This is a genomic window from Melioribacter sp. Ez-97, from assembly GCF_051488665.1.
Taxonomy (GTDB): domain Bacteria; phylum Bacteroidota; class Ignavibacteria; order Ignavibacteriales; family Melioribacteraceae; genus Melioribacter.
The window spans coordinates 1-115,343 of record NZ_JBPSEG010000003.1 but is presented as its reverse complement, the minus strand read 5'-3'; the positions used below and the strand labels follow the sequence as shown (position 1 = coordinate 115,343).

The 115,343-nt window shown below is 42.3% G+C and carries 98 protein-coding genes, 1 tRNA gene and 1 riboswitch (1 of these 100 running past the window's edge); of the genes, 63 read left to right on the top strand and 36 right to left on the bottom strand.

The genetic code is table 11. The features are described 5' to 3' along the window. Together ACSSWA_RS05145 and ACSSWA_RS05140 are read right to left on the bottom strand one after the other, a co-directional pair. Positions 1 to 568 carry the start of an N-acetylmuramoyl-L-alanine amidase gene (locus ACSSWA_RS05145; RefSeq protein WP_437355489.1) on the bottom strand. 905 nt of this gene lie to the left of the window's left edge, so only the first 568 of its 1,473 coding nucleotides appear in the window; the start codon lies at positions 566 to 568; the stop codon falls past the left edge of the window. 72 nt (positions 569 to 640) lie between these two features. Further along, complete coding sequence (locus ACSSWA_RS05140; protein ID WP_437355488.1) at positions 641 to 1,228, bottom strand: methyltransferase family protein; 588 nt, start codon at positions 1,226 to 1,228, stop codon at positions 641 to 643. Positions 1,229 to 1,433: 205 nt separating this feature from the next. Here ACSSWA_RS05140 and ACSSWA_RS05135 point away from each other — a divergent pair, with 205 nt between their 5' ends. Genes ACSSWA_RS05135 through ACSSWA_RS05125 form a run of 3 tightly spaced genes read left to right on the top strand, consistent with a single transcriptional unit; the run spans position 1,434 to position 3,840 of the window. Then, positions 1,434 to 1,961, top strand: coding sequence for a hypothetical protein (locus ACSSWA_RS05135; protein ID WP_437355487.1), 528 nt, complete (start codon positions 1,434 to 1,436; stop codon positions 1,959 to 1,961). A gap of 3 nt (positions 1,962 to 1,964) precedes the next feature. After that, the gene (locus ACSSWA_RS05130) at positions 1,965 to 2,597 is read left to right on the top strand and encodes a hypothetical protein (protein ID WP_437355486.1); all 633 of its coding nucleotides are present in this window, start codon (positions 1,965 to 1,967) and stop codon (positions 2,595 to 2,597) included. 10 nt (positions 2,598 to 2,607) lie between these two features. Next, positions 2,608 to 3,840, top strand: coding sequence for a DUF4900 domain-containing protein (locus tag ACSSWA_RS05125; RefSeq protein WP_437355485.1), 1,233 nt, complete (start codon positions 2,608 to 2,610; stop codon positions 3,838 to 3,840). Here the strand turns inward: ACSSWA_RS05125 and ACSSWA_RS05120 are convergent, their stop codons facing one another. Continuing rightward, on the bottom strand, positions 3,841 to 4,743 hold the full coding sequence (locus ACSSWA_RS05120; RefSeq protein WP_437355484.1) for a TIGR01777 family oxidoreductase: 903 nt from the start codon (positions 4,741 to 4,743) through the stop codon (positions 3,841 to 3,843). A gap of 67 nt (positions 4,744 to 4,810) precedes the next feature. Between ACSSWA_RS05120 and ACSSWA_RS05115 the strand changes: the two genes are divergently transcribed. After that, on the top strand, positions 4,811 to 7,201 hold the full coding sequence (locus ACSSWA_RS05115) for a DUF5686 family protein (protein WP_437355483.1): 2,391 nt from the start codon (positions 4,811 to 4,813) through the stop codon (positions 7,199 to 7,201). Positions 7,202 to 7,207: 6 nt separating this feature from the next. On the opposite strand, the gene ACSSWA_RS05110 is transcribed toward ACSSWA_RS05115, so the two are convergent. From ACSSWA_RS05110 to ACSSWA_RS05070, 9 genes are all read right to left on the bottom strand, one after another. Beyond that, positions 7,208 to 8,746 carry a PAS domain-containing sensor histidine kinase gene (locus ACSSWA_RS05110; protein ID WP_437355482.1) on the bottom strand — a complete coding sequence of 513 codons (1,539 nt, stop codon included), beginning with the start codon at positions 8,744 to 8,746 and terminating at the stop codon, positions 7,208 to 7,210. A 196-nt stretch (positions 8,747 to 8,942) separates the two neighbouring features. After that, entirely contained in the window at positions 8,943 to 9,707 is a 765-nt protein-coding gene (locus tag ACSSWA_RS05105; protein ID WP_437355481.1) for a LytR/AlgR family response regulator transcription factor, read from the bottom strand. Beyond that, positions 9,707 to 10,384, bottom strand: coding sequence for a sensor histidine kinase (locus ACSSWA_RS05100; RefSeq protein WP_437355480.1), 678 nt, complete (start codon positions 10,382 to 10,384; stop codon positions 9,707 to 9,709). The genes ACSSWA_RS05105 and ACSSWA_RS05100 overlap by 1 nt, the downstream gene beginning before the upstream one ends. After that, positions 10,385 to 11,281: a DUF1684 domain-containing protein gene (locus tag ACSSWA_RS05095; RefSeq protein WP_437355479.1), complete on the bottom strand. Its 897-nt coding sequence runs from the start codon at positions 11,279 to 11,281 to the stop codon at positions 10,385 to 10,387. A gap of 92 nt (positions 11,282 to 11,373) precedes the next feature. Further along, positions 11,374 to 12,810, bottom strand: coding sequence for a glycine--tRNA ligase (locus ACSSWA_RS05090; protein WP_437355717.1), 1,437 nt, complete (start codon positions 12,808 to 12,810; stop codon positions 11,374 to 11,376). A gap of 54 nt (positions 12,811 to 12,864) precedes the next feature. Further along, entirely contained in the window at positions 12,865 to 14,691 is a 1,827-nt protein-coding gene (locus tag ACSSWA_RS05085) for a TonB-dependent receptor plug domain-containing protein (protein ID WP_437355478.1), read from the bottom strand. 147 nt (positions 14,692 to 14,838) lie between these two features. Next, positions 14,839 to 16,191 (bottom strand): RIP metalloprotease RseP, encoded by a 1,353-nt coding sequence (gene rseP, locus ACSSWA_RS05080; RefSeq protein WP_437355477.1) that lies wholly within the window; start codon positions 16,189 to 16,191, stop codon positions 14,839 to 14,841. A 12-nt stretch (positions 16,192 to 16,203) separates the two neighbouring features. Next, on the bottom strand, positions 16,204 to 17,349 hold the full coding sequence (locus ACSSWA_RS05075) for a 1-deoxy-D-xylulose-5-phosphate reductoisomerase (protein ID WP_437355476.1): 1,146 nt from the start codon (positions 17,347 to 17,349) through the stop codon (positions 16,204 to 16,206). A gap of 9 nt (positions 17,350 to 17,358) precedes the next feature. Further along, the gene (locus ACSSWA_RS05070) at positions 17,359 to 17,829 is read right to left on the bottom strand and encodes a hypothetical protein (RefSeq protein WP_437355475.1); all 471 of its coding nucleotides are present in this window, start codon (positions 17,827 to 17,829) and stop codon (positions 17,359 to 17,361) included. A gap of 118 nt (positions 17,830 to 17,947) precedes the next feature. Between ACSSWA_RS05070 and ACSSWA_RS05065 the strand changes: the two genes are divergently transcribed. Together ACSSWA_RS05065 and ACSSWA_RS05060 are read left to right on the top strand one after the other, a co-directional pair. Then, entirely contained in the window at positions 17,948 to 18,622 is a 675-nt protein-coding gene (locus ACSSWA_RS05065; protein WP_437355474.1) for a FlgD immunoglobulin-like domain containing protein, read from the top strand. A gap of 14 nt (positions 18,623 to 18,636) precedes the next feature. Further along, entirely contained in the window at positions 18,637 to 19,743 is a 1,107-nt protein-coding gene (locus ACSSWA_RS05060) for a hypothetical protein (protein ID WP_437355473.1), read from the top strand. On the opposite strand, the gene ACSSWA_RS05055 is transcribed toward ACSSWA_RS05060, so the two are convergent. Next, positions 19,740 to 20,450 (bottom strand): DUF6901 family protein, encoded by a 711-nt coding sequence (locus tag ACSSWA_RS05055; protein ID WP_437355472.1) that lies wholly within the window; start codon positions 20,448 to 20,450, stop codon positions 19,740 to 19,742. The two genes, ACSSWA_RS05060 and ACSSWA_RS05055, sit on opposite strands and share 4 nt — an antisense overlap. Next, positions 20,443 to 21,399 (bottom strand): NAD(P)H-dependent flavin oxidoreductase, encoded by a 957-nt coding sequence (locus ACSSWA_RS05050; protein WP_437355471.1) that lies wholly within the window; start codon positions 21,397 to 21,399, stop codon positions 20,443 to 20,445. Before ACSSWA_RS05050 ends, ACSSWA_RS05055 begins: the two co-directional genes overlap by 8 nt. 105 nt (positions 21,400 to 21,504) lie before the next feature. Here ACSSWA_RS05050 and ACSSWA_RS05045 point away from each other — a divergent pair, with 105 nt between their 5' ends. From ACSSWA_RS05045 to ACSSWA_RS05035, 3 genes are all read left to right on the top strand, one after another. Continuing rightward, positions 21,505 to 22,731 (top strand): M28 family peptidase, encoded by a 1,227-nt coding sequence (locus ACSSWA_RS05045; protein ID WP_437355470.1) that lies wholly within the window; start codon positions 21,505 to 21,507, stop codon positions 22,729 to 22,731. Positions 22,732 to 22,791: 60 nt separating this feature from the next. Beyond that, positions 22,792 to 26,148, top strand: a complete 3,357-nt coding sequence (locus ACSSWA_RS05040; protein WP_437355469.1) for a PAS domain S-box protein — start codon at positions 22,792 to 22,794, stop codon at positions 26,146 to 26,148. 133 nt (positions 26,149 to 26,281) lie between these two features. Then, positions 26,282 to 26,881 carry a hypothetical protein gene (locus ACSSWA_RS05035; protein ID WP_437355468.1) on the top strand — a complete coding sequence of 200 codons (600 nt, stop codon included), beginning with the start codon at positions 26,282 to 26,284 and terminating at the stop codon, positions 26,879 to 26,881. On the opposite strand, the gene ACSSWA_RS05030 is transcribed toward ACSSWA_RS05035, so the two are convergent. From ACSSWA_RS05030 to ACSSWA_RS05000, 7 genes are all read right to left on the bottom strand, one after another. Further along, entirely contained in the window at positions 26,865 to 28,925 is a 2,061-nt protein-coding gene (locus tag ACSSWA_RS05030) for an alpha-amylase family glycosyl hydrolase (protein ID WP_437355467.1), read from the bottom strand. The genes ACSSWA_RS05035 and ACSSWA_RS05030 overlap by 17 nt on opposite strands. A gap of 193 nt (positions 28,926 to 29,118) precedes the next feature. Next, complete coding sequence (locus ACSSWA_RS05025) at positions 29,119 to 30,282, bottom strand: sodium ion-translocating decarboxylase subunit beta (RefSeq protein ID WP_437355466.1); 1,164 nt, start codon at positions 30,280 to 30,282, stop codon at positions 29,119 to 29,121. 3 nt (positions 30,283 to 30,285) lie between these two features. Then, entirely contained in the window at positions 30,286 to 30,729 is a 444-nt protein-coding gene (locus tag ACSSWA_RS05020; protein WP_437355465.1) for an acetyl-CoA carboxylase biotin carboxyl carrier protein, read from the bottom strand. A gap of 1 nt (position 30,730) precedes the next feature. After that, positions 30,731 to 31,141 carry an OadG family protein gene (locus ACSSWA_RS05015; RefSeq protein WP_437355464.1) on the bottom strand — a complete coding sequence of 137 codons (411 nt, stop codon included), beginning with the start codon at positions 31,139 to 31,141 and terminating at the stop codon, positions 30,731 to 30,733. 7 nt (positions 31,142 to 31,148) lie between these two features. Beyond that, positions 31,149 to 32,708, bottom strand: coding sequence for an acyl-CoA carboxylase subunit beta (locus tag ACSSWA_RS05010; RefSeq protein ID WP_437355463.1), 1,560 nt, complete (start codon positions 32,706 to 32,708; stop codon positions 31,149 to 31,151). 14 nt (positions 32,709 to 32,722) lie between these two features. Beyond that, entirely contained in the window at positions 32,723 to 33,142 is a 420-nt protein-coding gene (mce, locus tag ACSSWA_RS05005) for a methylmalonyl-CoA epimerase (RefSeq protein WP_437355462.1), read from the bottom strand. 12 nt (positions 33,143 to 33,154) lie between these two features. After that, positions 33,155 to 34,834 carry an acyl-CoA mutase large subunit family protein gene (locus ACSSWA_RS05000; RefSeq protein ID WP_437355461.1) on the bottom strand — a complete coding sequence of 560 codons (1,680 nt, stop codon included), beginning with the start codon at positions 34,832 to 34,834 and terminating at the stop codon, positions 33,155 to 33,157. A gap of 247 nt (positions 34,835 to 35,081) precedes the next feature. On the opposite strand from ACSSWA_RS05000, the gene ACSSWA_RS04995 reads away from it, so the two are divergent. Both ACSSWA_RS04995 and ACSSWA_RS04990 read left to right on the top strand, forming a co-directional pair. Next, a tRNA-Asn gene (locus tag ACSSWA_RS04995) sits at positions 35,082 to 35,153 on the top strand. 1,012 nt (positions 35,154 to 36,165) lie between these two features. Beyond that, a complete protein-coding gene (locus tag ACSSWA_RS04990; RefSeq protein ID WP_437355460.1) occupies positions 36,166 to 37,755 on the top strand; it encodes an alkaline phosphatase family protein in 1,590 nt (529 codons plus the stop codon). On the opposite strand, the gene ACSSWA_RS04985 is transcribed toward ACSSWA_RS04990, so the two are convergent. The 3 genes from ACSSWA_RS04985 to ACSSWA_RS04975 all read right to left on the bottom strand — a co-directional run bounded on the left by ACSSWA_RS04985 (position 37,752) and on the right by ACSSWA_RS04975 (position 42,307). Beyond that, complete coding sequence (locus tag ACSSWA_RS04985) at positions 37,752 to 39,812, bottom strand: chloride channel protein (protein ID WP_437355459.1); 2,061 nt, start codon at positions 39,810 to 39,812, stop codon at positions 37,752 to 37,754. The two genes, ACSSWA_RS04990 and ACSSWA_RS04985, sit on opposite strands and share 4 nt — an antisense overlap. Positions 39,813 to 39,908: 96 nt before the next feature. After that, positions 39,909 to 41,039, bottom strand: coding sequence for a glycosyltransferase (locus ACSSWA_RS04980; protein WP_437355458.1), 1,131 nt, complete (start codon positions 41,037 to 41,039; stop codon positions 39,909 to 39,911). Further along, positions 41,036 to 42,307, bottom strand: coding sequence for a glycoside hydrolase family 1 protein (locus tag ACSSWA_RS04975; protein WP_437355457.1), 1,272 nt, complete (start codon positions 42,305 to 42,307; stop codon positions 41,036 to 41,038). Before ACSSWA_RS04975 ends, ACSSWA_RS04980 begins: the two co-directional genes overlap by 4 nt. 185 nt (positions 42,308 to 42,492) lie before the next feature. Between ACSSWA_RS04975 and ACSSWA_RS04970 the strand changes: the two genes are divergently transcribed. From ACSSWA_RS04970 to ACSSWA_RS04925, 10 genes are all read left to right on the top strand, one after another. Beyond that, on the top strand, positions 42,493 to 43,140 hold the full coding sequence (locus ACSSWA_RS04970; protein WP_437355456.1) for a redox-sensing transcriptional repressor Rex: 648 nt from the start codon (positions 42,493 to 42,495) through the stop codon (positions 43,138 to 43,140). Between the two features lie 10 nt (positions 43,141 to 43,150). Then, complete coding sequence (gene nuoE / locus ACSSWA_RS04965; protein WP_437355455.1) at positions 43,151 to 43,663, top strand: NADH-quinone oxidoreductase subunit NuoE; 513 nt, start codon at positions 43,151 to 43,153, stop codon at positions 43,661 to 43,663. Next, positions 43,644 to 45,548 (top strand): NADH-ubiquinone oxidoreductase-F iron-sulfur binding region domain-containing protein, encoded by a 1,905-nt coding sequence (locus ACSSWA_RS04960; RefSeq protein WP_437355454.1) that lies wholly within the window; start codon positions 43,644 to 43,646, stop codon positions 45,546 to 45,548. The genes nuoE and ACSSWA_RS04960 overlap by 20 nt, the downstream gene beginning before the upstream one ends. 1 nt (position 45,549) lies before the next feature. Beyond that, positions 45,550 to 47,568, top strand: coding sequence for an NADH-dependent [FeFe] hydrogenase, group A6 (locus ACSSWA_RS04955; protein ID WP_437355453.1), 2,019 nt, complete (start codon positions 45,550 to 45,552; stop codon positions 47,566 to 47,568). 20 nt (positions 47,569 to 47,588) lie between these two features. After that, the gene (locus ACSSWA_RS04950; protein WP_437355452.1) at positions 47,589 to 49,343 is read left to right on the top strand and encodes a [Fe-Fe] hydrogenase large subunit C-terminal domain-containing protein; all 1,755 of its coding nucleotides are present in this window, start codon (positions 47,589 to 47,591) and stop codon (positions 49,341 to 49,343) included. Beyond that, positions 49,319 to 50,467, top strand: coding sequence for a SpoIIE family protein phosphatase (locus tag ACSSWA_RS04945; protein ID WP_437355451.1), 1,149 nt, complete (start codon positions 49,319 to 49,321; stop codon positions 50,465 to 50,467). Before ACSSWA_RS04950 ends, ACSSWA_RS04945 begins: the two co-directional genes overlap by 25 nt. A 93-nt stretch (positions 50,468 to 50,560) precedes the next feature. Then, complete coding sequence (locus tag ACSSWA_RS04940; protein ID WP_437355450.1) at positions 50,561 to 51,850, top strand: T9SS type A sorting domain-containing protein; 1,290 nt, start codon at positions 50,561 to 50,563, stop codon at positions 51,848 to 51,850. Positions 51,851 to 51,901: 51 nt separating this feature from the next. Then, positions 51,902 to 52,108, top strand: coding sequence for a YgaP family membrane protein (locus tag ACSSWA_RS04935; RefSeq protein WP_437355449.1), 207 nt, complete (start codon positions 51,902 to 51,904; stop codon positions 52,106 to 52,108). A gap of 153 nt (positions 52,109 to 52,261) precedes the next feature. Continuing rightward, the gene (locus tag ACSSWA_RS04930) at positions 52,262 to 52,678 is read left to right on the top strand and encodes an ATP-binding protein (protein WP_437355448.1); all 417 of its coding nucleotides are present in this window, start codon (positions 52,262 to 52,264) and stop codon (positions 52,676 to 52,678) included. A 3-nt stretch (positions 52,679 to 52,681) separates the two neighbouring features. Then, a complete protein-coding gene (locus ACSSWA_RS04925; protein WP_437355447.1) occupies positions 52,682 to 54,202 on the top strand; it encodes a tetratricopeptide repeat protein in 1,521 nt (506 codons plus the stop codon). Here ACSSWA_RS04925 and ACSSWA_RS04920 read toward each other — a convergent pair. Then, positions 54,183 to 55,280, bottom strand: coding sequence for a PP2C family protein-serine/threonine phosphatase (locus ACSSWA_RS04920; RefSeq protein ID WP_437355446.1), 1,098 nt, complete (start codon positions 55,278 to 55,280; stop codon positions 54,183 to 54,185). The genes ACSSWA_RS04925 and ACSSWA_RS04920 overlap by 20 nt on opposite strands. 250 nt (positions 55,281 to 55,530) lie before the next feature. Here ACSSWA_RS04920 and ACSSWA_RS04915 point away from each other — a divergent pair, with 250 nt between their 5' ends. The 6 genes from ACSSWA_RS04915 to ACSSWA_RS04890 all read left to right on the top strand — a co-directional run bounded on the left by ACSSWA_RS04915 (position 55,531) and on the right by ACSSWA_RS04890 (position 61,729). Then, positions 55,531 to 56,235 carry a cytochrome c biogenesis protein gene (locus ACSSWA_RS04915; RefSeq protein ID WP_437355445.1) on the top strand — a complete coding sequence of 235 codons (705 nt, stop codon included), beginning with the start codon at positions 55,531 to 55,533 and terminating at the stop codon, positions 56,233 to 56,235. A gap of 1 nt (position 56,236) precedes the next feature. After that, positions 56,237 to 56,395: a CcmD family protein gene (locus ACSSWA_RS04910; RefSeq protein WP_437355444.1), complete on the top strand. Its 159-nt coding sequence runs from the start codon at positions 56,237 to 56,239 to the stop codon at positions 56,393 to 56,395. Further along, on the top strand, positions 56,388 to 56,777 hold the full coding sequence (locus tag ACSSWA_RS04905; RefSeq protein WP_437355443.1) for a cytochrome c maturation protein CcmE domain-containing protein: 390 nt from the start codon (positions 56,388 to 56,390) through the stop codon (positions 56,775 to 56,777). Before ACSSWA_RS04910 ends, ACSSWA_RS04905 begins: the two co-directional genes overlap by 8 nt. Positions 56,778 to 56,804: 27 nt before the next feature. Then, positions 56,805 to 59,213 (top strand): cytochrome c-type biogenesis CcmF C-terminal domain-containing protein, encoded by a 2,409-nt coding sequence (locus ACSSWA_RS04900; RefSeq protein ID WP_437355442.1) that lies wholly within the window; start codon positions 56,805 to 56,807, stop codon positions 59,211 to 59,213. A gap of 117 nt (positions 59,214 to 59,330) precedes the next feature. Then, positions 59,331 to 61,241: an AMP-dependent synthetase/ligase gene (locus ACSSWA_RS04895; protein WP_437355441.1), complete on the top strand. Its 1,911-nt coding sequence runs from the start codon at positions 59,331 to 59,333 to the stop codon at positions 61,239 to 61,241. A 113-nt stretch (positions 61,242 to 61,354) separates the two neighbouring features. Continuing rightward, a complete protein-coding gene (locus ACSSWA_RS04890) occupies positions 61,355 to 61,729 on the top strand; it encodes a response regulator (RefSeq protein ID WP_437355440.1) in 375 nt (124 codons plus the stop codon). Here the strand turns inward: ACSSWA_RS04890 and ACSSWA_RS04885 are convergent, their stop codons facing one another. Then, on the bottom strand, positions 61,730 to 62,716 hold the full coding sequence (locus ACSSWA_RS04885) for a radical SAM protein (protein WP_437355439.1): 987 nt from the start codon (positions 62,714 to 62,716) through the stop codon (positions 61,730 to 61,732). It lies immediately after the preceding gene. A gap of 57 nt (positions 62,717 to 62,773) precedes the next feature. Between ACSSWA_RS04885 and ACSSWA_RS04880 the strand changes: the two genes are divergently transcribed. Beyond that, the gene (locus tag ACSSWA_RS04880) at positions 62,774 to 63,181 is read left to right on the top strand and encodes a bacteriohemerythrin (RefSeq protein ID WP_437355438.1); all 408 of its coding nucleotides are present in this window, start codon (positions 62,774 to 62,776) and stop codon (positions 63,179 to 63,181) included. A 35-nt stretch (positions 63,182 to 63,216) separates the two neighbouring features. Here the strand turns inward: ACSSWA_RS04880 and hemL are convergent, their stop codons facing one another. Continuing rightward, the gene (hemL, locus tag ACSSWA_RS04875; protein ID WP_437355437.1) at positions 63,217 to 64,506 is read right to left on the bottom strand and encodes a glutamate-1-semialdehyde 2,1-aminomutase; all 1,290 of its coding nucleotides are present in this window, start codon (positions 64,504 to 64,506) and stop codon (positions 63,217 to 63,219) included. Between the two features lie 177 nt (positions 64,507 to 64,683). Here hemL and ACSSWA_RS04870 point away from each other — a divergent pair, with 177 nt between their 5' ends. The 10 genes from ACSSWA_RS04870 to hemB are packed head-to-tail and all read left to right on the top strand — an operon-like array spanning position 64,684 to position 76,505. Next, the gene (locus ACSSWA_RS04870) at positions 64,684 to 65,508 is read left to right on the top strand and encodes a cytochrome C assembly family protein (RefSeq protein ID WP_422881059.1); all 825 of its coding nucleotides are present in this window, start codon (positions 64,684 to 64,686) and stop codon (positions 65,506 to 65,508) included. A gap of 16 nt (positions 65,509 to 65,524) precedes the next feature. After that, the gene (gene hemA, locus ACSSWA_RS04865; RefSeq protein ID WP_437355436.1) at positions 65,525 to 66,823 is read left to right on the top strand and encodes a glutamyl-tRNA reductase; all 1,299 of its coding nucleotides are present in this window, start codon (positions 65,525 to 65,527) and stop codon (positions 66,821 to 66,823) included. Continuing rightward, positions 66,820 to 67,758 (top strand): hydroxymethylbilane synthase, encoded by a 939-nt coding sequence (gene hemC, locus ACSSWA_RS04860; protein ID WP_422881063.1) that lies wholly within the window; start codon positions 66,820 to 66,822, stop codon positions 67,756 to 67,758. Before hemA ends, hemC begins: the two co-directional genes overlap by 4 nt. Position 67,759: 1 nt before the next feature. Continuing rightward, entirely contained in the window at positions 67,760 to 68,539 is a 780-nt protein-coding gene (locus tag ACSSWA_RS04855; protein ID WP_422881065.1) for a uroporphyrinogen-III synthase, read from the top strand. Positions 68,540 to 68,548: 9 nt separating this feature from the next. Beyond that, positions 68,549 to 69,595 carry a uroporphyrinogen decarboxylase gene (hemE, locus tag ACSSWA_RS04850; RefSeq protein ID WP_437355435.1) on the top strand — a complete coding sequence of 349 codons (1,047 nt, stop codon included), beginning with the start codon at positions 68,549 to 68,551 and terminating at the stop codon, positions 69,593 to 69,595. Positions 69,596 to 69,610: 15 nt separating this feature from the next. Next, positions 69,611 to 70,981, top strand: coding sequence for an oxygen-independent coproporphyrinogen III oxidase (gene hemN, locus ACSSWA_RS04845; RefSeq protein WP_437355434.1), 1,371 nt, complete (start codon positions 69,611 to 69,613; stop codon positions 70,979 to 70,981). A gap of 47 nt (positions 70,982 to 71,028) precedes the next feature. Further along, positions 71,029 to 71,991, top strand: coding sequence for a ferrochelatase (hemH, locus tag ACSSWA_RS04840; RefSeq protein WP_437355433.1), 963 nt, complete (start codon positions 71,029 to 71,031; stop codon positions 71,989 to 71,991). Positions 71,992 to 72,018: 27 nt separating this feature from the next. Continuing rightward, positions 72,019 to 74,106 (top strand): M3 family metallopeptidase, encoded by a 2,088-nt coding sequence (locus ACSSWA_RS04835; RefSeq protein WP_437355432.1) that lies wholly within the window; start codon positions 72,019 to 72,021, stop codon positions 74,104 to 74,106. A 56-nt stretch (positions 74,107 to 74,162) separates the two neighbouring features. Continuing rightward, on the top strand, positions 74,163 to 75,518 hold the full coding sequence (gene hemG / locus ACSSWA_RS04830) for a protoporphyrinogen oxidase (RefSeq protein WP_437355431.1): 1,356 nt from the start codon (positions 74,163 to 74,165) through the stop codon (positions 75,516 to 75,518). Between the two features lie 12 nt (positions 75,519 to 75,530). Continuing rightward, positions 75,531 to 76,505: a porphobilinogen synthase gene (gene hemB / locus ACSSWA_RS04825; protein ID WP_437355430.1), complete on the top strand. Its 975-nt coding sequence runs from the start codon at positions 75,531 to 75,533 to the stop codon at positions 76,503 to 76,505. Positions 76,506 to 76,792: 287 nt separating this feature from the next. On the opposite strand, the gene ACSSWA_RS04820 is transcribed toward hemB, so the two are convergent. Continuing rightward, entirely contained in the window at positions 76,793 to 77,212 is a 420-nt protein-coding gene (locus ACSSWA_RS04820) for a secondary thiamine-phosphate synthase enzyme YjbQ (RefSeq protein ID WP_437355429.1), read from the bottom strand. A gap of 75 nt (positions 77,213 to 77,287) precedes the next feature. Between ACSSWA_RS04820 and ACSSWA_RS04815 the strand changes: the two genes are divergently transcribed. Together ACSSWA_RS04815 and ACSSWA_RS04810 are read left to right on the top strand one after the other, a co-directional pair. Continuing rightward, on the top strand, positions 77,288 to 77,797 hold the full coding sequence (locus tag ACSSWA_RS04815; RefSeq protein ID WP_437355428.1) for a nitroreductase family protein: 510 nt from the start codon (positions 77,288 to 77,290) through the stop codon (positions 77,795 to 77,797). A 63-nt stretch (positions 77,798 to 77,860) separates the two neighbouring features. Then, on the top strand, positions 77,861 to 79,138 hold the full coding sequence (locus tag ACSSWA_RS04810; protein ID WP_437355427.1) for an MgtC/SapB family protein: 1,278 nt from the start codon (positions 77,861 to 77,863) through the stop codon (positions 79,136 to 79,138). Here the strand turns inward: ACSSWA_RS04810 and ACSSWA_RS04805 are convergent. Further along, complete coding sequence (locus tag ACSSWA_RS04805; protein ID WP_437355426.1) at positions 79,113 to 79,988, bottom strand: hypothetical protein; 876 nt, start codon at positions 79,986 to 79,988, stop codon at positions 79,113 to 79,115. The two genes, ACSSWA_RS04810 and ACSSWA_RS04805, sit on opposite strands and share 26 nt — an antisense overlap. Positions 79,989 to 79,993: 5 nt before the next feature. Further along, entirely contained in the window at positions 79,994 to 80,845 is an 852-nt protein-coding gene (purU, locus tag ACSSWA_RS04800; RefSeq protein ID WP_437355425.1) for a formyltetrahydrofolate deformylase, read from the bottom strand. A 95-nt stretch (positions 80,846 to 80,940) separates the two neighbouring features. Here purU and ACSSWA_RS04795 point away from each other — a divergent pair, with 95 nt between their 5' ends. The 5 genes from ACSSWA_RS04795 to ACSSWA_RS04775 all read left to right on the top strand — a co-directional run bounded on the left by ACSSWA_RS04795 (position 80,941) and on the right by ACSSWA_RS04775 (position 86,399). Further along, positions 80,941 to 81,348 (top strand): cupin domain-containing protein, encoded by a 408-nt coding sequence (locus ACSSWA_RS04795; RefSeq protein WP_437355424.1) that lies wholly within the window; start codon positions 80,941 to 80,943, stop codon positions 81,346 to 81,348. Next, entirely contained in the window at positions 81,345 to 82,145 is an 801-nt protein-coding gene (locus ACSSWA_RS04790) for an alpha/beta hydrolase (RefSeq protein WP_437355423.1), read from the top strand. Before ACSSWA_RS04795 ends, ACSSWA_RS04790 begins: the two co-directional genes overlap by 4 nt. Then, the gene (pelA, locus tag ACSSWA_RS04785; RefSeq protein WP_437355422.1) at positions 82,142 to 83,299 is read left to right on the top strand and encodes a pectate lyase; all 1,158 of its coding nucleotides are present in this window, start codon (positions 82,142 to 82,144) and stop codon (positions 83,297 to 83,299) included. Before ACSSWA_RS04790 ends, pelA begins: the two co-directional genes overlap by 4 nt. A gap of 15 nt (positions 83,300 to 83,314) precedes the next feature. Beyond that, positions 83,315 to 83,956: an SGNH/GDSL hydrolase family protein gene (locus ACSSWA_RS04780; RefSeq protein WP_437355421.1), complete on the top strand. Its 642-nt coding sequence runs from the start codon at positions 83,315 to 83,317 to the stop codon at positions 83,954 to 83,956. A 181-nt stretch (positions 83,957 to 84,137) separates the two neighbouring features. Then, positions 84,138 to 86,399: an aconitate hydratase gene (locus ACSSWA_RS04775; protein WP_437355420.1), complete on the top strand. Its 2,262-nt coding sequence runs from the start codon at positions 84,138 to 84,140 to the stop codon at positions 86,397 to 86,399. A gap of 128 nt (positions 86,400 to 86,527) precedes the next feature. Here the strand turns inward: ACSSWA_RS04775 and ACSSWA_RS04770 are convergent, their stop codons facing one another. Then, positions 86,528 to 87,295 (bottom strand): SDR family oxidoreductase, encoded by a 768-nt coding sequence (locus tag ACSSWA_RS04770; protein ID WP_437355419.1) that lies wholly within the window; start codon positions 87,293 to 87,295, stop codon positions 86,528 to 86,530. 126 nt (positions 87,296 to 87,421) lie between these two features. Here ACSSWA_RS04770 and ACSSWA_RS04765 point away from each other — a divergent pair, with 126 nt between their 5' ends. From ACSSWA_RS04765 to ACSSWA_RS04720, 10 genes are read left to right on the top strand one after another with little or no spacing between them, the layout of a single operon-like run. Beyond that, positions 87,422 to 89,845 (top strand): heavy metal translocating P-type ATPase, encoded by a 2,424-nt coding sequence (locus ACSSWA_RS04765; protein WP_437355418.1) that lies wholly within the window; start codon positions 87,422 to 87,424, stop codon positions 89,843 to 89,845. Next, on the top strand, positions 89,845 to 90,021 hold the full coding sequence (gene ccoS / locus ACSSWA_RS04760) for a cbb3-type cytochrome oxidase assembly protein CcoS (protein ID WP_437355417.1): 177 nt from the start codon (positions 89,845 to 89,847) through the stop codon (positions 90,019 to 90,021). The genes ACSSWA_RS04765 and ccoS overlap by 1 nt, the downstream gene beginning before the upstream one ends. Then, complete coding sequence (gene ccoN / locus ACSSWA_RS04755; protein WP_437355416.1) at positions 90,022 to 92,145, top strand: cytochrome-c oxidase, cbb3-type subunit I; 2,124 nt, start codon at positions 90,022 to 90,024, stop codon at positions 92,143 to 92,145. Continuing rightward, positions 92,142 to 92,339 (top strand): cbb3-type cytochrome c oxidase subunit 3, encoded by a 198-nt coding sequence (locus ACSSWA_RS04750; RefSeq protein ID WP_437355415.1) that lies wholly within the window; start codon positions 92,142 to 92,144, stop codon positions 92,337 to 92,339. Before ccoN ends, ACSSWA_RS04750 begins: the two co-directional genes overlap by 4 nt. Beyond that, a complete protein-coding gene (locus ACSSWA_RS04745) occupies positions 92,332 to 93,162 on the top strand; it encodes a cbb3-type cytochrome c oxidase N-terminal domain-containing protein (protein ID WP_437355414.1) in 831 nt (276 codons plus the stop codon). The genes ACSSWA_RS04750 and ACSSWA_RS04745 overlap by 8 nt, the downstream gene beginning before the upstream one ends. Next, complete coding sequence (gene ccoG, locus ACSSWA_RS04740; RefSeq protein WP_437355413.1) at positions 93,159 to 94,568, top strand: cytochrome c oxidase accessory protein CcoG; 1,410 nt, start codon at positions 93,159 to 93,161, stop codon at positions 94,566 to 94,568. The genes ACSSWA_RS04745 and ccoG overlap by 4 nt, the downstream gene beginning before the upstream one ends. Continuing rightward, the gene (locus ACSSWA_RS04735; RefSeq protein WP_437355412.1) at positions 94,565 to 95,008 is read left to right on the top strand and encodes a FixH family protein; all 444 of its coding nucleotides are present in this window, start codon (positions 94,565 to 94,567) and stop codon (positions 95,006 to 95,008) included. The genes ccoG and ACSSWA_RS04735 overlap by 4 nt, the downstream gene beginning before the upstream one ends. Further along, positions 95,008 to 95,697, top strand: coding sequence for a sulfite exporter TauE/SafE family protein (locus ACSSWA_RS04730; protein ID WP_437355411.1), 690 nt, complete (start codon positions 95,008 to 95,010; stop codon positions 95,695 to 95,697). The genes ACSSWA_RS04735 and ACSSWA_RS04730 overlap by 1 nt, the downstream gene beginning before the upstream one ends. A 55-nt stretch (positions 95,698 to 95,752) precedes the next feature. Further along, entirely contained in the window at positions 95,753 to 96,370 is a 618-nt protein-coding gene (locus ACSSWA_RS04725; protein WP_437355410.1) for an HD domain-containing protein, read from the top strand. After that, the gene (locus ACSSWA_RS04720) at positions 96,367 to 96,861 is read left to right on the top strand and encodes a SixA phosphatase family protein (RefSeq protein ID WP_014856191.1); all 495 of its coding nucleotides are present in this window, start codon (positions 96,367 to 96,369) and stop codon (positions 96,859 to 96,861) included. The genes ACSSWA_RS04725 and ACSSWA_RS04720 overlap by 4 nt, the downstream gene beginning before the upstream one ends. On the opposite strand, the gene ACSSWA_RS04715 is transcribed toward ACSSWA_RS04720, so the two are convergent. Continuing rightward, positions 96,858 to 97,694 (bottom strand): cysteine peptidase family C39 domain-containing protein, encoded by an 837-nt coding sequence (locus ACSSWA_RS04715; protein WP_014856192.1) that lies wholly within the window; start codon positions 97,692 to 97,694, stop codon positions 96,858 to 96,860. The two genes, ACSSWA_RS04720 and ACSSWA_RS04715, sit on opposite strands and share 4 nt — an antisense overlap. Before the next feature lie 90 nt (positions 97,695 to 97,784). Between ACSSWA_RS04715 and ACSSWA_RS04710 the strand changes: the two genes are divergently transcribed. Then, the gene (locus ACSSWA_RS04710) at positions 97,785 to 98,837 is read left to right on the top strand and encodes a D-alanine--D-alanine ligase family protein (protein WP_437355409.1); all 1,053 of its coding nucleotides are present in this window, start codon (positions 97,785 to 97,787) and stop codon (positions 98,835 to 98,837) included. Here the strand turns inward: ACSSWA_RS04710 and ACSSWA_RS04705 are convergent. Beyond that, entirely contained in the window at positions 98,824 to 99,021 is a 198-nt protein-coding gene (locus ACSSWA_RS04705; protein WP_041356431.1) for a DUF1289 domain-containing protein, read from the bottom strand. The two genes, ACSSWA_RS04710 and ACSSWA_RS04705, sit on opposite strands and share 14 nt — an antisense overlap. Before the next feature lie 120 nt (positions 99,022 to 99,141). On the opposite strand from ACSSWA_RS04705, the gene thrA reads away from it, so the two are divergent. The 3 genes from thrA (at position 99,142) to metX (ending at position 104,355) form a co-directional block, all read left to right on the top strand. Continuing rightward, positions 99,142 to 101,598, top strand: a complete 2,457-nt coding sequence (gene thrA, locus ACSSWA_RS04700) for a bifunctional aspartate kinase/homoserine dehydrogenase I (protein ID WP_437355408.1) — start codon at positions 99,142 to 99,144, stop codon at positions 101,596 to 101,598. A 68-nt stretch (positions 101,599 to 101,666) separates the two neighbouring features. Further along, positions 101,667 to 101,783: riboswitch (SAM riboswitch) on the top strand. Between the two features lie 75 nt (positions 101,784 to 101,858). After that, positions 101,859 to 103,166 carry an O-acetylhomoserine aminocarboxypropyltransferase/cysteine synthase family protein gene (locus ACSSWA_RS04695; RefSeq protein ID WP_437355407.1) on the top strand — a complete coding sequence of 436 codons (1,308 nt, stop codon included), beginning with the start codon at positions 101,859 to 101,861 and terminating at the stop codon, positions 103,164 to 103,166. Between the two features lie 64 nt (positions 103,167 to 103,230). Next, positions 103,231 to 104,355 carry a homoserine O-acetyltransferase MetX gene (gene metX / locus ACSSWA_RS04690; RefSeq protein ID WP_437355406.1) on the top strand — a complete coding sequence of 375 codons (1,125 nt, stop codon included), beginning with the start codon at positions 103,231 to 103,233 and terminating at the stop codon, positions 104,353 to 104,355. A 262-nt stretch (positions 104,356 to 104,617) separates the two neighbouring features. Here the strand turns inward: metX and ACSSWA_RS04685 are convergent, their stop codons facing one another. From ACSSWA_RS04685 to ACSSWA_RS04675, 3 genes are all read right to left on the bottom strand, one after another. Then, the gene (locus ACSSWA_RS04685) at positions 104,618 to 106,744 is read right to left on the bottom strand and encodes a S46 family peptidase (RefSeq protein ID WP_014856198.1); all 2,127 of its coding nucleotides are present in this window, start codon (positions 106,742 to 106,744) and stop codon (positions 104,618 to 104,620) included. 84 nt (positions 106,745 to 106,828) lie between these two features. Then, positions 106,829 to 108,949, bottom strand: coding sequence for a S46 family peptidase (locus ACSSWA_RS04680; protein WP_014856199.1), 2,121 nt, complete (start codon positions 108,947 to 108,949; stop codon positions 106,829 to 106,831). Positions 108,950 to 109,820: 871 nt separating this feature from the next. After that, on the bottom strand, positions 109,821 to 110,105 hold the full coding sequence (locus tag ACSSWA_RS04675) for a hypothetical protein (protein ID WP_014856200.1): 285 nt from the start codon (positions 110,103 to 110,105) through the stop codon (positions 109,821 to 109,823). 183 nt (positions 110,106 to 110,288) lie between these two features. Between ACSSWA_RS04675 and ACSSWA_RS04670 the strand changes: the two genes are divergently transcribed. The 4 genes from ACSSWA_RS04670 (at position 110,289) to ACSSWA_RS04655 (ending at position 114,845) form a co-directional block, all read left to right on the top strand. After that, positions 110,289 to 112,322 carry a prolyl oligopeptidase family serine peptidase gene (locus ACSSWA_RS04670; RefSeq protein WP_437355405.1) on the top strand — a complete coding sequence of 678 codons (2,034 nt, stop codon included), beginning with the start codon at positions 110,289 to 110,291 and terminating at the stop codon, positions 112,320 to 112,322. A 12-nt stretch (positions 112,323 to 112,334) separates the two neighbouring features. Continuing rightward, positions 112,335 to 112,673, top strand: a complete 339-nt coding sequence (locus ACSSWA_RS04665; protein WP_014856202.1) for a YkvA family protein — start codon at positions 112,335 to 112,337, stop codon at positions 112,671 to 112,673. A 475-nt stretch (positions 112,674 to 113,148) separates the two neighbouring features. Continuing rightward, complete coding sequence (locus ACSSWA_RS04660) at positions 113,149 to 114,255, top strand: hypothetical protein (protein WP_014856203.1); 1,107 nt, start codon at positions 113,149 to 113,151, stop codon at positions 114,253 to 114,255. A gap of 14 nt (positions 114,256 to 114,269) precedes the next feature. Then, on the top strand, positions 114,270 to 114,845 hold the full coding sequence (locus ACSSWA_RS04655) for a hypothetical protein (RefSeq protein WP_014856204.1): 576 nt from the start codon (positions 114,270 to 114,272) through the stop codon (positions 114,843 to 114,845). Positions 114,846 to 115,343: the final 498 nt, after the last annotated feature.

The window sequence follows — 115,343 nt, the reverse complement described above, 5'->3', positions numbered from 1 at the left end:
TAACCAAATCCGGACTGATTTTTTCGGTAGAGAAAAAGAGAAAAAGTTTATTGTCTTTAATGGAAAAACGCGGAGTAATAACTTTATCCGAAATTTTGAGTCTTATTAAAGTGCCGTTAGCTTTTTCCTCGATGCTTAAACTTTGAACGTCGTAAAGAGAATTCACAGCGGGAAGATTATTTACGGGCGCTTGTCCTTTCGTTAAAATTAAATGTCTGCGTGACGGAAGGAACGTAATTGTATAGCCCGAAGCTTTCTCGAGATATTCTGTCATATAGGTCAACGGAAAGAAGAGGTCGCTCTTTATCAATAGCGTGGATACGGGCAACTGATATACTTCTTGCGCTCCGGTATTTTTGTCGGTTACGACAATAAACTGGCTTTTGGCGGTAAGTTTAATTTTATAATAATCGTACTTCAGTTCGATTTTTTGAGTTTTGTCGGTATAATAAATTCCCGCCGAAGTAAGCGCGGCAAATTCGGTCGCCGATACGTAAACGTTTCCTTTTTTTGTTACGAAGGAAAGCCGCGCCGAAGTATCGGGAAGTTCCACCGACAATTGATACAAACGCTGTCCCCGGATCGCTATTGTAATCAATAAAAATAATGAAAGGGAATAAATAAATTTCATGATTAAAGATTACCTGATAAAGGGTATCATAAAAGGAGTCGATTTTTTGTAATTGATATATTCTTCCCCGAAGCGCTTCTCGAGAAGTTTGTCTTCCAGTCCGGCTCTCATCACAAACAGGGGCAGTTCAAGCAAGAGCGTTACCGGTACGATTAAATAACTTCCCAAAGCCAGACCCGCTCCGAGGTCGCTCAGTATCTGGCTGAGATATTGCGGATGACGAATAAATGTATAAGGTCCTTTCGTGACCAGTTTGTGATTCTTCAGAATTGCAATATCCTGCGTGTAATACTCGCCCAGAGATTTATAAGATTTAATCTGAAGCCATGAAAAAACAATATAAAACAGCAATCCGACCGTTCTGATATAGAGATATTTTTCATCAGCATAGTCATTCAATATACCCACGCCGAAAAACGATAGGATAATCAATACAAAAACCAATGCCGATACATTCGGCGGAATCTTTTGAAGATAAGTTACGGGTCGTTCGTCAACTTTCGTAATCGAAGTTTTTAATCCCTTGCGCGCGCCTCCCCAATTTGCGCTCGTCGATACAATTAAATTTATTAATACAAGTATAGAGACGGCATCCATAATGAAACCCGCAAAATATTTTATTTATAATATAATAACTTTGTGATATAAATCTCTATTAATAGTTGCCTGTGCAAATTTTACATGTTAAATTTACACTCGTCGGGAGGAATTTAATAAAATCGAGTTTCTTTTCGATAATTAAAATAATAGCACGGAATTTGAGGCTAATAAATCGTATATCAGCTTTTCGGAAGGGTTTGAGATGAATACCGGGCAAATGCTAATTACAATCGGAGCCATCTTTCTATTGACAACGGTTATATTGAATGTCAACAGAGGATTGATGACTACTACAACCGTAATGTACGACAGTCGTTATCATATTATGGGCATATCGCTGGCTACGTCGATGATAGAAAGAGCTACCGGACTGGCGTTTGATAACGAGAGCGACACGACGGATATAACTTCGCTTTCTCAATTGACTTTGCCCGCAAATCTCGGCATCGAAAGCGGGGAGTCGGTCAATAATCCCGCCGCTTTTAACGATTTCGATGATTTCAATTGTTACCGCACGATTCCGAAAGCAGACACTATCAGACTGGAAGGAACGAGTAATCTTTTGATTTACAATACTCTCTGCCAGGTCGATTATGTGGAAGCCGATAATCCTGAACAGGTTTCTTCCAACAGGACATGGCACAAAAGGATAATTGTGCGGGTTTTCAGCGACAGCATGGCGGATACCGTATCGATGTCGACTGTATTCAGTTATTGGTATTTCAGGTGAAAAATGGGATTTAGCGCATTATTAGACATATTGGGTTCAACGATAGTAGGCGGAATGCTTCTGTTGATACTCTTCAGAATGAACGACGCAGCCGTGGAAAATAATTACAATTTCAGCGGCGAAAAAATTGTACAACAAAATCTGACGGAAGTGGTAAGACTGCTCGAATACGACTTCAGAAAAATCGGATATTGCAAAGACTGGAAACAAATACCGGATCCTACAAAAGCGATTTTATATGCGGATTCCAACGGCATAAAATTTTTAACTGATATAGTCACAACAGCCGACCCCCTCGGAGACGGAGTGCCCGATGTAATTTATTACTATGTCAATCCGGGCGATACATTAACGTCGCAAACTCCCAACCCGAATGATGTTATACTTTACAGAGTTGTAAACAACGAAACGCCCAAAGGCGCCAACCTCGGAATTACTAAATTCAAGCTTACTTATTACGACGCGCTCGGAAACGAAATTACAAGTTTTCCGCCTGCTCCGCCTTTGGGTATAGCGACAATTCAAATTGATATAGCCGTGGAAAATCCGTATGCATACGGCAATGATTATTCGTTCGACAAAAGAGTAATATGGCGCCAAATTAGATTGGCGGCAAGAAATTTGGGCAACAGGTAAAAGGAGTTAAATGGGCGGCAAAGCTGCAATATTGTTGGTACTCGGCTTCAGTCTTGTTTTCATGGTTGCGGGAAGAAATTTCAACCGGATGTCAACCGACACGGTCGATAATATGGCAACTTACTTTTATGAAACCAAAGCTCACCATATAGCTTCCGCAGGCGTAAATATTGTGGCAAACAAAGTGTTCCTTAATAATGACTTGCCCGACGGTAATTTTAATTACAATTTCGACGGCGGTACTATTAACGCCACTCTGGTTACAATCGATGCGGCGCAGGATTTAAGAGAAATTACCGCAGTTGCGAATTATAGAGGAGTGACATCGACAATTAGGATTTTATTAAAACCGAGCAGTTTTTCGAAGTACGCGTACTTTTCCGATACGGAAGGAGCAAATATTTGGTGGACTACAAGAGATACGGTTTGGGGTCCTTTCCACACAAACGGACAATTGAGAGTTGCCGACGAACCTGTGTTTTACGGTAAAGTGACCATAGACGGAAGCGTTGTGAGATATTCACACAGCGCTAATCCTCATTTTTACGGCGGACTCGAAACAGGAGTACATAAAGATATTCCGGAAGACGGCGTTGCCAGAGTGGGAGCAGCCGCAGCTGCAGGCGGAAAAGTAATAAGCGGCGAAAGCAAGGTTTATCTCGAATTCAGAGGCGACAGCGTCAGGTACCGGTACAGCACAAGCTCTCCCTGGAATTATGAACTCGCCTCTACTTTCGCACCGAACGGAGTAATTTACGTCGAAAATGCGGAGCTTCATGTAAGCGGTACGGTTAAAGGTCAGTATACAGTGGGCGTCAGCGGAACCGGAAGCGACAGAGGAAAAATATTTCTGGAAGACGATATCGTATGCTACGATAATCCCGAAACTAATCCGAATTCAAGCGATGTAATCGGACTGGTAGCCAAAAGAGACGTCGTAATTGCCAGCAATACGCCGAACAGCAACGACATTGTAATACAGGCAGCTATTTACTCCGAAAGAGGCTCCTTTACCGTGGAAGATTATCAACACGGATCTCCTCGCGGCACAATAAAATTATACGGTGGAATTACTCAGTATACAAGAGGTCCCGTCGGACAATTTACTACGGATTGGTGGGGCAATACATACATTATTCACGGATATAATAAAAGATACAAATACGACGACCGGTTGATGTTGCTAAGTCCCCCCGCATTTCCCGGCACAGGCGGATTCGAAATTGTATCCTGGTTCGAATAATCATTTTAACAGATCGTCGAGCGCTTGCCTTATTTTTCTGAATTTGAAATCATAGCCTTCGGAAATAATTCTTTCGGGTTTAACCGCGGCTCCTTTCAATATTATTTCGGAGGCTTCTCCCAACAATGCTCGAATCGGAAATTCCGGAATACGGAAAATAACGGGTCTCTTTAAAATTTCTCCGGCGGTTTTTATCAGTTCTTCGATTGTAATAATATTGGGGCTAACAGCGTTAAAAATTCCCGTTGATTTTTTTTGCATTAAAAAATGGATCATTCTTACGGCGTCATCAATATGTATCCACGGGAAATACTGTTTGCCTGAACCGGGTATTGCGCCTGCAAAATATTTAACCGGACCGACTATTCTGGGCAAAGCGCCTCCTTCCATGCTTAATACCGCTCCGAACCTCAAACATGCGGTTTTAATTCCCGATTGCTCGGCGGCTAATGCGGACTTTTCCCAATCTTCTGTTAATTCCGCCAGAAATCCTTTTCCCCTCGGCGAATTTTCATCAACGGGATTTGGAGCGTTGCCGTAATATCCCACGGCTGAAGCGGATATAAAATATGAAGGCTTATCGTCAAGCATGTCGAAATACTTAACTAAATTTTGCGTAAGGTTCACGCGGCTTTCGCGTATTGCCGTTTTAGTTCCGGAAGTCCATCTGCCTGAAGCCAAATTCTTTCCCGCCAGATTTATTACCGCTTCCGATCCTTCGATAGATTTTAGCCATTCCCCCGGTTCTCGGTAATCCCAGATTATATACTCAATATCTCCACTCTTTTCTTTAGGTATATTTCTGGTTAATACAATTACTCTGTATCCTTCGCTTTTCAGATAACGGGTTAGAGCTTTCCCTATTAATCCGGAGCCCCCGGCTATGACTGCTTTGTCTTTCATATTTTCGTACCTTTGTATATTTTATTTACAAAACTATTTTACTGTTTAAGATATGAAACGCGAGGGTATGAAAAAATTAATTTTTTTGTCTCTGCTTATAATTCCGGCGAGTATATATTCCCAAAAATACAATATAACGGGGAAAATAACAGACGACTCGGGGAATGCTCTGCCGTACGCCAATTTGAGAATAGAAGGGGCAATGAAAGGAGCTTCCGCTAATCAAGAAGGATTCTATTCCCTGAAGCTTGAGAAAGGTAAATACAAATTTATTGCCTCATTTATCGGTTATAAATCCGATACGACTTTTATCGATTTGAGTAAAGATACTACCGTTAATTTTAAGTTAACCGGAACTTCGGTAGTTCTGGAACAGGTAACGGTTCTGCCCGGTGAAAATCCCGCCGAAGCATTGTTGGCTAAAGCTATCGATTACAAAAAAATTAGGAACCGGAAGCTTAACGAATATGAATATCATGCATTTACGAAAATACTGATTAAAACCAATCAGGAAATCGAAGCGACGGATAAAAGTCTTGAAATAAGTACGGATAATGATTCGGACGACGTGAAGATTAACGGGATAATCGAAAACGAAAGCAAAGGATATTTCCGTAAACCGGACGATTTTAAAGAAATTATATTAGCCAGAAAACAGACGGCAAATACTCCTGCCGATATAAATATTATTACGGGCGGCAGGCTGTTAAAAGACTTTTATGAAGATGAAATCGATTTTTTTAACCGCCCTCTCAAAAGCCCCGTAGCTGACGACGCTCTCGACTATTATTACTACATAATTACCGATACGCTAACAAGAGACGGCAAAGCGATATTCAAAGTAGCTTTTGAACCGAAAGATACAACGGACAAAGGTTTTGCCGGAACGCTCTATATTGCAGACAAGACCTTCGCTCTGGCCGGATTTGACGTTTATGTAAACAGAGCGGGATTGCCGGGCGGATTTCTCGACAGCATTTCGGTATCGCAGCAATTCTATCCTTACGGCGGCGTTTATATGCCGGTAGATTATCGCCTGTCGGTAAGCGGCAATATATTCAATACTATTAAGTTCGCTTTCGATGTATATACGATTTTGTTTGATTACCGCATTAACGACGGTCTCGAAACGGAATTCGATTATGCCGCAATAAAAGTACTGCCCGAAGCCGACGCCAGAGATTCCCTCTATTGGCTTTCGGTTCAAACCATACCTTATTCGGTCCCCGAATTGCAGGCATACGAAAGAATCGACAGTCTGAATACAATCGAAAAAACTTTTTGGGATAATTTTTCTTTGCTGTCGCCGCGTCTGGAAATATCGAAAAATTTGAGCGTAAACGGTCCTCTGACTTTTTATAGCTTTAACAAAGTATCGGGGCATTTGATAAGTTTTAATGTTATGTCGGAAAAAGCATTAAACAGAAGACTCAACTCCGAATTTGAAATCTCTTATGGCTTTAATGATAAAAGGATAAATGCCGGAATTTCAGCCGAATATAAATTCGGCGCTTACAGAACGGGCTTTGTCAAAGTCAATTTATATGACAAATTGTATGAGCTTTTCGGCGAAGCCATTTCGTACAGCAAATTTACCTCTACTTTTTCGAGCCTTTTTTACAAATATGATTTTATGGACTATTATTATTCAAAAGGAATAGAATTGTATCTCGGCGGCGACATTCTGCCATTTATAAACATCAGCGGAGGAATTGTCCTTCGCAAGGATAAAAGCGCGGTTAATAATTCCGATTTTTCCTTTTTTTACCGCGATAGGAAATTCAGCGCGAATAAACAAATCTACGACGGAAATATAAACGGATTTTCTCTGGGAATCGGCTTCGATTTCAGAAAATACATTGAAGACGGTTATACAAGAAGAAGAATTAACAACGACAACGGCTATATTACCTTAAGCGGAGAAATATTTCACAGTAGTAAAGATTTGCTTAAAAGTTCGCTGCCGTTTAATACATACAAACTTACATTGAAAGGAGGGGCGGGAACATTCGGAGCCGCTGAGTTTCAATTTGTAGCGGAAGCTTTTTTATCGAACGGCGCGGTTCCCGTTCAAATGTTAAACGCTCTCTCAGGCAACATTAATTCTGCGGGAAAATCATTCGCTTTCAGAACAATCAGACCGAGCGAGGTATACGGAGACAAATCCCTGGCAATCTATACGGAACATGATTTTAAAGACGAATTATTCGATATGATTCCTTTTATGAAGAATTCGAAATTAATATTTACGATTCATATGAATGCGGCATTAATCGATCTGTCCGAAAAGAGCCGGGCTATTATACCCTCCGAACCTAAATTGTTTGCAAGTCCGTTTGTCGAAGCGGGATTCGGAATCGGTCATTTGATGAGTCCTTTTGTTCTGGAATTCACCTGGAAACTAAATCATCGGGACGGAAACAATTTTGTTATAGGCTTGAATTCTTTTATATTCTGATGATTTTTACGCCTTGTCGAAAATTACCCTGAAGACCGCGCCTTTGTTTTTCTCGCTTTCAACTTCTATTAACGCGTTGTTCAAATCGCAATGTTTTTTAACGACTGCAAGTCCGAGCCCGGTGCCCTCGAACATCCGGGAATAACTGTTGTCTTCCTGCGAAAAAGTCGAAAACAAATAAGGGATATATTCCTTTTTAATTCCAACGCCTGTATCTTTAACTTCGACAATAACCTTGCCGGATTTCTCGGTAATTAACACGACCGCTTCTCCCTGAGAGGTATACTTGATTGCGTTGTCGATTAATTGCGTGAATATTTGAACGCAGCTGTATTTGTCGGCGTAGACTATGGGCGAATCCGATTCGTTGATGACCGTTAGCTTAATGTTTTTTCTGCGCGCCGCATTGACATATTTGTCGTATACTTCATTGATCGCATTATATAAATCGACTTTTTCCGGACTAACTTCGAAATTGTTTGCAGCAAGCTGCGACATTTCGAGTATCAGTTCGATGGTTCGTTGTATTCTGCGCGTTTCGGTTTCTATGATAGCCGCGCTTTCCAATAATTCGCTGTGTACGTCAAGCGTGGCTAAATCTGACTTGAGAATTTGTATGAGATTTAAAATTACGTTTATGGGAGTGCGTATTTCGTGAGAAATTGTGGCAAGAAATTCCGTTTTTAATTTCTCTAAATTTTTCTTTTGCGCTTCGGTCTCCAGTAGACTCAACTCGGCTTCTCTTTGTTTGGTGACGTCGTGCAAATTAATTTCAAAGTAAACAACGTTTCCCTCGTTGTCTTTGACGGGAGTGATTGTTTCCTGGAAGTGCAAAATGTTTCCTTCTTTGCTGATGCAGGCTGTAGAAATGTTTTTGAGAACGCTTAAGGCGGCGGCTTTTTGCTTATAATTATTATGTTCTTCAATATTCAGAAACGTATTCTTTTCGAAATTATCTTTGTCGATTTCTTCTTCGGTATTGTAGCCGAGAATATCGCGCAAGCTGTTGTTTATCGAGATCAATTTACCCTCTGGCGATATCCTGCAACAACCGACTCTTACTTCGTTATAAATGTCGGTTAATTGCTTGTCTTTGGTGCGCACTTCTTCATGCGCTTTTTTTATGTCGGTAATGTCGCGGTTGCTGATGTACCTGCCGATGTATTTGTTGTTGTCGTCGTAAACCGCCTGGCAATTGTGGGCAATCCATCTGGTTTGTCCGCTCTTGGTAATTATTCTGAATTCTTCGGAACAAAAAATTTTCCCTCTTAATACATCGCGTGTATGAGAAATAAATCTGCTCTTGTCTTCCGGGGCGATTATCTTGATTAATAACGACTGGTCGGAAAAGAATTCCTCTTTGGAATAACCCGTAATGTAGCGGCAGGAGGGCGAACTGTAAATCAGTTTATTGTGCGGATCCAGCCAGTAAATCCAGTCGATTGAAAATTCCGTGATGATTTTGAAAAGGCTTTCGCGTTTTATATGGTCGTGCGGGAAAACCGATTCGTCGTAAATGGTTCTGTTAGTTTTGGTCGAGTCCAATTCTTGTGCCCTTTCATCTATATTCCTTCGGCTGGGTTTTGTTAGACTTTAAAATTAAGTGGAATCGAAATGTTGTTGTTCCTTTAATTCTTTTCGATTCCACTTCTCAGAGGGTGCACAACAAAAATAGCCTTAATAGCGGGAGGAAATAAGAGGTTGTAGACGAGCGATAAAATAAATCGACTAACGATAATAATTAGACGGAAAATTGTTTGATTTTTTTAACGGAACGTTGGCTGACGTCGAACTCTTTGTCGCCTCCCTTTATTTTAATTGTGTATCTGTTGCTGCTGCTCTTTTTGACCGATTCTACAAAATCGATATTGACTATCGTTTGACGATGTATTCTTACAAATTTATTCTTCGGTAATTGAGCTTCCCAGTCTTTCATCGACTTGCGCATCAAAAACGTCCTGCCGTCGCTGATATTTACTTTGGTGTAATCCTTCATGCTTATAATGCATGTGATATCCTGAACTTTGTAAAAACCGGGATGCCTTCTGTCGTTTATGAAGATGTAATCTTTCATCGTAAGCAATTCGCCGGATTCCTCTCCGTTGTCGATTATTTTGCCGGGAAGTTTTAAGAATTTATTTCTTTTGTCCAATTGAGCTTTGATTGCGTTTAGAAGCTCGGTATAAGTAAACGGTTTGGGAATATAGTCGTCGGCGCCTAGTTCCATTCCTTTTCTGATGTCAATCCGCTCGCCTTTTGCCGTCAGAAAGATGAATATCGGAGGTTCGATATTATCTATTTTTTTGATGCTCGACAAAATTTTATAACCGCTTAAATCGGGCAGCATTATGTCGCATAATATTATGTCGGGATTTACCTTGAATAAAGTTTTTAAGCCGTCGGAGCCGTTATAAGCGCAGAAAGTTTCATACCCGAATTCTTTCAACAGCAATACGATGTTCTCGGCTAAATCTTTGTTGTCTTCGATTATTAAAACCTTCTTCATTATAAAATCACCTTGAATTCCGTCCCTTTGTTAACTCCGCTTTCAATTTCGATTTCGGCGTTCAATAGACCTGCCAATTGCTTTACGATCGAAAGTCCCAGTCCCTCTCCTTCAATCTCGGCGGCGTTTGAGCATCTGTAAAACGGCTCGAAAATTCTGTCTAAGTCGGAAGATGGTATTCCAATCCCTTCGTCTTTGACTGACAGTACCGCTTTATTCCCTCGCATGGAAGCGGTAATTTTAATTTGACCTCCTTCCGGAGAATATTTTATCGAATTCGTTAGAAGGTTCAGTAAAATTTCTTTTAGGATAAATTCGTCGGCATCAACAGTCTCGGCAGCTTTTTCTATATCGACATTGATAAAATGTTTGTCGGATGCATCCGTTATTACGCTTTCGATAACGTCGTTTATCAGTTCGCGTACGTAAATTTTCTTTTTAATTACGTCAACTTTTTTTGTCTCGGATTTATAGAGCAAAGTGGATTGGTCAATAATCTTTCTTAATTCACTCAGTCCTTTTCTGACTTTGTTTAATATTTGCAGCTGGCGCGCTTTGTTGCCCTTCCGAATGTACAACTCGAGCAGGTCTATCGAACTCTGAACCGTAGACAACGGCGTCCTCAGCTGATGCGTAACCATTTCAATGTAATTATTATTTGATTCCTTTTTGCTCATTTAATGATGCAGCTCCCCGTAGTTCTTTTCACCCGCCGTAATTTTTAGCTTCAAATAATTTTGCTTCGGAGGCAATGGACAGGTAGCGTATCGGGTAAATGCGCAGGGAGGATTGTATGCCATATTGAAGTCGATGATTACCGTACCGCCGGAATCCGGCTTGTCGGTATAAAGAAATCTGCCGGCGCCGTAAGTTTCGACTCCGCTGGTTTTGTCCGCAAATACAATGAACAATCTTTCGCCTGCGTCAATAGCGTCTAATCTGTAAGTGTTGCCGTCTTTTTCGAAAACCAATGCGCCCGGGGAATTCTCTTCTTCTACGGTTCCGATAATTGTCGGTATCTTTATTTTCTTAGGAGGATTATACGGCTCGAACTTGGCTTCAATTCTCCAGTCGCTGTTGACGGGATAAGTGTCGATCCCTTCGAAATTTTTCAATAAAGGACTTTCGAGGTCTCTCAATCTTATGCCGTATAAATTGCCGCGTTTAATCGCAAACCATTTGAATCTTCCGTACTGCAAAACCGTTGTGCTGTCTTCGATATCGCTGCGCATAAATTTTTCTTTAACTGGAATTCCGTTTTCATATACCTCGATGTTATCGTTTATCCTTACATTAACGGTTGAATCGCTCAGTATAAAATATCCGATGAAAGCGGGCGCTTCTGGCGGAAAGACAATGTCATTCGACGGGTCGCTGCCGAAACTGTTTTCCCCTTCTTTAAGCCAATAGAGCCCCGCTAAGTTTAACCATCCGTTTTCTTTTTTAAGATTTTCGATTCGCTTCTTGTGCCAATCCTTGATTTGGCTTATATATTCGGGCGAACCTTTTTCTTTTAAATCGTCGGAACAGTTAAATAATAGGAGCGATAACGCCAAAAGAAAATAACGTTTCATAAAAAATGTCCCCGAGTTATTATCTCAAGATAAAAAAATAAGGGATGGAATGCTACGGAAGAAAAAAAGCGGCTCGTTAGGAGCCGCTTGGTTTATCTCAACTTTTCCTGAAGGTATACGACGAGTTTGTCGATCGATATTCTTTCCTGTTCCATTGAATCGCGCTCTCTTACGGTAACTGTATTGTCTTCGAGCGTTTGTGTGTCTACCGTAATGCAGTAAGGAGTGCCGGCTTCGTCCATTCTTCTGTATCTTCTGCCGATAGCGCCTTTGTCGTCGTAAAAGATTTTAAAATACGGACGCAACTCCGTTTCTATTTTACGCGCTATTTCCGGCATTCCGTCTTTGTTGACCAATGGCAGGATGGCGGCTTTTATCGGCGCGAGTTTGGGATGAAAACGCAGAACGTTTCTGGTCTCGCCTTTTACTTCTTCTTCGTAATAAGCGTCGATTAAGAATGCCATGAACGACCTGCTGGCGCCCGCCGATGTTTCTATAATATAAGGGATATATTTTTCTTTTGAGGCGTCGTCGTAATATTGTTGCGATTTGCCGGAGTACTGTTGATGACGGCTCAAATCGTAATCGGTTCTGTTGTGAATTCCTTCGATTTCTCCCCAGCCGAACGGGAATTCATATTCGATATCGGTAGCTTCCTTGGCATAATGAGCAAGTTTGTCCGCAGGATGATCGTGGAAACGGAGTTTGGAGGGCGTCATTCCGAGCGACTTAAACCATTGAATTCGAATTTCTTTCCAGTAATCGTAGAATTCTTTGTCCGTGCCCGGCTTAACAAAGTATTGCATTTCCATCTGCTCGAATTCACGCGTACGGAAGAGAAAATTTTTTGTGTTTATTTCGTTTCGAAAAGCTTTGCCAATTTGAGCTATGCCGAAAGGCAGTTTCTGCCTGCTTGCGTTAGCCACGTTTAAAAAGTTAACATAAATGCCCTGTGCAGTCTCCGGACGCAAATAGATTACATTGTTGGAATCTTCTACCGGACCCAAAAAAGTTTTGAACATCAAATTGAATTTCCGGGGTTGAGTAAAAGTGCCTTTGTTGCCGCATTGCGGACAATTGACTATCTCCAGAAGTTTCTGCGCAGTTTCCTGCTTTTCGAGCAATGCGGTGAATTTATCGTCCAATGTTTCGCCTTCTACAGCGTCAAATTCTTTCAAAGCTTTTTCTTTATTCTTGTCGGAAATTAATTCGGCAAGCGTATCGAGGCGGAAACGCGCTTTGCATTGTTTACAATCGATCATAGGGTCGGTAAAATTTTCGACGTGTCCGCTGGCTTCCCAGACTCGCGGGTGCATAAGAATGGCGGCGTCCAATCCTTCGACGTCGTCGCGGTAGGTCATAGCCTTCCACCACTCTTCTTTGATATTTCTGAGAAGTTCAACGCCTAACGGACCGTAATCCCAGCATCCGTTTAAACCGCCGTAAATTTCACTTGATTGAAATACAAAACCGCGTCGCTTTGCAAGCGATACGATCTTTTCAACTGTTTCATTGCGACTCTTTTCGATGACACACCTCGCTTTTTTTTAGCTGCAAATATAAGAAAAGAAGCTCAAAAATAATTATTGTCGGTTGAAATCTTCGTAATTAATTCTGAGTCCCGCCGTTACCCATCTGCCCGGCAGCAATACGCCCGGTATCTCTTCGTATTTAACGTCGAACAAATTCGATATTCGGACGTAAACCCGGTAAAACGACCCGCCGTAGTTAATTTGAGTATCGGCTAAAAAATTAGAACCGTAATTCAAGCGGTCTTCGTATTTCAATATCCAGGTTTGATTTATTTTTAACGGAAGATCGTAGGTGACCGAGCATATAAGTTGATGTTTCAGGTTGTCGATTAAGTATTTCGATTCGAAACCTTCCGCTTTGCGGTCGTACGATAAATATGTATAGCCAAGATTAACGTTTTTAATGAAGAATCCGGATATGTAAAAAGAAGGATTAATCCCGAAGCTGATTTCCAGTCCGGTTGTATTTAATTCTGTAACGTTCTCGACGCGCCACGGTTCCGATTCCGACTTTCTCACCCAGTCGATTAAATTATAACCGGATTTCAGAAACAGGCTCAGGTCGTATGTGTAATTAATTGCGTGCCGGCTCAATCCTAATTCGTAGTTGTTCGATTCTTCGTAAGTCAATTCCGGATTGCCTTTGTTGGCGGGGCTGTCGTAATAGAGTTCCGTAAACGTAGGTATTCTGAACGATTTGCCGAGCGTTGCGTAGATTTTTGTAACGTCGTCGATATTGTATGCAAAATCGAATCCGGGCCAAATTTTCCATCCCGCTTTTGCATATTCATACACATAAAATCCGAATGAAGAATTTATTTGACCGGTTGGAGAAAACATTTGTTCGATATAAAATCCTTTTTTGTCCCTTGTATGATTGCCCAGATTGTTGCTTTCTATTTCGTCTCCGCTGTATTCTCCGCCAAATGAAAGCTTGCCGAAATCCGAAACAAGCGTCGACTGCAGTTCAATTCCGTAAGACGTCGATTTGTGCGTATTATGGTACCACTCGGGGCGAGTGTAGTCGAGTATATAATCGTCTTTGTTCTTGCGCAAATAAACTTTCGGAGACAAATAAAGCATGTCCGATATATTTATTTCGGACGATACATAGAATAACTGTGTCGTCGTTTCCTCGCGCTGGTTCGGAAATCTGTCGCTGTAAAAATTATAAGCTCCGAATTTTTTGTTCGTATAGCCGTAATACCAATTAATTGCTTGGGAAGCGACGCCGGCATTTTGACTGATCGAAAAATCGGTAATATCGTAATCGGTATTGGCAATATAACCGTCTGATTTTTTCCTGCCGAATGCGACTGAGCTGTTAACTATTGAAGCGGGGAGCGAGGCGTTCAACGAATATGCGTATGAATCGAAACTTCCGCCTTCGGCATTCCCTCCGACGGTTATATCGTTTCTCTTTTTAGTAATTATGTTAATGACTCCGCTGAACGCATTGGCTCCGTATATTCTGGAGCCGTGACCTTTAAGAATTTCGATACGTTCGATATTCGAAACCGGTACGGGCAGATTCATATTGTGATGACCTGTTTGAGGGTCGCTTACTTTTACGCCGTCGATGAGTATTAAAGTCTGCTCGAAAGAGCCGCCTCTTATGCCGGCGTCGCTTTGAACTCCGTTAATTCCTCTCGTACGGATGTCGACCGAACCGACTGCGCCGATTAAATCTTCCAGACTCGCGGCGGGAAGATTTTTAATCTCTTCGGCAGTAATTACAACTATGCTGCGGGCAATCTCTTTGAAGGTTATCGGCGCCCTGCCCGCTGTAACGTATATTTCATCGAGTTTATATTCTTTTTCCTGTGCCGTAATTGCAATTGCAAAAATTAAAAGCATGAAATTAATGTAATGCTTCATCGGCGTTGCTCCGCTTCTTTAGTATTATTAGATATGTGAAATCAAAACGGGTGTGAATCTGATACGGAAACAATGCAGGCTTACTTTTCCGTCCGCATTGTTTCCGTTAATTAAAAAAATTAATTAAATACCAAACTCAAAGAACGATTATAAACTTATCAAATCGCTGTAGATAATAAATGCCATCAACATTAAAAGAATAATGAAGCCGGCATTTTGAATTGCGATTTTAACCTTGACCGGCAGCTCTCGTCTTATAATGCCTTCGACAAGAATTATAAGCAAATGTCCTCCGTCGAGCGCGGGGAAGGGGAGTATGTTTATGATTGCAAGACTGAGGCTCAACATTGCCAAAAAGAGAAGAAACGACATTATACCGCTGTCGGCGGATTTTGCCGCAAACTGGGCTATCTTAACGGGTCCTCCGAATGCCTGGTTGAAAGCGATATTGCCGGTAATAACTTTTTTCAGCAACGAGAAAGTTAACACAGTATAGTTGCCTATGTTCGATATGCTGTGCGTAAGCGATTCCCAGGCGCCGTACTTAATTACGTCGTAATCGCCCGAATAGATGTCGGTTATGACAATCCCGATTTTCCCGTCCTCTGCCGGCGTTGCTTTTGTTAAAATAGTATCCTGATTTCTCAATATTTTGATTTCGAGCGGAACGCCCGGATTCGATGAAATCAGTTCGACCGCCCTCTCTCTGTCCGTCAATTCAATGTTGTTAATTGCAAGGAAAATATCTCCCGGTTGAATTCCCGCTTCCTCTGCAGGCGAACCTTTTACAACATCCTGTATATAAGGTTTTGTGGGATACGGATAAATAAAAAATCCTTCCTGTGAATTTTCCGCAATAACGTTATGCGGAATCGTTAACGATACTTCACGGTTATCCCTTAAAACAGTAATGCTGATATTCTTCTTGCTCTGGATGAGCATGCGTGAAATTACGTCTTCCCAGTTGTTGACCGGCTCGCCGTTAATTTTCAGTATTTTATCGTACGATCTTAATCCCGCTTCTTCGGCTACGCTTCCCGGAACTACTTTGTCGATTGTCGTTGACTTGATTACCTGTTTGCCCTGGAAATAGTTAATTCCCCAGAATATCATCAATGTCAACGCAAGGTTCATAATCACGCCGGCGCTGATGACAAACAATTTTTGCAAAGTAGATTTTGAACGAAATTCATAAGGCTTCGGTTCGCTTTCCGTAAATTTAGTGTCGAAACTCTCGTCTATCATTCCGGCAATTTTAACGTAACCGCCCAGAGGAAAAAGGCAGAGACGGTAATCCGTATGTCCGTTCCCGTCCCAATCTTCGGGCAAATCTCCGAATGTAAATCCGGTTATCTTATTCCAGCCGAGAAGCCGTTTGCCGAATCCGATTGCAAAAATATCGACTCTCATTTTAGACAGTTTAGCCGCCGCAAAATGACCGAATTCATGCACGAAGACAAGTATTCCAATTGTTATTGCAAAGTATATAATGTAGTCCATAATTATCTTTTTCTATTTGTACCTGTTGTTTATGTAATTACGAGTTTTTTGGTCATACGATTCTATTGTATCCAACGACAAATCCGAATCTTCGTAAAGATTGTTAAGAGCGTCTTCAATTAATACGGGAATTTGTGAGAATTTGATTTTACCCGATAAAAATTTTTCGACAGCCAATTCGTTTGCAGCATTCAGGATGCAGGGGGCGATTCCTCCCATGTCGATTGAATCGTATGCCAATTTCAAACATACAAATTTATTAAAATCCGGCTCAAAAAACGTCAGTTGCGCTATTTTTTTGAAATCGGTCTTTACGCCGTCGTAATTTAGTCTCTCGGGATAAGTGAGAGCATAGAGTATCGGCAGTTTCATATCGGGAGAGCTCAATTGAGCTTTGATAGAGCCGTCTCGTAATGCTACCATTGAATGGATAACCGACTGAGGATGAATCAAAACTTCAATCCGGTCTTTTGGTAATCCGAAGAGCCAATAAGCCTCGATTACTTCCAACCCTTTGTTCATCATAGTAGCGGAATCGATTGTGATCTTATTTCCCATATTCCAGTTCGGATGATTGAGAGCCTCTTCTATCGTAACGTTCTCGAAATCCGCTTTGTCTCTGTTTAAAAAGGGTCCTCCGGAAGCGGTTAGTATTATTTTTTCGATTTCTTTTTTCGATTCACCCTGCAGGCACTGGAAAATTGCGCTATGCTCGGAATCGACCGGAATGATTTCCGAATTATATTTATTGGCAAGCTCGATTATTAACTCACCGGCTACAACCAGAGTTTCCTTATTGGCAAGGGCGATTCGTTTGCCGAGCTTTATCGATTCGATTGTGGGTTTCAAGCCTGCAAAGCCGACTATAGCCGACAGCAGAATGTCGTAATTGTTCCGCTGTGCAATTTCAATCAAGCCTTCTTCGCCGTAAAGGATCTCACATTGCCTGCCGATCCGGTCTTCCAGAATTTTGGCGTTTTGTCTGTCGCTTACAACAACCGCAGGCGGATTGAATTCTTCGATCTGTTTCTGCAATAAATCGATATTGCTGTGAGCAGTCAGTCCTGCAATCCGAAATTCGTCTTTGAACTCTTTGGCAAGCTTCAGAGTGTTCTTTCCTATTGAGCCCGTCGAACCTAATATTAATATTCTTTTCATTATTCCCGATTATCCGAAAAATCGATGCGTAATTGCAAAAAGGAAGTTGATTCCAACCAGTATATTGATGATTGTATTCAATTTGTAAATTTTTTTCAGGTTTGTTTCCAGATCGCCGCTATTTTCGGTAACGCTCTTTCTAAGAGCTTTTGAAGCCGGTATGATAAAGACGAATATTATAAGAAGAATAACCAGCATCAAAATTTGTTTCGATACGAGCCAGTGATTCGAAGTGAATTCAAAAAAGCCGTAGCCGGGATTTAAGACAACCATCAAGACGCCGGTGAGAAGGATACCGACAGCTCCCGCCATCCCCAGCTTATTTGTTAATACGAGATAAATTCCGATCAGTTTTTCTTTGGCTTTTGGGTCGTCACCGGCGGAAATATATGATTTAAAGGGTCTGTCGATTAAAGCGCTGAAAATCCAGCCGCCGGCAAATATTATATGTAATGTCAATAATGTCGGATAAAATTCCATCTTCTTCCTTTCGTATTTATTGCTAATGTCTAATATAAAAAAAGAATTTCAACTTTTCCCGCAGTTGGTGAACTTGACGTGGAAACCATCTGTTTTGAATTTATCAAAGGGAGGCTTTATGTCTAAAGCGCTTAAAGCAGCATTAATCTTGTCTTTTTTTGTATCCACAACAATATTAATTTCAAGAGGGTTCCGCGCGTCCAAAATTCCGAACGGGAATAAATTCGATTGCGCGAACTGCCATGTCAATCCAAACGGCGGAGGAGCCAGAAACGCATTCGGACAAGCAGTAGGAGCCCGGGTTTCGCCCGGGGGATTTGAGGATTTCTGGGATGAAAGTCTTGCCAATCTCGACTCCGACGGCGACGGTTTTACGAACGGTCAGGAATTACAGGATCCCTCCGGTACGTGGCGCACAGGTCAGCCAAATCCCGGAGATATAAATCTTGTAACGAATCCGGGAGATCCCAACAGTAAACCCGATCCGACATCCGTAGAGGATATGATACTTTCGGCAAAATATGAACTCCATAATAATTACCCCAATCCGTTTAATCCTTCTACGAGAATTTCTTTTGCCATTCCCCGCAACGAGTTCGTTACGTTGAAGATATATAATATCAAAGGGCAGGAAGTAAAAACGCTAGTACGGGGAAATTTTCCGGCGGGCGTTTATCAATTCGAATGGAACGGGAAGGACGACAACAACGTCGACGTAGCGGCGGGCGTTTATATCTATTCGATTTCAGCCGGTCATTTTAATAAGTCTGCCCGTATGATATTGCTCAAATAATTTTACGAGGGAGTATGAAACGTTTTATACTGTCACTGGCGCTCGGTTTCTTTTTGATAACCGAGATAACCGCGTTACCCCGATTCGCACTGCGTCAGGGCGACCGTTGCATCGATTGCCACGTTAATCCGACAGGCGGAATTGTACGAAACGAAAACGGATTTTATTTCGGAAAGAACGTACTAAGCTTAATTTCTCCGCGAGAAAAAGATTTCGCGCTTTCGCCTGCTATTACAGAAAATCTGACCGTAGGTTTCGATTACAGAACTCAATTCCTCTATTCGCAGGAAAAAGACCGCTCGGATTTTCAGGATATGAGCGGGAGTATATACCTGAACGCTTCGGTCTCCGAAAAAATCGACGTTATAACCCGTTACGATTTCGTCCAATCGATCTGGGAAGGTTATGCCGTGGCGCGCATTTTTCCGAATAACAGTTACATAAAAGCGGGCTCATTCGTACCGTATTACGGAATTAGAATTGACGACCATACGGCATACACAAAAGGCGGCGATTTCGGTCTGCTCTTCTCGCTCGGAAGAATTCAGGGTATGATTTACAACCCGTTCTACATCGAAACGGGAATCGAAATCGGAGCTTATTTTACGGACGATATTTTGATGACTGCCAGCATTGGAAAACCGAAGTCGGGCGCGCTTTTCTCGAGCGATCCTTCTTTTACTATGCGATTTGAAGCGGGACGGAAAATAGGAAACGTCAATCTGCTGGCAGGCGCTTCTTTCGCGGCGTTCGAAAGAAAAATATTATCGTCTTCCTTGCGTTCCAAAATGTACGGCGGATTTGCGGGAGTAGGCGTAAAATACTTTTCGCTGACAGGCGAATACGACATTGCGAAAGATTATGCGGCTAACGGAATCAACAGCAGAGCCGCAATGATTGAAGCCGCATATAAAATCTATGTGGGCGTCGACGCCGTCTTAAGATACGATTATTTTGATTATGACGATTCCACGCCGGACAATGAATTCGAACATATTATTCTGGGAATTGAATTTTTCCCGTACAGTTTTGTCGAAGTGAGACCTCAATACAGAATTAATCTCGAATCAGAGGGAAGTAATAATAACGCGTTTGTGCTGCAATTTCATTTTTGGTATTAGTCGAACCAGACGTCGAATATTTTTTCGTATCGGGTAAAATCATTGTCTTCTAGATTAAAACTGATAAACTGCGCAAAATTGTCGAGAGCTATTAACGAGTTGCTGCTTGCGTCCTGATTTTCAAGCTGCGCAATTTTACGCGAAATTACACGGTTGATTTCGAGAATTTCGGCGTATAATTCATGCAAACTTTTCATGTCCCAATCGGGGGTCAAACCTTTTAGCTTCCTCAGATATTGAGCGAACAGAAACATCGAATAAACTCGGAATTCGGTTTCTTCGATTGAAGAGAAGGGCAAATGGTATTTCACCAGCGGTTTTAATTTGCCGAGCGCGGGGCATCCGCTGGCGGGCATTATTATTCCGATTAAGCTTCCTACGGCGTTTTGTATTGTCGTTTCTTTGTAATAACGCCGCCCGTTTATATCGGCTGTTATTTCAACTTTTTCGTAAGAAACTCTGTCGCTGAAAAACTTAATTATCGAATCGAGATGTAACGCGATAGGACAGTATCTTTTATTGTCGGATTTGCATTTTTCGGTATTGCATGGAAAATCGGAATTGCTTGCCCAGTCCGGTATTTCATCCGGATCTCGGTTTATGATATTGAGCGTTTCAGCGTCGAGTTGAATGATAAAATCTTTTTCGAGTCCGTCTTCGAATTTGAAAGTATAGACGTAGTCCAAAGTTTTCTGTTCGCTATTCATGACATAATTCCTTCAAATTTTTAATTGCATTCATGGTTTCGTTCAACAGATTTTCAATAACGCCGCATGCAGGAAGGATCTCCTTGATCGAATTGAGAGATTGTCCGGCTTCTATCAGTCCGTTTTCAATGTCGCCTTCAAAGATTCCGAGCCGTTCTTTTTTATGACCGAGTTTATCCAAAAGTCCGTTTTTGTCGGCGCCCGAATCTTCAAGTTCTTTTAATTCCATTGCAAAGCGGTTTTTTATGACGCGTACGGGAGCTATTTTTCTCAGGATTAATATTGAATCTTCGTTTCCTGATTCAAGTAATTTCATTTTGTAATTGATATGGGCAGAAGATTCTTCGGTGGCGGCAAATCGCGTCCCGATTTGAACGCCGTCTGCGCCGAGCGCAAAAGCCGCGGCTATCGACCTGCCGTCGGATATTCCTCCGGCGGCAATTACAGGTATCCTGAGAAAATCTTTTAACTGAGGAATTAAGCAAAAGGTGGTTATTTCGTCTTTCCCGTTATGACCGCCGGCTTCAATCCCTTCGCCTACGACGGCGTCGCATCCTACGGACTCTGCTTTTTGGGCGTATTTCAAGGAGGGAACAACGTGTACAACGGTAATATTGTTTCTTTTTAATTTATCGATGAATTTACCGGGATTACCTGCCGAAGTAAATACTATTTTAATTCCTTTTTCGATAACCGTATCGATTAAATCCCCGGCGTCCTCGCGCAGCAACGGTATATTTACGCCGAATGGCTTTTCCGTGGCTTGTTTGCATTTGTCGATATGTTCGCTCAAAAGTTCCGGTTTCATCGACCCGGCGCCTATTAAGCCGAGACAGCCGGCTTCGGAAACAGCCGACGCCAATTTCCATCCGCTCACCCAAACCATTCCCGCCTGGACTATCGGATATCTGACGCCGAATAATTTCGTTATGTCGTTTTGAATTATCATCCGTACTTCCGACGTTTAAAATCATAAAGACATATTTAAGAATCAATATAAGGCAAATAATTCAAAGATTATTTGTAAATTAAAAATCGATTTTGAATAAATCTTATGCTGAAAAAATATATTAGAACATTTCTCGTTATTCTGTTTTGCGCCGGTTATTCGAACGCCCAGACGGATTATCTGATTTTCGACGCAATACAAAAGGTAAACGTCGATAGTCTGAAAGCCAATTTGAGGATTCTTACCGGAGTCGATTCGTTTTATCATAACGGCGAATACAAAAAAATCACCTCGCGTCACAAGGAAAGCCGGGGGAATGTTTATGCACGAGAATATTTGACGACAAAATTGAGTTCCTACGGATTGAATGTAAGCGTCGAGGAGTTTGAAGAGGACGGCGAAAATATTATAGCGCTTCAGAAAGGGAAATCTGGCTCGAATCGTTATGTAATTATATGCGCGCATTACGACAGCATGCCGCCGGAAGGGAACGCTCCAGGCGCAGACGACAACGGCTCCGGCACGGCAGCAGTAATCGAAGCGGCTCGTATTATATCGGGTTACGATACAAAATATTCGGTTGTCTACGCGCTCTGGGACAATGAGGAACAGGGATTGCACGGCAGCGACTTTTATGCCGCCAATGCGGCTCTCAGAGGCGACTCGATTATTGCAGTTATAAATCTCGATATGATCGCCTGGGACGGAAACGACGATTTCAAAGCCGACCTTCATTCCGACGGAAGACCACTTACATCCTTGCTTGTAAATGAAATTATTTCCATAAACGACGATTATCTTATCAATCTTGATATCGAGCTGATCTATCCGGGCACTTCACGAAGCGACCACTACTCTTTCTGGCTGAGAAATTATCCGGCAGTTCTGCTGATTGAAGATTTTTATTCGCCCAAAGGCGTACCGAACGACTTTAATCCGTTTTATCATTCGCCTTTGGATCAGATGTGGCGGCTCAATTACAACTTCTACAAAAAAATGACCCAGCTTGCATTGGCGTCGATCTCTTCAAAAGCGGAAATAATTTCGAAAGCCGGACAGATACCGCTTGCAAATGTTCTCTATCAGAATTATCCGAATCCGTTTAACAATACGACTGTAATAAGTTATTATCTCGCAAAAGAAGGGAATGTAAAATTGAAAATTTATGATTTGACAGGAAGAGAAATTGAAAGCCTTGTGGACAAACATCAAAAAGAAGGTTTATATCAAATCAGCTACGCACCCGCGGGAAAACTTGCCAGCGGCGTTTATTATTACGCTTTGATTACAGACGGCGGAAGCGAGATCCGTAAAATGCTTATTCTTAAATAGAATCCTCATGATTATCTCGGCTTAAATTTATAAATTGAAGTAAGCAAATGAGCGACATTTATGACCGACTACAGCGCAGATAAATATACATCCGGCGGAAAAACGCTTAAGCTGAGGGCGATGTTCGAAGCCGCTCCGGTGGGCATTCTGATTTTTTCGAACGATTTCAAAGTCCGTTTTATAAATCAAACTTTTTTCGGCTTCAAAGGAATTGCGCGCGCCGGGTCGACAGACATTACAGGCGAAAATATTGAAAAGATAGGACTCTTCGAAGATAAAGAAATCTATTCTCTTCTCAAGGGAAATCAACCGTTCGAAAAAGAACTCTATTCTTCCGTTACGGCTTCCGGCGATCGGATGGCGGTTCTTATTAAATACGTGCCCGTTAATTCCGAACGGCAATTCGAAGGCGGTATCGTGATTCTGGAAGATATTAAATACAAGTATTCCGGAGAGATTAACGAGGGGCTTAATTACAAAAAAATTTTCGAATCGATATGCGACTGTTATCTGATTTGCGACAGGGAAGGCAACGTAAATTATTCTTCGAAAGAATGCAGCCGATATAATTTCCTGTTCGATGCGGCGATGCCAAAAGAAGAAAAACCCGGACGTTTGTCCGGCATATTGTTTAAAAAGCTTTTCGAGCAGCTCGTTAAATCGAACACGACGCTCTGGACGGAAATACCTTATGTAAAAGACGACAGGCAGCAGATTGCGGTAATTGCGCTTATACCATTGAACGGAAAGGTATTGCTGCTCGTCCGAAATAAAGAAATCGACAAGAAAGAAAAAGAATTACTCCAGGAAGAAATAAAAGAACTCAGAAAATACGAGTACATTATTTCCAATATGATCGACGCGGTATTTTTGACCGACGAATTGAATCGTATTGTATACTGGAGCGAATCCGCATCGCGAATGTTCGGCTTGAAAAGGAGCGAAGTTTACGGCAAAGAAGCTTCCGGATTGTTTCCAAAAATCGACAGAAACTATCTTCATTCGGTTTCTCAAAAATTGATCGAAAATAAATATGCGGAAGATTTGATAAAACTCGGCGACGATGAAGACGAAGCGGAGTATTTTACGGTGCGTATCGGAAAATTGAAAGAAGGCGTCAAAGAATATTTCGTTTTTATCTGCGCCGATTCAACGTTCAGAATACGCAAGGAATTGGAGCTGAAAAAATCCGAAGAACGGTTCAGAAAAATCGTTACCCATACCCAGGAATTTATCTGCATCCTCGATTTAAACGGAAAGATTCAATACGCCAATCCAGCAATGCTGCAGTCGTTCGGTTATACCGACCAGGAAATTACTTCGCTCTATTTTGTCGATTTGGTCGAGCCCTATTATTTGATGACAAACGGATTTAGTCTGAACGAACTCGAAGAACGAAAAAAGGAAACGGTTGAACTGCCTCTCATTACAAAGCACGATCAGAAGATATACGTCCATGCAAGTTTTTCTACCGTTTACGACGACAGGGGAATGCCTCTTTATTACAATGTATTTCTGACGGATATTTCGATGCTGAAAGAGGCTGAAAAAGATTTGATGCTCATCAGGTCGATTTTCGAAGCCTCGCACGACGGGATCGCTCTTATCAACAAAAGAAAATTATTCCTCGTCAACGAAGCTTTTGTTAAAATGTTCGGCTACAAAAGCGCAAGCGAAATTATCGGTAAAGATCCGCTCGATTTCGTGGACGTGGACGATATTATTAAAGTCGGTAGAAATATTCAGAATCTCGAAGAAGGCAAGGAATCGCCGTCGCGATTCGATTTCAAAGGCATTAAAGCAGACGAAACGTCGATCGAACTCGAAAGCTCGGTATCTTCGTACGAAGCCGAAGGCGAAAAGTTTATAGTGTGGTCGTTGCGCGACATTACTCCTCAAAAAAAGGCGCTCGAAGCGCTGCGGCTTTCCGAAGAAAGGTACAGGAGTATAACGGAAAATATCGACGAGAGTTTCTGGACTGCGGAAAGAATTAGAGGAAAATTGGTTCAGGTGTTTTATACTCCGGCAATCGAAAAGATTACGGGTTATAAACCGGAAAGATTTCTGGACGACCGTTTTCTCTGGAAGAAAATAATTCATCCCGACGACCTTGCATATGTTATCGAAAATCTGAAACGCCTTTATAAATTTTCGGATAAAAACTACGAAAAGCTCGAATACCGAATAATCGACAGCCTTGGCAATATTATCTGGATAGAGAATAAAATATCGGTGCAAAGGGACGAACGGGGAAGAATCGTTAAGATTTTCGGCATAGTCAACGACATTACATTATCTAAACGGGCTCAGGACGAATTGAAAAGATCGGCTGCCGAACTGAAAGAATTGAACGAGACAAAAGACCGCTTTATTTCGATTATCTCGCACGATCTGCGTACGCCTTTCAGTTCCATACTGGGATTTACCGATTTTCTTTTGAACGAAAAAGATTTGACCGAAGAGAAAAGGACGCAGTACATCCGCTTTATTGAGGAGTCCGCAAGAAATATGCTGGAATTGGTTAATTCGCTGCTTGACTGGACGCGCCTTCAAACCGGCAGAATAAAATTCGAACCCAACAGAATCAATGCAAAACAAGTGGTCGATAAATCGATTCAAATTTTGTCGGGTGCCGCTCTCAGAAAAGGAATCGATTTGAAATCTGAATTGAGCGAAAATTTATTTGTGCATGCCGACGAAAATTTGTTGCTCCAGGCAATTAACAATCTTATTTCGAACGCTATAAAATTTACTCCAACAGGAGGAGCTATAACAATCAGCGCGGCGCCGGACGTTAAAAACAAGAGCGTCGTCTTTTCTGTTAAGGATACCGGTACGGGAATTAAAGAGGAAGATGTTCCGAAACTTTTCAAAGTCGATACGAAATTTACAACTCCGGGCACGGCAGGAGAAAAAGGAAGCGGATTGGGCTTGTCTCTCGTAAGAGAGATTATTCTTAAACACGGCGGAGATATCCAGGTTAAAAGCCAATACGGCAAAGGCTCGGAATTTATTTTTACCGTGCCTGTCTCGTCTACCACAATCCTTCTGGTCGACGATATCAAAACCGACAGGATACTCTATTCCAAACTGATCAGAAATTTAATAGAAGGTTATACGATATCCGAAGCCGAAAACGGTAAAGAAGCTCTTGAAATTGTAAGAAGCTCTTCGCCCGCATTGATAATAAGCGATCACAATATGCCCGTTATGAACGGATACGATTTTGTTAAACAACTGACGCTCACTGATCTGAAATTCAAACCGCCGGTTATTATTCTCAGCAGCGATATCAATCCTTCGATCGAAGAACAGTATAAACAATTAGGGGTCGAATTTGTATTTCGCAAACCCGTCAACCTCGCCACATTCAAAAACGCCATCGAAAAATCTCTCAGAAAAGCATTTTTCGGTTGATTTAATATTTTCAAAACGCTATTTTAATTCTAAATTATTTGAGGGAATCATAATCGAATTCTGTACCGCTTTTAATCAACCCAGGAGGAAAATGCCGGCATAGCTACTTCATCCCCAACAAAGGAGATAAGCTATGAAATACTTAATCGCATTTGCTCTCTTTTTCTTTGCCGTAAACTGCCGCGCGCAGTTTATTAATTCGATTGAATTCAAAGGCGGACTGCACGATACGAAAGGCGCTGAAACTAAAGGATATAATCTTACGCTTCAAGTCAAACGCAGCCTAAGTCGTAATTTGGATGTCTACGCCGTAGCGGGCAATTACTGGTGGAACCAAAATGTTGTTCACGCCATAGTAGACGATAAAATCTATAACTCGTTCAACGAAAGCGATCATAAAATGTATCTGTTCGGGCTCGGACTGCGAAGAGAGATGGATACGGTCAAAACCGTTTCGTTTTTCCTCGAAATGGAAATGGGACTTTCGTATATAACTTATAATAAATACGAGAACGAAATACTCGCTTTCGAAGGCTATCCGGTATACGTTGCGGCTTTTAATGGCAGAGAGGTAACGGAATATACTTTCCTGGCGGGTTTCGGCGCCGGAATAGTTCAGCACATGAGAGGAAATCTGGCTTTAATTGTCGAGTTCAAGCTGAATGCGTTCAGATTAAACGGCGAAGCAATTACTAATTACATGATAATGTCTGGTTTCAGCTTCGGTCTTTAATCATTCTTAAAACGCATCCTGAAACGGGCGGCAATATAATTTTGTCCGATGCTTCGCCGAGTTTTTCGACGCCTGCCCGTCGGTCGTTAACCAATATTTCCCAGTTGCCGGGCGGAAGAGGAAATTCAAGACTTTCTTCCTGCTCGGCGTTGAATAATACGGTAAAATGATCTTCGCCGTATTTGAGCAGGTATGCCAGTCCGAACTCGCTTTTGACGTGGTCGAAAAACGCTATGTCGCTATAATTAGCTTTTCTGAAGGCTTCATATTTATTCCGTAATTTTATCAAGCCTTTGTAATAATCGACCAAGTCTTTGTTTATGTCGGCGTGAGAATAATTTATGTAATTTGTCTTGTTGTCCTTGTTGTAAGAATCGTTGTCCATAGTGCCTTTTCTCGGATCGGGCGCTTTTACATTATAAGGAATCACTTTCGAGCGGGCGAATTCCTGTCCTTCGTGAATCATTATCATACCTTGAGAAGTGAGAAGGAAGAGAGCCGCAAGTTTGTTTAGCTTAAGCTGGCGAGGCGAAAGTTTGACGAATTCGTCGACTTTTTTGATTATCTTATGAGCGTCAACTTCGCCCGAGGCAATTCTGATAAAATCCCCGAGAGTATAATTGTCGTGTGATTCGAGATAATTAACCGAGTGTTCTTTTTTATTGTAAATTCCGTATTCGTCTCGTCTCAACGTGCCGTTGACGTAGCTTTTAATTCTTTTGGGCGAGTTGTTGCCGTACCATTTGCCGAAAATCCATCCCTTGCCGTTAAAAGGATTTTCTCCTTTAATGCCGTTTCGAATCTGGTCGTTCCAGGCAGCCCAGCTTCTGTCGGAAAATCCTCCGGGATTATAACCGCCTCCGCCCCACGGTTCGGCTATTAGTATAACGTCCGGATTTATTTTCCTGGCTTCGTCTGTAAATCGTTCGATTGTTTCCCAGTCGATTAGCGTTGCAATGTCGAACCTGAAACCGTCTATGTGATATTCTTTCATCCAATAGAGAAGGCTTTCTATTATCAATCTTCTTACCATCGGGCGTTCGGTTTTCAGGTCGTTGCCGCACCAGCTTTTCGATTCGAAATTACCGTTTTCGTCGAGCCTGAAATAATATTCTTTGTCGATTTGTTTCAAATTGCCGAGTTCGTATTCGGAAAAATGATTGTATACCACGTCGAGAATGACAGCAATATTTTCTTTGTGAAAGGCTTTTACCATTTCCTTAAAATCTTCAATCTGCCTGCCGCTTTTGCCGATCCATCTGTTCCAGCGGAAAGAGGGTGTTTTTTCGGAATAGTATGCCGCGGGCGCAAAATAGGCGGCTGTCATATATCCCCAGTGATTCCTTTCGTACGGATTAATATTGTTGATAACGCCGTTTTTGATAGTGCCGTACGGGAGTTCGCAGTAACCGTATTCATGCACGGGTAAAAGCTCTACTGCGTTTGCGCCCAACGATTTTATATAATTTAACCCTCCTTTGATACCGGGTTCGATCATTCCTTTGTAAGTACCGGGATTAATCGCTCCCGAAGTTTTGTGGATTGTCATATCGCGGACGTGACATTCGTATATTATCAAATCTCTCCAATCTCGACGGACGTATGACGTTCCTTCCCAGTCGAAATCTTTTTGTTTTATTACGATTGATCGGCGGGGATTTTGATAAGTGGTAAAAGTAGCGACCGCCTTTGAATAAGGATCGGCGCATATCGGTTTGTTCGGATTTGATACGTCTTCTCCTTCGTGATAAACTTTATAACCGTAAAATTTGCCGGTCAGGTCTTCGTCAATCTGGATTTCCCAAACTCCGTCGTCGTCCCGTTCCATAAAATATTCACGGCAGAAAGAATCTTCCGGTTTGTCGAAAACGCAAAGTCTTACCTGAATAGGAGAAGGGGCAAACAATCTGAACGTCGTTGATGTGTCTTTAACAATCGAGCCTAATTCTTTATCGGAATAATAACGGTCTAATTCCTGATATCTTTTTTGAAATTCTGAAAGTTTTTTTTCTTTTACTTCCGGCTGATTATCTATAACAAACATTTAATAATCCTTTCTTAACGGAACAAAAACGTGTCGTGTTTAATTATCGAATAAAAAATATAATTCTTGAACTCGATTAGTTGATTGATAATAAATGATTTTTTTTTTGCAATATTAAATAAATGCAGGCAATAGACTCCCGCATTTCAATCGTCAAAGATAGAAATCGAAGGCGAGAAAAAGAAGTAAATAATTATCCCACGAAAAACGACAACATAATGCCCGCAGCGACAGCCGAGCCGATAACTCCCGCCACGTTGGGCGCCATGGCATGCATTAAAAGATGGTTTGTCGGATCGTATTGTAATCCCACCGTTTGTGAAACGCGGGCGCTGTCCGGAACTGCGGATACTCCAGCATTGCCGATAAGAGGATTGATTTTATTTTTATCGCTCAAAAATAAATTGAGAAATTTAACGAAAAGAATTCCGCCCGTCGTTGCAATAATAAACGAAACCGCGCCGAGTACGAAAATGCCGACCGATTTGGCAGTCAGAAAAGTAGTTGCCTGAGTAGAAGCTCCGACAGTCAAACCGATTAGAATTGTAACAATATCGATCAAAGCTCCTCTCGCCGTTTCAGCCAGTCTTTTCGTAACGCCGCTCTCTTTCAATAAATTGCCGAAGAATAACATTCCAAGAAGCGGAATTGCCGAAGGAGTTATTGAGCATGTAAGAAGGAGTCCTACAATCGGAAAGAGCACTTTTTCGAGTTTCGAAACCTGCCGTGGCGGTTTCATGCGAATTGTTCTTTCTTTAGGCGTGGTCAACAATTTCATTATCGGCGGTTGAATGACCGGCACGAGCGCCATGTACGAGTATGCTGAAATGGCGATTGCGCCAGTAAGTTCGGGAGCGAGTTTTGCCGAGAGGAAAATTGCAGTTGGACCGTCGGCTCCTCCGATTATAGCAATAGCAGCCGCTTGCTGGGGAAGATATCCCAATGCCAAGGCAATCGTATAAGCTCCGAAAATTCCTATCTGCGCAGCGGCGCCAAGTATAATTAACTTGGGATTCGACAACAAAGTCGAAAAGTCCGTCATTGCGCCGATACCAAGAAAAATCAACGGAGGATAAATACCGTGCGTCACTCCGTAATATAAATAACTGAGGACGCTCCCTTCTTCATATATTCCGACTTTTAAATTTGCCGCTTCTGCAAAAGGTATATTCCCGATTAAAATTCCGAATCCGATGGGCACCAGTAGCAACGGTTCGTATTCTTTGGTGATTGCAAGATAAAGGAATATCAACCCTACTGTAATCATTATTAAATGTCCGACAGTAACGTTGGCAAACGCAGTATACTGCATGAAAATGTCGAAACCGTGACCGATAAATTTGAAAAATTCCATCATAGTTTAGCTCCCTATTTCCACCAAAACATCGCCTTCCAGGACTGAATCTCCGGGTTTTACTTTTACCGCCGTAATTTTCCCTTCTTTGTCTGCATTCACGTTATTTTCCATTTTCATCGCTTCGAGAGTAAGCAGTTTGTCTCCAATTTTAACCGTATCGCCTTCTTTAACGTAGACGGACAAGATAACTCCGGGCAGAGGAGATTTAACCAATCCGGCTCCTTTTCTTTCTGCCGGTTTGCTCGTTTTTTTTGTAGAAACGTCGATGTCCGTGCTCGGAGCCGCTACGCTTCGAACGAGTTTGGGCGTCTTGGGCGTCTGTACTTTCTTTTCGAGTTCGACTCTGTAGCGTGTGCCGTTTACTTCCAGTTCGGCTATATTGTCTTCGAAATTCAAAATTTCGACGTCGTAATTATTGCCGTTAATGGTAAACTTGAAATTTCTCATATTAACCTCTCGAACGTGGATATTGGCGCAAGCCGTAAATTTTTGAGCTCCACGGCGAATAAACGCGAGCGACGCGGTTAATCGTCAACACCATGTTTTCCTTGTCGTGAAGTTCGTTCAGGTAAAGAAAAATCGCGGTTGATATTGCTGCGTTTACTTCTCCCGTTAATTCGTGGCTTTCCGCTTTTGATTCGCTCTGCGCTTGTTTCTTTTTAATTCTGTTGTTTATTGCTTTGGTCAGATTATAAAACACGATATAGAGCAGCAGTAGGGACGAAAAGACGACCGCCATACCGATAAAAGTCAGCCCGATTCCGTAAGCGTCGAGCTGGCTGAATTTTTCGGCGTTCTGTTCTATTCTGCTGCGCGTCAATGTATCAATTGCCGATTGCTGGAAAGCAAGCAAAAACATGTTTCACCTATAATGGAATATTCGAATGTTTCTTTGGCGGATTAGTATCTTTTTTGGTTGATAACGACTGAAGCGCCCGAATAATTCTGAACCTCGTATTACGGGGCTCTATAACGTCGTCTATATAACCGTACTTAGCCGCAACGTACGGATTTGCAAATTTATCTTTATATTCTTTTTCTTTTTGAAGAATGAATTGAGTCCGTTCTTCGTCGTTTTCGAATTTTGAAATTTCCTTATTATGTAAAACTTCAATAGCGCCGCGCGGACCCATTACGGCAATTTCAGCGATCGGCCAGGCGTAATTAATATCGCCTCTCAAATGCTTCGAACCCATCACGTCGTAAGCTCCGCCGTAAGCTTTTCTGAGAATTATCGTAATTTTTGGAACGGTTGCTTCGCCGTAAGCAAAAAGGAGTTTCGCTCCGTGAAGAATAATGCCTCCGTATTCCTGAGCGGTGCCGGGCAAAAATCCCGGTACGTCTACAAGCGTAACAATCGGTACGTTGAATGCGTCGCAAAAGCGAACGAATCGACCGGCTTTTCTTGAAGCGTTAATGTCGAGCACGCCCGCAAGATAATTCGGTTGATTGGCTACGATGCCAACCGGAATTCCGTTGAAACGGGCAAACCCGATTACAATGTTAGGCGCGAAATATCTTTGAACTTCGAGAAATTCATTGTTGTCCACAATCGAATGTATTATGTCTTTGACGTCGTACGGTTTGTTCGGATTGTCGGGAATGACCTCGTTCAGAAAATCGTCTACGCGGTCGATCGGATCGTCGCATTGAATTACAGGCGGGTCTTCCAGATTGTTCTGCGGCAGGTAACTTAGGAGTTTTCTGATCAGCAAAATTCCTTCTTCTTCGTTCTCCGCTACAAAATGCGTAACGCCCGATTTGGACGCGTGTATCATGGCTCCGCCGAGTTCTTCTTCGGTTACAACCTCGCCTGTTACGGTTTTAACCACTTTCGGACCGGTAACGAACATATAGCTCGAGCCTTTCGACATTATCGTGAAATCCGTCAATGCAGGCGAATAGACAGCGCCCCCTGCGCAGGGACCGAATATTGCCGAAATCTGAGGTATTACGCCGGATGCAAGTATGTTTTTCTGGAATATATCTGCGTAGCCTGCAAGACTGCGGACGCCTTCCTGAATTCTCGCACCGCCGCTGTCGTTAATTCCGATTACGGGGGCTCCCATCTTGAGAGCTTTATCCATTATTTTGCAAATTTTTTGGGCGTATGTCTCCGAGAGCGAACCTCCGAACACTGTAAAGTCCTGCGAAAATACATAGACAAGTCTCCCGTCGATTGTGCCGTATCCGGTAACAACTCCGTCGGAGAGATACGATTTTTTGTCCAATCCGAAATCGGTCGTTCTGTGAGTAACAAACATGTCGAATTCTTCGAAACTACCGTCGTCCAGAAGGAGTTCGATTCTTTCGCGCGCAGTCAGTTTGCCTTTGTTGTGTTGAGCTTCGATACGGGATTTTCCGCCGCCGAGCCGGGCTTCTTCCCGTTTTTCCATCAATTCTTTTATTTTTTCGCTAATAGGCATTCTATTAAACCAGTTTATTTATTTTCGTTTTCGGGATGTTCGCACAATTCGGTCAAAACTCCCCTTGTTGATTTTGGATGCAGGAATGCAATTTTCAATCCTTCTGCTCCGAGCTTAGGTTCTTCGTCAATAAGAGTTATTCCTTTTTCGGAGGCTTCTTTCAAAGCTTCGGGCAGATTTTTTACGGCGAACGCAATATGGTGGATACCTTCGCCTTTGGCTTCGATGAATCTGCCGATGGGACCGTACGGTTCGGTCGATTCGAGAAGCTCGATTTTCGTTTGTCCGACCATAAAAAATGCGGTGCGCGTTTTTTGCGTTCTTATTTCTTCTATCGAATAACATTTGAGACCGAGCACGTCCTCGTAGTATTTGATAGCCTGTTCGAGGTTTTTAACGGCTATGCCGATATGTTCGATATGAGTGATTTCCATTTTTGCCTCCGGTTAGATTATTACTTGTTCTTTGTATTCTCCGAATACCGATCGGAGCGTGTTGCAAATTTCCCCTATGCTCGAATACGCTTTGACGGCTTCGATTATATAGGGCATTAAATTGACGTCTGTTTCGGCTGCCGTTTTTAATTCTTTTAATTTTTGTTCTGCCAGATCGTTGTTTCGTTCCGATTTGATTTTTCTAAGAAACTCGATCTGTTCTTTCTGAACGCGCTCGTCTATTTTCAATAATTTTCCTTTGTGTTCTTCCTGCTCGGCGAATTTATTTACTCCTATTATAATGCGTTCTCCTTTTTCGACTTCCTGCTGATATTTGTATGCGGATTTTTGAATCTCCGTTTGGACGTAACCGAGCTCGATAGCGGAGACCATTCCGCCGAGAGCGTCGATTTTTTTGATATACTCTTCGGCTTCTTTTTCGATTTGGTTCGTAAGAGATTCAACATAGTATGAGCCTGCGAGCGGATCGATTGTATTTGTAACGCCGCTTTCGTAAGCGATAATCTGCTGAGTGCGCAAAGCAATTTTTACCGATTCTTCGGTTGGAAGAGCGAGGGCTTCGTCCCGTGAATTCGTATGGAGACTCTGAGCGCCGCCGAGCGTAGCCGCTAGCGTTTGAACCGCGACTCGTATGATGTTGTTGTCTGCCTGCTGAGCTGTCAATGCCGATCCGGCTGTTTGCGCGTGGAATCTGAGCATCATCGATTTCGGCTTGACTGCTTTGAAACGGTTTTTCATTATTTTAGCCCAGAGTCGTCTGGCGGCTCTGAACTTAGCCACTTCTTCCAGCAGGTCGTTGTGAGAATTGAAGAAAAATGAAAGTTGACCTGCAAAGTCGTCCACGTTCAAACCGGAATTGATAGCTGCTTCGACGTATGCGATGCCGTCGGCAAGAGTGAATCCCACCTCCTGCGCCGCGGTCGAACCCGCTTCTCTGATGTGATAGCCCGATATCGAAATTGTGTTCCACTTCGGGATTTCAGCGGAGCAGTACTTGAAAATGTCGGTTATCAGACGCATCGACGGTTTAGGCGGGAAAATATAAGTGCCCCGCGCTACGTATTCTTTCAAGATATCGTTTTGAATAGTGCCGCTCAGTTTTTCTTTGGAAACGCCTTGTTTTTCAGCTACGGCAATATACATTGCAAGCAATACGGAAGCCGGCGCATTGATCGTCATCGAAGTCGAGACTTTATCTAGCGGAATTTGATCGAACAGAATTTCCATATCGGCAAGAGTGTCGATAGCGACGCCGACTTTCCCTACTTCGCCGAGCGCCATCGGATCGTCGCTGTCGTAGCCGATTTGAGTCGGCAAGTCGAAGGCTACCGACAATCCCATCTGCCCTTGCGAAAGTAAGTAACGGTATCTCTCGTTCGATTCGCGAGCCGTGCCGAATCCGGCGTACTGGCGCATTGTCCAGAGTCTTCCTCTGTACATTGTAGGTTGTACGCCCCGCGTATAAGGATATTTACCCGGATAACCGATTTCTTCGTCGTAATTTTCGGGCATATAGTCATTGGGCGTGTAGAGCGGTTTTATTTTTGTGAATGAAGGAGTGGTGAATTCAGGCTGTCGTTCCGGGAATCGTTCCACGGTTTTTTTGTAAAAATTTTCTTCCCAGTCTGCATAAGTTTCTTCGATTTTCTTTTTCAGTTCTGTCAGATCCATTTTTAACTCCTTAAAAGAATAAACATTGTATCAATAAGCGTGCCGTATTATTACTGACGGGAACGGGATTCAATAAGCGGTCAAAAAAAGACAAAAAAGTCACAAAATAAAGAGACGCTTCTCAGTTTTTAGAAAGATAAAGTCAATAAATGGAAAATACCAGATATTTTTTTCGCATTTACACTTGACAAAAGTCAGAATAAACTCTATTTTTTGACTCGATTTTTTTACTTGTTCTTAAAAATATTCCGCGTTAGCTCAATGGTAGAGCATGCGGCTGTTAACCGCAGGGTTGCAGGTTCGAGTCCTGCACGCGGAGCTAAAGTAAAATAGAGCCCCTAAATAGACGACAGGGGCTTTTTTGTTTGGCTACTCGGCTTATAATAATGCCATCCCTCCGGGATTTTTTTCCTTCTTTATTAACGCAGTTTTACAATAATGCCACGCCTTCGGCGTTTAATTCTCAATTGAATCTATTATTAAAGATAATTAACATTCTCAGTGTTATTGAATATGGTTTGGTTAAAGAAATACGTTTCTGTCTTTCACGGGTGTATCTTTTTTAAATTCGGTTTTAATTATGTGAAAAATACCAAACCCGGAGGGTTGGCATTATGATAGACTGATGATAAAGAATAATAGTATAAAACCCGGGACGGGTGACATAATGAATGGGCAATTCGTATTTCACATCGTAGGGTTTTTTATGATGATATTCAACGATATAATAATATCATCCCTCCGGGATTTTTTCTTATTTGTTGAAGCTGTTTTACAATAATGTCACGCCTTCGGCGTTTTGTTCTCAATTGAATTTTGTATTAAAATTATTTCGCGTTCTCAGCGTTTGTTGATTATGGTTGTTTGATGTAAATACGTTGCCGCTTTTAAAGAATGTATCTTTTATAAATTCGGTTTTAATTATGTGAAAAATACCAAACCCGGAGGGTTGGCATTATGATAGACTGATAGTAAAGAATAAGAGTATAAAACCCGGGACGGGTGACATAATGAATGTGGCAATTTGTATTTCACATCGTAGGGTTAACAATATAATAATATCATCCCTCTGGGATTTTTTTTCTTCTTTATCAACGCAGTTTTACAATAATGCCGCGCCTTCGGCGTTTTGTTGTCAATTGAATTTGTATTAAACGCATATCGCGCCTTCGGCATTTATTTGTTACTAGACTGCTTGATTTTTTGATGTTTAGCGCCTTCAGCGTCGAGCTTCTTAGCATTTCTTATATCGCTTAAAGAATTAATTACGCCGAATTAATGTTATCTTAATATCGAACTATTATATTGCGTTTATAAATTCAGGTGAACTTATGACAAAAAACATAACTCGTTTCTTTGCGATTATACTTGTTTCAATCTTATCGCAAACATTCGCTTCCGTAAAAGACGAAACTCCCGCTAAAGTAAAACTCGTCGTTCAAATTGTCGTCGACCAGTTGAGAGCGGATCAGCTCGATAAATACTCGGCGAATTTCTCAGATGGCGGATTCGAGTATTTGAAAAAGAATGGATATTATTTCAGCAATACAAAAATATCATACGCCCGCAGCGCAACCGGACCAGGGCACGCGTCGATTGCAACCGGTTCCGTACCGGCATACCACGGTATTGTAAATAACGATTGGTACGACAGGATTTCAAAAAAGAAAGTTTATTGCGCCGAATACAACGGGATCATATCGCCGCAAAATTTGATTGGCTCCACACTTTCGGATGAAATTTATATTTCACAAGCGGGGAAGGCAAAAATTTTCGGCGTTTCTCAAAAGGACAGAGGAGCGGTTTTCCTCGCCGGACATTTCGGCAAAGCCTTCTGGATGGCTGACGATTCGATTAAATTCGTTTCGAGCGAATACTATTACGATAAAGAACCCGGTTTTCTAAAAAAATATAACGCTGAAATTAAAGAAGATAATTATTCCGGGTACGGTTGGAAGCCTCTTTACGAACCGGAAAGATACGTTAATTTTACGAACAAGAAGCAGACGGAGAAATTCGGACTGGCGCGCTTTGATAATCCGTATGAACCGTCGGCGCTCTTGAATTCTCCGCTGGGGGATTCGCTTACTTTTGAACTGGCTAAATTTATCGTAGAAGAAAATCGTCTCGGTAAAGACGGGCATACAGACTACATTTCGATTTCGTTTTCCTCAACGGATAAAATAGGACATTACTTCGGTAATTCTTCGATCGAATTTGAAGACCAGATTTACAGGCTCGATAAACTGATTGCAGGTTTAATCGACTTCCTCGATAAATACGCGGGAATGAATAACATACTTATTACCTTGACCGCAGACCACGGAGCTAAAGATTCATTCGTCCCTTCAAACGGAAACTGCAACTCAGCCGCCGAAAGCGGATTCAATGGCAGTTTGAGAGCGATATGCAACGATTTTATTAAAGAAAAATTGAAAGTCAATTTCAACGCGGTCGAAGAAATCATTTTGCCGAATATTTATTTGAATGAAGACGCTGTTAAAAATAACGGTCTGAAAGTAGAGGACGTTGAAATACTTCTTAAAGAATATCTGAGAAATAAGAACGGAATTTACGACGTATATACATCGTCCGAGATAGAGCGGAATAATCTTCTTTTGAATATGATTTCTTCAAGGGTAATAAACTCGTACTATCACAAGAGGTCGGGCAATCTGTACATAGTTTTCGAACCGGAAATTCCCGGCGGCGACAAGTTCTACAATCGTTCCGAACACGGTACGCCCTGGAATTACGACGTTTCGATCCCGCTTTTTTTCTGCGGACCGGAAATAGCAAATGGAAGAAACGACGACGAAGTTTATATAGAAGATATAGCCGCGACAGTCGCAAGCTATCTCGGTTTGAAATTGCCTTCCGCCGCTTCGGGAAAAGTTCTTCGATTGAAAAGAGTGGATTAAATATTGGAGAGTAAATTGATGTTTTTTATTTCGCCGGCGACAACCAGTCTGTCTTCTTTCCGGATTACGTAATCGGGCGAAGGAAAAGGGATCACTCTTTCGTTGTCGCCGTTTGATTTTTTTATTGATAGAATATCGACTCCGTATTCGGCTCTGACGTTGAGTTCCCTGATCGATTTATCGTAAAAAGATTCCGGCGCGGTAATTTCCATAATTTCATAACCTTCTAGAAAATGCACCCTCTGCTCTTTTTCGTTCATCATTATACTGCTTGAAAGAGACGATGTAATCTCGCGCTTTTCGATTTCAAGATTATAAGCGTCCTGAATGTCTTTAAGAGAAACAATTCCCGCCAATTTCATTGAATCGGCATTCTCGATTACAGGAATCGATTCATGGTCGTATTTTCTCATTCTGTCGATAGCCGCGCTGCAGTTGTCTTCAGGAGTGACGTATTCGAATTTTCTGTTCATAATATCCGCGGCTATTAAAACGCTCGAGAGAGAATCTTTTTCGAAGAGGAAATCTTTAATCATATCGACCGAAATTATTCCCTGTAATACTCCGTTTGCGTCGACAACCGGAAATTCGCGACCTCTGTTGTGTATCAGCTTGTTTACTATAGTTCCGAATTTATCCTCGATAAAAATTACGCTTTTGGGATCGGGTTTATTATAAACGTCTTTAATCAGAATCGATTCCATTATATTTATTTCTCGGCCTTCTTTGATGCCGATATTTCGCATCACGAGCTTGAGGGTGTAAATCGATTCTCGGGAAAGTTTTGTGGAAAGAATCATGCTGATAATGCAAGTAATCATCAATGGCAATATGATTTTATAATCGTTCGTCAGTTCGAATACAATAATAATTGCAGTAATAGGGGCGCGCGTTGTGCCAGCTACCAGTCCACCCATTGCAACGAGCGCATAAGCGCCCGGCTCGGCTGTGATTTCGGGGAAATAGCCGTGAACCATTTCGCCGAAAAATACTCCAATCATTGCTCCCATGAACAAAGAAGGAGCAAAAATACCGCCCGAGCCTCCCGAACCCAATGTAACCGAAGTGGCGACAATCTTTGCAAAGAGCAATCCGATTGCCAGATACCAGATTAAATTTCCGTGCAAAGCGAGATTAATCGTGTCGTAGCCGACTCCCATCACATGAGGAAATTGAAGGGCTATAATTCCGATAATAATTCCGCCGAGGGCGGGTTTTATTTGTTCGGGTAGTTTGAGTTTGTTGTCGAAAAAGTTTTCGGAAAAATAGAGCAGCTTGATGAACAGGTATGAAAACAAGCCGCACACGGCGCCGAGCAAAAAGTAAAACCCGATTTCATAAGGCGAAGCGTAATGATAATGAGGCACAATGAAAGCCGCAAAATCGCCTTCGAATGTATGCGATACCACGGTAGCCATTACCGAAGATATAACTATCGGAGAAAATTGTACGATTGCAAAATCCATCAAAATTATTTCGACGGCGAAAAGAGCCCCGGCAATAGGCGCGTTGAAAGCCGCTGCAATTCCTGCCGCTGCTCCGCAGCCGACCAGGGTTTTCAGGCGCCTCGACGGCGCTTTGAAGAATTGACCGATTGTAGACCCTATTGACGAGCCGATTTGAATAATCGGACCCTCTCTTCCGACCGACCCGCCCGTGCCGATAGTAATAGCGGAAGCAATCGATTTAATCAAAGCTACTCGAGGGCGTATGATTCCTCCTTTCAATAATATTGCCTGCATCACTTCGGGAACGCCGTGACCTTTTGCCTCGGGCGCTAGGTAATAAATTATCGGTCCGACTATCAATCCGCCCAGCGCGGGAATGATAATTAGAAGATACCATGGAGTGGCGGATAATACGTCGAGAAGATTAGAGCCGCTTCCGAAAGAGATCGCCGTAATTGTTTTTATCAGCCATCTTATCCCGATAGCCGAAAAACCGGCTAACAAACCGATTATAATCGCTATAATCAGAATGAATGTGTACTCAGTCATTTTTGCTCTTTCGAGCAAGGAAAGCATTGCGTCAGATAAACGACGATAGAATTTCTTCATTGCGTATTCTTTTCATAAGCGGATATCCGAACTTTAAAATAACCATTTTTGCAAGCTTGTCAATATTTTAATCTGCGAAAGGGAAGAAAAAACTTTTTAAGATGCAGGCTGCAATATCGATTCTTCTTTTATCAGCATGACGTTATTACGCCATTTGATTTTCGAATTGAAAAAAGGTATAAACCAGATTGCGAAAATCAGCAAGTCTTTTATGGGAATAAGTAAATAGAAGTAAAACTTATGACTGCGGTTTGTCTGACGAGATATGAGATAATCGAGAATTATTTTTATCGTAACCGACAAAATAAAGTAAACGAATACCCCGTTAAAGAACGGCAATAACAATAAGCCGAGAGCGACCGGGTTTGTAAGGGGTTCGAGAAGGTAATGATAAGGAGCTATTTTGAATCTCATTTTCGACCAGCGGCTGTGACGATTTATAAATTTTTCCGGAGGGATTTTTTCGTTTATATTGTCGATTGTAACGGGCGAGGTCATTACGCGGAATCCTGCTTCTTTGACTTTTTTGCCCATCATAAAATCTTCGGCGAGATAGCCGGCAAATGCGTTAAATCCACCGATGACGTCCAACGCATTTCTGCGAATAAGAATCGCTTTACCGATAGTAATATTAATGTCTGCCAGAGACGACGCGATAAAAATACTCGGAGCTACGAACGCGTTCAAATGAATATTTTCCATCGCCGAAACCATGTTTTTTTCGCCGTAGCCGCGGATTGTCGCAGTAAGCATGCCGAGCCTGCGATCGTCGAAATGCGCGGTTAATTTAGCTAGGAAATCTCTGTCGCATTTCGTATTGCTGTCGCTTATCAGAATCAGTTCGCCGTTAGCGTATGGATACATATTAATCAAATTATTGACTTTCGGATTAAGTCCCGATTTACGACCGTCGATTACAAGTCGGGAATTTATATGATTGTACTTATTCATCACTTTCTCGATTAACGGGGCTGCGGGGTCGTCCTCGGAATCGATTCCGAATATTATTTCGTAATCCGGATAATCGAGCTCGAAAAACGAGCTTAAATTATCCTCCAGATTGTCGTCGATTCCTTTAACGGGCTTCAATATGGTTACGGATGGAGCTTCATCATTCTTTAAATGCGGAACAGCTTTTTTCTCTTTGGCTTTTATGATGAAGTAGAGGGAAACAAGAGCGTAGAACAAACCGGGAAGCAATACAAGTAAATATATAATTGAACTCATTTCGGGCTCCTGTCGATTTTTTTATAAATTTTTCCGCTCTCGCTGTCGTGAAGAAATTTTTCTATTAAGCCGGCGTAATAGCGTCCGCTGGGTCGGATTGTCCGTTTATAATTGTTCTCGTAATCGACCTCGACCAATCCGAACCTTTTTGATTTTCCATAGAGCCATTCGTAATTGTCCATCAAACTCCAATAGAAGTAACCTTTGATATTATGTCCTTTTTCAAGCTGCTTTCTTACGATTTTTATATGCTTTTTGATAAATTTTTTTCTGGCATGATCGTCTTCTGTGGCAATCCCGTTTTCAGTAATAATTATTTCTTTATTATAACGCGAAACAAGTTTTATTATTTTTTTTAAGCCTTTCGGATAGATTTCCCAGCCCGTATCGGTAGCGGGATTCTTAGCATAGAGAAAAAAAGGATTCTTTAGACTCAGTTTGAATTTGGTATGGAGACGGTAATAATAATTAATGCCCCAAAAATCGATTTTGTCGTTAAGGTTTATCGGCATGTCGAATTTTAGTAACGGCGGAAAATTGACGGCAATTCGATTCGTAATAAAAGCGTCGAGAAGCATAACGTTGAAAAAACGGTCGATTCTCCGGGCTATACTTTTGTCGGGATAAAACCATTCCCGCGCCTCTTTGAAAATAATAAAATGCTTTGCTATTCCGGCATAACTTACGGAATTGTAGGACTTTAGAAGTTCATAAGCTCCGGCATGAGCCTTCATCATATTATAGAGCGCTTTCATCATCAAATTCAGATCGCTAAAAGCGGGAGGAAACTTAGCGTCGGCATAAGCGGCAAGCGACCAAACAACCGGCTCGTTGAACGTTATCCAGTATTTTACCCGGTCTGCCAGACGGCTGAAAATTAAATCGGAATAATCGAGAAATCTTTTAATGGAATCCCCGGTCTGCCACGGAGAAACGTCGTGAAACCAATATGGATGCGTGAAATGGTGGAGCGTGATCATCGGTTCGATGCCTTTTTCAATCAGGCGGTCGACTATAGCGTCGTATCTGTTGAGCGCTTCGAGAGATACTGTGTTTGGCTCTGGTTGGAGTCGTGACCACTCCAATGAAAATCTGTATGCGTTCTGATTCAATTGTCTTATCATATCGATATCATCTTCCCACATTCTCCAATGATTGGAACCATTTTCGTACGGCGGATAACCGAGCTTCTCTTCGTTATCCGTAAAGTCGTTTTTTATATTCCCTTCAATTTGAAAAGACGATGTTGCGCTTCCCCACAAAAACATCAGAATTCCGTAATGAGTTAATGCCGTAATACGCCGCTTTATTAGAACGGCTTTTTATTGACAACAATTTAGTAAGCGATTATTAAGGAATTATTAACGGAACATTAAAAAAATATTAAGGAGCTTGATTCGATATAAAAATATCGATATATTTGTATCGATAAAAAAATATCGAAAGGTGTTTTATGGTACCCGTTAAAGAAACAATCACTATTCCCGAGCCGACTCTCAAAAGGCTGCCGAGATATATTGACATTCTCCGAAATTTACAGGTCAAAGGCGAAGAATACGTTTCGAGCAGTTACATTGCTTCGGTTCTCGATCTCGATCCGATACAGGTGCGCAAAGATTTGAGTATTACCGGAATTGTCGGAAAGCCCAAGCTCGGATTCGAAGTGACGGAGTTGCTGCAGTCGCTGTTGAACGCTTTGAACTGGAACAACAAGAACGAAGCTTTTCTCGTAGGCGCCGGAAGCCTCGGCAGCGCATTGTTGGGCTACAAAGGCTTTAAGGAATACGGTCTGGAAATAGTTGCCGCATTCGACAACGACCCGAAAAAAATCGGCAAATCAATCAATGGGATCAAAATTCTCCCGGTAAAAAAAGTGACGGAAATGGCGAAGAGAATGCATATTCATCTGGGAATTATTACGGCTCCTGCCGAAGCGGCACAGAATATCGCCGATATGATGATCGAGGGCGGAATTATAGGCATCTGGAATTTTGCGCCCGTGCATCTTAAGACCCCGGGAAATATAATCGTAGAAAATGCGCAACTGTCGCAATCTTTGGCAGTATTGACTCACAAACTCTCGAAAGCGTCCATTATATGAGGAGCAAACCATGTTCGAATTGACCAACACAAACGCGGAAAAATTCAATAAAGTCTGTAAGATACTCGAGGAAAATCAATACGACCCTTACAGGCTAATCCCGATTTTGCAGGCTGTTCAAAACGAATACAGATATTTGCCCGAAGAAATACTCTATTTTATAGCCACTTCTCTTGGAATATCGCCTGCAAAAGTCTACGGCGTGGCGACTTTCTACTCGCATTTTACGCTTGAACCTAAAGGTAAATACGTTATCAAAGTGTGCGACGGAACGGCTTGCCACGTTAAAAAATCGGAATCGATCATTCAAACAATCGAAAAGAAATTGGGACTGTCTGGGTCCAAAAAAACTACCGAAGACATGCTCTTTACGCTCGAAACCGTTTCTTGCTTGGGCGCATGCGGACTGGCTCCGGTTGTAGTGGTTAACGAGGAAGTTCATTCCTTGATGACTCCTGAAAAAACAGAAAAGTTAATTGAAAATATCAGGAAGGAGGAGAACTATGCGGAAGCGGTTTGCTAACCTTGAAGAGCTGGCGCTCGATTATCAAGAATCGGGAAAATTAATTAAAAGACGCGTTACGATTTGCGCCGGCACCGGATGCGTCGCTAACGGCTCTCTCGACGTTTACAATGAATTTCAAAAGCAACTGGAATCGAGCGGTATATCGCACATTATTAAAATCGAACTAAAGAAAGAAAATCCGGATGCCGTTCTCGTAACCAGCAGCGGATGCCAGGGATTCTGCCAGATGGGACCTCTTGTTACGATCGAACCCGACGGTATTATGTATGTTAAAGTTAACAAAGAAGACGTCAATAAAATTGTCGAGCGGACGCTGATCGGAAATGAAATTATTGATGAGCTGCTTTATACGGATTTGTCTTCCGGAAAAAAATGTAAAGGAACGAACGAAATCAATTTTTACAAACGCCAGAAAAGATTTGTGCTCGGCAATTGCGGTAAAATTAATCCGGAAGACATTTATGAGTACATTGCTTCCGGGGGCTATAAAGCGGCTCGCAGGGCTCTTCTGGAAATGACCGGCGCTGAAATTTGCGACGAAATCTTAAAGTCCGGATTGCGCGGAAGAGGCGGCGGCGGATTCCCCACGGGTAAAAAATGGGAACTTACCAGAAAATCCGTATCGGACATTAAATATGTTATCTGCAACGGAGACGAAGGCGACCCCGGCGCGTTTATGGACAGGAGCATTATGGAAGGAAATCCGCATTCTGTTATTGAAGGAATGATGATAGCCGCAAAGGCTATCGGCGCATTTAAAGGATATGTTTATGTGAGAATGGAATATCCGCTTGCAGTCAAACGCCTCCGGATTGCGGTTCGACAGGCAAGAGAACTCGGGCTTTTGGGACTCAATATCTTCGACAGCGGATTCGATTTCGATATCGAAATTATGGAAGGAGCGGGCGCTTTTGTATGCGGCGAAGAAACAGCTTTGATGGCTTCTATCGAAGGCAACAGAGGAATGCCAAATCCCAAACCGCCGTTTCCGGCAGAAGCCGGTCTCTTCGGCAAACCGACGCTTATTAATAACGTCGAAACGCTGAGCAGCGTGCCGATAATTATACTGAACGGACCGGAATTTTTTTCTTCGATCGGAACCGAAAATTCACCGGGCACAAAAACATTCGCTTTGACGGGAAACGTCGTTAATACAGGACTGATCGAAGTGCCTTTCGGAACAACTCTGCGGGAAATAATTTTCGACATCGGAGGCGGAGTTTTGAACGATAACGGAGAAATTGACCCGGAGGCTTTTAAGGCTGTACAGATAGGAGGTCCTTCGGGCGGATGTCTGGTGGAGGAACATCTCGATTTACCCCTCGATTTCGATTCGCTCGGGAAAGCAGGCGCAATGGTCGGTTCGGGCGGATTGGTGGTAATGAATAAATCGACTTGCATGGTTCAGATGGCTCGTTTCTTTATGCAGTTTACTCAAAATGAATCGTGCGGTAAATGCGTGCTGTGCCGCGAAGGAACCAAACAAATGTTGGCTCTGCTCGACGATATTATCGAAGGACGAGCATCTTATGATACTATTTCTTTACTCGAAGAACTTGCCGGAGCCGTAAACAAAGGCTCGTTATGCGGACTCGGAAAAACGGCTCCTAATCCAGTATTGTCGACTTTGCATTATTTTAAGGATGAATATTACGCTCACGTGGAACAGAAAAGATGCCCCGCAAAACAGTGTAAAGCTTTGCTTACTCCTGTAATTATTCCTGAATTGTGCAAAGGCTGCGGACTCTGTTTGAAAAAATGTCCCGTAGGCGCAATTACCGGTTCCAAGAAAGAGCCGCACGCAATAAACGAAGAGTTATGTATAAAATGTATGGCATGCTTCGACGCCTGCCGTCTCAACGCTGTCGCTATCGGAGGTTAATATGGGAAATAATTTTTTGTACATAAACGGCGAAAAAGTTGAATTTTCTGACGAGCGCAATTTGCTCGAAGTAATCAGAAAAACAAACATCGAAATTCCGACTTTTTGTTACCATTCCGAATTGAGCATTTACGGCGCATGCAGAATGTGCGTTGTGGATATCGAAGGGCGCGGAATCGTCACTTCGTGCACCACCAAACCTCAGCCGGGAATGAAAGTAAAAACTCATACCGGAGAGGTGCGTAAAATCAGAAAAATTGCGCTCGAGTTGATTCTTGCGAATCACGACAGGAATTGCACCTCCTGCGTAAAAAGCGAGACTTGTAAATTGCAGAAATTATCGAACAACCTCGGCGTCGATGAAATCCGTTTCAAGGAAAGAGACATTCGTTTCGATCTCGACAGATCGTCCGACGCGCTGGTAAGAGACCCGAATAAATGCATCTTGTGCGGAGACTGCGTAAGAGCTTGCAGCGAAATTCAGGGCATAGGAGTTATCGATTTCGTCAAACGCGGAGAAAAATCTGCGGTTATGCCCGCATTCGGAAAAGAGCTTGCAAAAGTCGATTGCGTCGATTGCGGTCAATGCGCGCGCGTCTGTCCGACCGCCTCGATTACTCCGAATTATGAAACCGATAAAGTTTGGGAAGAAATTGAAAATCCCGAAAAGGTTGTTGTCGCTCAAATAGCTCCCGCTGTAAGAGTGGCAATAGGGGAATTGTTCGGGTTTAAGCCGGGAACGCTTATGACAGGACAGATTGTAAACGCGCTTAAAATGATCGGCTTCGACAGAGTATTCGACACTTCCTTTGCCGCCGATTTGACTGTAATCGAAGAAGCCAACGAATTTATTAAACGCAAACAGGACGATTATAAACTCCCGCTCTTTACTTCCTGCTGTCCCGGCTGGGTGAAGTTTGTCGAGTATTATCATCCCGAATTGATGAACAATCTCTCGACGTGTAAATCGCCTCAGCAAATGTTCGGTTCGGTCGCCAAGGAAATCTTACCCGGATCGTTAAACGTAAAGAAAGAAAATCTCGTTGTGGTTTCGATTATGCCGTGCACTGCAAAGAAAGCCGAAGCGAAACGACCGGAATTCAATCACGGCGGTATTAAAGAAGTCGATTATGTATTGACGACCGTGGAACTTGCGGCGATGATTAAAGAAGCCGGAATTAAATTTGAAAATCTGACGCCCGAACCGCTCGATATGCCGATGGGTTTCAAGACCGGAGCGGGTGTGATATTCGGCAGCAGCGGCGGCGTTTCCGAAGCTGTCGCGCGTTATGCATACGAAAAACTTACGGGTCAAAAACTGTTCGATTTTGAATTCAAACAATTAAGAGGCGACTCCGCTTTGAGAACTGCCGATTTGGAGATGAACGGAGTTAAAATTAAAATGGCTATAGTGAGCGGATTGAAAAACGCTTCGGAACTGATAAAGAAAATTAAGAATAAAGAAGCCGAATACGATATCGTTGAAGTGATGGCTTGCCCGGGCGGATGTATTGCCGGAGCTGGTCAGCCTTATACTACGGAATCAGACAATAAATGCAAACGCGCTTCCGCCCTTTACGAATCCGATAAAACCTTGCAGGTTCATAAATCGCAGGATAATCCGTACGTCTCGGAATTATACTCGACTTTATTGAGCGAACCCAATGGTCGAAAGGCTCACAAATTACTGCATACCAAATATTACAACAGACGACGCATTGCGCCGGAGAATTTGACGAAATTTGCTGAAAACGATTCAAAGAAACTTACTATTGAAGTTTGCGTCGGAACTAACTGTTACGTTAAAGGCTCTCAAAAAATAATTTCGGATGTACTGAATTATATCGAGAAAAAAGGTTTGTCGAATGCGGTGGCTCTCAATGCAACCTTCTGCATGGAAAAATGCAGCGAAGGTCCAAATGTGAAAATTGCTGGCGAACAATTGAGCGCAACCGATTCGGGAGATATAATCAAATTAATCAAGGAAAAACTCAGTCTTACTCAGGAAATAAATTATTGAAAAGAAAGCTCCGTTAAATTATGTCGGGAAGAATTATTTATACGATTGAAGCCAGATGCAGGGACTGCTACAGATGTCTTCGCAATTGTCCCGTCAAAGCCATCAGCGTTATTAACGGACAGGCGTCCGTCGACGAATCTTTGTGCATATTGTGCGGAAATTGTTTGAAAGAATGTCCGCAAAATGCAAAACAATACAGAAACGATATCGAAAAAGTTAAACGTCTAGTTTCCGAATTTAATACCGCAGTTTCGGTAGCGCCGTCTTATCCGGCATTTTTTGAAGAATGGGAATGCAGCAGGCTCCCTTCCGTACTGAGAAAACTCGGATTCAAATTTATAGCCGAAACTTCAGTAGCCGCTGAAAATGTGGCTTTGGAATCGTTCGAGTATTACAAAGTCAACCACAAATCTCTTCTTTCTTCGGCATGCCCCTCTCTGGTGAATTATGTTGAAAAACATCAGCCGGAATTGACGGATTATCTGGCACCGTTTCTTTCGCCGATGGCGGCTCATGCCTCCGAAATTAAAAGCGAACTCGGCGCAGACTGGAAAGTTGTTTTTATAGGTCCCTGTGTGGCTAAAAAAGAAGAAGCCGAGCGACCCGAATCCGAAGCTCTCGTCGACGCAGTAATTACGTTTGAAGAACTATACGATTGGATGAAAGAAAAATCGATCGATTTTAAAAATTTTGAGGAAAGCGGGTTCGACCGACAATCCTTAGGCTATTCGAGGCTCTATCCTCTAACCGGCGGAATGATTAAAACCGCGCTGGCAAACTCCGACAATCTAAACGAAGAAATTCATTACGTCTGCGGGTGGGAAGAAATAAAAGATTCTTTGAGTGAAATTTCGAATAAGAAAAATTTCATCGAACCGCTAATGTGCAGAATGGGATGTATTAACGGACCGGGCGTGTACGGAAGCGCCGGATTGTTTGAAAGGAAGAGAAAAGTAATCGATTCGTTCAAAAATAAATCGGGCTCAACCGCCTCTGAAAATCCGGGGCTTAAGAAAGTCGATATTACCAGAGCTTTTAGGCGAACTCAAAGCGGAATTGATAAAAAGCGCGACATTAATGAGATAACGAAAATTCTGAATCAAAAGGGGATAATGACGGAAGAAGACGAATTGAACTGCGGAGCCTGCGGTTATAATACATGCCGAGATAATGCGGAAGCTGTTTTGAACGAGAAAATAGAACTCGAATCGTGCATTCCTTATATGAGACGGCTGGCAGAACAAAGAACGGACAAAATCATCGAAACGTCTCCAAACGGTATCGTAATACTCGACAAAGAGTTGAGTATACTCCACATGAACGAAGCGTTCAAAAAGTTTTTCGTGTGCGGCAATGCCTTACTGGGCAAGAAGATATCTCGTTTAATGGACCCCGAGCCGTTCGTCCGCCTTAAAGACGGAAACAATGAAATAGTCGAATTAACCGAAGAACATAAAAATTACAATCTGATTTGTCATCAGATACTTTATAAACTGCCCGAAGAAGAACAGTACGTCGGTATATTTGTCGATATCACCGGCGCAATTTTAAATGAAGAAAAACTCAATGCGATGCGGCGCAAAGTAGTAGAACAGGCGCGCGAACTCCTGGAACACCAGATGATAATGGCGCAAAATCTTACCAAATTTTTAGGGGAAAGCGCCGCAAAAGGCGAGGAACTTGTAGAACAATTGATGCAATTATCGCAAGAGGAGAAAATTCACAGTCCCGGAAAAGGAAACGATTGGATATGGGAGAATTATTCTGCGAAATAATAGTTGAATCGTCGCCAAAAGGGAATAACCGATTATGCGGAGACGTCACAGAAAAGACGCGCAGCAATATCGGTTCGGTTTTTGTACTGGCAGACGGACTCGGTTCGGGATTAAAAGCTCATTTGTCTGCGCAATTATATCTTTCTCAATTTATGGAGCTTATCCGTTCCGGTTATTCTCTCAGAAAAGCTTTCTCGAGTTTAATTCATATAATCGAAAAAGCAAAAAAGGAAAATAATCCGGTTGCGTTTTTATCTGCTGTAAGAATTTTGAACGACGGATTGGGAGTCGCTCTTTTATACGACATGCCTCCTGTTATATTGATTTCAGGCGGAAAGGCTGTCGTATTAAACGGCGTTGCGCATTCTTTTTACGACGCGATTGTAAATGAAATCAGTTTTTCGTTAAATAAAGACGAGGGCTTGCTGATTTTAAGCGACGGAATTACAATGTCGGGAATCGGCAGGGAAAATCCCGAAGGCTGGCAGATTGAAAAAATTGCCAGGTACGTTAATGAACTTCTGGACAACGGAGTGAAAATTGAAAAGCTGCCCGCAGAAATATTGAAAGAATCGAAGAGACTCTGGAATTACGAACCGAAGGACGATTTAACCGCGGCTTTGATTAAATGCCGCCGGTCTAAAATTGTAAACATGTTAACGGGCGCCCCGGCAGATAAATCTTCCGATGATCAAGTCGTTCAAAGATTCGTAAACAAAAAAGGACTTAAAATTATTTGCGGAGCTACAACAGCCAAAATAGCCGCGCGCGTTCTCGGCAAAGAACTTTATCTCGACGACGACGACGAAAACGACATAACTCCTCCGGGATATTATCTGGACGGCATCGGGTTGGTAACCGAAGGAGCCGTTACTCTCAATCAGCTTTATAATATCTGGGGCGAAGACCTCGATAAATTGAATATAAACAACCCGGTGACGCAATTGTACGCTTACTTGAACGTTGCCGATAAAATCAATTTATACTGGGGCAGAGCCAAAAATCCCGCCGAAGGCGATATTGTGTTTAAACAAAAAGGGATTCTCGATCGCGATAAAATCATCCCTCTGCTGATAGAAAAATTCCGTTCGGAAGACAAAATCGTCTGCGTTGAAGAATATTAGATTATTTCTTTTTTTTAAGTGACTTTTTCAAATTAACTTTTTATCTTCTTTAAGTTCCTTTCCTCGGTATGTTTTTTAATTAGAGGGTACGACATGAAAAAGTATTTAGCCTTCCTCTTTTTCGTGTGCGTTTCGTTGAACTATTCCCAACTGATTCTCGAAGAAAATTTCGACTATCCGGTTGGAGATTCGTTGTCGTGGCATAACTGGACAACATATCACACGGGTGATGGCGGAATACTGATTGAAGATTATAACTTAACTTTTCCCGGATATCCGTCGGTTTCGGGTAAATCTGTTAAAATTGATGCTGATGGAATCGACTATTACAGAAGTTTGGGCTATGAATACGAGTCGGGTACGTTTTATCTTTCTCTGTTGATAAAAGTTGAAGGTGCTACTACTTCTCAAGGTGGAAAAGAAATAATTGAATTTGCTAGTAGTACTCTTAATCGTTATGCAGGAAAACTTTATTTGAAGGAGGAAGTAGAGGGTACTAGTTTTAAATTCGGACTCAGCAAAACTTCCGACGAGCCTCTATTTATCGATACGGTTTTTTCTTATAATAAAACTTACCTTGTAGTGATAAAGTATATTTTAAATAGCGGCAGCGGTAACGACCGGGCGAGCCTGTTCATATTCGAAGATGAAATACCAGTCACCGAGCCGGAACCCGATATAAAAATGGATTCTACTTCCACAACAGAACCTTCTAATATATCTGCAATCGCCTTACGACAGGAAACAACAACCAACAAAGCGTATATCGACGGGATTAGAGTATCGACATCGTGGAATCAGGCGCCGCTGCCGGTGGAAATGGCTTTTTTCAGGGCGGCGTATCTTGAAGAGAAGGTAATTCTGAGCTGGCAAACTGTTACCGAGATAAATAACTACGGCTTCGAAGTCGAAAGATTAGACATCGGCAGTAATGGCGGCTGGCGGAAAATCGGATTTGTGTACGGACACGGTAATTCTTTTTCGCCGAAATTTTATTATTTTGAGGACAGTCCCGAAAACGGCATCAGATTCCGGTACCGCCTCAAACAAATCGATTTTGACGGTTCTTTTAAATATTACGAATCGAATGAAGTAGAATTTAACGGCGGAGGTAAAGAGAAAATAAATGTTTATCCGAATCCGTTTAATTCAGCGGCGCGTATAAAATATTTTATACCGGGAAATGAAAACGAGATAAAATTTGTCAAACTGGCAATCTATTCCGTAAACGGAGAGCTTGTTGAAATTCTGTCCGAAATGGAAGTTTATCCCGGATATCATACGGTTTATTTGAACAGCGCGAACTACAGTTCGGGCGTCTATTTTATAGTTCTTTCTGCAGACGGTTATTTGGTTGCGGCGAAATGCGCGATTCTAAAATGAATCGTCTTTAAGCCGGATGCATCTAAATCATATCAACAAAAAGGAGGCAGTATGAAAAAGAACGTAGGAGGCGGCGACAAAACTTTCAGAATCATTCTGGGATTAGTAATTCTGATCCTCGGCATCATTTACGAAAGCTGGTGGGGTTTGATCGGCTTGATTCCTCTCGGGACGGCATTGATTGGCTGGTGCCCGTTATATCTGCCTTTCGGCATTTCGACATGTAAAACAAAAGAAGCCGAAGCAAAACAGGAATAAGCGATTTTTCAATTGATTGCTTCCGGATGCATGGCATTAGACGCCGTGCATTCGCGAAGCAATTTTATTTTTATCTTAAGTAACGCTCAATTTATTTCATTTCTATTTTTACGGGCTTTTCATATATTTGAACAGGGTTTAATATGGAAAGGAATGGACGAATTCTGTTTAAATATCGACAGCCGTTATGAATGCGTTCTCGACGCTGCCGAAAAACTGCTTGCCGTACTGGAACAAAATAATGTTGAAGAGCATATAAAAAACGCTTTTAATATTTGTTTAACCGAAGCGGCAAATAACGTTATTAAACATGGCTATAAAGAGGAACCCGGCAGAGAGATTACGATTAAATTCCGCAAAGAGGGCGATTACCTGACGCTTGAAATTATTGACGAAGGAATACCCCGACCTAATCTCGACATTCCGGAACTGGAATTTGACCCGGATGATATCGACAATCTGCCTGAAAGCGGAATGGGTCTCTATATAATCAAACAATTAATGGACGAAGTCAATTACTTCTCGATCAACGGCAGGAATTATTTTATTTTGAAGAAATCCGTCTCTTAGATTATGATTAAATATACATTTCTTATTACCCTTCTTTTTTCGATTTTATTGTCCGCGCAAAAAGACACTTTAAAAAGCGAGGCATTTAAAAATTCCGGCTCCAGAAAAGTTTCTTATTTCAAAGCGAAGTATCCGTCGTATTCGCTTTTAGCCGGGTATATTCTTGTTAACGAAGCCAACAGAGGCGACCCCTTTGCTCAACACGAGCTCGGTATAAGATATTTGATAGGCAAAGGTTTCGAACCCGATACGGTCAAAGCGATTTACTGGATAAGGAAAGCCGCCGATCAAAATCTTGCAGCCGCAAAATATAACTACGGGATTCTGCTTTATAACGGCATCGGAGTGCCCTGGAATCCTTTCGAATCGTTTTACAATTTCAAATCGGCGGCGGAACTCGGCATGCCCGAAGCGCAATTTGCGCTCGGAATTATGTATACCGATAATTTGGTCGTCTCGAGAGACTATGCCAAAGCTTACGATTACGTGAAAAAAGCCGCTAATGCCGGATACGAACCCGCAAAGGAATTAGAAGAAGAATTCAAAAGCAAAGGACTTGCGCCCTCATCCGACAGTTCGATTACGAGCGAACAAACCAAACCCGCGGAACCCGCGCCCGTTATTAATACCGACTGGGATGTTGATTATATTTCATTGGAAAGCGACACGAATATTACCGACGAAGAACGGATTTCCGGTTTGTTAAAAAAGAATAAATACGAACTCAGGGATTATCTGGGCATTAATGTTCCCGCGGAATCGTTGAAGGATACATCCGCGTACGGATTGATAAAATACGCTGCGGAAAACGGCAGTCCCGAAGCTCTCCTGCTGATTGCGGCAAGTTACGAGCGGGGGCTGTGGCACGAGAAAGATTTGATTCAGGCGGGAGTTAATTATCTTAACGCATACCGGTTCGGTTCATTCAAAGCAGGCGAGCGTTTGTTCCGGCTGATACAATCGGACAATTTACTCGAATCGTTAAAAAATAAAATCAAATCAGGCGACAGCAGGGCGTATTATTTTATGGCGGGCATAAGAGCTCTCGAAATGACTAATATTATTACTCTCAAAGAAGCGGTTGATTATCTCAATAAAGCGGCGGAAAAAAACTATATACCGGCTTTAATAGAGCTCGGACTGTTATACGGCACGGGCACCGTAGTGCAAAAAGATATCGATAAAGCGCTGGCTTTTTGGACCAGAGCCCGGAAATTGGGCAGCGCCGAAGCTGATATTAGAATAGCTTTTACAAGTCTCGTCGATTCGGCGATTACATCGTACGACAATAATCCCTTCGAAATTCTAAGAAAATATTCGGATGAAGGTTCCGTTCTGGCTCAGACATATCTCGCATATTGTTACGAAAAAGGAATTTCGGTAAAGCAAGACAAAGCGATGGCGGTAAAATTATACCGTATGGCTGCGCGGAGGGGCAACGAAACCGCTTATAACTCTCTCAAAAGAATGTACGACGAATTGAGACCTCAGGACGAAACTTTTGTTATTTATTCAGAGAACTGAGCCTTTTCAGGACAACAAAAGTAACGTCGTCGTTTTGAGCGGCTTCCCCGCGATAATTGTTAATTAGTCTTACAAGCGATTTTTTAATTTCTTCGGCGCTTTTATTTGCGTTTGCTTCGATTGCTTTTTTGACGCGTTTTTCGCCGAGCATAATTTTATATTTGTTCATCGTTTCGGTCAATCCGTCGGTATAAAAAACAATCGCGTCTCCTTCGTTCGGCTTGAACGTATAGAGCTCGAGAGTTTTTTCAAAAACGCCGTAATCGTTAAACCCGATTCCAATTCCGCATGTATTAATCTCTTTGAATTCATTATTGCTTGTGTCGTAATGAAACGGCGGCGGGTGACCGGCTCTTACCAGATTAATAGTTCCGTCTTTCTCGATCGAAGCGATTGTGATTGTAAGAAAAAATTCCTTCCGTAATTTCTGAGAAAAATATTTTTTTAATTTGACGAGAATTTCTTTCACGTCCGAATAATTGTCGAGCAGGAAATATATTATAGCCTGAACGCGAGTCATATAGAGAGCCGCCGCCATCCCTTTCCCGGAAATATCTCCGATTACAATATAAGTTTTGCCGTGAGCTTCGATAATATCGAAATAGTCGCCTCCCACTTCGCGCGCCGGTTCGTAATGCGACGCCGCTTCGTATACTCCGATCTCCGGTTTGTGTTTTGGTATAAGATCGAACTGAATTTTTTTAGCGATGTCGAGTTCGTTTTTTGCCAGCAGCTTATCCGCAAGTTCGAATGCCAGAAGTAAATTTAATATGATAAATCCGCTCCAGATATAAAGCGTATTATATTCGAGGTATCCTATTCCGAAAAAGAATATCGATATAAGGTAAAAGATTCTCCGCGCCGGCGTTAGTTTCATTATGAAAGCATTGAAAAGACTTCTTATGAATATCAAGCCCCTTACGAATTTATTCTTCGACTTATCCGGTTTCGGAATATCGCTTTTGAAGAATTCGTAAACTTCGTTCGCTTCGCGTTTTATCAGTTTCTCGATTTCCTGATAGCTCAGGTCGCTTGTATACAAATCGAAAATTCGCTTTATCGGATTTTGTCGCTGCAATTTATTCCCCGTATTTTTGATTTGTTAGACGTATCTGTCGCTTAAATGTAACAAAAATATTTTTCCTGTTTCTTAAAATTAATATTCGCTGGCGTATTATTATTAATAATCGGAATTCAAGAGAGTTCGTTCCTTCCTAATTCCTTTGGAATTCAAAGAGCACTTTTATATTTTAGGCTAATAAAACGCAAAAAACTATATTATATCCGGATATATTTTTTTTGGTATTAAAATTGAAAGTATTCGTGTTATGAAAACCTACTGGAAAATAATATTATTTGTATTAATGACGTTTGTGGTCGTTGCCGGAGTAACTTTCCCGATAGTGCCGCAGCCGTCTCATTGGTACGAATTCCCGAATATTCCCGGGCTGGAAGAGAAGGCAAAGATTATCTTCTTCCACGTTCCGACTGCCTGGTTGTCGGTAATAGCGTTTCTTATGGCGATGATATACGGAATTCGCTACCTGAAAAACAAGAATCTGGACGACGACGCAAAATCAAACGCCGCACTTCAATTGGGAATGTTATTCACGATTCTTGCGACGGTAACAGGTTCGATCTGGGCAAAATTTACATGGGGCGCGTTCTGGCACTGGGATCCCCGCGAGACGAGCATATTTATACTGCTCTTAATATACGGGTCGCTTCTGGCGCTCCGGTCGGCAATCGAAAACGAGGAAAAACGCGCGCGTCTTTCAGCGGTCTACTCGATAATTGCCTTCCTGACCGTGCCGTTTTTTATCTTTATTATGCCCAGAATAATGGTCGGGCTCCATCCGGGTTCGGCAAACGACGACACGTCGGGTCCCGTCGTCGATTTTAAGATGAACGCAAATATGCAGCTTGTTTTTTATCTCTCGCTTACGGCTTTTACGATATTGTACGCGTGGATGTGGAAGCTGCGTTACAAGATTTTAATACTATCGGAAAACAATAAAATAGGAAGAGGTTAACGTGGAAAACGGATTATTAAGTTTCTTCGAAAAGAACTCGATTTATATTGTAATGTTTATTGTGCTCGTCGTATGGTTCGGCATCTTTTTATTTTTGAACAATACCGATAAAAAACTGAAAGTTTTGGAAAATGAACTGAAGGAGAAATACAATGAATAACAAATATATATTCGGCGGAACCATTATAGTTGTGTTCCTCGGCTTGATGATTTATCTTTTTACACAAACCAACGTTCAATATGAAAGCAGTTTTACCAGAGTAATGGAGTCGGGAAAAACAGTCAAAGCCACGGGAAGCTGGGTTAAAGAAAAAGGTTATCAGACGGACAAACAGAATAAAATATTCAGTTTTTATATCCGGGACGAAAACGGCAACGAAATGAAGGTGCTGTATAAAGGCGCAATGCCGAATAACTTCGAATCGTCCACAAGCGTTGTGGTTACCGGAAAATATTCCGACGGCGTTTTTTATGCTACCGATATATTAACAAAATGCCCCTCCAAATATCAGGAACAACCGGTGCAACAAGCCGGGGCATAATTTAAAAAATTGTAAAGGATCATTAATATGATAGGCAATATAGCTCTGACGCTGGCATTACTGTCGGCAGTCTTTTCCGTAATTATGTACTTTCTTAATTATAGGGGATATAAAAACACATTAGGACCCGCGCGGATCAGTTTCCATATAAGCGCAATAATGATTCTTGCGGCAAGCGCCCTGTTATTACAGGCGATACTGACCCATCAATATCAGTATCGTTACGTCTATAATTACAGCGGCAGCGGAATGCCTCTGGGATTGCTTATGTCTACTTTTTATGCAGGACAGGAAGGGAGCTTTATGCTCTGGACGCTTTTTTCGTCCGTTATAGGTTTAATATTGCTCGATTATACTTCCAAAAGAGGCGACCTGGAACAGAGGGTGATGATGATTTACGGACTTTGCATCGTTTTTCTGCTGGTGATGGTTAATCCCCTGTTGAAATCGCCCTTTATTTATATTTGGAGCCAGCCGGATTTCATCGATTTGAAACATATTAACAGCGCTTATTTGACTTTGCCCGCGCTGCAGAATTTTCTGTTCAGCGATCCGCAGTCCGGCAAACAATTTGTGCAGGTAGGTCCGGATTTGTTAGCTGTCCTGAAAGCGAACAATGTTCCGCTCGATAAATTTATTATCGAAGGCAAAGGCTTGAATCCGCTTTTGCAAAATTTCTGGATGCAGATCCATCCGCCGATGTTGTTTATCGGTTTTTCGATGACGGCGGTCCCTTATTCATTCGCGATGGCAGCGTTGATTAAAAACGAATACAACGAATGGGTAAAACAATCGCTGCCCTGGCTGCTTACGGGAACCATGGTGCTCGGGCTGGCAATTATGTTGGGCGGCTATTGGGCTTACGGCGTGCTCGGATGGGGCGGCTATTGGGGATGGGACCCTGTTGAAAATTCCTCTCTCGTTCCGTGGCTGATCGCTGTTGCGGCAATTCATACGATGTTAGTCCAGAAGAAAACTCAGAATAAATCGGGAGAAGATAAACTCAATGCCGGCAGATTTGTTAAAACGAATTTAATTCTGAGTATTTTCGTCTATGTGCTTGTTCTTTATTCCACGTTCTTAACGCGAAGCGGAATACTCGGCGACGCTTCCGTTCACTCGTTCGTCGATCCAGGTATGACGGTTTATCTCCTGCTGCTCGGATTCTTGCTGTTTTTCACGTTCCTCGGACTCGGACTCGTTTTTTTCAGATGGAATTATCTTGTGGAAAATTTCACATATGAAGAAAATATCCTGTCGCGCGAGCTTGCGTTATTCACGGGTTCGGTTGCTTTAATTGCCTCGGCTATTATAGTGTTGGTCGGTACGAGCGCGCCGATATTCGGTCAGACGGTCGAACTGAAATTCTATAACGAGCTCAATCTTCCGATTGCAATTATTATCGGATTTCTGAACGGACTGAGTATTGTTTTGAAATGGAAAACAACCGACAGAAAAGAATTATTAAATGGAATAAAAACGCCGATGATTGTCTCGCTGTTATTGACGGCGATAATATTCGTCCTCGGCGGCGTCGAAAATTTCATGCTGGTTATCCTTACGTTCTCTTCGATCTTTGCGCTCGTCGTTAACGGGGAAATTGTCCTGAAAATTCTGAAAGGCAAAAAGAGCCACGCCGGAGCTTATGTAGCTCATATCGGAATAGCTCTGTTTATGGTTGGAGTAGCCGCTACTGCGGGATATACTAAAAGCGAACAGGTAGACCTCGTAAAAGGGGAAAAAGTCGAACTGTGGAATTATCAGTTGAGTTTCGCAGGTTACCAGCCGATCGAAGGAGGCAAGAAATATGCGTTCAATGTCGAAATCAAAGACGGGGACGATATTAATGTGGCGTCTCCTGTTATGTATATAGCCGAATTTAATAACAGTTTGATGCGCGAGCCGGATATTATTGTAGGCTTTACGAAAGACTTTTATGTAGCCCCGGTAAGCTACGACGAAGAAAATCCGTCCGACGCCGGACAAACTGTTAATATGAAAAAGAACGACGTTGTTGAATATCAGGGAATGAAAATAGAGTTTACGAATTTCGTTCTGCCCGAAGACATGTCAGCTATGATGAGCGGCGGCAAATTCAAAATCGGCGCAAATCTTAAAGTGACATACGACGGCAAGACATACAATCTGGAGCCGTATATGGAAAGCGCCGGAGGTCAACAGGAATTCCACCCGGCGGAACTGAAAGAAGCCGGACTTAAGATCGCTCTGGCAAACATGAACGCAACAGGCGGCGAAATTACAATCGTTCTGCAGCCGATTTCATCGGAAAATATTCCCGTTCAAACTCCGAAAGAAGTTTTAACGGTTGATGTAAGTATAAAACCGTTTATCAGTCTTGTATGGCTCGGAGTGATTGTAATGGTTATCGGATTTCTAATTTCGGTTTTCAGACGCTCCAAAGAATCGCTCGCATAAGGTAATCGGAATTCTTTAAAAGCCCGGCTGAGTCCGGGCTTTTTTATTTTAAATTTTCCGGAATCCTTTTTCTTCTTATCTTAGCGTAAATCTTTAATAATAAATACCGGTTTGACTATGGAAAGAACCATAATTAATATGTTCGAAACGAGCGTCTCGAAATTCGGCGCAAATGTTTTTCTTAAAGAAAGCAAAAACGGAAAATACGAAGCGCTTACTTACGAAGAAGCTAAAAAATACGTTTATAATTTTGCGGCGGGCTTGATTTCGCTTGGAATTAACAAAGGCGACAGACTGGCTTTAATATCGGAAGGAAGAAATTACTGGGTAATAAGCGAATTGGGGATTTTGTATGCCGGAGCCGTGAACGTTCCGATTTCGGTAAAAATCGACGAACTTAACGATTTGAAATTCAGACTCGACCATTCGGGTTCGAGAATTGCCGTAGTTTCCGCTTCGCAGCTCCATAAAATAAGAGGCATTAAAAACGATTTGCCGGAATTGGAAAAGACCATTGTGCTCGATAAAATTGACGACATGCAGGAAGATGAAGTGTACGTCGAAGAACTTTTAAAGGCGGGGGAAGAATTTCTAAAAGCCAAAGGAAACGTATTGATTGAAAGAATGCAATCCGTCAAGGAAAACGACTATGCAAATATTTGTTATACTTCCGGCACTACCGCAGACCCGAAGGGAATTATTTTATCGCACAGAAATTATACGGCAAACGTGGAACAGGCGTCGAGTCTTCTTCCGATTCCCGAATGGTATACAACATTGTTGATTTTACCGTGGGATCACGCCTTTGCCCACACGGCGGGAATTTATACTTTGATGTATAACGGAGCTTCGATGGCTGCGGTTGAGACGGGACGCACTCCTCTGGAAACTCTCAAAAATATTCCCAAGAATATCAAAGAGATAAAACCGACGTTTCTGTTGAGCGTGCCGGCTTTGGCAAAAAACTTCAGAAAAAATATTGAAAAAGGAATACGCGAGAAAGGAGCGAAGACAGAAAAACTTTTCAACGCCGCTCTTAAACTCGCATATAATTACAATGCAGAAGGTTGGAACAGGGGAAAAGGAAAACGGAAATTATTAAAACCGTTGTACAAACTTTACGATAAAATTCTTTTTTCCAAAATACGCGAGAATTTCGGCGGCAGGCTCGAATTTTTTATCGGAGGCGGAGCGCTGCTCGATATCGAACTACAGCGTTTTTTCTATGCGATCGGAATTCCGATGTTTCAGGGCTACGGTTTAACCGAAGCCGCGCCGATTATTTCGGCCAACGTGCCGGCTAAACATAAACTCGGCTCGTCGGGCAGAATAGTGGAAAATCTTGAAGTTAAGATTTGCGATGCAGACGGGAACGAATTGCCCGTCGGGCAAAAGGGCGAAATTGTAGTCCGCGGGGAAAACGTGATGGTCGGTTATTGGAAAAACGAAAAAGCGACTTCCGAAACAATCAAAGACGGGTGGCTTTATACAGGCGACCTCGGATATCTCGACGAAGACGGATTTCTCTACGTCTTGGGCAGATTCAAATCCCTTTTGATTGCAAGCGACGGGGAAAAATATTCGCCCGAGGGAATTGAAGAAGCCCTTACCGAGAATTCCAAATTTATCGAACAGGTTATGCTTTACAACAATCAATCGCCCTATACAATTGCGCTGATTGTTCCGAATAAAGAACAGATCAAACGCTTCCTTGACGAAAATAGTTTATCCAATAAATCCGAGGACGGACAAAATGCGGTCATTAAATTGATCGACGAGGAGATATCGAAATTCAAACAAGGTGGTCAATTCGCGGGCGAATTCCCGGAAAGATGGCTGCCCGCCGCTTTTGCAATTCTGGGAGAAGCTTTTACGGAACAAAATCATTTCCTGAACAGCACGCTTAAAATGGTGCGCGGTAAGATTACCGAATTCTACAAACAAAGGATTGACTATCTCTATACTCCCGAAGGAAAAAATATTTACAACCATCAAAACAAAAAAATTGTGGAAAGAATGTTTCAGTAATCCCTTTAAAAAATTATAAATACAATTTATACAAATAAAAATTTTTACTATTGAGCTGTAAATTTTATTCCCTTTTTTACGATAATAAATGTGGATAAAAGAGGGATTATAAAATGAGTTATATTTTACTTATTGACGAAGACCTCAATTTTCGTGGATTACTGAAAAAATTCATCGAAAAGAAGTTTATGACGAAAGTCGTAGAAGTGAACTCGGAAAAAGAAGCTCTCGACAAAATTGACAGAAGAAAACCGAGAATGGTATTTATTAATACGGATGCGGATTTCGGAAGCGGGCTTGATTTTCTGGAAACGTTAAAAACATTTGAAGTGCCCGTAATTGCATTAACGGCTAACAATGAGAGGGAGTATATCGAAAAACTGATTTCCTACAGAATAGAAGGCTGCCTTTTGAAGACGGACGTGCTTTCTCAACTGGCAGAACGGCTCGAGCGGATATTCCACAGATACGAACATTTGTATGTTTGATTAATTCCCGAAAGGATTCTTACGATCGTACTCGAAATCGGGGCGGTAGTAATTATAACTCTCCAGTTCCTGTATCCATCCGTTTTTGAGTCCGTATTTTTCCATCAATTCGATTGCTTTATAATATTCTATTGGTCGCAATGTCCTGCTCAATAAAGGTTCCTTGATTGCTTTGTGCGCCGGATAATATTGCGACATTAATGAAATATGAACTTCATTGTCGAGCTCTTCGGAAATAAATTTGAAAACCCTTTCTGTTTCGGAGAGATCGTTCGGCAGTACGAGATGCCTGATTATCAATCCCCGCGCTACGGTATTGCCCTCGAAAACAAGTTCGGAACCTACCTGGCGGTGCATCTCTTTTATGGCGTTGCCGGCAATTTCAAAATAATCTTTAGCATTGGAATAGAGTTTGCCGTATTCGCTGCTGCCGTATTTAAAGTCGGGTAAATAAATATCGACAACGCCTTCGTACAATTTTAGCGTTTCTACTGAGTCGTAACCGTTAGAATTGTAAATTATCGGAAGTCGCAATCCCTTTTGCGCCGCAATGTAGATCGATTTAAGAATCGAGCCTGCGAAATGGGTCGGGGAAACCAGACCGATATTATGGCAGCCCCGTTCCTGCAATTCGAGCATTATCTCCGCAAGCTTTTCGTACGACGTTTCGTTGAATTTTTCGGCTTCCCAGTTTTGGCTTATTTGGTAATTCTGGCAGTAGATGCATCTCAAATTGCAATTGCCGAAGAAAATGTTGCCTGCTCCAGAGGTACCCGAGAGAACCGGCTCTTCTCCGAAATGAGGCGTGTAAGAAGATACAATCGGTAAATGACCGCTGAGGCAAAAACCGTATTCGTAATTCGTCCGGTCGACGCCGCATTCTTTCGGGCAGACAGTACATTTCCGCATTTTTTCATAAGCTGATTCGGCACGTTTCTTAAGTTCGCCCGATTCCAGCAGTTTTATGTACGACGGTATGAACGCCATAATTCAACTTATTATTCTTATTGCCGATAATATAATATATAAAAAATTGGAGGTATAATGCCGTTGTTCAGATGGACGGATTCTTATTCCGTAAACATTAAAAGCATCGACGAGCAGCATAAAAAATTGCTGGATATTATCAACGAACTTCACGACGCAATGAAAGCCGGCAAAGGTAAAGAAGCCTTGAGTAAAATATTCGGCGAGCTTGTGGAATATACTCACACGCATTTTTCTTTTGAAGAAAAATTGATGGAAAAATACGGTTACAGCGAAAGTTTGCTTCACAAACAGACGCATCAAAATTTAATAAAACAATTGAACGAGCTGAAAGAAAATTACGAGAAAGGAAATACCAATCTGAGTATAAACGTAATGAATTTTCTGCAGGATTGGCTTATCGGGCATATACAGGGAAGCGATAAAAAATACACCGCTCATTTGAACGCCAAAGGAGTTTATTGATAAAAAACCCGCCGGAATTAAATCCGGCGGTCAATTCATAAGATTTCTTTTAAAGATTCTTCGGCGGCTTTGATTGTGGCGTCGATTTCATCGTCGGAATGCGCTGTCGATACGAAGAGCGCCTCGAACTGCGCCGGCGGCAAATAAACGCCGCGTTTTAGCATCGAATGGAAAAATTTGCCGAACAGTTCGGTATCGGATTTGATTGCGGTTTTGAAATCGAATACCGGTTCTTCCGTAAAGAAGAGCGTCATCATCGATCCGACCCGATTTAATTGAAAATTTTTCCCAGTCGATTTAACAGCGTTCATAATGCCGTTTGCCAGGCGCGAAGATTTGGATTCGAGATCCTTGTAAATATCAGGATTGTTTTTTATGTGGGAGAGCGCGGCGTAGCCTGCGTTCATAGCCAGCGGATTTCCGCTCAATGTTCCCGCCTGATAAACCGGTCCTACCGGCGAAACCATTTCCATAATTTCCCTTTTGCCACCGTAAGCTCCAACTGGCAGACCTCCGCCGATAATTTTTCCGAATGTGGTCATATCGGGTTTAACGCCGAGGATTTCCTGAGCGCCGCCTGCTGCTACGCGGAACCCGGTCATTACCTCGTCGAAAATCAATACGATTTTTTCTTCGGAGCACAAATCCCGTAATTCTTTGATGAAGTCGTCGTTTGCACGGACCGTTCCCATGTTTCCCACAATCGGCTCGAGTATTAAAGCCGCAATTTCGCCTTTGTTTTGGGAGATTATTTTTTTGACCGATTCGATATTGTTGAACTCGGCAAGAAGAGTATCGGCTGCCGTCCCTTTGGTAACTCCGGGACTTGTCGGAACGCCGAATGTCAATGCGCCGCTGCCTGCTTTTATAAGAAAGAAGTCGCCGTGCCCGTGATAGCATCCTTCGAACTTTATTATTTTTTCTTTACCCGTAAAACCGCGGGCTACTCTTATTGCGCTCATTGTCGCTTCGGTGCCGCTGTTTACCATACGAACCATTTCGACCGACGGAACCAGATCGCAAATCAATTCCGCCATTTTAACTTCTATCTCCGTCGGCGCTCCGAAGCTTGTGCCGTCTTCGAGCGCTTTTAAAAGTGCTTCTTTAATAAAAGGAGGATTGTGCCCGTAAAGATGCGGTCCCCAGCTTCCGATATAATCGATCAATGCATTCCCGTCGGCGTCGTACATTCTGGAGCCTTCGCCCCGGGTTATAAAAAGCGGAGTTCCTCCGACCGATTTGAACGCTCTTACCGGCGAATTTACTCCTCCGGGAATTAATTTTTGCGCTCTTTCGAACAATTCTTGGCTTTTTTTGTTTTTCATAAATTTCCTTTTTCAGTTAAATTCTCAATTGCTTATGTAAAAATATCAAAATTCGGCTCAACGGGAAAATATGCCCGACTTTTCGTCGCTAAATATTACCTTGCGGAACACGAACGAACGAGGGCTTTTTTGCTAATAATTTGTTAATTTATGGCTCACAAATAAAATTAATAGAGTATGTTATCTACAATTTCGTTTTTCAATATATTGCTGCCGTTCTTATATATAATTGTGCTTTCTGTTTACGCCTTCGACTTTTTTTCGGAAAAAAGTAAGTTCACGCATTCAAAGAGAATATTCCTCTTTGTCACGTTAATTGCTCACATTCTCTATATCATTTTCAGAACGGTGGAATTCGATCACACTCCGATAACGAGTAAATTCGAAATATTTTCGCTATTAGCCTGTTCGATAGCATTTTCGTATTTTCTGCTGGAACTTCTTACGGACATAAGGGGAACGGGAACTTTCATACTCTTTTTTTCCGTTATTTTTCAGATTATCTCTTCGCTCTTTATTGAGCACAATTATCAGGTGCCGGAAGTGCTCAGGAATCGTATGCTCGGAATTCATGTTATAAGCGCATTGCTGGGTTATTCCGGTTTTACAATATCGGCGGTCTACGGTATTTTGTTTCTTATACTTTACAAAAATCTCAAGACAAATAAATTCGGACTGATTTTCAACAGACTGCCGAGTCTCGAAATTCTTGAAAAACTCAGCTTCTATTCTGTCTTAATCGGGTTTATTCTATTGACCGTAGCAATGATTATCGGAATAATTTGGCTGCCGAGCGCTTTTCCCGATTTCAGTTACGGAGACCCGAAATTGGTAGGAACGTTTTTCGTATGGATTATCTATTGCCTCGGCATTGCAAGCAAATTGATCGGTAAATGGTACGGCAGAAAAGTTATTATATTTTCTCTTACCGGATTTGTCCTTACGATGGTCTCGTTGATTTTAACGAGCACTCTGCAAAATACTTTTCATTCATTTTATTAAAAATAGATTTGCATAAATGAACTTTGTCGGAATTACAATAAATCATAAAACCGCGCCGATAGAAATACTCGAATCGCTCCACCTTAACCGTGATGAGATTATTGAGTTTATATCGCGCTTGAAAGAGAATTTTAAAGAAGGCGTGATTATATCGACCTGCAACAGAACCGAAATCTATTCGTTATTGCCTAACTACAATCTCGATTCGAATAAAATAATCGCAAGTCTGCTGGAATTCAAAAAGGTGGAAAATCTTAAGAACGAACATTTCAGAAGATACTTTTCGTGCGGAGCCGTTAAACATCTCTTCTCGGTTGCCGCTGGAATCGACTCGATGGTTATCGGCGACAGCCAGATTCTGGGACAGGTGAAAGAAGCTTACGAAATTTCGGAAGATATTAATTTCTCGGGCTCCGTAATCAAACGGGTATTCGAAGCGGCTTTGAAAGTCGGCAAAAGGGCAATCAAAGAGACCGCTATCGGCGAAGGCGCGGTAACTGTCAGTTATGCGGCTGTGCAGGTTGTAGAAAAAATCTATTCGAATCTCGATAAAAAATCGGCGCTGATAATCGGGGCGGGCGAAACGGGCGAATTGGCTGCGGTTCACTTGAGAGATAAAGGCGTCGGAAAAATCAGCATATCCAACCGCACGCTCGAACGCGCAGAAAAACTCGCCGAAAAAGTAAACGGCGGAATTATTCCTTTTACGTCTCTCAAAGAACATTTACACAACTATGATATTATTATAAGCGCAACGAGCGCGGAAAATCTTATTGTTCATTACGAAGATTTAGCCGCAGCCGTTAAAAAAAGGAAAGGGCAGCCGATTGTTATTATGGATATCGCCGTTCCGAGGGATATCGATCCGAAGGTAAAAGAAATCGACAGCGTTTTCTATCACGATATGGAATCGTTAAAAGTCATTGTCGACCAGAATATTCAAAAAAGAAAAAATGAGATTCCGAAAATCGAATCGATTATAATGGAAGAAATGCAGAACTTCTTTGCGTGGTACAACACTTTAGAAATTGTGCCCGTCATTAAATCGCTGAGGAATTTCTTCGATTCGATACGCGAAGACGAACTCGAAAAAATAAAGCATAAAGTAACGCCGGAGGACTTCAACAAAATCGAAGATATGACGCGCAGGTTAATTGGCAGACTGCTGCACAATCCCACAATCAAACTAAGACAACTTGCCGAACAAGGAGTTAATCCGGACGACATTGCGAATCATTCGTTTTTAATCAAAGAATTATTCGCTCTTGAAAATAAAACAAATGGCGCCGAAGAAAATAATAAGGAAGAAAATTGAATAAGAAACGCAAACTTAAAATTGGCAGCCGTGGGAGCGAACTGGCTCTCTGGCAGGCAAATTTTGTAAAAAAACAGCTCGAAAAAGCCGATAAAAATCTCGACGTTGAAATTAAGATTATTCGCACCAAAGGCGACAAAATCTTAAACAAATCGCTGTCGAAAATCGGCGACAAGGGCTTATTCACCAAAGAGCTCGAAAACGAGCTGTTCAAAGGCTCGATCGACATCGCCGTTCACAGTTTAAAGGACTTGCAAACGGAATTGCCGAAGGGTTTAATTCTTGCCGCCGTAACGAAACGACATCCGGTTGAAGACGTTCTGATTGCGCGCAAGAAAAAAACAACGATCGATTCATTACGCGAAGGAGCCGTTGTGGCTACGGGTTCGCTAAGAAGGAAAGCCCAATTGCTCCACTTGCGTCCCGACATTAAAGTTGTCGATTTGAGAGGAAACGTGCCGACGCGCATAAATAAATTTCTGGAGTCGGACTGGGATGCGATTATTCTTGCCAGAGCGGGCGTCGAAAGGCTCAATCTCAAAAAATATATTTCTTCATATATTTCGGTCGACGAAATATTGCCGGCTGTCGGACAGGGCGCTCTCGGTATTGAAGTTAAAGAAGACAATAACGACGCAATTGAAATTCTGAAATCGATTCACGATTTTGACACCTACGTGGAAACAGCCGCTGAAAGATCGTTGCTGAAGGCGTTGGAAGGAGGCTGCCAGGTGCCCATCGGAGCTTATGCCAAAAAGGAATCGAACGGTTTGTATCTCGACGCGGTTGTGGCAAGTCTCGACGGCACGATTACTTTCAGAAAAAAAGCGAGAGGCTCGTCCGCAAATCCCGAAGCTCTTGGAAAAACGCTGGCCAAGGATTTGTTGCGCGCAGGAGCCCGTAAAATTTTATCCGACATTAAATCGAACGGATAAATTGCTGCTCGAAAACAAGAAAATATTGATTACGAAAGAAGAAGGAATTTACAGATCGTTGCAGCCGCTTGCGGATGAAGGAGCCGATCTGATTTTTTTCCCGGCTATTAAAATTGTTCCGGCGTATAACGAAATTGAAATTGCCGAACTTGCCACTGAAATCAGAAGTTTCGATTATCTGATCTTTACGTCGCAAAATGCGGTTGAGGTTTTTCATAATATTGCCGAAAAGTACGGGCTCGACCTTTCCAAAACCAAAATTGCCGTTACGGGTAAAGCCACGGCTGAAGTTTGCAACGAGAAAGGTTATTATATCCACATTATTCCCGGAAAGTTCAGCGCTTCGGGATTACTCGAACGATTCGAAAATATCGGCGTGGAAAATACAAAAATACTGATACCGTGTTCTTCAATAGCGCGGGACGAATTGCAAAAGGGACTAACTAAGCTCGGAGCCGCCGTTTCGTTGATTAAAATTTACGACACTGTTCAAAACGACGTCGATGCTCTTGCGGATAAAATCGATTCGATTAAAGAAGATAAGCCGGAATTATTTGTGTTTACCAGTCCGTCAAACTACAGGAATTTTATCGCAATTATGGATATTGACGATCCCGTTGAATACTTTAAGGAAAATTATATCTGCGCGATCGGCTCTACAACGGAAAAAGAGATAAGAAAATCGGGCGTTAATGTAAATATCGTACCGGCCGAATTTTCGCTCGATGGAATTTCGAATGCAATCATAACGTTTTATAAATCTACAGGTAATATGGCATAAGGAGGAAAATTGAACTTACAAAACGACTTGTTTCTGAAAGCTTGCAAAAAAGAGAATACTGAAAGAACTCCGGTTTGGATAATGAGACAGGCGGGCAGGTATTTGCCGGAATACAGAAAAGTAAGGGAAAAATACGACTTCCTAACAATGTGCAAAACGCCCGAACTGGCGGCGGAAGTTACTCTTCAACCGGTCGATATTATCGGCGTTGACGCCGCAATTATTTTTTCCGACATACTTGTTATTCCCGAAGCAATGGGCATGAAACTCGAGATGGTCGAAAGTAAAGGTCCGAAACTTTACGAACCGGTCAGAAGTTCGGACGATATTAACCGGCTAAAGAAGATCGATCCTTACAAAGATTTGAAATATGTTCTCGACGCCGTTTCGCTTACAAAAAGAGAATTGAACGGACGGACGCCGTTAATCGGATTTTCGGGATCGCCCTGGACTTTAATGACATACATGGTTGAAGGCGGAGGTTCAAAAAACTTTTCGGAAGTCAAGAAGTTTATTTATAATCAACCGGAAGCTGCGCACCGGCTGTTGGGAATGATTTCCGATGCGGTCGCCGAATATTTATCGGCTAAGTTGGAATCGGGAGCCGACGCTCTTCAGATTTTCGATACCTGGGGCGGTATTTTGTCCCCTCACGATTTCGAGGAATTTTCTCTCAGATATATTAAGGAAACTATCGCAAAAATAAATCGCAAAGACCAGCCGGTTATTGTATTTGCAAAAGGAGTTCATTATTCGATTGATAAACTGGCTGACAGCGGAGCGGATGTACTGGGTCTCGATTGGACGATGAATCTTGGCGAGGTCAGGAAGCAAGTCGGGGATAAAGTCGCTTTGCAGGGGAATCTCGACCCGACTGCGCTTTATGCCGGCAAAGATAAAATCTTCGAAGAAACTGTAAGAACGCTAAATTCTTACGGTAAAGGTCCGGGTCATATTTTTAATTTGGGTCACGGAATACTTCCCGATATCGACCCTGAAAACGTGAAGTTTCTCGTTGCTACAGTCAAAGAAGAAAGTAAAAAGAATTTTATATAAAAAAGCAGGTTAGAAATGCTCGACATAAATCTCGATTTGATAAAGAAATACGACAGACCGGGTCCGAGATACACAAGTTATCCGACGGCGCCCCATTTTAACGAATCGTTTAAAGCGGAAAATTTTATCGACGAAGTAATAAGAACTAACAATCAGGATAATCCGCCGTATCTTTCGCTCTATTATCATATTCCTTTTTGCGATACGCTTTGTTATTTCTGCGGCTGCAATATGATAGTAACGAGGAACCGCGACAGAATAAAACAATATATCAATTACGTCAAAAACGAAATCGATTTGTTAAGGTCATATTTAAAGCCGGACAGGAAAGTCATCCAATTGCATTGGGGAGGCGGCACGCCCACGCATCTGAATCCCGACGAAATCGAAGATCTTATCGGTTACATCAATTCAAATTTCGAAATGCTGCCCGAAGCCGAAAAAGGATGCGAAATCGACCCCCGCGGATTGACCAAAGAACATCTTGCGGCGTTAAGAAACGGCGGATTCAATCGAATCAGTATGGGCGTACAGGATTTCAACGACAAAGTTCAAAAAGCCGTCAACAGAATTCAACCGGAAGACATGACGCGACAGGTGGTCGGCTGGGTGCGCGAACTCGGATTTCACAGTATTAATCTCGACTTGATTTACGGTCTTCCTTTTCAAACTCTCGAAACTTTCGAAAGCACGGTCGATAAAATTATCGATATCTCGCCCGACAGAATTGCCGTCTTTAATTATGCGCACGTCCCGTGGCTGAAAAAACATATGGGATTGATTAAACCGGAGGATTTGCCAAAACCGGAAATCAAACTGCAGATTCTCAAAATGACAATCGAAAAATTGACGTCTGCCGGCTATGTCTTTATTGGAATGGATCACTTTGCCAAACCGAACGACGAATTGGCTGTGGCTTTGAGAGAAAAGAAACTCTACAGGAATTTCCAGGGCTACAGCACTCATTCGGGCGCGGATTTGTACGCTATGGGAATTACTTCCATTAGTCAGATCGGAAGAATTTATGCGCAAAATTACAAGAAGGAAAAAGAGTACTTTGAGGCTTTGGACAACGAAACCTTCCCGGTCGAAAGAGGCTATTATCTGAGCGACGACGATTTATTGCGCAGGGAAGTTATTACAAAAATCATGTGCGATTTCGAGCTCGATTTCAATTATATCGAAGATAAATTCAATATCGAATTCGAAAACTATTTTGCCAATGCGCTCGAAGGTTTGAAAGAATTTGCCGGCGATAATCTTGTCGAAATCGACAAACGTAAAATTACCGTTACTCCGATGGGCAGATTATTGATTAGAAATATCGCAATGAATTTCGACAAATATCTCGAAAAAGAAAACACAAAATATTCAAGAACCATATGATTGTTTTGCGTGTTTAGTATGCGGAACAACAAAAGAAAGAAAAAAAAATGGGAAAAAATGCAGTAGTGCTTTTTAATCTGGGAGGTCCCGATTCGCTCGAAAGCGTGGAACCTTTCCTCTATAATTTATTTCAGGATCCGGATATATTTAAAATTCCGGTAGGTCAAAAACTGTTCGCAAAATTCATTTCGAGCAGAAGGGCGCCTAAAGTCGAAGAAGAATATAAATTAATCGGCGGAAAATCACCCATAAACGAATGGACCGAAAAACAAAGAAGTATGCTCGAAGAAAAATTGAATCAAACGGGCTCGCGATACGACGTTTATACTGCCATGAGATATTGGAAACCTTTTACGGAAGAAGCGGCAAAAAAAATTGAATCGGAAAATTACGATAAAGTCGTTATGCTTCCTCTCTATCCTCACTATTCAATAACCACAACCGGATCGTCTTTTAACGAGTGGAAAAGAAAATATCGAGGTCCGGAAGACAAATTGATTTGTATCGATCATTATCACACGCACGAGAAATATATTGCCGCATTGAATCAAAGAATCGACGAGACGATAGAAAAATTTCCCGAGAATGTAAGAGACCAAATTCAACTGGTTTTCAGCGCTCACGGAACGCCAGTCTATCTTGTTAAAAAGGGAGACCCTTACAGTCATCAAATCAAAGAGACGATGGAAGCCGTTATGAAAGCGCGCAATTATTCGCATCCGTATCATCTCTGTTTCCAGAGCAAAGTAGGTCCGCAGAAATGGCTCGAACCCGCTACTGACGATATGATCGAAAAACTGGCTGAGGAAGGTCATAAACACTTGCTCGTCATTCCGATTAGTTTCGTTTCGGACCACATCGAAACTTCTTTCGAACTCGATATCGAATACCGCCACGTTGCCGATGAATGCGGAATAGAAAACTATTTTGTGATGACCGGACTCAACGATTCGCCTTTGTTTGTCGAGGCGCTTTACGACCTCGTAGTTAAAAATTTACCTCCGGAATAATTTGTTTTATAATAAATCGGAGCTGTCATGAAGTTCTTTTTGTTTTTGTTTGTTATAGCTTTTTCATCAATAATACCGCAAGAAAAAATTATGGAAAATCCCTTATTGAAAAAATGGAATACTCCTTTTGAAACTCCGCCGTTTGACGAAATTAAAGACGAGCATTTTCTGCCTGCTGTGAAGTATGCTGTAGAACAACAGAAAAAAGAAATCGAGGAGATAGCCAACAACAGCGAAGAGCCGACTTTCGAAAACACTATCGTGGCGATGGAAAAAAGCGGCGCTTTGCTCGACCGCGTTTCCCGATTGTTCGACGCTTTGAACGAAGCAAATACAAATGAAAAGTTGCAGCAGGCGGCGCGGGAAATCACTCCTTTGCTAACGCGGCATGAAGACGATATTTATCTTAACGATAAGTTGTTTAAGCGCGTAAAAGCCCTCTACGAGAAAAAGGAATCGCTCGGACTTAATGCCGAACAAATGCGTCTTCTCGAATTTTATTACAAGGATTTCGTGCGGAGCGGAGCCGATTTACCGCAGGACAAAAAAGAAGAATTGCGGAAAATAAACGAGGAGATATCGTCTCTCGCCCTTAAATTCAGCGAAAATTTATTGAAGGAAACAAACGCAGTCGCGCTTGTAATCGACAACAAAGATGACCTGGCAGGTTTGCCCGAAAGCGTTATTCAACTTGCCTCGGAAACCGCTTCGGAAAAAGGATACGAAGGCAAGTGGGTCTTTACGCTTCAAAAACCGAGCTGGATTCCGTTCCTTCAATATTCGCCTAAAAGAGAATTGCGGGAAAAGCTTTTTAAAGCGTACATAAACAGGGGCAACAATAACAACGAATACGACAATAAAGACATTATTGCCCGCATTGTTTCTCTCAGAGTAAAAAGAGCCAATCTGCTTGGTTATAAAACTCACGCGGATTATGTTCTCGAAGTGAATATGGCGAAAACGCCCGACAGAGTTAATAAGTTTTTGCATGAGTTATGGACCCCCGCATTGAAACGCGCAAAATCGGAAGTCGAGCAAATGCAAAAGATTATCGACTCCGAAGACGGCAATTTCAAGCTGCAGGCTTGGGACTGGTGGTACTATGCCGAAAAATTAAAAAGGGAAAAATACGACCTCGACGAAGAGATGCTGCGGCCTTATTTCAAAATGGAAAACGTATTGAAAGGAGCATACGAAGTCGCTTCGAGATTGTACGGAATCAAATTCGTGGAAAGAAACGACATTCAGGTTTATGATCCGGACGTAAAAGTTTTTGAGGTGTTGGATGAAAAGGGCAATCACATCGGAATCTTTTATACCGATTATTATCCGCGCGACGGCAAAAGAAGCGGCGCCTGGTCGAGCAGTTTCCGTGTGCAGTCGAATATCGACGGCAATTTTATAACCCCGCTCGTTTATAACGTAGGCAATTTTTCCAAGCCGACAGCCGATAAACCAGCATTAATGAGCGTGGACGAAGTAAATACGCTTTTCCACGAACTCGGACACGCGCTTCATTCGTTATTGTCGAATACGACTTATTACAGAACGAAATGGGTTCCGCGCGATTTTGTGGAATTGCCTTCGCAAATTATGGAAAACTGGGCTCTGGAACCGGAAGTTCTGAAACTCTATGCAAGGCATTACAAAACGGGCGAACCGATTCCCGACGAATTGATTGAAAAGATAGAAAATTCCAAACTGTTTAATCAGGGATTCGAAACCGTTGAATATCTTGCCGCGGCTTTTCTCGATATGGACTGGCATACTTTGACCGATACTACATTGCAAAACGTGGAAGAATTCGAAAAGAAATGCTTCGATAAACTCGGAAAGATTCCGGAAATCGAATCGCGTTATCAAACTACCAATTTCGCGCATATTGTCGGCGGATACTCTGCCGGTTATTACAGCTATATCTGGTCGGCTGTTCTGGATGCGGACGCGTTCGAAGCTTTCAAAGAAAAAGGCGACTTGTTCGACAAAGAAACTGCTGCGGCGTTCAAAAAGCTTTTGTCGAAAGGAGGCACTGAAGACCCGATGCAGCTCTATATCGATTTCAGAGGAAGAGAACCGAAAGTAGACGCGCTATTGAAAAGAAGAGGTCTCGATTGATTATTCTATTCTCGGACTCTGTATATTTGTGCATGTTCAATAAACGGAAACTATAAATGTCGAAGAAAATAGTCGTTCTCGGCGCCGGTATATCGGGACTTTCAACCGCGTATTGGCTTGTTAAAAAAGGTTACGACGTTACTATCCTCGAGATAAAAAACGAGCCGGGCGGTTCCATGATTTCAAAAAAGATCGATGGCTTCCTGATTGATTACGGGCCGAACAGCGGACTCGAAACTACTCCGTTGATAAGAAAACTCGTTGAAGAAGTTAATCTTTCGGATAAAATGATTTATGCCAACGCTGCTGCTTCCAAAAGATATATTTTAAAAAACGGCGAATTAATACCTCTGCCGATGAGTCCGGGCTCGTTTATAAGAACAAAATTGTTTTCCCCCGGCGCTAAATTCAGACTGATGGCAGAGCCGTTTATTTCGAAATCGGAAGACGGATATTATCAGAGTATCGCTCAGTTTGTAAGAAGACGACTCGGCGGCGAATTCCTCGATTACGCAATCGATCCGTTTGTGAGCGGAGTGTTTGCCGGCGACCCGGAAAAGCTCAGCGTTAAATCCGCTTTCCCTAAATTGTACCGGCTCGAAGAAGTCTACGGCGGATTAATAAAGGGTATGATTAAAGGAGCCAGGGAAAGGAAACAACGCAGCGAGGAATCGAAACAGAGCGCAAAAATGTTTTCGTTTCTGGAAGGAATGCAGTCGCTGCCGAACGCTCTTGCGGATAAATTGAAGGATAATATCGTATTCAACGCAAAAGTTTTAAGCGTGGCAGGTTCAAACGACAAACGGTGGAATGTAACGTACGAATCGAACGATAACCGGGAGAGCCTGACGGCGGATACGGTTATTTCGACTCTGCCCGCTTACATTGCTTCCGAAGTATTCGGAGAACTCGATCAAAAATTGGCGGAGCATCTCAATTCGATTTACTATCCGCCTGTAATGGTGTTATATCTCGGTTATAACAAAAAAGACATTAAACGTGAACTCGACGGTTTCGGCTTCCTGATACCCTCGAAAGAAAAAAGGCATTTTCTGGGGGCTATCTGGAGCTCGTCGATTTTTCCAAACAGATCGCCGGAAGACAAAGCCGCTTTTACATTGTTTATCGGAGGAGCCCGTTCGCCGCGCTTGTTTGATACGGATAAATCCGAATTGATAAAAAAAGTTCTTTCGGAATTTCATCGGATTATGAACATTGAAGGCGAGCCGGTTTTGATTGAAGATAAACTCTGGCAGAAAGCGATTCCGCAATATAATCTCGGTTATATCGAACACGAAAAATATTTTGAAGCCTTTGAAGAAAAACATAAAGGTATTTATTTGCGGGGAAATTACCGGGGAGGAATTTCCGTCGGCGACTGCATTAAGAATTCCGAATTAGAAATAAATTAGCAGAGGTGTATTATGGCAACTTTTCCAATTAAAAGATTGAGAAGATTGAGATATAATCCGGTCGTCAGGGATATGGTACGCGAAACGCAACTCAACAAAGAAGATTTGATCTATCCGCTTTTCGTAGTTCCGGGAGAAAAAATCAAAAAAGAGATCGGTTCGATGCCCGGCGTATATCAGATGTCGATAGACGTTCTTGTGGAAGAATGCAAGGAACTGGAACAGCTGGGAGTGCCGGCGGTAATTTTATTTGGCATTCCGGAACATAAAGACGAAAAAGGTTCGGACGCGTACAATCCCGAAGGCATTATTCAACGCGCCGTCCGGGCAATTAAAAAAGAAGTTAAAAACCTTCTGGTTATTACCGACGTATGTCTGTGCGAGTATACTTCTCACGGACATTGCGGACTGCTTGACGGCGAAAAGATTCTCAATGACGAAACCGTTGAGCTGTTAGCAAGGGAAGCTCTGACGCACGCTCAGGCTGGAGCCGATATTGTAGCTCCTTCCGATATGATGGACGGCAGAGTGGCGGCTATCAGAAAAATACTCGACGAGAACGGTTTTACTGAAATTCCGATTATGAGTTATGCGGTTAAATACGCTTCGGGATTCTACGGACCTTTCAGGGACGCCGCCGAATCCGCTCCCGCCTTTGGCGACAGGAGGTCGCATCAGATGGATGTGGCAAATGCGCTCGAAGCTCTAAGAGAAGCGGAAACGGATATCGAAGAAGGAGCTGATATAATAATGGTTAAGCCCGCCGGGGCGTATCTCGACATTATATGGCGCGTTAAAGAAAAATTCGGAATGCCGACGGCGGCTTACCAGGTGAGCGGCGAATATTCGATGATTAAAGCCGCAGGAAAAAACGGCTGGCTCGACGAACAAAGGGTAATGCTCGAATCTTTGATCGCGATCAAACGCGCCGGCGCCGATATGATTCTTACTTACTTCGCTAAAGACGTCGCCCGTCTGTTGAAGTGATTTGCAAACAATTTGACGAGATTACATTCGCTGCCCCGGACTTCTATCCGGGGCTTTTTATAATAAAGGATTCATGAATAGTGACGTTCGTTGTGCGGGTGTGCGGAAGTGCGGGCGTTAGGAGCGCTGGCGTTTTTTGTTGTATAAATTTGAATGACAAACAAAGAACTCCAAAACCAAGAACCTCCAAACAAAGAACTCCAAAACGAAGAACGTTGAACCCCAAAACTCCGAACCCCAAAACTCCCTAACCCCTAATCCCTAACCCCTAACTCCTAACCCCAAATTCATTCCCCTAAAATCGTTACCACAATATTTCTGGGACCGCCGTAATTTCGATGTTCGCACAAATAAATTCCCTGCCACGTGCCGAGATTAAAATCGCCGTTCTTAATGGGAACTGTTACAGAGCTGCCGAGCATTGAAGCTTTGATATGAGAAGTCATATCGTCCGTGCCTTCCAATGTATGTTCGAAGAACGAAGCGTCTTCGGGTACGATTCTGTTGAAATATTTTTCCATATCGCTACGGACGGTCGGGTCGGCGTTTTCGTTCAATGTTAACGATGCCGACGTATGCTTTATGAAAATGTGCGCAATGCCCGCCCGGATCTTTTCGATGCCATTTAATTGACTCAATATTTCATTCGTAATAAGGTGAAAACCGCGCTGTTTCGGTTTTAACGTAATTTCACGCTGATAAACCATTTGCTCCTCCGTTTGCTTATTCCAAAAATAAAAAAGTAAAATTTTATTTTTGTATGTAACAATTCCGGAGGAAATATGAATACGCTCGAAGCAATCTTAACCAGGAGAAGCATAAGACGTTACAAAAACCAACCCGTCGAGAAAGAAAAAATCGACAAAATACTGAAAGCGGCAATGTATGCGCCATCATCACACAACAGTCAGCCGTGGCACTTTGTTGTTATTGACGACAGAGAAACTCTGAATAAAATAGCCGAAGTGCATCCGTACGCTAAAATGTGCAGAGAAGCTCCAGTCGGTATACTCGTTTGCGGAGACAGGGAAATCGAAAATCTCGACGGATATATTGCTTTGAACTGCGCCGCAGCCGCGGAAAATATTCTACTCGCGGCTCACGATCTGGAATTAGGCTCCGTTTGGATTGCGGTTTATCCCAGAGAAGAGAGAATTAAAATATTCAGGGAATTATTTAATCTTCCGGACAACATTCTGCCTGTAGCCATGGTTGCTGTCGGATATCCCGACGAAAAGAAAAATCAGCCCGAGAGGTTTAAACCGGAAAGAATTCATTATAACGGCTGGTAATTAATTTGTTGCGACAAGCAAATCTTTCCGTTATTTTGGAATTTCAATTTTTACGGTGACGTTATGCATTCAATCGAATGGACGGAACAACTTCGTTTCATAGTTGCACTCGCGCTAGGATTTTTGGTGGGACTCGAAAGGGAGACCACTAAAGGAAAACAAAAAAAAGTTATGCTCGGCGGCATAAGAACTTATCCGATAATCAGTTTAATGGGATTCGGATGCGCATGGCTTTATAAAATCGGGGTGCAGGCGATTTTACCAATCGGACTCGTTGCAATTTCGGCGTTGACCGCAATATCGTATTTTTCAAAATCGCAATACGATAAATACGGCGTTACCAGCGAAGTAAGCGCACTTGTAACGTTTATAGTTGGAGCTCTGGCATTGCTTGTAGATATCTGGGCGTCGATGGCATTAGGAATTATAAGCACGATTTTATTGTCCGAAAAAGCGAGTCTGGAATATTACGTCGACCGCCTCGACCGGGTCGAATTTCTCGCCGTCCTTAAATTCCTGCTCGTAACGCTTATAATACTGCCCGTTTTACCGGATAAAAATTATACGCAATTTAATATCAATCCTTATAAAACCTGGCAGATTGTAATCATCGTTTCTTCGGTTGGTTTTGTGGGATATATTATTTCGAAGCGTTTGGGAGCTCATGCCGGGTTTAGAATTTCGGGACTTGTGGGCGGAATTGTTTCGAGCACTGCCGTATCGATAGCTTACGGCAGGATGGCTCAAAAAAACGAAAATTTATCTCATCCCGCCTTGCAGGGCTCAATCATCGCTTCGAGCGTTATGTATCTACGGGTTCTTGTGCTTATTTATATTATCAATCCGGCAATCGTTAAACATCTCTGGCTGCAACTTGTAGTTCTCAGCGTAGCCGGATTTATCATTTCGTTTATAAATCACAATAATCCCAAAACGAAGAAATCGACAATCGACAAAGAAATTCAAAACTTGCAAAACCCGTTCGAAATACGGCCTGCGATTTTATTTGCAATTTTGTTCCTGGGACTTTCGGTAGTAACCGGACTGGTTAAAACATATTTCGGCAGTTCGGGAATTATGAGTTTAGCGGCTGTTGTGGGTATTACCGATATCGACCCGTTCATTCTGTCGCTCGTTAGCGGAAGCGCATTCGAAGCTCAGATAATAGCCGTCTCTATTTTAATTGCAATGATGAGCAATTCGATAATGAAAGGAATTTACTTCGGAACTATGGTTAAACAGGTTCGTAAAGACGTTATAATACGATTCGGCATTTTGACGGCTCTCCATATACCCGTAATTGTTTTGACTTTCTTCAATCTGAAGGACTTTGTTTCCTAGAGTGATAATAGAGATTTAGCGAAATATAAGTATTCTGAAAAAGCACATAAAAAACCGGTCCGAGTACCGATACCGGATTCATAAAAGTTATTGCGAGCCAGATAGTATACGAATTATTTTTTTGACCCAATGCCTGACTGGCTTCGGAAGCATATTCTTTACCGCCGATAAACCAACCCAGCGTGAATAAAAATGCGCAGATTAAAGCAGTAACAATTCCGATTTCATAAACCAAAGACAATTCCGAAGTGAGATTGTTACGGATATAATACGAAGCGCCGGAAGTAGCCAGATAAACATTTACGACGAGTATATAAAACGAGCCGTCCTTCAAGTCGATTAATTTTTTCCATAAAGAAACGCTTATTGCTTTAACCAATCTTGCCAAAATTAATGGCGTTGAAAATGTAACCAACACCGGCAGTAAAATGTCGTTGAATGTAATGTCGTTTCCGCTGTTGATAATCAGAGGAAGAATGAAAGGCAGGATGATCGTAATGACTATGTTTGTCAATACAAGAGAAAAAAGCGTGAATTCCACTTTTCCTTTCTTCAGACTGATAATAACCGGAGCGGCGATTGCAGTGGGAGCTATTGCGGTTATGAATGCGGTTTGCGCCAGCAGTTTATCGAAAGGATAAATGGCTAAGTATGATAAGAACGAAGCGCCAATAAGGGAAACGAGTATTATGAAATGTTTAACGCTTATTATAGTCTTATCGATTTTAATATCGAGAAACGAAAAGAAAAGCAGCGCCATCAAAAAATACCGGATGAGAAACGTAAACTTATGTCCGTAAGGAAAAAAAATACCGATGGTAATCGAAACGAGAAGGAGCAAATTCTTCATGGCGGCTATTCGAAAATGATTGTTTTTTTGCCGTACTGAAGAACGCGGTTGTTGACGTGTAAGTCTACCGCGCGGGCAAGCACCAACCGCTCGAGGTCGCGTCCTTTTCTGATTAAATCTTTCAACGAATCTTTATGCGAAATTCTTATAACGTCCTGCTCGATAATTGGACCTTCGTCAAGCTCTTCCGTAACGTAATGACTAGTTGCGCCGATTAATTTTACGCCCCTTTCGTAAGCCTTTTTATAAGGATCGGCTCCTATAAACGCCGGCAGGAAAGAATGGTGTATGTTGATTATGTTATTCGGATATGCGGCGATAAAACGGGGAGTTAGAATCTGCATATAGCGCGCTAATATCACCGTGTCGATTCGATGCTCTTTCAGTAATTCGAGTTCTTTTTCTTCCTGCTCTCGTTTGTTTTCTTTTGTAATCGGAAAACAGTAATAGGGAATGGCGTATTGACGGGCGACATGTTCGAGATCGGGATGATTCGAAATAATGAGGGGGATTTCGGCGTGAAGCTCGTTATTGCTGTAACGCCAGAGAATTTCGAGCAGGCAATGGTCGTATTTCGAAACAAAAATGGCGAGGCGTTTTTTGTTTTCGTTCGGTTTAATTTCCCAATTTGCGCCGATTTCGTCGGCTAATTTTTTGAATTCGCCGATGAATTCATCCGTAAGATTTGCCTTCCCGTTTAGTTCCCATTCGATGCGTATAAAGAACATCTTTTCGTTTTTGTCGACGTGTTCGTCCAGGTCGATAATATTTGCGTCTCGCTGATAAAGGAATTGGGATATTTTTGCCACCAGACCTTTGCGGTCCGTGCAAGATAAAATTAAAGTTGCGCTGCTCATTTTTTCCACAAATAAAAAATTTTTGCCTGTAAATTACGAAAAAAAGTTGCTAAATTTGTAAGTAAACGTTGAAGTAAACGCTCAGGGAGGACTCCATGAAATATTTAATTCTTTTTTTATTTATTCCGATCTTGATTGCAGCTCAGGATAAACAGAAACAATTTACTATAGATGAATGCGTCAGTCAGTTTAATTGGGAAGATACGGTCGGCACCAAAGTCGGTTATCAGTTCTGGTTTGTCGACAAGAATTTTCTCGACGGACGCACTCTGAAAATGAGCGTCGTCGCCCCTCATAAAGCGACACACGCCCCGCATACACACGCCGAAGACGAATTCTTCTTCGTCCTGGAAGGAACCGCCGAATTTTACCTCGACGGCGAAACAAGAATCGGGAAACCGTATTCGAGTTTCTATTGCCCTCCGAACAGCATGCACGGCATTAGAAACGCAGGCGACACCGAATTGAAATATCTCGTAATAAAAAAATATAACATGAAATGAAAACTAAAATTATTATTCTTGTCTTGCTGTTCGTAAGCGCTCCGGTATTCGGGCAGTTCGAATTTATTAACATATGGAACGGCAGCGCTCCCGGCGCGGCTAATTCTGCTGAAAAAGAAAATTACAGCGACGAAAGATTCTGGTCCGTAAACCAACCGGGACTTGTCTTTTATAAAGCAAGCGAGTCGAAAGGCATTACGATGCTCGTTTTACCGGGAGGAGGTTATCATCATCTGGCGTTTGTAAAAGAAGGAGTGACAATTGCAAAGTGGCTCAACAATCTCGGCATCGACGCGTACGTTTTGAAATACAGGCTAAACGAGGATGACGCGCTTGACGACGCTCAAAGAGCAGTTTGTTTTATAAGGAGTAAAAGCCCGGGCAATAAAATCGGAGTAATCGGATTTTCCGCCGGCGGTCACCTTGCGGCAAATGTTATGCTTTCTCCCAAACGCGTTTTTATCGATTCGATCGACGGCTACAATTACAAGCCCGATTTTGCGGTACTTGTTTATCCGTGGCTGCAGAACCTTTATGAAAAAGTAAAAGAAGAACTTCCGCCGTTATTTATCGTGCACGCCGCCGACGACACTCGCGTGCCCGTACGGGAATCTCTGAATTTTATCGACGCCTGCGTTAAAATTAACGTTTACCCCGAAGTTCATATTTTTTTCGAAGGAGGTCACGGTTTCGGAATGGAAAAAAAGAGCGGCTATGCCGCGTCGGAATGGCCTTCGCTGCTGGAAAAATGGTTCGTCAACAGAGGAATAATTAATTTGCACGGAGATACAAAATGAAATCCGTTAAATTCTTTCTTATCGTAATTGCCTTGTCTTTTGCGGCAGTATACGGACAGTCTCAAAATAAAAAAACGATTATCGACGTGTCGGGTTTTGCGAACAGCGCGCATCATTGGTACGATATAAGCGCCGACGATAACGTAATCAATCCGCTCGAAAATCAACCGAGATACAAACCGTGGCAAATCAAAGAGATTGCCGATAATATTCTCCTTTATCAAAAAGAAAACGGCGGCTGGCCCAAAAATTACGATATGCTCGCCATCCTGACCGACGAGCAAAAAGAAGCGCTTCTGAAATCCAAAAACATGACCAACACAACTTTCGATAATTGGACTACTCATACTCAGGTGGAATATCTCGCGCGCGCCTATGAAATTTTAAAGGACGAACGTTATAAAGAAGCCTGCGTCAAAGGAATCGAATTTATTCTAAAAGCTCAGTATCCGAACGGCGGCTGGCCTCAGTTTTATCCGGATACGAGCGGCTACCGAAAATTTATTACCTTCAACGACGGCGCAATGGCAGGCATTATGAGGGTTCTCTATAACATTATTAAAAAAGAACCTCAATATTCTTTTGTGAGTCAGGATTTATACGATAGAGCAGTAATGGCATTCGAAAAAGGCTTAAAATGCATTCTCGACTGCCAGATTAAAGAAAACGGAGTATTGTATGCGTGGGGTCAACAGCACGATAATATAACGCTCGAGCCTCAGCATGGGCGTTCTTATGAACTGCCGTCCATTGCAAATCAGGAAAGCGCCGACCTGGTTTTGTTTTTGATGGATATCGATAATCCTTCGCCGCGATTAATCAATGCAATCGAGAGCGCAGTTCGTTGGTTCGAAGAATCCAAAATAAAAGGCATACGAATCGAAGAAAAAAAGATTAAGCCGATAAAATACAAATGGAGCACAATAAGCGTCGACCGTTTTGTCGTTGAAGATCCCGACGCTCCTCCGATATGGCCGAGATACAGCGAACTGATTACGCATAAACCGTTGTTCTGCAACCGCGACGGCAAAAAAGTCTATTCGCTTGCCGAAGTGGCTCACGAAAGGCGTGCCGGATATACGTGGTACACTTACCTGCCTCAGCAGGCTCTCGATAAATACCCGGAATGGAAAAAGAAATGGATTAAAGAATAAATTGAGGCGTTTACAATGAAAAAGAAAATTCTGTTGTCTGCAATGCTTGCGGTTTTAATGGGATTTAATGTGCAGCAGGAAAAAATCAAGATTGTCTGTTTCGGCGATTCGATTACTCACGGCGCGGGCGTGGAAGGCAAAGGATGGGTGGAAAAGTTATCAGAGCGTTTCGACAATATTACGTTTGTTAATGCCGGAAGAAACGGCAGAAAAACCTCCGATCTGGACGAACTGCAGCCTGTAATCGACGTCAACCGCGACGCCGACTATTTTATAATTTTGCTCGGAGTTAACGATTTGAAAAACGGCAACGACAGCCTTGTGGCAAACTGCGTGAGAAATGTCGACAGTATGTTGACTCAAATAAAATCGGAAATTCCATCCGCGAAAGTAATTATCGCTTCGCCGTGCAATATCAATCTCGAAACAATGAACGAAATTAACAGAAAGAAATTGTATAACGAAGCCACTCAATCTTCATTAATAAAATTAAACGAAGAATATAAAAAACTCGCCGAACGCCGTTCCGCGGGTTTCATTCAACTCTACGGAAAAGTTAGTCCCGAAAACTTCTGGGACGGTCTTCATCCTAACGAAAAAGGCCATGAAGAAATAGCGGAAACCGTTGCGGAGTATCTGTCGGCTATGATTAAATAATTGTTTCTTAAACGGAACTTTACCGGATTATTTAGATAAACGGGAATTTGCTTTGAATAGAGGGGATTCCCGTTTTTTATATGCAAAAGCGCTCTAGCGGACTCCATGAAATTTCTCTGCAATATCAAAACGAATTTTTTTTTATTTTTGTAACGAATAACTAAACAAGGGGAAAATTAAAATGGCTGCAAATTTTGACATGATAAAACGCGTTTATGATAATTTTGAAAATAAGGTGAATAAAGCGCGGAAGGTTGTCGGAAGACCTTTGACATACGCCGAAAAAGTTCTCTATGCGCATCTGGCGGAGGAACCGACTCGTGAATTTGTTCGAGGCAAAGACTTCGTCGATTTTTATCCAGACAGAGTCGCAATGCAGGATGCGACGGCTCAAATGGCGATGTTGCAATTTATGCATGCCGGCAGAAAGACTTCCGCAGTGCCGGCTACGGCTCACGCCGATCACCTGATTGTTGCTCAGAGCGGCTCGAAAGAAGACCTCGAAAGAGCAATCGAAGAAAACCGCGAAGTTTACGATTTTCTGGAGAGCGTCTGTAAAAAATACGGCGTCGGATTCTGGAAACCCGGCGCGGGAATTATTCACCAGGTAATACTCGAAAATTATGCGTTCCCGGGCGGAATGATGATCGGTTCGGATTCCCATACTCCGAATGCAGGCGGTCTCGGTATGATTGCCATTGGCGTCGGAGGAGCCGACGTGGTCGACGTTATGGCGGGTATGCCGTGGGAATTGAAGTGGCCCAAATTAATTGGCGTTAAATTGACCGGCAAACTTTCCGGCTGGACCGCGCCGAAAGACGTTATTCTTAAATTAGCCGGTCTGCTGACCGTTAAAGGAGGCACGGGAGCTATTATCGAATATTTCGGCGAAGGCGCCGGCTCGATTTCGTGCACCGGAAAAGCGACTATCTGCAATATGGGCGCTGAAGTAGGAGCCACAACTTCGGTTTTCCCATTCGATGAAAAAATGGCTAATTATCTGCGTAAAACCGACAGAGCGGACGTAGCAGAACTCGCCGAAAAACTGGCGCATCAGCTCAAAGCTGACGACGACGTTTATGCGAATCCGGAAAAATATTTCGACCAGCTGATTGAAATTAATCTTAACGAACTCGAACCTCATATCAACGGACCTTTTACTCCCGATCTGGCGCATCCGTTGTCCAAAATGAAAGAAGCGGTAAAAGAAAACAATTATCCCGACAATATAAGCGTGGCTCTTATCGGAAGCTGTACTAATTCCAGTTACGAAGATATCGACAGAGCCGCAAATATAGCAAAGCAGGCGCTGGCAAAGGGACTGAAGGCTAAATCCCAGTTTACAATTACTCCCGGTTCCGAGCAGGTGCGCGCCACAATCGAGCGCGACGGTCAGCTTCAGGTATTGACTGAACTCGGCGGTAAAGTGCTCGCCAATGCGTGCGGTCCTTGTATCGGAATGTGGAAGAGAATGGACATCAAGACAGGCGAAAGAAATACGATTATTAATTCGTTCAACCGTAATTTTGCTAAAAGAAACGACAATAATCCCGAAACGCTTTCGTTTGTGGCAAGTCCCGAAATAGTAACCGCGCTTGCAATCGCCGGTAGATTATCTTTCAATCCGGAGACCGACGCTCTCAAAAACGAAAAGGGGGAAGAAGTAAAACTCGATCCGCCGTACGGCGACGAACTTCCTCTGAAAGGATTCGTTAAAGATAACAAAGGTTATCTTGAACCGACGCCCGACGGTTTCGATACGGAAGTTAAAATAGATCCGAACAGCGAGCGACTCCAGTTTCTCGAAAGATTCGAACCGTGGGATGGAAATGATTTCGTCGACTTGCCTCTTCTTCTGAAAGTTAAAGGCAAATGCACTACCGACCATATTTCGCCGGCGGGTCAATGGCTCAGGTACCGAGGTCATCTCGACAATATATCGAAGAATATGTTCCTCGGCGCCGTAAATGCATTTACGAATAAAACCGGGGAAGCCAAAAATCTCTTTACCGGCGAATACAAACCCGTTCACGAAGTGGCTCGCGAATACAAAGCCAAAGGACTCGGCTGGGTTGTGGTTGGCGACGAGAACTACGGCGAAGGCTCTTCGCGCGAACATGCCGCAATGGAACCGCGCTACCTCGGCGGCAAAGCGATTATTGCCAAAAGCTTTGCGCGAATTCACGAAACGAATTTGAAAAAACAGGGAATGCTGCCGCTTACTTTTGCAGACCCTTCCGACTACGATAAAATCCAAGAAGACGACAGAATAAGCATCGTCGGATTAAAAGAACTGTCTCCCGAAAAACCGGTCAAGATGATTGTAAAACATAAAGACGGCTCGCAGGATGAAATTATGTTGAATCATTCACTGAGCGCGGGTCAAATCGAATGGTTCAAAGCCGGCAGCGCGTTAAATCTTATTGCGGAAAAGAATAAATAATCGGTCTGTTAAGAAGAAAATCAAAAAGCCGGAGAGACGATTTTCTCCGGCTTTTTTCTTATGTGTGAACTAAGATTTTTTGAAATCTTTAAACGCACATTATTATAAAAAAGAGTCTTATTTTTTTATCATTCGCGGTGCACGATTGTTGCGCTTGCCTGTTTTGAAGCGAGGAGAGTTATCTGCGCAATGTTAACGTGCGGAGGACGAGAAGCGCAGTATATTACGGCGTCTGCAACGTCGTCTCCCGTAAGCGGCTCTATTCCTTTGTAAACGTTTTTTGCCTTTTCCTCGTCGCCGTCGAATCGCACCCGGCTGAAATTGGTTTCAACCAATCCCGGGTCTATTGTGCTTACGCGTATGTTTTTGTCGATCGTATCCATTCTCAATGATTTCGTAATCGCGTCGACGGCGTGTTTCGTAGCGCAATAAACCGCTCCTTTCGGATAAGCTTCGTGCCCGGCAATAGACCCGATATTGATAATATGTCCGCTTTGTCTTTCTATCATTCCTTTCAGGACTTCATGCGTTACGTAGAGGAGACCTTTGACGTTTGTGTCGATCATAATATCCCAGTTGCCGGGATCGTCCTCGTAAAATTTATTCAAGCCTTTGGCGAGTCCGGCGTTGTTAATTAAAATGTCGATTTTTTGCCATTCTTCCGGAAGAGATTCAAAGAATTTTTTTACTTCGTCGCGGCTGCGCACGTCTAGTTTGCCCGCATAAACTTTTACTCCGTATTTTTGTCTTAAGTCGCCGGCAATCTTTTCGATTAATTCCTGTCTGCGCGCCGAAATGATTAAATTCGATCCTTCGCGTGCAAATGCGTATGCGCACGATTTCCCGATGCCCGACGTGGCTCCGGTAATGAATACGGTTTTGTTCTTCAGATACATAAGCGCCTCGTTTAATATTATCGTTGCAAAATTAGTAAATATTATTTTTGAAGTCAGATTTAAAAATCAGGATAGTATGTCCCGATTTTATTATTTTTAGATTAAAAATTCCCGGCGATTCGCAAAATGAACGAAAGGAAAGCGGAAAAAGAACCTGTATCGGAGAAAATAATTTGTTACCATTGCGGCGACGAATGCGTTGACGATTCGATTGCTGCAGGCGATAAATATTTCTGCTGCAACGGGTGCAAAACCGTATTTGAAATTCTTAATTCTGCCGACCTTTGCGATTATTATAGCATAGAGCCCGGCTCCGGAATAAAAAAGAAAACCAATTCGTACAGAAATTACGAATTCCTCGACGATCCGGAGTTGAAAGAAAAGTTAATCGACTTCAGCGACGGAAATATTACAACCGTTTCGTTCTACATACCTCAAATCCATTGCAGCTCGTGTATCTGGGCGCTCGAAAATTTGAATAAGCTCAACGAAGGAGTGCTTGCTTCCCGCGTAAATTTTCCGAAGAAAAAATTGTTCGTTAAATATTCGGAAGCTAAAACGTCGCTCAGAAAAATCGTCGAAATTCTCGACGCAATCAATTACGAACCGCTGCTGACTCTTGAAGGAAAAGACGAAGACAAACTCAAAGAAATCAACCGAAAACTCTATTTCAAAATCGGCATTGCGGGCTTCTGCTTCGGCAATATAATGATGCTCAGTTTTCCCGAATATCTTTCGCTCGGCGTCAATTCCGACCCCGAAATCAAAACCGTGTTTTCGTATCTTAATCTTTTGCTGGCTTTGCCCGTGCTCTTCTACAGCGCATCGGATTATTTTATATCGGCTTTCAAAGGAATCAAAAATAAAATTGTGAACATTGACGTTCCGATAGCTCTCGGGATTGCAGTTCTATTTTTAAGAAGTCTTTACGAGATTACAACTTCGACCGGGGCGGGTTATCTCGATTCGTTGGCGGGGCTGGTTTTCTTCCTTTTGATAGGCAAGGTTTTTCAGAATAAAATTTATCATTCTCTCAGCTTCGAGAGAAATTATAAATCGTACTTTCCCATTTCCGTTACAATCAGAAAAGAGGGAGGCGAAACCGCAATACCTCTCGAGAAACTAAAAGTGGGCGACAGGATGATAATTCGTAACGGCGAAATTGTGCCCGCTGATTCGATTCTGATTAAAGGGGAAGCTTTTATCGATTACAGTTTTGTCACCGGAGAATCCGACCCGGTTAAACTCAAAAACGGAGACGTTATTTATGCCGGCGGAAGGCAACAGGGCGGCACGATCGAAGCCGAATCGATCAAAGAAGTTTCTCAAAGTTATTTGACGCGTTTGTGGAACGACTCATCTTTTCGTAAAAAAGAAGAAAGCCGCGTCGAATCTCTGGTCGATTTCGTAAGCAAATATTTTACTGCAATTGTGATTTCGATTGCAGTCGTAACGTTTTTGTATTGGTCTTCCGAAAATTATTTAATTGCATTCAATGCTTTCACCGCTGTGCTGATTGTCGCATGTCCCTGCGCTCTGGCTCTATCCGTTCCGTTTACATTCGGAAATACTCTCCGGATATTCGGCAGAAACAAATTCTATTTGAAGAGCGTTTCGGTTGTGGAAACCTTGTCGAAAATCACCACCGTGGTATTCGACAAAACGGGAACCATTACGGACAATAAATATCCCGAAGTGGAATTTATTTCTTCCGGTCAAATTGATCGTGCTGAATTAATGCCCGCAATAAAATCGCTTGTAATAAATTCTTCGCACCCGCTGAGCAGAACCATCGCCGGTTATTTATCCGAATTTAAAGCGCAAAATATTTCGGATTTTCGCGAATATCCCGGCAAAGGTCTGCAAGCCAGATTCAACGGTAAGTTATTTAAAATCGGGTCGCCGGAATTTACCGGTTACGACGCTTTTTTAACAAGCGATTCGTCCTCAAACGTTACGGTAACTTCCGGCGGGGAATCGCTCGGCTATTTCAGAATAAAAACGAAATACAGAAATAAACTCGATGAAGTTATATCGCGTCTCAAATCAAGATACAAGCTGTATCTTTTGACCGGCGATACGGAGAGGGAAAAACGAAATTTAGAAAAATATTTCGGAAGCGGTAAAGTGCTTTTCCGGCAAAGTCCGTTCGACAAGCTTGAATTTATAAAAAAGTTAAAAGAAGGGGGCGAAGTTGTAATGATGATAGGCGACGGCTTGAACGACGCCGGAGCGCTTCAAAAGAGCGACGCAGGAGTTTCAATATCCGACAACATCAATAATTTCACTCCCGCATGCGACGCCATTCTCGACGCGGATTCTTTCGGCTCGCTTCATAAATTTCTCGAATATTCCGTTGTAAGCAGATATATTGTTTATGCGAGTTTTGCTATATCCTTTGTTTATAATGTCGTCGGTTTATATTTTGCAACAAGCGGTAAGCTCGAACCGGTAATAGCCGCCATACTGATGCCGCTGAGCTCGATTACAATTGTTTTGTTTACTACGACTGCAACAACTATTTTTGCAAAAGTTAAAGGATTGCTGTAATGTCGGTTATTATTGTTCTCGTAATTGCGAGCCTGCTTGTGGCGGGCGGATTCCTGACAGCCTACCTGTGGGCTGTCAGGTCGGGGCAGTACGACGATACTCAAACGCCGGCTTTCAGAATTTTGTTCGAAGACAAAAAAGTCAACAGTACCGAATCAAAAAAACAGGAGCAATAGATGCAGATAGAAAAATTCAGTTACGATAATAATATAGTCAAGCAGTTTTCGATAGCCACCATTGTATGGGGCTTTGTGGGAATGCTTGTCGGGTTGATTATCGCAATTCAACTCTACTTTCCGGCTGCAAATCTCGGCATTCCGTATACTACATTCGGAAGAATTCGTCCTCTCCATACGAATGCGGTTATATTTGCTTTTGTGGGCAATATGATATTTGCCGGAGTATATTATTCGTTGCAGCGACTCTGTAAAGCGCGCATGTTCAGCGATTTCCTGAGCAAGTTTCACTTCTGGGGATGGCAGTTGATTATTGTCGCCGCCGCAATTACGCTGCCGCTCGGTTTGACGACCAGTAAAGAATACGCCGAGCTGGAATGGCCTATCGATATTATGATTGCAGTTGTATGGGTGGCGTTCGGAATTAATATGTTCGGTACGATTATAAAAAGACGCGAAGAACATATGTACGTGGCAATCTGGTTTTATATAGCCACGTTCGTAACCGTAACAATTTTGCACGTGGTAAATTCGATCGAAATTCCGGTATCGTTCTTGAAAAGCTATCCGGTTTACGCGGGCGTTCAGGACGCGCTAGTACAATGGTGGTACGGACACAATGCAGTCGCATTCTTTTTAACGACGCCTTATCTGGGATTGATGTATTACTTTTTACCGAAAGCCGCAGAACGACCCGTTTATTCGTACCGGCTTTCGATTCTCCACTTCTGGGCGTTGATATTTATTTACATCTGGGCGGGTCCGCATCATCTTTTGTATACGGCGCTGCCCGACTGGGCTCAATCGCTCGGCACCGTTTTCTCGATAATGTTGATTGCGCCTTCGTGGGGAGGAATGTTGAACGGTCTTCTTACGCTGCGAGGCGCATGGGATAAAGTCAGGGAAAACCCCGTTCTTAAATTTATGGTCGTGGCGGTTACAGCATACGGAATGGCTACGTTCGAAGGTCCGATGCTCTCGCTCAAAAACGTCAACGCGATTTCTCATTACACCGACTGGACAATCGCTCACGTGCACGTAGGCGCTCTCGGATGGAACGGACTTTTGACTTTCGGAATACTCTATTGGTTAATACCGAAAATGTGGAATACCAAACTTCATTCTAGAAAACTCGCAAATTCACATTTCTGGATTGCTACTCTCGGCATCGTATTCTATGTTGTGCCGATGTATTGGTCGGGTATAACGCAGTCGTTGATGTGGAAACAATTTACAGAGCTCGGTCTTCTGCAATATCCGAACTTTCTGGAAACTACTCTCCAAATAATTCCGATGCACGTTATCCGGTCGATAGGAGGATTACTCTATTTGAGCGGTATGTTCATGATGGTATATAATCTTGCCATGACTGCAAAACAGGGTAAATTCATAAAAGACGAAGCGGCGGAAGCCTACCCGCTGGTTAAATCGGAAGACAAACTGAAAAGAGGAATGATACACCGTTACCTCGAAAAACGTCCCGTTAAATTTGCTCTCCTTTCGACAGTGGTAATTTTAATCGGCGGACTCGTTGAAGCGGTTCCGACATTTATTGTGAAATCGAATATACCTACAATCTCGAGCGTTAAACCGTATTCACCGTTGGAACTGCATGGAAGAGATATCTATATCCGCGAAGGATGCAACGCCTGCCATTCGCAAATGGTGCGTCCTTTCAGGTCGGAGACCGAACGATACGGCGAATATTCAAAAGCCGGCGAATTTGTTTACGACCATCCGTTCTTATGGGGCTCGAAAAGAACCGGACCGGATTTACACAGAGTCGGAGGAAAATATTCAAACCTGTGGCATTATCTCCACATGGAAGACCCGGCACAAATGTCGCCCGGCTCTATAATGCCTTCGTATAAATGGCTTATTACACAACGCATCGACACTTCGGAAACGGCGGCAAAAATCAGCGCGTTGCGTTCGATAGGCGTGCCTTATCCCGACGGCTACGAAAAGTTTGCAAATGAAGATTTGATGACGCAGGCTAATTCGATTGCCGACGATCTTCTGAATAACGGTATTCCCGTCAATCCCGATAACGATATTGTCGCTTTGATTGCATATCTTCAAAGACTCGGTACGGATATAAAAGTAGAAAAGAAAGGCGAATGATGATTTCAAATTATTTGAGTTCGATAGAAGGTGTTTCGATCTATCCGGTTATCAGTCTGGTATTGTTTTTTACCGTATTCGTAATTACGGTTATCAGAACCTGGAAACTGGATAAGAATTTCATCGATAGGATGAAAAATCTGCCTTTAAATAATTCACAAACGGAAAACAATTCAGAGAATGAAAATGAATAAGATAAAATCGATTTTGGCGGTTATCCTGCTGTCTCCTTTAAGTTCGGTATTTGCCGCGGGCAACGAAGATGTTCTCGACAGCGTGATGAAAACAATGATAATAATTACGCTGTTGATGATTGCTTTTGTCCTCTGGCTTGCGTTTGTCTATTCAGAAAAGAACGATTCGGAAGGCAGGACGTTTCTTGAACCGTTTCGTAAATTATTTGCTTTTTTGAACAAATCGACTCCGATAGAGAAGGAACAGGAAATTCTTCTCGGACACGATTACGACGGAATAAGAGAACTCGACAATCGTGTGCCGCCGTGGTTTCAGATTCTTTTCTACGGAACGATTATATGGGCTGCGGGTTATTTAATAAATTACCACATAATCGGAGACGGGCAGGTGCAGCTGAACGAATACAAATATGAAATCGAGCAGGCAAAACTGCAGCGCGAAATTTTGATTAAATCCGGCGCGTTTATTAACGAGGAAACGGTTTCGTTTGTAGACGACGCCGCCACTCTTTCCGAAGGAAAAGAAATATTCGTTAAGAATTGCGCAAGCTGTCACGGTCAAAACGGCGAAGGACTTATCGGACCGAATTTAACCGACGACTATTGGATACACGGAGGAGGAATTAAAAATATTTTCAAGACAATCAAATACGGCGTTCCGCAGAAAGGAATGATAAGCTGGGAATCACAGCTAGAACCGAAGAAGATTCAAGCTGTTGCGAGTTATATTATTACGTTACACGGTACGAATCCTCCGAATCCCAAAGCGCCGGAAGGTGAATTGTGGAATGAAAACAAGCCAGAGGAAAATAAAGGCGCATGAACAAAACTGCGGAAGATATTAAAAAGGAAACTTTTCGAGATTCGATATCCACAGTTACCAAAGAAGGCAAAAGACGCTGGATTTATCCTAAAAAACCTTCGGGTAAATTTTACCGCGCAAGGACTATTGTAAGCCTATTCCTTTTGCTTTTTCTCGTTGCTGCGCCTTTTATAAAAGTTGCGGGGCGTCCGTTCATTTTGTTTAATGTGCTGGAGCGGAAATTCGTTGTGTTCGGTATTTATTTCGGTCCGCAGGACATCTACTTTTTTGCGCTTGCAATGATTGCCTTTATTGTATCGATTTTCCTCTTCACCGTGGTTTACGGCAGACTTTTTTGCGGCTGGATTTGTCCTCAAACCGTTTTTATGGAAATGGTATTCAGAAAAATCGAGTACTGGCTGGAAGGCGACGCTAAGGAACAGCGCAAACTAAATCAACTTCCGATGAATCCGCGTAAGTTCAGAATTAAAGCCGCAAAACATATTATATTTTTTGCAATCTCTTTTGCAATAGCGAATATTTTTCTGGCTTATATAATTGGCTCGGATAATTTACTCAAATATATTACTCATTCTCCCGCGCTCCATGCCGGAACTTTTATAGCCGTATTAATTTTCTCGGGAGTTTTTTATTTCGTCTTTTCGTATTTCAGAGAACAAGCTTGCGTTCTGGTTTGCCCTTACGGAAGACTGCAGGGAGTAATGTTGGACGAAAATTCGATAGTGATCCATTACGATTATAAGAGAGGAGAACCGAGAGGAAAACTGCGGCGAGGCGAAGAAAGAACCGCCGGGGATTGTATCGATTGCAATCAATGCGTGGAAGTGTGTCCGACGGGCATCGACATACGTAACGGAACGCAGCTCGAGTGCGTAAATTGCACCGCATGCATCGACGCCTGCGATTACGTTATGGATCGAATCGGCAAACCGAAAGGACTGATTAGGTACGCTTCCAAAAATGAAATCGAAACCGGAAGAAGACCTATCCTTACTCCCAAAGCGGTAGGCTACACCGTAGTGCTGTTCTTCCTGCTTTTTCTTATTTCATTTCTTTTGATTAACAGGGCTGAACTCGACGTTAATATACTCAGAACTCCGGGATTGCTTTCCCAGGATCAACCGGGGAATAAAATCAGCAATCTTTACGACATTAAAATTGTGAACAAAACATCGAATGAAGTTACTCCCCGAATCGAAGTCGAAAATAAAAATGCGGAAATTAAAATTATCGGCGACAATCTGAAAGTAAAACCGCAAAGCATAGCCGAGGCTAAGTTTTTTATAATTCTTCCCAAGTCGGATGTCAAAACAATAAAAACTCCTTTGACTGTAAATGTTTATTCGAACGACAAAATCATCAAAAAAATTACAACTTCTTTTTTGGCAAGACCGGAGAAAAAATGAAACTATCCTGGGGTACTATTATCGTAATTGTCTATACCGTTTTTGTCATTGGGACTTTGACAATGGTTTATATATTCATAAATCAGGACGTAAGTCTTGTTACGGAAAATTATTACGCCGAAGAAATCAAGTATCAAAATCAAATCGAAAAAAAGAAAAACAGCGAATCGCTGGATAAAAATATTTCGGTTATTATGAACGAAGGTTATGTCGATATTGTATTTCCGGAGATTACTCAGCCCGAGAAAATAAAAGGAGAAATAGAATTCTACAGACCTTCGGACCAAGAGCGCGATTTTATTGCGGATATTCAACTCGATTCGACTTACACTTTCAGAGTCCCTTTCAATAAACTTAAACGGGGTTACTGGAAAATTAAAATCGACTGGTCGGACGGTATTAAAGAATATTATTATGAAAAAAACTTAATGATAAGCTGATGGAAATCTGGACGGGTTTGTTAATCGGGCTTTTCGGTAGCCTGCACTGCGTCGGCATGTGCGGACCGATCGTAATGGCAATTCCGATTGTCGGAGAGACATGGATAAAAATATTTACGGGACGCATTCTTTATAATGCGGGCAGAATTACGACCTACGCTTTAATGGGATTTTTGTTCGGCTTGTTCGGGAAACAATTGCGGCTAATAGGGCTTCAACAATACATTTCCCTCATTTCCGGCGGAGTTATCCTCGTTTATTTATTCCTGCCTTCTTCACTGAAAAACAAAGTCGCGCACACAAAAGTTTATGCGGTGTTTTATGACAGACTGAAAATTTATTTCGGGAAACTAATGGCGCGGAAATCGGTCGTATCGCTCTACGTAATCGGAATACTTAACGGATTGCTGCCGTGCGGTTTTGTTTATGTTGGAATTGCGGGAGCGATTACAATGTCCACTCCTGCCGAAGGCGCGGTTTATATGGCGTTGTTCGGGCTCGGCACTTTCCCTGTAATGTTCATAACTGCAACGCTCGGAAATTTCATCCATATTAAATTGAGAAAAAGATTAATACCCGCGATGGCGTTCTTGCTGGCGCTTCTCTTTATTCTGCGTGGCTTGAATCTCGGCATTCCGTTCTTGAGTCCCAAAATAGAAAAAGTCGTACACAGTGAAATGCATCACTGAATTAATTCGACTCTTATCCTTTTTTTATTATCTTTACGCTAATCATTAGAACCGTATGGATAACCAGATCCTAAATAAAGCGCGCCGGTATGTTGAAGGACTTTTCGAGGCGCTTCGAAACAAAGATAACGTCTACCATAATATCGACCATACGCTCGAAGTTGTCGACAAGGTTAAGGAAATAGGCGCGGGCGAAGGTTTAAACGAGGAAGAACTCGAAATTGTTACGCTGGCGGCTTGGTTTCACGACACGGGTTATTGCGTTCAATCGGAAGGTCACGAAGAAGTGAGCGCTAATTATGCGCGCGGATTTTTAAATGTAGAAAATTATCCGCCCGACAAAATATACGAAGTCGTTAAGTGTATTATGGCAACGCGCGTTCCTCAAAATCCGGACACGTTACTCGAAAAAGTTATTTGCGACGCCGACCTGGCTCATATCGGCCGGGAGGATTTCGAAGTGCGCAATAACCTCTTCCGTCAGGAATACGAAATTTATTTCGGTAAAGAACTTTCGGAAAAAGAATGGCTCGAAAAAAGCATCGACTTCTTTTCAAAGCATCGCTTCTTTACGGAATATTCGAATCGAAAGTACGGCGCTCTGAAAGAGAAAAATATTGAACGATTGAAAAAACAACTCGCGCTTCTGGACAACGCTAAGGATAATACATGAAAAAATTATTCCTGATAAGACATGCCAAATCGAGTTGGGACAATCCGGGTTTAACCGATATGGAAAGGCCTCTCAATAAAAGAGGCGAAAGGGACGCTCCGTTTATGGCTCGATTAATTAAGGAAAAAGGAATAGAGCCCGACCTGATTATTTCGAGCCCCGCAAAGAGAGCCTTCGACACGGCTCTCGTCTTTGCATCCATATACGGCAAAAATGAAGAAGACATTATAGTAGAAGACAGAATATACGAAGCCGGAATGAGAGAATTGAGTTTGGTAGTTGAAGATATTGACGACCGCTTCGAATCGGTATTTCTGTTCGGGCATAATCCCGGATTGACAAATTTTGCGAATTTATTGGGCTCGGAATATTTAGATAATATGCCTACATGTTCGATTGTGGGAATAGGACTTAATGTCGATTCGTGGAAAAATATTGAACGCGGAAAAGGGAAAACGTTTTTGTTTGAATACCCTAAAAAATATTTTTAATAAATAGGGGTCATTCCGTACTTGCCGCAGGCATACATCATCAATATAGAGGCGATATCTGTAACGGCGCGTTTTTCCTCGTCAATAGGAACTACGAGGTCGTAAACTTCAGCCACGAATTTCATATTGCTTAAAATCTTTTTTAACTCGGAATATGTCGGTTCGCCGTGCCACATCGCCACGCGCTTTACCAGATGGTTCTGATTTCTTCGAAGAAATTCGTTGAATGTAATGATGTTATAGCTGAGTTTTGTCCTCGGCTTGCAGATGTTTATCAAATCGTTGGTGTATTGATCCCATTTGCGAGCGAGGTCCTCGTTTTTTTCGTACATCAATTGAATGGCTTTTCGCGGAGTAAACTTGGCGCGCGTATGAACTTTGAACTTCGGCGCTATGGCGTATCCGTCGTAGCTTACAATGCCTGCTTTCTTATCGGAATATTTCCAATTGCGTAAAAGTTGCGTTGCGCTTACAACGCTAACGACTTTGTCTAATTCGCTGTCGATTACGACGAACTTGCCTTTCGAATAGCTTACGACGGTATTCCAGTGTTCCCAATTATTGACGCTCAAAATGCAGGGATATCCTTTTTGCAGGTTTTTAATCAATAATTTCCGGGCGTCGCCGGGATTGCTCGACTGAAAATGTTTCATTCTGCAGTTAAAGCGGCGCGCCGCTCTCGCCAGGCCGAATTCATCTGTTCCCGCCCACCAGGTGCTTCCAGCAATTATTCCGATTTGATCTTCGTCTTTAAATACGCCGAGCATCACCAGCGCGTATTTCAACGCAAACGGTCCGCATTGATATTTGTTCGGTTGAGGATAAAAGCTCATCAAAGGCCTTTATAGTTCGGGTCAAAAATAATAAAAAGTTTAGTATGCTTTTTATTTTTTTTATACTTTATAAATAAAAAATTCTGTTTTATGAAAGTTCTTATCGTTTACAACGAATCAGACCCGGAAATTTACGAACAGGCGCCTGAAATTTCCGAAGAAGACCTCGACTTCAAACCCTACTTTGACCTTGAGAATTCAAATCCGATCGACGAATACGAAGTGATGGCAAAAGCATTGAGAAGAGCCGGTTACGACGCTTATACTCTTAACATAATGGACAACCTGCAACTTTTCTTCGACGATATCGAGAAAAACAAGCCGGATGTGGTTTTTAATTTGATGGAATTATACAAAGACGTAGCCATACAGGAGATGAACTTTGCAGGCTTGCTCGAACTTCTCGATATTCCGTATACGGGAGCGCCGCCGCTTGCCCTCGGAACGTGCCAGAGTAAAATCCTTACAAAAAGGATACTGAGTTCGATAGGTATACGGACGCCCAATTACCGTCTCGTTAAATCCTTGAATAAACCCTTCAGAATCAATTTGAATTATCCTCTTATAGTTAAGCCCGCGTTGGAAGACGCAAGTGTCGGCATCGAAGAAGAATCGATTGTTTATAATGTTGATGCGCTAAAAAAAAGAGTAAAATACGTGCTCGAATATTTTGCGCAGCCTGCATTGGTCGAAGAGTTTATTGTAGGCAGGGAGCTCAATGTGGCTGTTTTCGGGGATAAAGAGCCGGAAGTATTGCCGATAAGCGAAATCGACTTTTCGAAACTGCCCGACGATCTTCATCCGATTGTCAGTTATCAGGCAAAATGGGATCCGTACCACGTCGCCTATCATAAAACAATTCCGAAATGTCCTGCGCCTTTGAGTAAGAAAGTCCGAAAAGAAGCCGAAGAGATTGCGCTCAAAGCGGTTAAAGCAGTCGGCTGCAGGGATTATGCGCGCGTCGATATGCGATTGTCGGAAGACAAAAAGCTGTACGTGCTCGAAGTCAATCCGAATCCCGATTTGCAGCAGGACGCCGGATTTATGCGCTCTGCAAGAACCGCAGGATATTCTTACAGCCGCGCTCTTAAAATGATAGTCGATTTTGCTTACATGCGTAAGCGCGGCTCTAACGGGAAGTAGACTTTTTACCGGATGAATTTCTGCGTTCTTCTATTAACATGTAAACTCTTTTTTTCTGACTATCGGTCATCGACTGCCAGTGCGCAATCTCGTCTAAAGTTCTGAAACATCCGGCGCAGTATCTGTTTTCCTCGTCCATTCTGCAAATGTTGTTGCACGGGGAATCCGTGTTTCTTTTATCCATGACATTAATAATGTTATGCGGCAATTTAAAGTTCCATGTCGTAAAAATTTCCGGGGTAAACTTGTATATAAAACTTTGCTGTATTATAGTTGCAGAAGTTAATCTAAAAAGGTTGTGAAAATGAAGGTGTTAAAATTCGGCGGCACTTCCGTTGGCGATTATAAAAATATTAAAAGCGTTACCGATATAATCGAATCGTATATAAAGAGAAAAGAAAAAATAATTGTTGTATGTTCCGCAATGTCGGGAGTTACCGACGCGCTTATCGAAACGGCAATAAGAGCAAGCGGGAAAGACGAAGGATACAGGGAAAGTTTTGTTAAAATTAAAGGCAAGCATCTTACCACGGCGAGCAGATTAATACCTGCCGACAAAAGAACTAAAACTAACGATTATCTTAAACAGAGATTTGCCGAACTCTACGAAATATTCAAGAGTCTTTATACAATCGGCGAACTTACTCCTAAAACGCTCGACGAAATTATGAGTTACGGCGAAAGGCTCTCCTGTTTTATTATTGCCGAAACTTTAAAATCCCGCAAGATTGAAGCAAGCTTTGTCGACGCCAGGGAATTAATTAAGACGGACGAACAATTCGGAAACGCAAAAGTTAATTTTGAAACAACAAACAGCCTGATAAAAGAACGCTTTAAAAAATCGAAAGAAGTTCCGATCGTAACCGGCTTCATAGCGTCGACTGTCGAAGGAATTACGACGACGCTTGGCAGAGGCGGCTCGGATTATACGGCTTCTATTATCGGAGCCGCGTTAGACGCAGATGAAATTGAAATATGGACGGACGTAAACGGCATAATGACGGCGGATCCGCGCAAGGTTCGAAACGCTTTCCCCTTAAGAGCCGTCACTTACGAAGAGGCTATGGAAATGTCGCACTTCGGCGCTAAAGTAATTTATTCTCCAACCATGCTTCCGGCTTTGCAAAAACAAATTAAAATACGCATCAAGAACACGTTCAATCCGTCTTTCAGAGGAACGCTGATACTGCCGCGCGAACCTCAGATACAATTCAATATGAAAGGAATTTCTTCGATCGACGATATACATCTGCTGCAGGTTGAAGGCAGCGGCTTGATTGGAATCGAAGGAATATCGTCGCGTATATTCGGCGCTCTCGCCTCGGCTAAAATTAACGTACTGATGATTACGCAGGGCTCCTCCGGTCATACGATTTGTATAGCCGTTATGCCGTCGGTAAGCAAACTGGCAAAAAAGGCGATCGAAAACGAACTTAAACTCGAGATTTATGAAAAGCAGTTGAAAAAAGTGGAAGTGATCGAAAATCTGTCCATGATTGCCGTTGTCGGCGAGGACCTTTTGAATACTCCGGGCGTTTCGGGTAAAGTTCTTTTTGCGCTCGGGAAGAACGGAATCAATACGATTGCCATAGCGCAGGGCTCGTCGCAGTTGAATCTTACAATGGTAATTAGGAAAGAGCAACTCAAAAAAGCTCTCAACGTACTGCACGAATCTCTCTTTATCTCGGAACAAAAAAATATAAATGTCTTTCTTGCGGGACCCGGCAACGTGGGTTCCAAATTTATCGATTTGATCGTAAAGCAACATGAAAACATAATAAACAATATGTCGATTAACTTGCGTTTCGTGGGGCTAGCCGACAGCAAAAAGATGCTCTTTGATGAGGAAGGAATCGATCTGTCGAACTGGAAAGAATTATTAAAAAAATCGGGTCAAAAATCGAACGTCAGAAAATTCATCGAAAGAATGAAAGAACTCAACCTTTCTAATTCAATTTTTATCGACGCGACCTCGGGCGATTTATTCGTGCCTTATTATAATGAAGTATTATCCTCCGCAATATCGATCGTAACTCCGAATAAAACTGCAAACTCGGCACCGTACAAAGAATATAAAAATCTTATTGAGACGGCGCATAAATACAATTCCGAATTCAGATATTCCACAACCGTGGGCGTCGGATTGCCTACTATAGACGTTATAAGAAATTTGATTGAAAGCGGCGACGAAATTATCGCTATCGAAGGCATGTTTTCGAGTACGATGAATTTTATTTTGAAAGAATTTATGAACGCCGGCATGAAGATGAGCGAAATAATATTAAACGCAATCAAAAGCGGCTTTACCGAACCGAATCCTCGGGTCGACTTTTCCGGAGAAGACGTGGCAAAGAAATTGTTGATATTAATCAGGGAAACAGGCAAAGAATACGAACTGAACGACATAGATATAAAACCGCTTTTGAAGCTGCCGCCGAAAGGAGCGCATTCTTTCATAGCGGAACACATTAAAAAGTACGATAGTCATTTTGACAAATTAAGAGACCGGGCAATAAAAGCGGGAAAAGAATTAATATATATGGCAAGGTACGACCGGGGCAAGAGCGCGGTAGGTCTTGAACTAATCGATAAGACGCATCCTTTTTACGGATTGAGTTCAAAAGAAAAGATTGTAGCGTTCAGAACGAGATTTCATTACGAGCATCCATTGATTATTAAAGGACACGGCGGAGGTCCGGCAGCAGCCGCCGCCGGAATTCTTTCCGACGTTTTGAAAATTTCCAAATACACCATAAAATAATTTTTTTCTTGACTGCAATCGAATAATAAATTATATTTGCACCCAATTAATTGTTCTTAACATTTGTTGTCTTATCAAGAAAGGTCGAGGGAACAGGCCCGATGACGCCTTGGCAACCATCCCGTCTTTAAGAGGGAAAGGTGCTAATTCCTGCCCCAACTTTAATGTTGCGGGGAAGATAAGAAAGAGTTTTTTAATCGAACCTCTTCCGGAATCTTCCCGAAGAGGTTTTTTTTTATCTAAAATCAGCAGGAGAACATATGAGCAAGAAATATCGTTATGAAACATTACAACTGCACGCAGGTCAGTCGCCCGACAAGGCTACCAATGCGCGTGCCGTTCCAATATATCAAACAACTTCTTATCTTTTCAACGATTCGGAACACGCCGCAAATCTTTTTGCTTTGAAAGAGTTCGGCAATATTTACACCCGTATAATGAATCCGACTACGGACGTTTTCGAACAAAGAATAGCCGCTCTCGAAAACGGCGTTGCGGCATTGGCAACTTCTTCCGGTCAGGCGGCTGAAACGCTAGCGATTACAAACCTGGCTCAAGCCGGCGATAATATCGTAACCACAAGCTTTTTATACGGAGGGACATACAATCTCTTCAAAGTTACATTGCCGCGTCTCGGGATTAATTTTAAGTTCGTAAATTCCGACGAGCCGGCAGAATTCGAAAAAGCAATCGACGAAAAGACAAAAGCGCTCTATATCGAAACCATCGGCAATCCGCGATTGAATGTCCCCGACATCAAAGCGCTTGCCGACCTGGCTCATTCCCATAATATTCCGTTGATTGTCGACAACACATTCGGAGCCGCCGGTTATCTTTCGACTCCGATTGACCACGGAGCGGATATTGTAGTAGCGTCGGCTACTAAATGGATTGGCGGGCACGGCACGTCGATAGGCGGAGTAATAGTCGATTCGGGCAGATTCGATTGGGGCAACGGAAAATTTCCCGTATTCACTGAACCTAGCCCCGGATATCACGGATTGAAATTCTGGGAAGTATTCGGCAAAGATTCTCCGTTCGGAAATATTGCGTTTATTATAAGGGCGCGAGTGGAAGGCTTGAGGGATTTCGGTCCGTGTCTCAGTCCTTTTAATTCATTCTTGCTGTTGCAGGGTCTGGAAACTCTTTCGTTAAGAATCGAACGCCACTCACAAAACGCATTTAAACTTGCTCAATGGCTCAGGAACGATTCCCGCGTTTCGTGGGTATGGTACCCGGGATTTGAAGACAGTCCTTATCACGAGAATGCAAAAAAATATCTTAATCATAATTTGTTCGGCTCTATGGTCGTCTTTGGAATTAAAGGCGGACTTGAAGCCGGTAAAAAATTCATCGACAGCGTCGAACTGTCGAGTTTGTTGGCAAATGTGGGCGACGCTAAAACTCTGGTTATACATCCGGCGTCGACTACGCATCAGCAGCTTTCCGAAGAAGAACAAAAGACTGCCGGCGTTACGGAGGATATGATCCGCGTTTCCGTCGGACTTGAACATATAGACGACATCATCGAGGATTTCGACCAGGCATTGTCGAAAGCCGTAAAATAAATTAAACTTTGAGGCTGCCGCTTTATTGACGGCAGCCGCGTTTTTTCAAACGGATTCTGATTATATGACTGCAAAAACAAAATACATTAAACTCTACGTCGACGAGCCCTTAAAGCTTCAGTCGGGCGCGCAGTTAAAAAATATCAACGTAGCGTATCAAACTTACGGCTCGCTCAATAAGTCGGGCGATAATGCAATCTGGATATACCACGCTTTGACAGGCAATTCCCATGCGGCGGGAATTATAACCGACGAGGAAGTTGAGAATTCCAAATCGTATGAATTCCTTTTTAAGTACAATAAAATGTTCCTCAGCAAAGCCGGTTGGTGGGATCCGCTAATAGGCCCCGGCAAGTTGTTCGATACAAATAAATATTTTGTAGTATGCAGTAATTTCCTGGGAAGCTGCTACGGTACAACGGGTCCGGCGGATATAAATCCCGAAACAAACAAAAAATACGGACTGAACTTTCCGAAAGTTACCGTAAGGGATATGGTAAAAGTTCAGAAGCGACTCGCCGATTATCTGGGAATAAAAAAAATAAAAGTGGCTACAGGCGGTTCGCTCGGCGGTATGCAAACTTTGGAACTGCCATTAATGTATCCAGGATTTGCCGACAGCATAGTTCCGATAGCCACTTCGGCGGGACATTCTGCATGGGCAATAGCTCTCAACGAAGTAGCGCGTAATTCAATTACAATCGATCCGTCGTGGAATAACGGTAATTATAAAGAACAGCCTTATGCGGGACTTTCGAACGCGCGTAAAATTGCAATGATAAGCTACCGATCGATGATTTCATTCGAAAAAAAATTCGGACGCGAGAAAGTCGATTCGACCGGCGATAAATTTCAGATTCAAAGTTACCTCGACTATCAGGGGGAAAAGCTTGTAAAACGTTTCGACGCAAACGCATATTTATACATTACATGGGCAATGGATTCTCACGACGTAGGAGAAGGCAGGGGCGGCATTGAAAAAGCTCTTGCGTCAATCGATATACCGGCGCTCTGTATCGGAATAAACACGGACGCGCTTTATCCCGCCGAAGAACAAAAGCAAATTGCAGGTATGTTGCCGAATTCCGAATATGCAGAAATCAGTTCGATACACGGTCATGATTCGTTTTTGATAGAATTCGAACAACTCGAAAAAATCATCGGCGGCTTTTTATCAAAACATATTTGAAACGGATTATTTATTCAAAGTATTTCATCTAATTCTTATAATGTTTATAAAACCGTATGGAAACGCAAAAATCGGGCGTGCTGAAGGTCAGGTGTGCAGGAGTGCAGGCGTTCGGAGCGTTGAAGTGGGGTGTGCTGGCGTTCTTTGTTGTATAAATTTGAATGTCAAACAAATAACTCCAAAACCACGAACTTCCAAACAAAGAACTCAAAAACTAAGAACGTTGAACTCCCAAACCCTGAACCCCAATACGAAGTACCCTTTACTCCGCAGTTCCCGTTTCGAGTTCTTTGATTAATCGTTTGGTCTTAAATACGTATTTAAGAGATTCCATTAAACCCCATGAATCCGTAGCCACCGCTCTGTTGTTCGACTCGAGGAAAATGAAATCTCCCGCCAGGCTTTCCAGATTGCCGTCGTGCACCAGACCTACGACTTCCCTGTTAATATTGATAACGGAGCTTCCCGAATTACCGCCGACAATATCATTAGTGGACGCGAATCCTACGGGTATGGCAAGGTCCAGACTGTCGGGAATTGTGCGCCATCTTTCGTGCAGACCCCACGGATAATCTTTTCTTCCAAATGAGTTCCATCTGTCGTAAATGCCGAAGAATGTGGTTTTGGGAGGAGCTATTGTGCCGTTGTATTCATATCCTTTGATTCTGCCGTCGGTAATTCTTAGCGTGAGAGTCGCGTCGGGCGGTATGCGATCTCCGTAAACTTCATATGCGGCTCTGCCTAATTGACCGAGCAGTACTTCCAACGAAGTGTCGATTTCGTTTACCTTTCGTCTTAATGCAGAAAGCTTATCGCGCGTATTTATTATGAACGATATAAACGGATCGTTCGAAGAAAGAATTTCATCGGGCGTAAGGGAAACCAGTTTTTCGTATGCTGTTTTGTCTTTGAAAAACGTCGTCGACATTACATGCGCCAGAGCTTCGTCGCCCGGTTTACCTTTATAAATCTTGAGCGTTAACGGGTGGTTGTTTTCGAGAATGCCCGTTACATAATTGATGTGCGCTTTTACGAGTTTTCTCTGTAAAAGCGTATCGATATTTTGCGGATAAATTTTCCGGAGGATATCTTCCGGTTTTTCGTTCCTGTATTCAGGCAGTCTCTCTTCTTCGGGTAATTTCATCTGTTCGGCGTACGTAATAACTTTTTCCGCCATTTCGAAATAAACGGATTTGATAAAAGGATAAATTGTAAAAGCGGCAAGTTCGTCGGCGTATTTATATTGCTCGTTTGTAAGTTTTTCTATAGCATCCCAAACATGCCCGTATTTATTATTGAGTTCCGCATTATTTATAACGGCGCTTTTAAATTTCCTTTCGAAATCTTCTTTCTTTTTCATTATTAACGGATCTTTGAGAGCCAGGAGTCTGCCTGCGTACGATTTTCTCGCATTGCCCCAGCTCATAACGGCGTTAAGCAGCGAGGACTGTTCTTCGGGTCTCGTCCGGAAAAGGTCGTAATAAACTTTGTAAACTTCATTGAACATCGACAGATAGTAAGGATAAACTTTGTCGCGTAAAAACGTCAAACGCGAAACGGGCAATAAACGTCGGGTGCTGCCGGGTCTGCCTATTACAAAAACGGGTTCGTTTTCTCCGGCTCCTCTTTTACTGAAACGGAAAAAGTTTTTCGACTTTACCGGTTTGTCTTTTTCATAAGCTCTCAAAAACATAAAGTCGAGCTCGTAACGGGGATAAGTGAAATTATCCCAGTCCCAGCCGGTAGATGCAATCTGAAAATCGGGCGACATTACAAGACGTATGTCGTTATATCTTTTGTAAGCATAGAGCGAATATTTGCCGCCGTGATAGAGTTCGACTACTTTACAAAGCAGTCCAGTCTCTTCGGAGTATTTCTTTTCGAGTTCGGCGATTTTATTCTTTTTAATTTCGATTTTAATACTGTCGTTTGCGCCCTGATTCATCGCGCCGATAATTTCGTCGGTAACGTTATAAACAGCTGTCAATTGATCGACGAACAAGCCGTCGATTTTCAATTCGTCTTTCGGGGTTTCGGCATAATAACCGTCGCGTAAATAATCTTTTCCTTCGGGCGACAGCCGCGTCAGATATCCGCGCGCGCAATGATGGTTCGTCATTATCAATCCGTCTTCCGATACGAATGCGCCGGAGCAGCCGTTGCCAAACTGAAGCGCGGATTTCATTACGTCTTCAATCCATTCTCCGTCCGGTTTAAATCCGTATTCCGATTCGAAATAATCGACCGGGACCGCGTCGAACGTCCACATTTTACCCATCTCTTCGAGAGAGGATTCCACTTTGTTTAAATCGACCGGCTCGTAGATCGACTGCGGTTTTATTGAAACGGAAAGAATAAAAAACAAAACGAAGCTTAATTTTATCTTCATGACTTTACCCCGGAAGTATTTTTAAAATAAAACTGCCCGAAGTTTTTACGCTCCGGGCAGATAAATATAAATTATAATTCTTTATTAATCTACTATTTTGCCGGCTTTCAATTCGTCGGCTATTCTTTTGGCTTTATAGACTTTGTCGATTGAATGAACTATTGCTCTAACATCGACCGCAACGCATCTGTTGTTATGCGGCATATAAATGAAGTTGCCTACAATACTGTCCATATTGCCGTCGAAAGCTAGACCTACAACTTCTTTGTTTTTGTTAATGATGGCGCTGCCCGAATTGCCGCCTACTATGTCATTGGTCGAAATGAAATTCAAAGGAGTCGACATATCGAAATCGTCGGGCAAATGCGTCCATATTTCGTGCAGGCTCCACGGATATTCTTTGTTGAACGAGTACCATCTGTCGTACAATCCGTAAAACGTTGTAAAGAGAGGAGCTTTTGTGCCGTTATAATCGAAGCTTGCAAGTTTGCCGTCGCTTATTCTTAGCGTAAAATTTGCGTCGGGCGGAATCGATGTGCCGTAAATTTTGAAGATTACCTGCCCGAGCATATCGTCGTAAATTTCCGTCGTGTTGGAAATTTCTTCCGCTTTTTCTCTCAAGTCTTTCAGTTGTTCCTGGCTCTCTTTAATAAAGACGATTAACGGGTCGCCGGAATTGAGGATTGCATCGGCGCCTTCTTTGGCAAGCTCGATAACTTTATCTCTGTCGTCGATAATTGAGTTTTTCAACAAATATTCGGCGGCGTCTTTGCCTTTATTGTTTCCGAAAAGACTGCGGATGTAATTGTCGTCGTCGCCCAATTGCATTCTCATAAAATCAGCCCAAACGGCAAGTTTGGTATTCTCGATCAGATTATCCAATTCTTCCGGATAAAGACTTTGAATCGTAGAATCAAGTTTGTCGCCTTTATAATCGGGCAGTCTTTCTTCTTCCGGCTTTTGAAGCTCGTTGGCAAAATCAACGAGTTTTTGCGCTATCGAAAAATATTGAGGCGTAAAACGGCGGTTTATCGTATAAGCCATAATTTTCGGGCCGTATTGACGCAATTCTGTTTGAGTCTTTTCGATGTTTTCCCAGATAGTTCCGTATTTTTCTTTCAGTTCGGGATTGTTCCATACAGCTTCCTGAAGTTTTCTCTGGAAGTCCTTTTTGCGTGCCATCAAATAGGGATCGGAAAGACCTTTGTAAATTGAAGTAATGACTTTTTGAGCGTTGCCTATGTTAACGCGGATATCTTCGAATTCTTCGGCTCTTTCGGGCGCGACGGTTTTCAGTTTTTCGAGTTCATTGTAGTAAGTGTCGTAAACGAAAGCGTATCCTCTGTAAACTACGTCGCGGATATATTCGAGCTGGGCTACCGTTTTGAGGCGCTGCGTGGAACCCGGATTGCCGACGGTAAAGATCGGTTCGTTCGGATCGATGCCGTTTAGAGTGAATTTGAAGAAATGCTCCGGTTGAACGGGCTTGCCGTTTTCGTAAGCGCGGTAGAGCGTAAAGTCGAGATTGTAACGGGGATATGTAAAATTATCGAAGTCGCCCCCGAAATATGCAATTTGCATTTCGGGCGCGAAAACCAGTCGAATGTCGTCATAGCGTTTGTAACCGTAGAGAGAAAATTTGGCGCCGTTGAAAAGCGATACCACCTGAGCTCTCAAACCGGTTTCCTTTTCGAGGTTTTCAGTCAGTTCTTTGATTTTTTCTTCTTTGTTCTTTGCTTTTTCATCGGCGGTTTCGCCTGTTTCCGCAGCGGCTTGAACTTCTTCGGTAACGTCTTTAATGAAAACCAACTGATCGGCGTAGTAATTCGGAATTCTAATTTCGTCTTCCAGGGTTTCCGCAAAAAAGCCGTCGGCAATTAAATCTTTTTCTTTAGTCGACAATTCTTCCAGTACCCGGCGTGCGCAGTGATGATTTGTCATGATTAAACCGTCGGCTGACACGAACGACGCCGTACAGCCGGGCAGTCTCAGCGCCGAAAGTCGTACGTCTTCAAACCACTCTTCGTTTGTTTCGAGTCCGTAGGCTTCTTTGAAATGTTCCACGGGAGGATAGTCGAACGACCACATTTTACCAGTGTCGAATTTCTGTGACTTTACTGTGTCGAGGTCGATTTGCGCGTTAATATTGAAAGCAAATGCGGTAAATGTAATTAGTAAAAATATTCGATTGATAAATTTTTTCATCGGTTCACCCAAATTTATTATTGCTGTTATCAAAAAATAAGACAGTTAATATTTATAACCAAAGATGAAATGATAAAGTTTGGAATTGAGTTAGGGAATAGGGGTTAGGGATCGGGGATTAGGGGTTAGGGAGTTCAACGTTCGTCGTTTGGGAGTTCAAGGTTAGGTGTGTGCTTAGGGATTAGGGATCAGGGGTTAGGGATTAGTAATTCTTGGTTGATGTATAATATTCGATTGTTTCTGGCGTTTAAGATGAACCTGTTTTTTAACGAAGAACTTAGAACGCCAGCACTCCCGCACACCCGAACAACGAACCTGCCTACCGGCAGGCAGGCGCCAGAACTCCCGTACGCTCCCGTCTTTGCGAGGAGTGAGCTTTATGCGAGCGACGAAGCAAACTCACATGAATGTGTGAGATTACTTCGTCCCGCTAAAGCGGGTCTCGTAATGACATTACGGACATAAGTAAGTCTTTGCGAACGAGCGGAGCGAGTGAAGCAAACTCAAATTAAACAGTTGAGCGCCAAGGTCGCAAAGGACACAGTTTTTCTGAGTTCGCCAAAACTAATGAAGATAATATGACGCACTGTCTTTCTGAGCCCCGTTTTAACGGGCAAAGAATCTCTGAATACGATATGCATGCTGATAAAAAAGAACTGACAGATTTTTCGTCATCCCGCCAAAAGCGTGATTCACTCTGAGCAGCTACTTTCATCATAATGACAAATATCGGGAAACAATCTTTGCCAACAAGCGTTCCCTACGATGCACATTATGAACAATTATCTCGTCTTTGCGTGGATAGGGCAAAGCAAACTCTTCTGAATGAATCTGGTCGTATAGGATAAGTTTGCAGGTTTCGTTCGAGCGGTTAAATAAAAATATCCTTCGAAAAAGAGGGGGAAAGATTGCGCTCTTCCTTTGCGTCGCCGCACAAGCTGCATTTTTTGACGTAGAAAATAACAGGCTCTTCGTCTTCGTAAACGGGAATAAAATTTACTATCGAATAACAATGTCTGCACTGGATTATATGATGCGTAACGGTTTTACTGTTGCAGGCGGGACACATAAATCCAAGCGCTTCGGCTTCTTCGATTGATCCTGCCGGGAAAACGCTGCCGCAGCCCGAATTGTTGCATACAATTAATAATTTCAATATGTCTTATCCGGAAATTTTAATCGCTCCATCAAATATATTCCAAATAAAATATTACATCTATGCCAAAATTTATCACGGCATAAAATCGGTAGAAAAAGCGAACGATTATGTAATTTCTTGTTCCATTTCCTTCCGGCTTTTTATAATTTAAAAGCGGTGAAATTACAAAATGGAGTCGTCATGAAAAGTGTTGCAAGAACATTATTAATATTGGCAATAACGGCGCTTGCGGTTACGGCGCAAAAGAGAGCAATGACCGCGGAAGATTTATGGGCGATGAAACGAATCGGAAGTTTCGACCTTTCGCCCGACGGTTCGCTGATTGCATTCGACGTTACGACCTACGACATCAATCAAAACAAAGGCAATACGGATATTTATCTTGTTAATTCCGACGGCACAAATTTGCGTCCGTTAAAAGCTACGCCGGAAAACGAGAGCGCTCCGAAGTTCTCGCCCGACGGCAAATCGATAGCTTACGAATATAAAGGTCAGATATGGTTGTGCGATTTAAACGGCGGAAACGACAGGCAATTGACAGACATTTATACCGGCGCTTCGGGTATGGTCTGGTCGAAAGACGGAAAGAAAATTTTGTTTGTTTCGGAAGTCTATCCCGATTGTCCCGACCAGAACTGCAACGAACAAAGAGATCAACAAAAAGAGGAAAGCAAAGTAAAAGCCAGGATGATTACCGAATTGATGTTCCGTTCATGGAATCGCTGGCGGGGCGAAAAAAGGAGCCACCTCTTTTTGTACGACCTCGACAAAAACGAATATTATGACTTGATACAGGGCAGCAAATCCGACGTGCCGCCCGTCGATCTTGGAAGCGTTCAAGATTATACGTTTTCGCCAGACGGCAAAGAAGTCGCATTTGTAATGAATACGGATAAAATGCCGGCAATCAGCACGAACAACGACGTTTTTGTAATCAATGTCGAAGACGTGAAAAAAGGAACTCCGGCGCCGTATAAAAAAATATCCGTCAGTCAGGGAAACGATAATCAACCGGTCTATTCGCCGGACGGAAAATTTATCGCTTTCAGATCGATGAAACGCGCAGGTTTCGAAGCCGACAAACAAAACATAATGATTTATAACAGAGCCTCGGGTTCGTTGACCAATATTACCGAAAAGATCGATCTTTCAGCGGGACAGATTGTCTGGTCGCCCGACGGAAAATATATCTATTTCGACGCCGCCAACGAAATTTACAATTCTGTTTATCGTGTTAACGTTTCGAACGGAAATCTTTTGATGTTCGTAAAAGACGGCGTTAACAATTCGATGATAATTTCGAAAGACGGAGAAGAAATTTTCTTCAAACGCCAGAAAACCACAATGCCCTACGAAATATTCGCGCTTAAAACCAACGGCGGCGGCATAAGAAAAATAACCGATATCAACGGCGAATTGCTCGCCGGCATCGAGTTCAACGAGCCGGAGACTTTCAGGAGCGAGGGAGCCGAAGGCGCCAAAGTACAATCGATATTAATAAAGCCGCCTTTCTTCGACCCGAATAAAAAATATCCTCTGTTGTTTTTAATACACGGCGGACCGCAGGGACATTGGTCGGACGATTTTCATTATCGCTGGAATCTTCAGATGTTCGCCGCCGGAGGTTATGTGGTTGTAGCGCCGAATCCGAGAGGCAGCACAGGATACGGACAAAAATTCGTCGATGAAATCTCAGGCGACTGGGGCGGCAAAGTTTATATCGATTTGATGAACGCTTATGATTATGCGCTCGATAATTATAAATTCATCGACTATAAAAATACATTCGCAGCGGGAGCTTCGTACGGCGGTTATATGATAAATTGGATCCTCGGGCATACGGACAGATTCAACGCGCTTGTTTGTCACGCCGGAGTTTTCAACCTGGAAAGCATGTACGGGACGACCGAAGAGCTGTGGTTCCCCGAATGGGAATTCAAAGGAACACCGTGGACGAACAGACCGTTATACGAACTCTGGTCGCCGCACAGATATGCCGATAAATTTAAAACTCCCACCCTCGTAATCCACGGGGCAAACGATTTCCGCGTGCCGGAAGGACAGGCGTTCGAACTATTTACAACTCTGCAAAGGAAAGGCGTACCGAGCAAATTTCTCTATTTCCCCGACGAATACCATTTTGTAACGAAACCTCAGAATGCACTATTGTGGTGGAAAACAATCTTTGATTGGCTCGACGAATATAAAAAATAAGGAGGGAATAAAATGAGTTATGAAATTGACGATATAACAAAGGAATTCGATACGCCGGAAAAAGTAACGGAAGGCGAAAAAGTTGTTGAAGAAAAATTGTGGGAAAAACTGGAGCGCGTCGGCAAAAAAATTAGTTTTGCAAAAGACATTAAAGCGCTGTACAAATACATGACCGATCCGAACGTTTCGTGGTACAGGAAGTCGATCGTGGTGGGAGCGTTGATCTATTTCATCTCGCCCATCGATACGGTTCCCGACCTGGCTCCGTTGATCGGCTATCTCGACGACCTAGGAGTAATAACAGCCGTGTTAAAATTTTTGGGACACGAGTTGATGAGTTATTATGAATAAAAGTTATTAAAAAGGCGCATGTTATAAATCATAACCGGCATTCTGCGGGATTCGGCGTTATTGAGCGGGGGTGTTATATAATCCGGTATAGCATAGTTCCGTGAGAATCCTGATATAACCGGGACGACAGAAGAATCTTTAAGTAAAAAATGATGAATTGCGCCGTTAAAGCGGGACTCGTCAATTATCGTAAAAAAAATTTGTAGTAGAAAATTTTTTTCTTGACATACCCCCCCCATTTAATATTTTTATATCAAAGGAAAGGTTATTTTAATATTTTAATATTAGAGGGCCGAAATGACTTTTCTAGAGGGCTTGAAAATCAGAAGGATTCCATTAGTAAGACAATATGATCAAATCGATTATTGGTCTACCTTATTTTATTATAAAATCACAAAACGGATGCATACAAGATTACTACTTTTGATTTTTATAAGGAATAATAATTTCTTTAACATTAATAAATGGAGGGTATATGAAAGGAATGATTTATTTTCCCTCAAAAGTTATCTCTTTGATATTTACTATAACTTTTATTTTAACTTTATCTAATTGTACGAATGAACAACCAACTCAACAGATAAACTTGCAAGAACAAAAGTTGTTGCACAAAATAGAAAATAAGAATACTAACACTTACCATGATTCTACAAAAGTCGATACAATGAGAATACCAGATGACAATGGTAATTTTGTTATAGTAGAACCTCTAGCTCAAAGTTCATGCATTAAAGATGTTGATTATTGGATATTTGAAAAATATATTCCTGTACCAGATAAGATAGTAGGAATATGGCCGACGGAAGAAAGATGGAGTAATGTGGAAAGAATAAAAGAATTAAAAGAAAAATGGGGATTTAATTATATTTTTACAACGTTGGGAAGCTACTATGATAATTGTTTATCAGCAGGATATTTACCAGATCATATGCTAGGTGGTGGTATTGATGTCTACAGTGGGGGATATAGCCAATATATACAGTCCAGACCTGCACTATGGGGATACTATACGGACGAGCCGGTTACGAATCATGGCGCTGGTGCGCAATATCCTATGTCTACAGCTTATCAATGGTTTAAGCAAAATTATCCTAATTCATTATTTATTTCAGGTGAAACTACTCCTCTCATGGCTAGCTTTATTATTGATTATATTGATATTATCTTTTGTACAAGATATTGTGTAGATGGTGATTACTTTTGTATATATCCCGATCAAAGGCCATTATGGACAGATTTTAAAAATGCTTTTGAGGAAAAATTTTCTATGACTTGGATCGGTGCTCATAAAGATTTGAGCCAATATGATGATTTAATTGGGCATGCAAAAAATTTAGGATTAAAAGCTATATGGCTTTATCAATATCAAGACGATACTGATATTAGTTCTGATAATAATATTTCATCATTCGCTCTATATGCCTGGAAATGGGGTTGGTTAAAGAGAGTTGAAAGAAAATGGATTTATACCTATGAATGTATCAACCAGAATCCTTGTGATTGCGATCCTTATTCATTAGGTGACGAATGGATTTTAATAAATAAATATCCTACCCGGGAAACCCGAACAATTGATTATTAGAATAGAGGGAAATAATGATAATCATAAGCATTAAAAAAATATACCGACTTATTCTCTGCTCTTTTTTATTATCAACAGCTTGCTACCCTCAGAATCATTCTCTCGGATTTAAAATCGAACCATTTTTATTCTTCAGTAAAACCGAAGGGACAGGCGCTTTTGCATACAAACAAAAAGATGAAACCGGAATTTATCTTACCAGTTTTTATTTATCCTACACTTATCATTTGTCAGAAATATTTTCGTCAAACACTGTAGCCGGATATTTATGGACAAATGAAGATAGATATAATGGTTTTGAAATAAATGAATTGGTTAATATAAATATTAAGAATAAAACTTATTTCATAGCCGGCTTTGGTCTCCATTTTAATAAAGAAAATTATATAAGAGAATTCCATATTAAGAAAGTAATTATTCCTTTTGTTACCTTAGGAACAGGATTAAAATTTTCAGAATTATTAAAAGCAGAAATTCAATATCAAGTGCCAATTAATCGTGAATATAAAACAAGCGACTTTAATGGACCCGCATCCTATAGACTTTCTAAGCTGGTTAAGTTTAGTCTCGGTTTTGAATTGCCATTGTAATCTGATGGCTGTTTAAATCAGGTTAAGCACCCTGATCGTCTATTTCGACTACTTAGGAGTAATAACAGCCGTGTTAAAATTTTTGGGACACGAGTTGATGAGTTATTATGAATAAAAGTTATTAAAAAGGCGCATGTTATAAATCATAACCGGCATTCTGCGGGATTCGGCGTTATTGAGCGGGCGTGTTATATAATCCGGCATAGCATAGTTCCGGGGGAATCCTGATTTAATCTGGACGACGGAAGAATCTTTAAGTAAAAAATGATGAATTGCGCCGTTAAAGAGGGACTCGTCAGTTATCGTAAAAAAAATTTAAAGTAGAAAATTTTTTTCTTGACATACCCCCCCCCCATTTAATATTTTTATATCAAAGGAAAGGTTATTTTAATATTTTAATATTAGAGGGCCAAAATGACTTTTCTCGAGGGCTTGAAAATCAGAAGACATCCATTAATTAATAAGTTTGAACGAATAAATTATTACAGGTGTGAGGTA

Excerpts from the sequence above, each read along its gene's own strand:
- nuoE (WP_437355455.1), top strand. The coding sequence starts at position 43,151 with ATGTTCGAATTGACCAACACAAACGCGGAAAAATTCAATAAAGTCTGT.
- hemL (WP_437355437.1), bottom strand. The coding sequence starts at position 64,506 with ATGAAAAACAAAAAAAGCCAAGAATTGTTCGAAAGAGCGCAAAAATTA.
- ACSSWA_RS05100 (WP_437355480.1), bottom strand. The coding sequence starts at position 10,384 with ATGAGCAAAAAGGAATCAAATAATAATTACATTGAAATGGTTACGCAT.
- ACSSWA_RS04695 (WP_437355407.1), top strand. The coding sequence starts at position 101,859 with ATGAGCAAGAAATATCGTTATGAAACATTACAACTGCACGCAGGTCAG.
- ACSSWA_RS04905 (WP_437355443.1), top strand. The coding sequence starts at position 56,388 with ATGAATAACAAATATATATTCGGCGGAACCATTATAGTTGTGTTCCTC.
- ACSSWA_RS05030 (WP_437355467.1), bottom strand. The coding sequence starts at position 28,925 with ATGTTTGTTATAGATAATCAGCCGGAAGTAAAAGAAAAAAAACTTTCA.
- ACSSWA_RS04765 (WP_437355418.1), top strand. The coding sequence starts at position 87,422 with ATGAACGAAAGGAAAGCGGAAAAAGAACCTGTATCGGAGAAAATAATT.
- ACSSWA_RS04770 (WP_437355419.1), bottom strand. The coding sequence starts at position 87,295 with ATGTATCTGAAGAACAAAACCGTATTCATTACCGGAGCCACGTCGGGC.
- ACSSWA_RS04795 (WP_437355424.1), top strand. The coding sequence starts at position 80,941 with ATGAAATATTTAATTCTTTTTTTATTTATTCCGATCTTGATTGCAGCT.
- ccoN (WP_437355416.1), top strand. The coding sequence starts at position 90,022 with ATGCAGATAGAAAAATTCAGTTACGATAATAATATAGTCAAGCAGTTT.
- ACSSWA_RS05075 (WP_437355476.1), bottom strand. The coding sequence starts at position 17,349 with ATGAAAAGAATATTAATATTAGGTTCGACGGGCTCAATAGGAAAGAAC.
- ACSSWA_RS04790 (WP_437355423.1), top strand. The coding sequence starts at position 81,345 with ATGAAAACTAAAATTATTATTCTTGTCTTGCTGTTCGTAAGCGCTCCG.
- ACSSWA_RS04670 (WP_437355405.1), top strand. The coding sequence starts at position 110,289 with ATGAAAAGTGTTGCAAGAACATTATTAATATTGGCAATAACGGCGCTT.
- ACSSWA_RS04900 (WP_437355442.1), top strand. The coding sequence starts at position 56,805 with ATGATAGGCAATATAGCTCTGACGCTGGCATTACTGTCGGCAGTCTTT.
- ACSSWA_RS04655 (WP_014856204.1), top strand. The coding sequence starts at position 114,270 with ATGATAATCATAAGCATTAAAAAAATATACCGACTTATTCTCTGCTCT.
- ACSSWA_RS04890 (WP_437355440.1), top strand. The coding sequence starts at position 61,355 with ATGAGTTATATTTTACTTATTGACGAAGACCTCAATTTTCGTGGATTA.
- ACSSWA_RS05010 (WP_437355463.1), bottom strand. The coding sequence starts at position 32,708 with ATGCCTATTAGCGAAAAAATAAAAGAATTGATGGAAAAACGGGAAGAA.
- ACSSWA_RS04895 (WP_437355441.1), top strand. The coding sequence starts at position 59,331 with ATGGAAAGAACCATAATTAATATGTTCGAAACGAGCGTCTCGAAATTC.
- ACSSWA_RS04665 (WP_014856202.1), top strand. The coding sequence starts at position 112,335 with ATGAGTTATGAAATTGACGATATAACAAAGGAATTCGATACGCCGGAA.
- ACSSWA_RS05020 (WP_437355465.1), bottom strand. The coding sequence starts at position 30,729 with ATGAGAAATTTCAAGTTTACCATTAACGGCAATAATTACGACGTCGAA.
- ACSSWA_RS05085 (WP_437355478.1), bottom strand. The coding sequence starts at position 14,691 with ATGAAGCATTACATTAATTTCATGCTTTTAATTTTTGCAATTGCAATT.
- ACSSWA_RS04925 (WP_437355447.1), top strand. The coding sequence starts at position 52,682 with ATGATTAAATATACATTTCTTATTACCCTTCTTTTTTCGATTTTATTG.
- ACSSWA_RS04980 (WP_437355458.1), bottom strand. The coding sequence starts at position 41,039 with ATGAGTTCAATTATATATTTACTTGTATTGCTTCCCGGTTTGTTCTAC.
- ACSSWA_RS05015 (WP_437355464.1), bottom strand. The coding sequence starts at position 31,141 with ATGTTTTTGCTTGCTTTCCAGCAATCGGCAATTGATACATTGACGCGC.
- ACSSWA_RS04750 (WP_437355415.1), top strand. The coding sequence starts at position 92,142 with ATGATGATTTCAAATTATTTGAGTTCGATAGAAGGTGTTTCGATCTAT.
- ACSSWA_RS04960 (WP_437355454.1), top strand. The coding sequence starts at position 43,644 with ATGCGGAAGCGGTTTGCTAACCTTGAAGAGCTGGCGCTCGATTATCAA.
- ACSSWA_RS04745 (WP_437355414.1), top strand. The coding sequence starts at position 92,332 with ATGAATAAGATAAAATCGATTTTGGCGGTTATCCTGCTGTCTCCTTTA.
- ACSSWA_RS04735 (WP_437355412.1), top strand. The coding sequence starts at position 94,565 with ATGAAACTATCCTGGGGTACTATTATCGTAATTGTCTATACCGTTTTT.
- ACSSWA_RS04775 (WP_437355420.1), top strand. The coding sequence starts at position 84,138 with ATGGCTGCAAATTTTGACATGATAAAACGCGTTTATGATAATTTTGAA.
- ACSSWA_RS04835 (WP_437355432.1), top strand. The coding sequence starts at position 72,019 with ATGAAGTTCTTTTTGTTTTTGTTTGTTATAGCTTTTTCATCAATAATA.
- ACSSWA_RS04805 (WP_437355426.1), bottom strand. The coding sequence starts at position 79,988 with ATGAAGAATTTGCTCCTTCTCGTTTCGATTACCATCGGTATTTTTTTT.
- ACSSWA_RS04710 (WP_437355409.1), top strand. The coding sequence starts at position 97,785 with ATGAAAGTTCTTATCGTTTACAACGAATCAGACCCGGAAATTTACGAA.
- ACSSWA_RS04915 (WP_437355445.1), top strand. The coding sequence starts at position 55,531 with ATGAAAACCTACTGGAAAATAATATTATTTGTATTAATGACGTTTGTG.
- ACSSWA_RS04870 (WP_422881059.1), top strand. The coding sequence starts at position 64,684 with ATGTTATCTACAATTTCGTTTTTCAATATATTGCTGCCGTTCTTATAT.
- ccoG (WP_437355413.1), top strand. The coding sequence starts at position 93,159 with ATGAACAAAACTGCGGAAGATATTAAAAAGGAAACTTTTCGAGATTCG.
- ACSSWA_RS04815 (WP_437355428.1), top strand. The coding sequence starts at position 77,288 with ATGAATACGCTCGAAGCAATCTTAACCAGGAGAAGCATAAGACGTTAC.
- ACSSWA_RS05055 (WP_437355472.1), bottom strand. The coding sequence starts at position 20,450 with ATGAATAGCGAACAGAAAACTTTGGACTACGTCTATACTTTCAAATTC.
- pelA (WP_437355422.1), top strand. The coding sequence starts at position 82,142 with ATGAAATCCGTTAAATTCTTTCTTATCGTAATTGCCTTGTCTTTTGCG.
- thrA (WP_437355408.1), top strand. The coding sequence starts at position 99,142 with ATGAAGGTGTTAAAATTCGGCGGCACTTCCGTTGGCGATTATAAAAAT.
- ACSSWA_RS04975 (WP_437355457.1), bottom strand. The coding sequence starts at position 42,307 with ATGTTTTTGTGGGGAAGCGCAACATCGTCTTTTCAAATTGAAGGGAAT.
- ACSSWA_RS05125 (WP_437355485.1), top strand. The coding sequence starts at position 2,608 with ATGGGCGGCAAAGCTGCAATATTGTTGGTACTCGGCTTCAGTCTTGTT.
- ACSSWA_RS04685 (WP_014856198.1), bottom strand. The coding sequence starts at position 106,744 with ATGAAGATAAAATTAAGCTTCGTTTTGTTTTTTATTCTTTCCGTTTCA.
- hemN (WP_437355434.1), top strand. The coding sequence starts at position 69,611 with ATGCTCGACATAAATCTCGATTTGATAAAGAAATACGACAGACCGGGT.
- ACSSWA_RS05060 (WP_437355473.1), top strand. The coding sequence starts at position 18,637 with ATGAAACGTTTTATACTGTCACTGGCGCTCGGTTTCTTTTTGATAACC.
- ACSSWA_RS05050 (WP_437355471.1), bottom strand. The coding sequence starts at position 21,399 with ATGATAATTCAAAACGACATAACGAAATTATTCGGCGTCAGATATCCG.
- ACSSWA_RS05105 (WP_437355481.1), bottom strand. The coding sequence starts at position 9,707 with ATGAAGAAGGTTTTAATAATCGAAGACAACAAAGATTTAGCCGAGAAC.
- ACSSWA_RS04990 (WP_437355460.1), top strand. The coding sequence starts at position 36,166 with ATGACAAAAAACATAACTCGTTTCTTTGCGATTATACTTGTTTCAATC.
- ACSSWA_RS04970 (WP_437355456.1), top strand. The coding sequence starts at position 42,493 with ATGGTACCCGTTAAAGAAACAATCACTATTCCCGAGCCGACTCTCAAA.
- ACSSWA_RS04660 (WP_014856203.1), top strand. The coding sequence starts at position 113,149 with ATGAAAGGAATGATTTATTTTCCCTCAAAAGTTATCTCTTTGATATTT.
- ACSSWA_RS04935 (WP_437355449.1), top strand. The coding sequence starts at position 51,902 with ATGAAAAAGAACGTAGGAGGCGGCGACAAAACTTTCAGAATCATTCTG.
- ACSSWA_RS04810 (WP_437355427.1), top strand. The coding sequence starts at position 77,861 with ATGCATTCAATCGAATGGACGGAACAACTTCGTTTCATAGTTGCACTC.
- ACSSWA_RS05025 (WP_437355466.1), bottom strand. The coding sequence starts at position 30,282 with ATGATGGAATTTTTCAAATTTATCGGTCACGGTTTCGACATTTTCATG.
- ACSSWA_RS05065 (WP_437355474.1), top strand. The coding sequence starts at position 17,948 with ATGTCTAAAGCGCTTAAAGCAGCATTAATCTTGTCTTTTTTTGTATCC.
- ACSSWA_RS05000 (WP_437355461.1), bottom strand. The coding sequence starts at position 34,834 with ATGGATCTGACAGAACTGAAAAAGAAAATCGAAGAAACTTATGCAGAC.
- hemB (WP_437355430.1), top strand. The coding sequence starts at position 75,531 with ATGGCAACTTTTCCAATTAAAAGATTGAGAAGATTGAGATATAATCCG.
- ACSSWA_RS04820 (WP_437355429.1), bottom strand. The coding sequence starts at position 77,212 with ATGGTTTATCAGCGTGAAATTACGTTAAAACCGAAACAGCGCGGTTTT.
- ACSSWA_RS05040 (WP_437355469.1), top strand. The coding sequence starts at position 22,792 with ATGACCGACTACAGCGCAGATAAATATACATCCGGCGGAAAAACGCTT.
- ACSSWA_RS05070 (WP_437355475.1), bottom strand. The coding sequence starts at position 17,829 with ATGGAATTTTATCCGACATTATTGACATTACATATAATATTTGCCGGC.
- ACSSWA_RS05140 (WP_437355488.1), bottom strand. The coding sequence starts at position 1,228 with ATGGATGCCGTCTCTATACTTGTATTAATAAATTTAATTGTATCGACG.
- ACSSWA_RS04730 (WP_437355411.1), top strand. The coding sequence starts at position 95,008 with ATGGAAATCTGGACGGGTTTGTTAATCGGGCTTTTCGGTAGCCTGCAC.
- hemG (WP_437355431.1), top strand. The coding sequence starts at position 74,163 with ATGTCGAAGAAAATAGTCGTTCTCGGCGCCGGTATATCGGGACTTTCA.
- ACSSWA_RS04680 (WP_014856199.1), bottom strand. The coding sequence starts at position 108,949 with ATGAAAAAATTTATCAATCGAATATTTTTACTAATTACATTTACCGCA.
- ACSSWA_RS04715 (WP_014856192.1), bottom strand. The coding sequence starts at position 97,694 with ATGAGCTTTTATCCTCAACCGAACAAATATCAATGCGGACCGTTTGCG.
- ACSSWA_RS04720 (WP_014856191.1), top strand. The coding sequence starts at position 96,367 with ATGAAAAAATTATTCCTGATAAGACATGCCAAATCGAGTTGGGACAAT.
- ACSSWA_RS05130 (WP_437355486.1), top strand. The coding sequence starts at position 1,965 with ATGGGATTTAGCGCATTATTAGACATATTGGGTTCAACGATAGTAGGC.
- ACSSWA_RS04950 (WP_437355452.1), top strand. The coding sequence starts at position 47,589 with ATGTCGGGAAGAATTATTTATACGATTGAAGCCAGATGCAGGGACTGC.
- ACSSWA_RS04880 (WP_437355438.1), top strand. The coding sequence starts at position 62,774 with ATGCCGTTGTTCAGATGGACGGATTCTTATTCCGTAAACATTAAAAGC.
- hemA (WP_437355436.1), top strand. The coding sequence starts at position 65,525 with ATGAACTTTGTCGGAATTACAATAAATCATAAAACCGCGCCGATAGAA.
- rseP (WP_437355477.1), bottom strand. The coding sequence starts at position 16,191 with ATGGACTACATTATATACTTTGCAATAACAATTGGAATACTTGTCTTC.
- mce (WP_437355462.1), bottom strand. The coding sequence starts at position 33,142 with ATGGAAATCACTCATATCGAACATATCGGCATAGCCGTTAAAAACCTC.
- hemH (WP_437355433.1), top strand. The coding sequence starts at position 71,029 with ATGGGAAAAAATGCAGTAGTGCTTTTTAATCTGGGAGGTCCCGATTCG.
- ACSSWA_RS04985 (WP_437355459.1), bottom strand. The coding sequence starts at position 39,812 with ATGAAGAAATTCTATCGTCGTTTATCTGACGCAATGCTTTCCTTGCTC.
- ACSSWA_RS04885 (WP_437355439.1), bottom strand. The coding sequence starts at position 62,716 with ATGGCGTTCATACCGTCGTACATAAAACTGCTGGAATCGGGCGAACTT.
- purU (WP_437355425.1), bottom strand. The coding sequence starts at position 80,845 with ATGAGCAGCGCAACTTTAATTTTATCTTGCACGGACCGCAAAGGTCTG.
- metX (WP_437355406.1), top strand. The coding sequence starts at position 103,231 with ATGACTGCAAAAACAAAATACATTAAACTCTACGTCGACGAGCCCTTA.
- ACSSWA_RS05120 (WP_437355484.1), bottom strand. The coding sequence starts at position 4,743 with ATGAAAGACAAAGCAGTCATAGCCGGGGGCTCCGGATTAATAGGGAAA.
- ACSSWA_RS04940 (WP_437355450.1), top strand. The coding sequence starts at position 50,561 with ATGAAAAAGTATTTAGCCTTCCTCTTTTTCGTGTGCGTTTCGTTGAAC.
- ACSSWA_RS04955 (WP_437355453.1), top strand. The coding sequence starts at position 45,550 with ATGGGAAATAATTTTTTGTACATAAACGGCGAAAAAGTTGAATTTTCT.
- ACSSWA_RS05095 (WP_437355479.1), bottom strand. The coding sequence starts at position 11,281 with ATGAAACGTTATTTTCTTTTGGCGTTATCGCTCCTATTATTTAACTGT.
- ACSSWA_RS04705 (WP_041356431.1), bottom strand. The coding sequence starts at position 99,021 with ATGGATAAAAGAAACACGGATTCCCCGTGCAACAACATTTGCAGAATG.
- ACSSWA_RS04930 (WP_437355448.1), top strand. The coding sequence starts at position 52,262 with ATGGACGAATTCTGTTTAAATATCGACAGCCGTTATGAATGCGTTCTC.
- ACSSWA_RS05115 (WP_437355483.1), top strand. The coding sequence starts at position 4,811 with ATGAAAAAATTAATTTTTTTGTCTCTGCTTATAATTCCGGCGAGTATA.
- ACSSWA_RS04725 (WP_437355410.1), top strand. The coding sequence starts at position 95,753 with ATGGATAACCAGATCCTAAATAAAGCGCGCCGGTATGTTGAAGGACTT.
- ACSSWA_RS05045 (WP_437355470.1), top strand. The coding sequence starts at position 21,505 with ATGCTGAAAAAATATATTAGAACATTTCTCGTTATTCTGTTTTGCGCC.
- ACSSWA_RS04780 (WP_437355421.1), top strand. The coding sequence starts at position 83,315 with ATGAAAAAGAAAATTCTGTTGTCTGCAATGCTTGCGGTTTTAATGGGA.
- ACSSWA_RS05035 (WP_437355468.1), top strand. The coding sequence starts at position 26,282 with ATGAAATACTTAATCGCATTTGCTCTCTTTTTCTTTGCCGTAAACTGC.
- ACSSWA_RS05135 (WP_437355487.1), top strand. The coding sequence starts at position 1,434 with ATGAATACCGGGCAAATGCTAATTACAATCGGAGCCATCTTTCTATTG.
- ccoS (WP_437355417.1), top strand. The coding sequence starts at position 89,845 with ATGTCGGTTATTATTGTTCTCGTAATTGCGAGCCTGCTTGTGGCGGGC.
- ACSSWA_RS04945 (WP_437355451.1), top strand. The coding sequence starts at position 49,319 with ATGGGAGAATTATTCTGCGAAATAATAGTTGAATCGTCGCCAAAAGGG.